80 protein-coding genes, 3 tRNA genes, 1 rRNA gene and 2 pseudogenes are annotated in these 94,823 nt (G+C 43.4%); 51 read left to right on the top strand and 35 right to left on the bottom strand.

All coding sequences use genetic code 11. The features are described 5' to 3' along the window. A pseudogene (locus Xenpb_RS13750) lies at nt 1-120 on the top strand (ISAs1 family transposase); the annotation flags it as partial. 80 nt (nt 121-200) lie between these two features. Here the strand turns inward: Xenpb_RS13750 and Xenpb_RS13755 are convergent. From Xenpb_RS13755 to Xenpb_RS13815, 13 genes and pseudogenes are all read right to left on the bottom strand, one after another. Beyond that, nucleotides 201-407 (bottom strand): hypothetical protein, encoded by a 207-nt coding sequence (locus tag Xenpb_RS13755; protein ID WP_187654852.1) that lies wholly within the window; start codon nt 405-407, stop codon nt 201-203. A gap of 145 nt (nt 408-552) precedes the next feature. After that, a complete protein-coding gene (locus Xenpb_RS13760; RefSeq protein ID WP_187654853.1) occupies nt 553-1,110 on the bottom strand; it encodes a hypothetical protein in 558 nt (185 codons plus the stop codon). Between the two features lie 212 nt (nt 1,111-1,322). Beyond that, nucleotides 1,323-1,961 (bottom strand): hypothetical protein, encoded by a 639-nt coding sequence (locus Xenpb_RS13765; RefSeq protein WP_187654854.1) that lies wholly within the window; start codon nt 1,959-1,961, stop codon nt 1,323-1,325. After that, nucleotides 1,958-2,179 (bottom strand): hypothetical protein, encoded by a 222-nt coding sequence (locus tag Xenpb_RS20060; RefSeq protein ID WP_255523146.1) that lies wholly within the window; start codon nt 2,177-2,179, stop codon nt 1,958-1,960. Before Xenpb_RS20060 ends, Xenpb_RS13765 begins: the two co-directional genes overlap by 4 nt. A gap of 416 nt (nt 2,180-2,595) precedes the next feature. Then, nucleotides 2,596-3,090 carry a DUF4123 domain-containing protein gene (locus Xenpb_RS13775; RefSeq protein ID WP_255523147.1) on the bottom strand — a complete coding sequence of 165 codons (495 nt, stop codon included), beginning with the start codon at nt 3,088-3,090 and terminating at the stop codon, nt 2,596-2,598. Further along, nucleotides 3,087-4,328: pseudogene (gene tssI, locus Xenpb_RS13780) on the bottom strand (type VI secretion system tip protein TssI/VgrG); the annotation flags it as partial. The pseudogene tssI and the gene Xenpb_RS13775, both read right to left, overlap by 4 nt. Before the next feature lie 303 nt (nt 4,329-4,631). Continuing rightward, nucleotides 4,632-4,895, bottom strand: a complete 264-nt coding sequence (locus tag Xenpb_RS13785; protein ID WP_086108956.1) for a PAAR domain-containing protein — start codon at nt 4,893-4,895, stop codon at nt 4,632-4,634. Between the two features lie 21 nt (nt 4,896-4,916). After that, nucleotides 4,917-5,684, bottom strand: coding sequence for a hypothetical protein (locus Xenpb_RS20065; protein ID WP_255523148.1), 768 nt, complete (start codon nt 5,682-5,684; stop codon nt 4,917-4,919). A gap of 107 nt (nt 5,685-5,791) precedes the next feature. Continuing rightward, on the bottom strand, nt 5,792-6,346 hold the full coding sequence (locus tag Xenpb_RS13795) for a hypothetical protein (protein WP_187654856.1): 555 nt from the start codon (nt 6,344-6,346) through the stop codon (nt 5,792-5,794). 77 nt (nt 6,347-6,423) lie between these two features. Next, complete coding sequence (locus Xenpb_RS20070) at nt 6,424-7,875, bottom strand: hypothetical protein (protein ID WP_255523149.1); 1,452 nt, start codon at nt 7,873-7,875, stop codon at nt 6,424-6,426. Then, nucleotides 7,875-8,369 (bottom strand): DUF4123 domain-containing protein, encoded by a 495-nt coding sequence (locus Xenpb_RS13805; RefSeq protein WP_255523147.1) that lies wholly within the window; start codon nt 8,367-8,369, stop codon nt 7,875-7,877. The genes Xenpb_RS20070 and Xenpb_RS13805 overlap by 1 nt, the downstream gene beginning before the upstream one ends. After that, nucleotides 8,366-10,378, bottom strand: a complete 2,013-nt coding sequence (locus tag Xenpb_RS13810) for a type VI secretion system Vgr family protein (protein WP_187654857.1) — start codon at nt 10,376-10,378, stop codon at nt 8,366-8,368. The genes Xenpb_RS13805 and Xenpb_RS13810 overlap by 4 nt, the downstream gene beginning before the upstream one ends. A 35-nt stretch (nt 10,379-10,413) precedes the next feature. Then, entirely contained in the window at nt 10,414-12,201 is a 1,788-nt protein-coding gene (locus Xenpb_RS13815) for a type VI secretion system baseplate subunit TssF (RefSeq protein ID WP_187654858.1), read from the bottom strand. Nucleotides 12,202-12,796: 595 nt separating this feature from the next. On the opposite strand from Xenpb_RS13815, the gene recC reads away from it, so the two are divergent. The 4 genes from recC to recD are packed head-to-tail and all read left to right on the top strand — an operon-like array spanning nt 12,797 to nt 24,732. Then, nucleotides 12,797-16,219: an exodeoxyribonuclease V subunit gamma gene (recC, locus tag Xenpb_RS13820; RefSeq protein ID WP_187654859.1), complete on the top strand. Its 3,423-nt coding sequence runs from the start codon at nt 12,797-12,799 to the stop codon at nt 16,217-16,219. Between the two features lie 19 nt (nt 16,220-16,238). Further along, nucleotides 16,239-19,124 carry a pitrilysin gene (ptrA, locus tag Xenpb_RS13825; RefSeq protein ID WP_187654860.1) on the top strand — a complete coding sequence of 962 codons (2,886 nt, stop codon included), beginning with the start codon at nt 16,239-16,241 and terminating at the stop codon, nt 19,122-19,124. Further along, nucleotides 19,121-22,837: an exodeoxyribonuclease V subunit beta gene (gene recB, locus Xenpb_RS13830; RefSeq protein ID WP_368666827.1), complete on the top strand. Its 3,717-nt coding sequence runs from the start codon at nt 19,121-19,123 to the stop codon at nt 22,835-22,837. Before ptrA ends, recB begins: the two co-directional genes overlap by 4 nt. A 5-nt stretch (nt 22,838-22,842) precedes the next feature. Next, nucleotides 22,843-24,732, top strand: coding sequence for an exodeoxyribonuclease V subunit alpha (gene recD, locus Xenpb_RS13835; RefSeq protein ID WP_187654917.1), 1,890 nt, complete (start codon nt 22,843-22,845; stop codon nt 24,730-24,732). 102 nt (nt 24,733-24,834) lie between these two features. On the opposite strand, the gene argA is transcribed toward recD, so the two are convergent. Further along, the gene (gene argA, locus Xenpb_RS13840; protein ID WP_187654861.1) at nt 24,835-26,160 is read right to left on the bottom strand and encodes an amino-acid N-acetyltransferase; all 1,326 of its coding nucleotides are present in this window, start codon (nt 26,158-26,160) and stop codon (nt 24,835-24,837) included. A gap of 257 nt (nt 26,161-26,417) precedes the next feature. On the opposite strand from argA, the gene amiC reads away from it, so the two are divergent. Continuing rightward, complete coding sequence (gene amiC / locus Xenpb_RS13845; RefSeq protein WP_187654862.1) at nt 26,418-27,665, top strand: N-acetylmuramoyl-L-alanine amidase AmiC; 1,248 nt, start codon at nt 26,418-26,420, stop codon at nt 27,663-27,665. A 135-nt stretch (nt 27,666-27,800) separates the two neighbouring features. On the opposite strand, the gene Xenpb_RS13850 is transcribed toward amiC, so the two are convergent. The 3 genes from Xenpb_RS13850 to Xenpb_RS13860 all read right to left on the bottom strand — a co-directional run bounded on the left by Xenpb_RS13850 (nt 27,801) and on the right by Xenpb_RS13860 (nt 28,221). Beyond that, nucleotides 27,801-27,877 (bottom strand) — tRNA-Met (locus Xenpb_RS13850). A gap of 68 nt (nt 27,878-27,945) precedes the next feature. Next, nucleotides 27,946-28,022, bottom strand: a tRNA-Met gene (locus tag Xenpb_RS13855). A gap of 122 nt (nt 28,023-28,144) precedes the next feature. Beyond that, nucleotides 28,145-28,221 (bottom strand) — tRNA-Met (locus Xenpb_RS13860). Between the two features lie 225 nt (nt 28,222-28,446). Between Xenpb_RS13860 and mltA the strand changes: the two genes are divergently transcribed. Beyond that, on the top strand, nt 28,447-29,544 hold the full coding sequence (gene mltA / locus Xenpb_RS13865; protein WP_187654863.1) for a murein transglycosylase A: 1,098 nt from the start codon (nt 28,447-28,449) through the stop codon (nt 29,542-29,544). 72 nt (nt 29,545-29,616) lie between these two features. Then, nucleotides 29,617-30,429: a tRNA cyclic N6-threonylcarbamoyladenosine(37) synthase TcdA gene (gene tcdA / locus Xenpb_RS13870; protein WP_187654864.1), complete on the top strand. Its 813-nt coding sequence runs from the start codon at nt 29,617-29,619 to the stop codon at nt 30,427-30,429. Between the two features lie 8 nt (nt 30,430-30,437). Here the strand turns inward: tcdA and csdE are convergent, their stop codons facing one another. Next, complete coding sequence (gene csdE / locus Xenpb_RS13875) at nt 30,438-30,896, bottom strand: cysteine desulfurase sulfur acceptor subunit CsdE (protein WP_187654918.1); 459 nt, start codon at nt 30,894-30,896, stop codon at nt 30,438-30,440. 208 nt (nt 30,897-31,104) lie between these two features. Here csdE and Xenpb_RS13880 point away from each other — a divergent pair, with 208 nt between their 5' ends. The 6 genes from Xenpb_RS13880 (at nt 31,105) to Xenpb_RS13915 (ending at nt 35,483) form a co-directional block, all read left to right on the top strand. Next, the gene (locus Xenpb_RS13880) at nt 31,105-31,326 is read left to right on the top strand and encodes a hypothetical protein (RefSeq protein WP_187654865.1); all 222 of its coding nucleotides are present in this window, start codon (nt 31,105-31,107) and stop codon (nt 31,324-31,326) included. A gap of 15 nt (nt 31,327-31,341) precedes the next feature. Beyond that, complete coding sequence (locus Xenpb_RS13885; protein WP_222942980.1) at nt 31,342-33,141, top strand: S-type pyocin domain-containing protein; 1,800 nt, start codon at nt 31,342-31,344, stop codon at nt 33,139-33,141. Between the two features lie 3 nt (nt 33,142-33,144). Further along, on the top strand, nt 33,145-33,543 hold the full coding sequence (locus Xenpb_RS13900) for a hypothetical protein (RefSeq protein ID WP_222942981.1): 399 nt from the start codon (nt 33,145-33,147) through the stop codon (nt 33,541-33,543). Nucleotides 33,544-34,215: 672 nt separating this feature from the next. After that, entirely contained in the window at nt 34,216-34,683 is a 468-nt protein-coding gene (locus Xenpb_RS13905; RefSeq protein WP_222942982.1) for an S-type pyocin domain-containing protein, read from the top strand. A 15-nt stretch (nt 34,684-34,698) separates the two neighbouring features. Next, nucleotides 34,699-34,953: a hypothetical protein gene (locus Xenpb_RS13910; RefSeq protein WP_187654866.1), complete on the top strand. Its 255-nt coding sequence runs from the start codon at nt 34,699-34,701 to the stop codon at nt 34,951-34,953. A 305-nt stretch (nt 34,954-35,258) separates the two neighbouring features. After that, nucleotides 35,259-35,483 (top strand): hypothetical protein, encoded by a 225-nt coding sequence (locus Xenpb_RS13915; RefSeq protein WP_187654867.1) that lies wholly within the window; start codon nt 35,259-35,261, stop codon nt 35,481-35,483. A gap of 165 nt (nt 35,484-35,648) precedes the next feature. Here Xenpb_RS13915 and csdA read toward each other — a convergent pair whose 3' ends face one another. After that, complete coding sequence (gene csdA / locus Xenpb_RS13920; RefSeq protein ID WP_187654868.1) at nt 35,649-36,854, bottom strand: cysteine desulfurase CsdA; 1,206 nt, start codon at nt 36,852-36,854, stop codon at nt 35,649-35,651. A 403-nt stretch (nt 36,855-37,257) separates the two neighbouring features. Between csdA and Xenpb_RS13925 the strand changes: the two genes are divergently transcribed. The 8 genes from Xenpb_RS13925 to Xenpb_RS13960 all read left to right on the top strand — a co-directional run bounded on the left by Xenpb_RS13925 (nt 37,258) and on the right by Xenpb_RS13960 (nt 46,712). Continuing rightward, a complete protein-coding gene (locus Xenpb_RS13925; RefSeq protein WP_047961833.1) occupies nt 37,258-38,184 on the top strand; it encodes a transcriptional regulator GcvA in 927 nt (308 codons plus the stop codon). 27 nt (nt 38,185-38,211) lie between these two features. Further along, on the top strand, nt 38,212-38,607 hold the full coding sequence (locus tag Xenpb_RS13930; protein WP_187654869.1) for a DUF423 domain-containing protein: 396 nt from the start codon (nt 38,212-38,214) through the stop codon (nt 38,605-38,607). Further along, the gene (rlmM, locus tag Xenpb_RS13935; protein WP_187654870.1) at nt 38,600-39,697 is read left to right on the top strand and encodes a 23S rRNA (cytidine(2498)-2'-O)-methyltransferase RlmM; all 1,098 of its coding nucleotides are present in this window, start codon (nt 38,600-38,602) and stop codon (nt 39,695-39,697) included. The genes Xenpb_RS13930 and rlmM overlap by 8 nt, the downstream gene beginning before the upstream one ends. 377 nt (nt 39,698-40,074) lie before the next feature. Continuing rightward, complete coding sequence (locus Xenpb_RS13940; protein ID WP_187654871.1) at nt 40,075-41,508, top strand: serralysin family metalloprotease; 1,434 nt, start codon at nt 40,075-40,077, stop codon at nt 41,506-41,508. Between the two features lie 266 nt (nt 41,509-41,774). Further along, nucleotides 41,775-42,110: a protease inhibitor Inh/omp19 family protein gene (locus Xenpb_RS13945; RefSeq protein WP_187654872.1), complete on the top strand. Its 336-nt coding sequence runs from the start codon at nt 41,775-41,777 to the stop codon at nt 42,108-42,110. Between the two features lie 61 nt (nt 42,111-42,171). After that, nucleotides 42,172-43,926, top strand: a complete 1,755-nt coding sequence (locus Xenpb_RS13950) for a type I secretion system permease/ATPase (protein ID WP_187654873.1) — start codon at nt 42,172-42,174, stop codon at nt 43,924-43,926. A gap of 51 nt (nt 43,927-43,977) precedes the next feature. Beyond that, entirely contained in the window at nt 43,978-45,315 is a 1,338-nt protein-coding gene (locus Xenpb_RS13955) for an HlyD family type I secretion periplasmic adaptor subunit (RefSeq protein ID WP_187654874.1), read from the top strand. 5 nt (nt 45,316-45,320) lie between these two features. Continuing rightward, on the top strand, nt 45,321-46,712 hold the full coding sequence (locus Xenpb_RS13960; RefSeq protein WP_187654875.1) for a TolC family outer membrane protein: 1,392 nt from the start codon (nt 45,321-45,323) through the stop codon (nt 46,710-46,712). 158 nt (nt 46,713-46,870) lie between these two features. Here Xenpb_RS13960 and xni read toward each other — a convergent pair whose 3' ends face one another. From xni to Xenpb_RS13985, 5 genes are all read right to left on the bottom strand, one after another. Further along, entirely contained in the window at nt 46,871-47,626 is a 756-nt protein-coding gene (xni, locus tag Xenpb_RS13965; RefSeq protein WP_187654876.1) for a flap endonuclease Xni, read from the bottom strand. Between the two features lie 78 nt (nt 47,627-47,704). Further along, complete coding sequence (gene ppnN / locus Xenpb_RS13970) at nt 47,705-49,072, bottom strand: nucleotide 5'-monophosphate nucleosidase PpnN (protein ID WP_187654877.1); 1,368 nt, start codon at nt 49,070-49,072, stop codon at nt 47,705-47,707. A gap of 245 nt (nt 49,073-49,317) precedes the next feature. Next, complete coding sequence (gene queF / locus Xenpb_RS13975) at nt 49,318-50,163, bottom strand: NADPH-dependent 7-cyano-7-deazaguanine reductase QueF (RefSeq protein WP_187654878.1); 846 nt, start codon at nt 50,161-50,163, stop codon at nt 49,318-49,320. Nucleotides 50,164-50,251: 88 nt separating this feature from the next. Further along, nucleotides 50,252-51,157 (bottom strand): YopJ family acetyltransferase, encoded by a 906-nt coding sequence (locus Xenpb_RS13980; RefSeq protein ID WP_187654879.1) that lies wholly within the window; start codon nt 51,155-51,157, stop codon nt 50,252-50,254. A gap of 200 nt (nt 51,158-51,357) precedes the next feature. Then, complete coding sequence (locus tag Xenpb_RS13985) at nt 51,358-53,049, bottom strand: cholesterol oxidase substrate-binding domain-containing protein (RefSeq protein WP_187654880.1); 1,692 nt, start codon at nt 53,047-53,049, stop codon at nt 51,358-51,360. A gap of 490 nt (nt 53,050-53,539) precedes the next feature. On the opposite strand from Xenpb_RS13985, the gene syd reads away from it, so the two are divergent. From syd to Xenpb_RS14005, 4 genes are all read left to right on the top strand, one after another. Beyond that, nucleotides 53,540-54,106, top strand: coding sequence for a SecY-interacting protein (gene syd / locus Xenpb_RS13990; protein WP_187654881.1), 567 nt, complete (start codon nt 53,540-53,542; stop codon nt 54,104-54,106). Nucleotides 54,107-54,737: 631 nt separating this feature from the next. Continuing rightward, complete coding sequence (locus Xenpb_RS13995) at nt 54,738-55,064, top strand: YqcC family protein (protein ID WP_187654882.1); 327 nt, start codon at nt 54,738-54,740, stop codon at nt 55,062-55,064. A 1-nt stretch (nt 55,065) separates the two neighbouring features. Further along, nucleotides 55,066-55,818, top strand: a complete 753-nt coding sequence (truC, locus tag Xenpb_RS14000) for a tRNA pseudouridine(65) synthase TruC (protein WP_187654883.1) — start codon at nt 55,066-55,068, stop codon at nt 55,816-55,818. A 35-nt stretch (nt 55,819-55,853) separates the two neighbouring features. After that, the gene (locus Xenpb_RS14005) at nt 55,854-56,300 is read left to right on the top strand and encodes a flavodoxin (protein ID WP_187654884.1); all 447 of its coding nucleotides are present in this window, start codon (nt 55,854-55,856) and stop codon (nt 56,298-56,300) included. A gap of 115 nt (nt 56,301-56,415) precedes the next feature. Here the strand turns inward: Xenpb_RS14005 and Xenpb_RS14010 are convergent, their stop codons facing one another. Beyond that, entirely contained in the window at nt 56,416-56,802 is a 387-nt protein-coding gene (locus Xenpb_RS14010) for a DUF3461 family protein (protein ID WP_187654885.1), read from the bottom strand. A gap of 197 nt (nt 56,803-56,999) precedes the next feature. Here Xenpb_RS14010 and Xenpb_RS19695 point away from each other — a divergent pair, with 197 nt between their 5' ends. Both Xenpb_RS19695 and Xenpb_RS14015 read left to right on the top strand, forming a co-directional pair. Beyond that, on the top strand, nt 57,000-57,365 hold the full coding sequence (locus Xenpb_RS19695) for a DUF6516 family protein (RefSeq protein WP_368666828.1): 366 nt from the start codon (nt 57,000-57,002) through the stop codon (nt 57,363-57,365). 4 nt (nt 57,366-57,369) lie between these two features. Further along, the gene (locus Xenpb_RS14015) at nt 57,370-57,771 is read left to right on the top strand and encodes a MarR family transcriptional regulator (RefSeq protein ID WP_099114037.1); all 402 of its coding nucleotides are present in this window, start codon (nt 57,370-57,372) and stop codon (nt 57,769-57,771) included. A gap of 92 nt (nt 57,772-57,863) precedes the next feature. Here the strand turns inward: Xenpb_RS14015 and dapD are convergent, their stop codons facing one another. The 3 genes from dapD to map form a co-directional block, all read right to left on the bottom strand. Next, nucleotides 57,864-58,688, bottom strand: a complete 825-nt coding sequence (gene dapD / locus Xenpb_RS14020) for a 2,3,4,5-tetrahydropyridine-2,6-dicarboxylate N-succinyltransferase (RefSeq protein ID WP_187654886.1) — start codon at nt 58,686-58,688, stop codon at nt 57,864-57,866. 37 nt (nt 58,689-58,725) lie between these two features. Continuing rightward, nucleotides 58,726-61,380, bottom strand: a complete 2,655-nt coding sequence (glnD, locus tag Xenpb_RS14025; protein ID WP_187654887.1) for a bifunctional uridylyltransferase/uridylyl-removing protein GlnD — start codon at nt 61,378-61,380, stop codon at nt 58,726-58,728. A 229-nt stretch (nt 61,381-61,609) separates the two neighbouring features. After that, nucleotides 61,610-62,407: a type I methionyl aminopeptidase gene (map, locus tag Xenpb_RS14030; protein WP_187654888.1), complete on the bottom strand. Its 798-nt coding sequence runs from the start codon at nt 62,405-62,407 to the stop codon at nt 61,610-61,612. Between the two features lie 382 nt (nt 62,408-62,789). Between map and rpsB the strand changes: the two genes are divergently transcribed. From rpsB to Xenpb_RS14130, 20 genes are all read left to right on the top strand, one after another. Continuing rightward, complete coding sequence (rpsB, locus tag Xenpb_RS14035) at nt 62,790-63,515, top strand: 30S ribosomal protein S2 (RefSeq protein ID WP_187654889.1); 726 nt, start codon at nt 62,790-62,792, stop codon at nt 63,513-63,515. A 148-nt stretch (nt 63,516-63,663) separates the two neighbouring features. Then, entirely contained in the window at nt 63,664-64,521 is an 858-nt protein-coding gene (gene tsf / locus Xenpb_RS14040) for a translation elongation factor Ts (RefSeq protein WP_187654890.1), read from the top strand. Nucleotides 64,522-64,668: 147 nt separating this feature from the next. Beyond that, nucleotides 64,669-65,397 carry a UMP kinase gene (pyrH, locus tag Xenpb_RS14045; protein WP_099114043.1) on the top strand — a complete coding sequence of 243 codons (729 nt, stop codon included), beginning with the start codon at nt 64,669-64,671 and terminating at the stop codon, nt 65,395-65,397. A gap of 168 nt (nt 65,398-65,565) precedes the next feature. Further along, nucleotides 65,566-66,123 carry a ribosome recycling factor gene (gene frr / locus Xenpb_RS14050; RefSeq protein WP_187654891.1) on the top strand — a complete coding sequence of 186 codons (558 nt, stop codon included), beginning with the start codon at nt 65,566-65,568 and terminating at the stop codon, nt 66,121-66,123. 171 nt (nt 66,124-66,294) lie between these two features. Next, nucleotides 66,295-67,491 carry a 1-deoxy-D-xylulose-5-phosphate reductoisomerase gene (ispC, locus tag Xenpb_RS14055; protein WP_187654892.1) on the top strand — a complete coding sequence of 399 codons (1,197 nt, stop codon included), beginning with the start codon at nt 66,295-66,297 and terminating at the stop codon, nt 67,489-67,491. A gap of 265 nt (nt 67,492-67,756) precedes the next feature. Continuing rightward, complete coding sequence (gene ispU, locus Xenpb_RS14060) at nt 67,757-68,509, top strand: (2E,6E)-farnesyl-diphosphate-specific ditrans,polycis-undecaprenyl-diphosphate synthase (protein WP_187654893.1); 753 nt, start codon at nt 67,757-67,759, stop codon at nt 68,507-68,509. A 9-nt stretch (nt 68,510-68,518) separates the two neighbouring features. Next, nucleotides 68,519-69,382, top strand: coding sequence for a phosphatidate cytidylyltransferase (cdsA, locus tag Xenpb_RS14065; RefSeq protein ID WP_187654894.1), 864 nt, complete (start codon nt 68,519-68,521; stop codon nt 69,380-69,382). A 6-nt stretch (nt 69,383-69,388) separates the two neighbouring features. Then, nucleotides 69,389-70,744: a sigma E protease regulator RseP gene (gene rseP / locus Xenpb_RS14070; protein WP_187654922.1), complete on the top strand. Its 1,356-nt coding sequence runs from the start codon at nt 69,389-69,391 to the stop codon at nt 70,742-70,744. 34 nt (nt 70,745-70,778) lie between these two features. After that, complete coding sequence (gene bamA, locus Xenpb_RS14075) at nt 70,779-73,169, top strand: outer membrane protein assembly factor BamA (protein ID WP_187654895.1); 2,391 nt, start codon at nt 70,779-70,781, stop codon at nt 73,167-73,169. Nucleotides 73,170-73,320: 151 nt separating this feature from the next. Next, nucleotides 73,321-73,818 (top strand): molecular chaperone Skp, encoded by a 498-nt coding sequence (gene skp / locus Xenpb_RS14080; protein ID WP_187654896.1) that lies wholly within the window; start codon nt 73,321-73,323, stop codon nt 73,816-73,818. Nucleotides 73,819-73,822: 4 nt separating this feature from the next. Continuing rightward, on the top strand, nt 73,823-74,851 hold the full coding sequence (gene lpxD, locus Xenpb_RS14085) for a UDP-3-O-(3-hydroxymyristoyl)glucosamine N-acyltransferase (RefSeq protein ID WP_187654897.1): 1,029 nt from the start codon (nt 73,823-73,825) through the stop codon (nt 74,849-74,851). A 147-nt stretch (nt 74,852-74,998) separates the two neighbouring features. Continuing rightward, complete coding sequence (gene fabZ / locus Xenpb_RS14090; RefSeq protein ID WP_099114051.1) at nt 74,999-75,451, top strand: 3-hydroxyacyl-ACP dehydratase FabZ; 453 nt, start codon at nt 74,999-75,001, stop codon at nt 75,449-75,451. Nucleotides 75,452-75,454: 3 nt separating this feature from the next. Next, nucleotides 75,455-76,252: an acyl-ACP--UDP-N-acetylglucosamine O-acyltransferase gene (lpxA, locus tag Xenpb_RS14095; RefSeq protein ID WP_187654898.1), complete on the top strand. Its 798-nt coding sequence runs from the start codon at nt 75,455-75,457 to the stop codon at nt 76,250-76,252. Between the two features lie 4 nt (nt 76,253-76,256). After that, entirely contained in the window at nt 76,257-77,441 is a 1,185-nt protein-coding gene (gene lpxB, locus Xenpb_RS14100) for a lipid-A-disaccharide synthase (protein WP_187654899.1), read from the top strand. Continuing rightward, nucleotides 77,441-78,031, top strand: a complete 591-nt coding sequence (gene rnhB, locus Xenpb_RS14105; protein WP_187654900.1) for a ribonuclease HII — start codon at nt 77,441-77,443, stop codon at nt 78,029-78,031. Before lpxB ends, rnhB begins: the two co-directional genes overlap by 1 nt. Before the next feature lie 41 nt (nt 78,032-78,072). Then, nucleotides 78,073-81,555, top strand: coding sequence for a DNA polymerase III subunit alpha (gene dnaE, locus Xenpb_RS14110; RefSeq protein ID WP_187654901.1), 3,483 nt, complete (start codon nt 78,073-78,075; stop codon nt 81,553-81,555). A 12-nt stretch (nt 81,556-81,567) separates the two neighbouring features. Beyond that, the gene (gene accA, locus Xenpb_RS14115; protein ID WP_187654902.1) at nt 81,568-82,527 is read left to right on the top strand and encodes an acetyl-CoA carboxylase carboxyl transferase subunit alpha; all 960 of its coding nucleotides are present in this window, start codon (nt 81,568-81,570) and stop codon (nt 82,525-82,527) included. Between the two features lie 255 nt (nt 82,528-82,782). Continuing rightward, entirely contained in the window at nt 82,783-83,700 is a 918-nt protein-coding gene (locus Xenpb_RS14120) for a DMT family transporter (RefSeq protein ID WP_187654903.1), read from the top strand. A gap of 32 nt (nt 83,701-83,732) precedes the next feature. Continuing rightward, complete coding sequence (gene tilS, locus Xenpb_RS14125) at nt 83,733-85,094, top strand: tRNA lysidine(34) synthetase TilS (protein WP_187654904.1); 1,362 nt, start codon at nt 83,733-83,735, stop codon at nt 85,092-85,094. 340 nt (nt 85,095-85,434) lie between these two features. Beyond that, a complete protein-coding gene (locus Xenpb_RS14130) occupies nt 85,435-85,893 on the top strand; it encodes a VapA/VapB family virulence-associated protein (protein WP_187654905.1) in 459 nt (152 codons plus the stop codon). 499 nt (nt 85,894-86,392) lie between these two features. Here Xenpb_RS14130 and rof read toward each other — a convergent pair whose 3' ends face one another. After that, on the bottom strand, nt 86,393-86,659 hold the full coding sequence (rof, locus tag Xenpb_RS14135; RefSeq protein WP_187654906.1) for a Rho-binding antiterminator: 267 nt from the start codon (nt 86,657-86,659) through the stop codon (nt 86,393-86,395). A 390-nt stretch (nt 86,660-87,049) separates the two neighbouring features. Here rof and nlpE point away from each other — a divergent pair, with 390 nt between their 5' ends. After that, nucleotides 87,050-87,751 carry an envelope stress response activation lipoprotein NlpE gene (nlpE, locus tag Xenpb_RS14140; RefSeq protein WP_187654923.1) on the top strand — a complete coding sequence of 234 codons (702 nt, stop codon included), beginning with the start codon at nt 87,050-87,052 and terminating at the stop codon, nt 87,749-87,751. A gap of 97 nt (nt 87,752-87,848) precedes the next feature. On the opposite strand, the gene proS is transcribed toward nlpE, so the two are convergent. The 6 genes from proS to metN form a co-directional block, all read right to left on the bottom strand. After that, a complete protein-coding gene (gene proS, locus Xenpb_RS14145; protein WP_187654907.1) occupies nt 87,849-89,570 on the bottom strand; it encodes a proline--tRNA ligase in 1,722 nt (573 codons plus the stop codon). Between the two features lie 113 nt (nt 89,571-89,683). Further along, complete coding sequence (tsaA, locus tag Xenpb_RS14150) at nt 89,684-90,391, bottom strand: tRNA (N6-threonylcarbamoyladenosine(37)-N6)-methyltransferase TrmO (protein ID WP_187654908.1); 708 nt, start codon at nt 90,389-90,391, stop codon at nt 89,684-89,686. Between the two features lie 19 nt (nt 90,392-90,410). Further along, nucleotides 90,411-90,806, bottom strand: coding sequence for an Rcs stress response system protein RcsF (gene rcsF, locus Xenpb_RS14155; protein WP_187654909.1), 396 nt, complete (start codon nt 90,804-90,806; stop codon nt 90,411-90,413). Between the two features lie 155 nt (nt 90,807-90,961). Then, nucleotides 90,962-91,777, bottom strand: coding sequence for a MetQ/NlpA family lipoprotein (locus Xenpb_RS14160; protein ID WP_187654910.1), 816 nt, complete (start codon nt 91,775-91,777; stop codon nt 90,962-90,964). A gap of 161 nt (nt 91,778-91,938) precedes the next feature. Continuing rightward, nucleotides 91,939-92,592 carry a methionine ABC transporter permease MetI gene (locus Xenpb_RS14165; protein WP_187654911.1) on the bottom strand — a complete coding sequence of 218 codons (654 nt, stop codon included), beginning with the start codon at nt 92,590-92,592 and terminating at the stop codon, nt 91,939-91,941. After that, nucleotides 92,585-93,616 carry a methionine ABC transporter ATP-binding protein MetN gene (gene metN, locus Xenpb_RS14170; RefSeq protein WP_187654912.1) on the bottom strand — a complete coding sequence of 344 codons (1,032 nt, stop codon included), beginning with the start codon at nt 93,614-93,616 and terminating at the stop codon, nt 92,585-92,587. Before metN ends, Xenpb_RS14165 begins: the two co-directional genes overlap by 8 nt. Nucleotides 93,617-93,794: 178 nt before the next feature. Here metN and gmhB point away from each other — a divergent pair, with 178 nt between their 5' ends. Both gmhB and Xenpb_RS14180 read left to right on the top strand, forming a co-directional pair. Further along, the gene (gene gmhB / locus Xenpb_RS14175) at nt 93,795-94,361 is read left to right on the top strand and encodes a D-glycero-beta-D-manno-heptose 1,7-bisphosphate 7-phosphatase (RefSeq protein ID WP_187654913.1); all 567 of its coding nucleotides are present in this window, start codon (nt 93,795-93,797) and stop codon (nt 94,359-94,361) included. Nucleotides 94,362-94,727: 366 nt separating this feature from the next. After that, nucleotides 94,728-94,823: ribosomal RNA gene (locus Xenpb_RS14180) — 16S ribosomal RNA — on the top strand; the annotation flags it as partial.

Here is a 94,823-nt window from a genome sequence, read left to right on the forward strand (position 1 = left end):
TTTAATCGAATTGCATTAAATGTGATTAAACAAAATACCAGTATAAAGGACAGTCAGGCCGCTAAACGCCGAAGAGCAATGTGGTCAGCGGAATTCCGTAGTCAGCTTATATTTGATTAAACTTAATACAAAGTGGAATCCCGCCCTGCTGAGATGCATGACAAAGTTATCGGGACTTTTATTGAAAGAGAATACTATCTTTAAAGCAGAGCAACGGATTGAATACATGACCATTCACTGGCATCAAACCAAACTTTTTTACTCGGATATTCTAATGAATTTTCATCATATGACGGAACAAGCATAGCCATTTGATATTTTTTCATATACGCATAGTAGCTTCCTGAAAAAACTAATGCTATCAAAAAAATCATTATGAATAAAATTTTTATTTTAGATATTTTCATGCTTTTCAATCACAGATTTTTAATCTCTGTAGCCCCTCTTTAATATCCTATGATGCATTAATTTTTATCATTATCGCCAATGCTATAGTTGCTGAAAAATATTTTTTCATTGCATTAAAAATCCAGCAACTATAGTTTTATAATTTTATTGTTTGTACGAATCAATCTTCCCTTCAAGATAATCTCTGTACGTCATGATGTTTTTATTACGCTTATGCCATTCATTCTCTCTGTAAATAGGATTAAAGTGATCGTATACATATTCTCCATCAGAGAAGCTTCTCCTTATAAATAACTCATACTTTTTTTCTTTATGAATAAATTTAACCAAGAAAAAATCTTGAAGTGGTTTTAGTGATTCTTCATTAAATTCACTATATATATATTCATAATTTATTTTATCTTTCATTAAATCTAAAAAATCCATCATACCTATGTTTTTTAATTCAGAAAGATCACTAAACTCTCTTGAGTTATCGATTTCATCCTGTAATACTGTTGTTATGCTCAACATTTTCAATGTGTCTAGATTATCAATAGGAGTGAACTTTTTATTAATAATGAAAAAGTCACTAACTTTAATATATTGAGGTGTTTTCAACCACTCACTTGCATCAAACCAAACTTTTTTATTAGGGTATTCTGATGAATTTTCATCATATGATGGAACAAGCACAGCCATTTGGTATTTTTGCATATGCATATAGTAGCTCTCAGAGAAAACTAATGCTATCAAAAAAAACATTATGAAGAAAAGTTTTATGTTAGATATTTTCATATTTTCAAATCACAGTATTTTAATTTTGCAATCCACCTAATACATTGATTTTTATCATAATCGCCAACACTATAGCTGATGGAAAAATATATCTTTCATCGCATTAAAAACCCAGCAGCTATAGTTTTTAGAAAAAATTATTGTTTGTATGAATCAATCTTTCCTGCAAGGTAATCTCTGTATGTCAGAGTATCTTTATTGCTCTTATGCCACTCGTTTTCCCTATAAATAGAATCGTAGCGATCGTATACATATTCATCTTCATATTTTCTTCTCATCACTAATAGCTCATATTTTTTATCTTTATAAGGGAATTTGATTAAAAAGAAATCCAATATTGGTTTTAATGACTCTTTATCAAATTTTGTATATATATATTCATAGCTAATTTTATCTTGCATTAAATGCAGGAATTTTATGGTTTCCATATTTTGTAATTCGTGAAGTTCAGGGAACTTCTTTGAATTATCAATTTCATCCTGTAATGTCATTGTTATGCTCAAAGCTTTCAATGTGTCTAAATTTTCAATAGGGATAAATTTTTTATTAATTAGATAGGCATCATGGACTTTAATATACTGTGATGAATTTAGCCATTCACTGGCATCGAACCAATTTTTTTTGCTAGGAAATTCAGGCGAACTTTCATCATATGACGTAACCCTAACATACATCTGATATTTTTGTATATACATATGATAACCTCCTAAAGACAATAAAATTAAAACTATTACAATAGATATTCTTGTGATGATTTTATTTTTTAATAAACTCATAAGGTCCACTCTATTGGCTTATAATTCTGTAGACCATTTTTTAATCCTTTCGGTGTATTTCCTGTCCCAGGGAATTGCCAAGAACCATTCGGTTCAATAGGGCCACCACCATGATCTTCGTTATATTCTCTTATCTTAACACCTTCAACTCTCATTTTCATTTTATCATAATCATTAGGCTTTTCTGGTGGTTTGGCATTTTTATTTCCTTTAGCCAATTCATATTTATAAGCTCTATTAGCAGCCTCATATTTATCAATTATTGAATTATATTTTTTTCCTCTTCCGCACCATAAATACCCACATATGTAGAACGTCTCTCAAATGCTTTGACTTCAACATCCCACGCATTCGCCATTTGTTGTGCTGGACTTTTATTCTGTCCCGCATCAGGTATTCCTGTAAAATCCCCAGGCCATCCGTTATTAACTGAAATGCCTCTCGATCGGTAATAGTTTTAGCTGATGACTGAATTTTTGATTGCATTTCACGCCAGGATCACCGACTTTTCCCGAACAATTGGGAACGCTAGTGGGATGGGTAACTTTACTTTTTTGTTGCTGCTCAATACCTTTGGAGGCTTTGTTTTTTCAATCTGAGAAGACTGAAGAAATACTGTTTTTGTCCATAGCCATTATTTTCCTTTCACAACGTGATGATTGTTATCAAGTTGATAACTCCACTCTTCAATATCTTTTGTGAACTCAATCAATTGTTCCGGCGTAAAAATATGCGGAATTTGGTGCAGAACGCGGGGATCGTAAAAACGCAATAATGCAGTTTTGCCTGTTTTTAACCGGATATTTAACTGTGATTCAAGGTGGCGGGTCAGTTTGTCCAATGACAGTGTTGAGTACAGCCAGGAAACGGCGGGAGCGGCGTTCTCCAGCCGTAAGAATTTTTCTTCCCATGCCTGAGCCTGATTCATATCAAACAACCACGGCCCGGCAAAGGCGATTTCTGCATCCGGGAATTGCCGGAACAGCGGATTATTCGTACCTTCAATATAAGACAATTCGTCATCAAAATAGCGCTCGTACTGCAAACCGTCTACCAACGCATATAACTTCATTTCCGGGTAAGTTTCCCGGTATTTTGCCCATTTTTCCTTTAAGGTGGTCATCATCATTCTCCCCTCATGACCATCACTGATCCCGTTGATGCCGCTTCCATTAAGCAGGACAGGCAAATTTTTTCCGGCGGTGAGGTAACCATTTTTTCTGCCTGAGCTACATTAATGGGTGACAGTTTATCCAGCATATCCGGTAACTTGCCGCCCCAGCCTGAGCCATTGCCCGGTGCCCCACTGCCAAAGTTAACGACAGCGCTGCTGGTGATCCCGCCGGCATCAATTTTCAGAAAGTGCCCTGCGGCCTGAATGGTCAGTTCAGAACCCGCATCAATCACCACTTTGGCACCGGAACTTAGGTGAATTTCATTGCCACTTTGTGTCAGCAGGGCATCGTCTGCCTTGATATGGAGCTTTTTCCCGGCGGACAGCGAAATGTCATTGTTTGCCTGTACCCGGTATTCATTATCAACGCGTAAATGCGCGTCATTTTTAATATGATGTGTGCGGTTATGACCAATATTGCTGGTTTCATCATTGAGTATCTGATTTTTCATGTTCTTTTGCGCATGAATAAACACTTCCTCACTGCCTTTGGCATCCTCAAAGCGCAGTTCGTTAAAACCTTCCCCCTTATGGGTTTTGGTCTTAAACGTGGTACGGGTTTTGGCAGCAGGTAAATCCAGTGGCGGACGGTTCAGGCCGTTATAAACGCAGCCGGTGACTATCGGGCGGTCAATATCGCCGTTGAGATAAGAAACAATCACTTCCTGCCCGATACGCGGTATTGCCATAAAACCAAAACCATTACCATTCCAGCCCTGCGCGACACGCACCCAACAGGAGGCGCTGTCATCCGCCTTGTCATAGCGGTTCCAGTGAAAATGGACTTTTATCGCGCCGTCTTTGTTGACGAAAATTTCTTCCCCTTCCGGCCCGACTACGGTCGCACTTTCATCTCCGTCTGCCTGTGGCTTGTAATGAAACGGGGGTCGCCAGTCGGCATAACCATCGATAAAGCTGAAATCGTTGCTCAGTGTTGTGCCTTCGCCACTATTGTCTCCCAGTGCCTGCGGGCAACGGCCATGATGACTGATCCCGACAATCTGCCAGCGGGTATTAAGTGGCGTGTGGGGATGGTTTTCTATCTCAAAGATTTTGCCTGGCATCAGTTTGATACAGTTACTGTTGCCGCTGCCACTTTGGGTCTGGTTTTTCAGCACTTCGTGCCGATATTTCACGAAGGGTTTACCCTCGGCTTCCCGCTGAAAACGGCCATAACTCTCGTAGTGACTATATAAAGATAAAGCGATATTGCGGCAATAAAGTTTATCCCGAAAAAGGCTTTTCTCTGGCAGGCAATAATTCATTGAATTTAAAGTAATTTAAAACTATGAGGCTCTGTTACGGGATAATATGGTATGGTATAACCACTTGAAATATATAATAAATATATCATTTTCCTCCGTTATTCCGTGAATATTGATGTAGTTATATTAAAGACAATTGATAGTAACGGTTATATTTTTTCAAATCTCTGTATTACCGGGCTAATACATTAACCCGGTAATACAGAGAAGACAAGCGCAGCGCGTCAGTGTCTAAGCAAGAAACGTTTTCTGGCTGGCAATCAGTTTTGCACCACATGCTGTACGCATGCCTTCCAAGGCGATTTGTTTGTTCTGATACTTTAAAGTCTCACTTCCTTCCACTATCGGAAATGTATCTTCACATTTCGGGCAAACAACTAAATCACCTTTGCCTGCGACAGGAACACCTTGATAAACATAACCATCAATGGCAGTGATGACTTTACCACCATGATCGGTTTTATCGTTTAACCGGATAACGGCTTTATTTGGCATATTTATTCCCTCCTTAATCAGCTATATTCCTATGTTATTGGAAAATATTCTCAAATAATCTTTAACTTCTTTTTCTATCTTCATGATCGCTGAATCAGTATCAGAATAATATTGCCTGAACAATTTTGTATTTAAATGAGGCAAGAAAATATCCTGATCAAATTGATGGCCTAATAAAAACATTATCAGGGTTAAAAAGGCTGATTCATTAGCATTTTCTATGTCATACTGACCCGATTTCTCAACGCCGAATTGGATAAGTTTTTTGACATTATTCTGTTTGATATATCGGTATTTTTGTGGGTAAAGGGAATTCAAAAGTGCATCTACGTTACTTTCATAGGTATTCCATTGAACGTTTAAACCTTCAATATTGATACTCTGTAATTTAAGCAGACTGGTTTTCAGGTATTCATCCTGTTCGCCCTGTACTTCATTAAAATATCGATTAATTTTATGATAAAGCAAGGTTGTTTTTTCTAATTGTCCAAGATTAGCGTAATTATCAAGGATAGTCTTTATCCATGAATATTGGGAGTCAGTCTGAAATTCCGCCCCAAACAAAATCAACATATCAATATAAAGCTGAACAGGACCACGTTGATCAAACCCATCGTTTTTTGTTTTTTCTATGGCGTCTGTCAGTACGGTTCTTAAGCCTTCTTTGCCTAATTGCATTTCAAGGTAAGGATAGGATTCATTACAATGCGCTACTAATTCATCGATATATGTATTGATCGAATGGTTTTTTAGTTTATTACATTGCTCTTCATTAAGCTCTATAGGCATATTTATGATATCTCCGATCATAATGGCTAAGGCTATAGTCGCTGGTGAAATATATTTTTTATGTCATTTTCAATTCAGCGACTATAGTTTCCAATTTATTATTTATATTAATCAATCTTACCTTCTAGGTAATCGCGGTAGGTCATAATATCTCTATGACTATTATGCCATTCATTTTCTCTCAGAATGAACCAATATGAATCATATGTATATTCATTTTTATATATACTTCTAATAACTAGTAATTCATATTTTTTTTCTTTACAAGGAAATTTTAACAAAAAAAAGTCTCTAACTGGTTTTAATGATTCTTCATCAAATTCCGTATAGACGTACTCATAATTCAATTTATCTTGCATTAACTTTAAAAAATCAATAGAATTCATGTTCTTTAAAACATGAAGCTCAGGAAAATCTCTTGAGTCATTAATCTTTTCTTGTAATGTCCTTGTTATTTTCAGGGATTTAAGTACATCAACGCTATTAACATTTTCAATAGCATCAAATTTTTTGTTAATCAGAAAGAAATCACTCACTTTAATATATTGAGAGGTAACCAACCATTCACTGGCATCAAACCAAACTTTTTTACTCGGATATTCTGAAGAGTTTTCATCATACGATGGCACCAGTATTGCCATTTTATATTTTTGCATATACATATAATAACCCCCTAGAAAAAATAAAATTAAAAGTATCAGAATAGATATTCTTGCACTGTTTTTACGTGGTAAAAATTTCATGATTCCCACTCTGTTGGCCTATAATCTTGCAGACCTTTTTTTAGTCCGTGCGGTGTATTGCCTGTGCCCGGTAATCTCCAAGATCCATTTGTCGCAATAGGACCACCACCCTCTTTTTCATTAGAATCCCTAGTTTTCAAATCTATATTTCGTTTTTCCATTATATCATAATCTTTGGGTTTTTCCGGGGGCTTGGCATTCTTAATACCTATAGATACTTCATAATCATATGCATCAAGTGCAGCCTTATATTCTTTAATAACTTTACTATATTCCTTCGCCTCTTTAGTCTCCTTATCCGTGCCATATATTCCTATATAAGTGGAACGTCTCTCAAAAGCTTTTACCTCAACATCCCAGATATTCGCCATTCGTTGTGCCGGGCTTTTATTCTGTCCCGCATCAGGTATTCCTGTAAAATCCCCAGGCCATCCGTTATTAACTGAAATGCCTGCACGGCAAGCATAAGTTGTTATTTTAGCATCAAAATCAAATATTGATTCATACACCTTTTCAATCTCTTCTGGTCCAAATAGTCCATTAGCTTCATCCTTTCCTTTATAATGAAAAGTGGCATAATCAATAATTCCATGACAGAAAAACACCATCTCCTTAATCAACCTTTTCTTTTCTTTCCGTTGATTTAGAAAATCGATAAGTCCTTGCTTGTTTTTTACATAAACAATACGTCCGCCTAACCCTTTAGTGTATTCGTCAATCCTCTTAATATCCTTTTTGGTATATCCTTGCTCAAATACTACCATAATACGTTGCACTGCGTGATCACCCTGACTGGCTTGAGGGAAAAGCTGCAACTGATGTAATCCGCAATTAATAAAACGGTATTGATTTCCCGGTGATTCTGTAAAGATATTCCAATCTTTTTCCCAATCTATAAGAGGATCCACAAGTGTTGTTACTGTTCTCTTCGCTGCTCCTGCGCTAAATTCTCCGGGTGCTGTTCTGGCACCCACCACAGTAATATAATCATACCCACTGATATACGGTTTTTCGGTGGTTGGCTCACCCGTATTTGTGAGCAGGCTGATTTTTCTTTCTTCGAGTTCCTTCAGTGAACCAAAGCTGCCACGCCTTCTTTCGTAACTTTTCGCCAGCTTGCCAACCAGTACGGTTACTTCTTCCGGTTGCCGGGTCATAATACGATCAGTTTCACCTTTTCCATTTGTTTTACCAAATCCTCTAGCGGGAATGGAGATATAGGCATAAGGCACATTACTCACGTTAACCTGATTCTCGATTGGTAATAGTTTTAGCTGATGACTGAATTTTTGATTGCATCTCACGCCCGGATCACCGACTTTTCCCGAACAATTGGGCACGCTGGTTGGATGGGTAACTTTACTTTTTTGTTGCTGCTCAATACCTTTGGAGGCTTTGTTCTTCAAATCTGAGAAGACTGAAGAAATACTGTTTTTGTCCATAGCCATTATTTTCCTTTCACAACGTGATGATTGTTATCAAGTTGATAACTCCACTCTTCAATATCTTTTGTGAACTCAATCAATTGTTCCGGCGTAAAAATATGCGGAATTTGGTGCAGAACGCGGGGATCGTAAAAACGCAATAATGCAGTTTTGCCTGTTTTTAACCGGATATTTAACTGTGATTCAAGGTGGCGGGTCAGTTTGTCCAATGACAGTGTTGAGTACAGCCAGGAAACGGCGGGAGCGGCGTTCTCCAGCCGTAAGAATTTTTCTTCCCATGCCTGAGCCTGATTCATATCAAACAACCACGGCCCGGCAAAGGCGATTTCTGCATCCGGGAATTGCCGGAACAGCGGATTATTCGTACCTTCAATATAAGACAATTCGTCATCAAAATAGCGCTCGTACTGCAAACCGTCTACCAGCGCATATAACTTCATTTCCGGGTAAGTTTCCCGGTATTTTGCCCATTTTTCCTTTAAGGTGGTCATCATCATTCTCCCCTCATGACCATCACTGATCCCGTTGATGCCGCTTCCATTAAGCAGGACAGGCAAATTTTTTCCGGCGGTGGGGTAACCATTTTTTCTGCCTGAGCTACATTAATGGGTGACAGTTTATCCAGCATATCCGGTAACTTGCCGCCCCAGCCTGAGCCATTGCCCGGTGCCCCACTGCCAAAGTTAACGACAGCGCTGCTGGTGATCCCGCCGGCATCAATTTTCAGAAAATGCCCTGCGGCCTGAATGGTCAGTTCAGAACCCGCATCAATCACCACTTTGGCACCGGAACTTAGGTGAATTTCATTGCCACTTTGTGTCAGCAGGGCATCGTCTGCCTTGATATGGAGCTTTTTCCCGGCGGACAGAGAAATGTCATTGTTTGCCTGTACCCGGTATTCATTATCAACGCGTAAATGCGCGTCATTTTTAATATGATGTGTGCGGTTATGACCAATATTGCTGGTTTCATCATTGAGTATCTGATTTTTCATGTTCTTTTGCGCATGAATAAACACTTCCTCACTGCCTTTGGCATCCTCAAAGCGCAGTTCGTTGAAACCTTCCCCCTTATGGGTTTTGGTTTTAAACGTGGTACGGGTTTTGGCAGCAGGTAAATCCAGTGGCGGACGGTTCAGGCCGTTATAAACGCAGCCGGTGACTATAGGGCGGTCAATATCGCCGTTGAGATAAGAAACAATCACTTCCTGCCCGATACGCGGTATTGCCATAAAACCAAAACCATTACCATTCCAGCCCTGCGCGACACGCACCCAACAGGAGGCGCTGTCATCCGCCTTGTCATAGCGGTTCCAGTGAAAATGGACTTTTATCGCGCCGTCTTTGTTGACGAAAATTTCTTCCCCTTCCGGCCCGACTACGGTCGCACTTTCATCTCCGTCTGCCTGTGGCTTGTAATGAAACGGGGGTCGCCAGTCGGCATAACCATCGATAAAGCTGAAATCGTTGCTCAGTGTTGTGCCTTCGCCACTATTGTCTCCCAGTGCCTGCGGGCAACGGCCATGATGACTGATCCCGACAATCTGCCAGCGGGTATTAAGTGGCGTGTGGGGATGGTTTTCTATCTCAAAGATTTTGCCTGGCATCAGTTTGATACAGTTACTGTTGCCGCTGCCACTTTGGGTCTGGTTTTTCAGCACTTCGTGCCGATATTTCACGAAGGGTTTACCCTCGGCTTCCCGCTGAAAACGGCCATAACTCTCGTAAATGGTATACGGTGTCAGCGTTCCCATTGCCTGATATTCCGGGCTGCTTTCCAGTTGATACACCTGAGAAAGCGGCCTATCCGGGTTATAATCGCGGTGAATACTGCGCTTCGGGGCCATGCCGACACCAAGACGAACCTGATAAATGACATCCTGACCGTGAGCGGTATCCGGTTGTGGCTGGTATTGCAACGGCAGGTTAGCCGTCATTCCCAAATGACTGTCACTGAAAAACAGCGTTTCATCCTCAAACCAGAAACTGATACCTTCTTCTGATGCTAACCGGCAAAAGAATGCATAATCAGACTCTCGTTTCTGGGTGGTGTATTCCCTGCCCTGATGCGGATCTTCCAGTTGTGAATCTGCCTGAACATGGTGTTTTTTCAGCAACAGGTTCATGATATCTGGCACACTCTGGCGATGATAAATATGGCTGTCCTGATTGAGCGTCAGCCGCCAGAGGTACGGGCGTACCGTGAAGGTATACAGGGTTTTGTTGCCATCGGTGCCGCACCAGTCAGCATGGGAAATAATCCCAGTGATTTTGCGTTGCTCCGTTTCACCGTGAAAAACCTGTAATACCGCTTCCTGCATCAACAGTGCGGCTAAATCGATTTCCGGCTTCGGTTTGAAAGGATTGTCAGGCTGAGACTGAACCAGCGTTAGGTTCAGGGTAAAAAGGTCAGAAAGCCCTTCCCGTAGGGTGAAATCCGCCACCGCAAAGGTATTTTCGGGTAAACTCCCTATACGACAAAGAAAACGTAATCCACTTTTTAGCATTATTTCTCCTGATTTTTCTGTTTCCGTTAATAGCATTACATTTCACTGCGCAGTCCAAGCCTTTGGCGAAACGGCCATAACATCGCCTTCTCATCCCGCCGATAAATTTCTAACATGATGTAATTATCCCGAACGACAAAGCACGCCAGCAATTGGTCAATCATCCGACAAAACTGATACATCATACCGTCATTTTCATAACACGTCGGATCAAGGTAAATGTGCAAGATGTAGCCATTAATCACTCGTCCCTGACCCGATGGGGTGTTGTCAAGGCGGCTTTTCGGCTGAGCGTCAACACGGACAATGCCGTTAATATGCTGCTGCATCCTGCGACTGAGGGCGCGATCATGCCCTGCATAACAATCATACAGACGCAGAAAATCTTTCAGTGATTCAGCATGAAAAAGTAAAAATGGTGGACAGTTTAAGAGGTTGATCAGCGACCAATCCGATTTTCCCATGACCATTGGCGGAAAATCGGGGGAAACCGATGTAATATTGTTCGCGTATAAATGGGCGGGCACTGATTCTTGTGTGAGCGTAATATCACTGATAGCCAGCTTCATAGCCTGCACATGGTAGCCGATAAAATGTGCACATACCATCTGGGATGGCAGATTATTCGCCGCTTTTCCATCCATCCCGAAAAAGTATATTTGGTTGTGAAGTCGCCCCAGTAAATCATCAGTTATCAGCGACTGAAAATAGACGTTATCGGGTTCACCGGCATCCAGTAGCCAGTCACTTTTGGCATGAAACTGATCAATCGGCAGGAAATGGCACGGCTTACCACGTGGAGAGCTGCCCTGAGTGATTTTCTCACCGGGCTGCTTCGCGGTTTGGATACTTTTCACACGGAAAAGTCGCTCCGTTTCTGCCAGTGGTAACGGGTAACATGCATTATCTGATACCAGTGAAATAGGCTGGCTGACCATCGGCACCAGATGAACCGCTGGGACACACCCCAACTGAAAGGCATCACCCAAATCATCTACAGGCAACTCTCCTTGCAAACGGATAACCAGCTCACAGGTACCATCCGGGTTTAATGTTAAATCGCGTTGTTCATTGATATTTAACATCATGAAATTGAATACATGAGGCAGGCAATAATACTCAGTCATCTGTTGCAGGCGAGTAAAAGGTAGATTTTCCACGGGCAACAGGGGATGCTGGAAATTCTCAGACCAACCCATAAAATCACTATACCTGAGCCTTATTTCCTCCTTTGCAGTACGCCAATAGATCTCATCAATGTGCATATCCAGCCACAAGCTTAATTGTGCTGCCCGGTTTTTATCAGTTCCTAAAAAGAAAGGCAGTTTTCCGCCTGACCAGGCCGATACTGCATTCCCCGTTTGACGCAGCGTTAACACAATATCGCTGTATTCACGTGTTTTTTGGATCTGTTTATCCAGCATAATAAACGGTTCAATATGCAAATCGCGGCAGGTGTGAAACTGGAAATGTTGTTCCCCCACAGCGGCAATAAGCGGTGCGCCTTGCGGGATATCCACTGCGCCCTGATGAACGCCCTGATGGGGTGTAAATTGAATGATTGTAGTCGGTGGCACGGGGCGCAGGGCATGAGGCCAGATACGACCGAGCATTGCATGGGTGACTTGTGGAATACTGTCTTCAATGCTGCTGCGCAGATTTGAAGACAGTAGCGCAAAACCTTCCAGTATGCGCTGGATATCCGGGTCATTTGGATGATCCAGAAATTCGGCCAAATGTGGTTTTTCGGTTGCGGCTAACTTCATCATTTCGCGCAGGTAGGCTAACTCTTGTAGGTACAGCGATTCCTTCCGATTCTTCATTTTCTCTTTCCATACAAACTAACAATTTATCGGCATTTCGTTGAAAATATTTATGAATAATAAAATAACTCATGTTGATTGGGCTATTATACGGAGTTATCTGTTAATTTAATTAATAAATTATGGTTATTATCTCACTTTAATCGACATTTAAAAAACAGGCTCAGCAACCATTTGACCTTACGCAAGCAGGTACGCACCGGAACGGTTTATAATGCGTACCTTACAGGCAAGGTAAGGAGGGCAGACTGTCGGAGGAAAAATATCTTTCTATTACTATTATTACGTTTGAAGCGATCTGATTAACCACTGCTGATATTTCAAATTGTAGCAGTGAAAAATCACGATGCTGTTTGAAGCGAAAGCGTGACAAAATAAGGGTAGTTTACAGAGAGAGCTATTCTTGGATGACATTTCACTATATAAAATGCTTTATCAGAGTAATGATGTTTTAGCAAAACATATAATTAAGATGAAAACCTCCTAGCAGCGATTTAATTCGTATAGAAATTTGTATAGATTTGATAATGAAATATAAAAATATTATTTAATATTAATATGTTAAATGGGTTGTTCTATTCCAGTGGGAGCATTGATGTTTAGAGTTTATCATTCAAATCAACTCGATCTTCTTAAAGAGTTGATGGCGATATTGATCGGGGAAAACCCCCTTTCTGACCCATTTGGCAAAGAAGTGATTCTGGTTCAAAGCCCGGGAATGTCACAGTGGTTGCAGATTCAATTGGCAGAGAAACTGGGGATTGCCGCGAACATGGAATTTCCACTTCCCGCGACTTTTATCTGGCAGATGTTCACTCTGGTATTACCTGATATTCCTAAAGATGGGGCTTTTAGTAAGGATGCCATGAAATGGAAGTTAATGACGCTATTGCCCAATTTGTTAACAGAACCCGAATTTTCGGCCCTCAGACACTATCTTGATCAGGATATCGATAAACGCAAAATTCACCAGTTAGCGGGCCGGGTTGCGGATCTATTTGACCAATATCTCGTTTATCGTCCGCAATGGTTAGAAAATTGGGAAAATGGTCAATTAATTGATGGCTTGAGCAGTAATCAATTGTGGCAACAAAGACTCTGGTCTGAATTGACAGAGTATACTCGTCAGCTACAACAACCGCTGTGGCATCGCGCTAATTTATATCAGCGGTTTATCACGACGCTGGAAAGTGGAAGTTTTCCGTTGGAGAATCTGCCTCCGCGTATTTTCATTTGTGGGATATCTACGCTTCCCCCTGCTTACCTGCAAGTATTTAAGGCATTAGGGCAACATATTGATATTCATCTTATGTTTACTAATCCGTGCCAATATTATTGGGGGGATATTCAGAGTTATGCGTTTCTTGCCAGGCTAAGTAGCCGTAAACCCAAACATTATAAAAACAGCCAATTACTGGAGAGATTCAAAGATCCAGATAATGCCCCGTCACTCTTTAATGAAGAAGGGGAACAAAATCTGAATAACCCACTATTGGCATCCTGGGGAAAATTGGGGAGGGATAATCTCTACCTGCTGTCACAATTAGAGCCGGATTCCGATATTCATGCTTTTGTTGAACTGGAATCTGACTGTATTCTGCACCAAGTCCAACGAGATATTTTTAATCTTGAAGATCATGCTCAGATTGGATCTACGGATAGTACTTTCAGAAACAGTTTAAAAAAACGCCCGTTCGATGATACTGATCGTTCTCTGACTTTTCACTCGTGCCATAGCCCACAGAGAGAAGTTGAAGTGTTGCAGGATCAGCTTCTGCATTTATTGGATGATGACCCTTCGCTGACACCGAGGGACATTATTGTGATGATGGCTGATATTGACAGCTATGCCCCCTATATTCAGGCGGTTTTCGGTAATGCGCCGGATGACCGCTATATTCCTTTTGCCATTTCAGACCGTAAAGCGCGTCAGGCTCATCCTGTTTTACAGGCATTTATTACTTTGTTGGATTTGCCGCAGAGCCGATTTACGGCTGAGCAGGTATTGGCACTATTGGAAGTACCGGCTTTAGCCAGTAAATTTGCTATTCAGGAAGAAGGATTGCGTTTATTGCGGCGTTGGGTGAAAGAATCCGGGATCTGTTGGGGGCTGGATGATGACAATATTGAAGCCTTGTCTTTGCCTGCCACGGGGCAGAATACCTGGCGCTTTGGCCTGACACGAATGCTATTAGGTTATGCGATGGATAGCCACGCAGGGCCGTGGAATGATGTTTTGCCTTATGATGAATCCAGTGGCCTTGCTGCCGAATTAGCCGGACAACTGGCTGAGTTTTTAATGGAATTGAATCACTGGCGGAAAATTTTGAGTGAAGAGCAGCGATTGGCGGATTGGCTGGCAGTATGTCCGCAATTGTTGGAGACTTTTTTTGAAGCCGATGATGAAATTGAACTGGTATTGGCACTTATCACGCAGCAATGGCAAAAAGTGATTGATAATGGCCTTAATGCACATTACAGCGAAAAAATTCCTTTGGTGTTATTGCGGGATGAATTGGCGCTTCGTTTTGATGATGAGAAGATCAGCCAGCGTTTCTTAGCAGGATCACTTAATTTCTGTACCCTGATGCCTATGCGTTCTATTCCTTTTAAGGTTGTTTGCCTATTGGGAATGAATGACGGCGTTTATCCGCGCACAATTCCTCCGCTTGGATTCGATCTGATGGTGGAAAAAACCCAGCGAGGGGATAGAAAACGGCGCGATGATGACCGTTACCTCTTTTTGGAAGCATTAATTTCGGCTGAGCAATTTCTTTATATCAGCTATATCGGTAAATCGATTCAAGATGATACCGAATGTAACCCATCTGTTCTGGTCAATGAGTTACTGGATTATGTTTGCCAGAGCTTTTGCCACTTGGGCGATGAAATGCTGAATGTTGATGACAGTGCGAGAAATGTCAGAAATCATTTACTTTCACAGCATACTCGTGTTCCTTTTGCGACAGAGAATTTCCTGCCCGACCATTACTCACAAAGTTATGCCGCAGAATGGCTGCCTGCGGCAGCACAGCAGGGCGCCTCAGGGATTGATTTTTGTCGGCCGATTGCATTTGATCGCGGTGAAATAAAAGAAGTTGCATTGGATGAACTGATCCGTTTTTATCGCCACCCTGTCAGGGCCTTTTTTCAGCAACGGCTAAAGGTACATTTTGTTATTGAAGAAATGGAGTTGCCTGAAGAAGAACCTTTTGTATTGGATAATCTGCAACGCTATCAATTTAACCAACTGTTGCTCAGTATCTTGATAGAGCAGGGCGATCCGGCATCTTTGTTCCACCATCTCCGGGCATCGGGGGGATTGCCATACGGCTCTTTTGGCGAAGTCTATTGGGAAGAACAGTTGGAATCCATGCGGCCACTGGCGGATAAGGTACGTGAAGAGAGAACTGAGACTTTTTCCATCGACCTGTATGAAGAATTAGACAGCGTAATATTGATCGGAAAAATCAATCAGGTACAACCCGATGGAATTTTACGTTGGCGTCCGGCGAACTTAACGGCCAATGATAGTATCCAACTATGGATTGAGCACCTTGCCTACTGTCTTTCAGGTGGAGTCAGCGAAAGTCGCATGTATGGAACCGGGAAAAAGGATAAAAGGGAGAAAGAAAGTAAAAAGGTGCCAGATTGCCGATTCTTGCCGCTAGGACGGGATGAGGCGAGAAACTACCTGAACCAGATGGTAGAAGGGTATTTTCAAGGCATGTCTGAGCCTCTTCCTCTATTTTGTCGAAGTGGCTGGGCATGGCTGGCTGATTGTTTTGACCGGGAAAGTCAGGAGATCAACTTTAGTGAGGAAACTCAACAAAGTGCTGAAAGTAAATTGATGGAGCAATGGTTGGGGACACATGACAGAAAAGGTGAAAGTTACGATCACTATATACAGCGGGCTTTCCGGCAAGTTGATCAATCACTTTTAGAGCGTATGAAACGCGAAATTCAGAGTTATTTGTTGCCTATGGCACGTTATTCAAATGGCTCGTTGTTCAAATAAATAGGGAGAATATTAGGTTATGCCTAAATATATCGTTCGCATCATGATGATGCTCTTTCTGCTGCTTTGTGGGATAACGGCATATGCTCAACCGCGGTGGCAACCGTTGCCGGATACAATTCACAAGAGTAATCGCGATCCTCGCCAATATGAAGCCATTCAATTGCAAAATGGCATGACAGTTCTGCTGGTTTCCGATGAAAAAGCGATTAAATCATTGGCCGCCGTTTCGATTCCGGTCGGTCATATGGAGAATCCAGACAATCAGCTTGGTCTGGCCCATTATTTGGAACACATGGTATTAATGGGTTCCAAACGCTACCCACAACCAGGTGATTTTGCTGAATTTCTGCAAAAACATGGGGGAAGCCGTAATGCCAGTACAACTGCTAACCGCACTTCATTCTATTTGGAAGTTGAAAATGATTCCTTAACTGAAGCGGTTGATCGCCTTGCGGATGCGCTGGCAGAACCTTTGTTGAACCCGGTCAATGCCGATCGGGAGCGCAATGCTGTTGATAATGAAATGACCATCGCTCGTGCAGGTGAAGCGCATCGTATGTGGCAAATCCGGGCTGAGACCATCAATCCCGCTCACCCTAATGCCCGCTTTGCTGGCGGAAATTTAGAAACGCTCAAAGATAAACCAGACAGCAAATTACAGACCGCACTGATTGATTTTTACCAACGCTATTACTCCGCCAATTTGATGAAAGGAGTTGTGTATGGCAACCAATCAATCGATAAGTTGGCTCAGATGGCGGCGGAAACCTTCGGCCGTATTCCGAATCGACATGCTTCAGTACCTGCTATTACAGTGCCGGCAATTACCGATAAAGAAAAAGGCATCATCATCCATTATGTGCCTGCCCAACCCCATAAGGCGTTGAGACTGGAATTTAGCATCGCTGACAACAGTGCAGACTTTCGCAGTAAAACAGATGCGTATGTTGGGTATTTGATTGGTAACCGAAGCCAGAATACCTTGTCTGATTGGTTGCAGAAAGAGGGACTCATCGAAGGTATTGACGCTGGAGCGAGCCCCAAAACTGATGGTAATTCCGGGACGTTTGAGATTTATGTTTCGCTGACGGATAAAGGGCTTGAACATCGCGATCAAGTTATAGCCGCTATTTTTTCTTATATTAACCTGTTGAAACAACAGGGTATCAATAAGAACTATTTCGATGAAATGACAAAGGTTCTTAATTTGGCATTTCAATATGCGTCAATTGTGCGGGATATGAACTACATTGAAGGGTTGTCCAATGCCATACAAGTACTGCCTGTTTCCCATGTGCTGGATGCGGGTTATGTTGCGGATACCTTCAAGCCAAAAGCGATAGCGAGCCGTTTGGATGAACTAACACCTGAAAATGCGCGTATCTGGTTTATCAGCCCAACAGAGCCATATAACAAAGAAGCTTACTTTGTGCAGGCTCCGTATCAGGTCAATAAAATTACCCCGAAACAGTTGGCGAACTGGAAACAGCTCGAGCAAGACGTTTCGTTCTCTTTACCTAAATTGAACCCTTATATTCCTGACAATTTATCCCTGATTAAAACATCGGGTAGCCAAAAACATCCTAAAATGATTTTGGAAAAGCCAAATGTTCGCTTGCTGTATATGCCGAGCCAATATTTTGCGGATGAACCTAAAGGCAGTATTGTTCTGGAAATGCGTAATCCTAATGGATTGAAGAATATTAAAGATCAGCTTTCAGATACATTATTGGGCTATTTGTCCGGGCTTGCGCTTGATCAACTGAGTTATCAGGCATCAGTCGGCGGAATGGGCGTTTATACGGGGTATGTCGATGGTTTGAAAATCGGCGTCAATGGTTATACGCAACATTTACCGGAGTTGTTAACTTCAGCAATTAATCAATATATTTCGTTTACGCCAACTCAGGAAGAATTAGCACAAGCGAAATCATGGTATCGGGAAAAACTTGAAGTCGCCAATAATAGCAAAGCCTTCCAAATGGCTATGCAGCCCATTTCTCGCCTTTCAAGCGTGCCTTACTTTGAACAGGCAGAAAAATTGAAGGTACTGGATATCATCACTGTTGACGATATTGTGAAATATCGCCAGATGATGATTCAACATGCTGCTTTACAAGCGCTTATCTTCGGTAATTTTACGGAGCAGGAGAGCATCAATATCGTTCAATCAGCGCAGAAGCAGCTCGCTAATCAGGGTACGGTATGGTGGACAGGCGATCACATTGTGATTGATCGCAATTATGCTGTTGATTTCAAGGGAACTGCGAATAGTACAGATAATGCTTTGGCTGAAATCTATATCCCAACAGGGTATGACCGTATCCATAGTAATATTTATTCCAGTTTGCTGAGTAGCATTTTGTCACCGTGGTTCTATGATCAATTAAGGACGACAGAACAACTTGGCTATGCGGTCTTTGCTTTCAATCAGAAAGTGGGAGAACAGGGGGGATTAGGTTTTCTGTTGCAGAGTAACAGTAAGCAACCCGATTATTTGCATCAACGTTACCAAAACTTCTATCAGCAGGCTGAGAAAAAATTAAAAGCGATGCCTGATGCTGAGTTTGAACAGTATAAAAAAGCGCTTCTGACAGAAAAGCGTCAGCCGCCAGAGACGTTCTATTCAGAAGCCGCCCGTTATGATTGGGATTTTGGGCGTAATAACTTCAAATTTGATACCAGGGAGAAAAATATTGCGGTCCTGGAAAAAGTTACGAAAGCGCAATTGATTGAGTTCTATGAAAAAGCAGTTATCAAACGTCAGGGATTGGCATTGATTTCCCAAATTACCGGGAAAAAAGGCACGGTTCATCAATATGCTGAGCTGAAAGGATGGAAAACTTACAATTATGTGTCAGATTTCCAGAAACAATTACCGGTTAAGGTGAATGCTCAGTGAGCAAAGAAATACCCGAACACCAGATACAATCTCATAAACTTAATCCATTAACATTGCCGCTGTATGGTCAGCGGCTGATCGAGGCTTCAGCAGGCACAGGAAAGACCTACACAATAGGTTTGCTTTATCTTCGTTTGTTACTGGGACTGGGCGGCTCTGCCGCCTTTTCCCGCCCGCTGAATGTTGAGGAGATTCTGGTTGTTACCTTTACAGAAGCGGCAACGGATGAATTGCGTGGACGGATTCGCGAAAATATCCATCAGCTTCGCCTGGCGTGCATAAGGGAAGAAACTATTCAGGAAGAAACAACTGTCAGCGATCCGGCCTATCAGCAATTGTTGGATGAGATTTCTGATAAAAAAAGCGCCGCGAGTTGGTTATTAGCCGCTGAACGCCAAATGGACGAAGCGGCGATTTATACCATCCACGGTTTTTGTCAGCGAATGTTGGTTCACAATGCGTTTGAATCCGGTGTGCTGTTTGAGCAAACGTTAATTCAGGATGAGAGCCAACTGCGTAAACAAGGCTGTGCCGATTTCTGGCGGCGTCATTGTTATCCTCTTCCATTGCCGATTGCCTCAGAAATAAGTCGAATATGGAGTGGGCCGGAAGCATTACTGAAAGATATCTCTGATTATTTGCATGGGGATATGCCGTATATCGTCAATGCGCCTGATGGCGATGAAACACTGTTTAGCCGTCACCAGAAAATTATTGAGCAAATTGATCTGATAAAACATCAGTGGAATGATGCAGCCGCTGATTTACCCGACCTTATTGTCGGTTCCGGTGTTGATAAGCGAAGCTATAGCAGTCGATTCTTACCTAATTGGTTAAGTAACGTCTCTGAATGGGCTAAATCACCAACCAAAGATTATCAGCTTGCCAAGGACTTGGACAAATTTTGCCAATCACGATTGTTGGAAAAAACTAAAAAAGGTGAAGCTCCACGGCATCCGCTGTTTGAGGCTATTGATGAGTTATACCAGCATCCACTGACTCTGAAAGATATCATTATCTCTAAGGCGATTGTTGAAGTTCGCCAATCTGTCAATCAAGAGAAGCTGATGCGCGGCTACATGGGGTTTGATGACTTGCTGACCCGTTTGGATAGCGCCTTGAGGCATGCCGGCGGCGAACATCTGGCAGCGACTATCCGCCAACGTTATCCCGTTGCGATGATTGATGAGTTTCAGGATACTGACCCCCAGCAATACCGCATTTTTCAGGCTATATATTGTGATCAAGCAGAAAGCAAGCCGTCAGAGTATCCATCATCAGAAAATGGCTTATTGTTCATCGGAGATCCTAAGCAAGCGATTTATGCGTTCCGTGGTGCGGATATCTTTACTTATATTCGGGCGCGTTCCAATGTTAAAGCCCATTACACATTAGAGACTAACTGGCGTTCTTCTGCATCAATGGTGCAGGCAGTTAATAAACTGTTTTCCCGGACAGAACGCCCATTTTGGTTTGAACAGATCCCATTCATTAATGTCAATGCAGCCGAAAAAAATCATGGGCTGAAATTCTCTTTACATAATGAGGAGCAGGCCGCGCTGCGATTTTGGTTACAACCCGGTGAAGGTGTTTCCAAAGGGGAATATGAACAGAACATGGCGCGACTGTGCGCTGCCCAAATCCGGGATTGGTTACAGGCAGGGCAAGAAGGCAAGGCTTTGTTGTGTAAGAAAGAAATGTGTCAGGCGGAAAAGTGTCAGGTGGAAAAAAGCCGTCCTGTTGTGGCGGCAGATATTACGGTATTGGTGCGTGATCGACGGGAAGCCGCATTAATCCGTAACGAACTGAACACGTTAAAGATACCATCGGTATTTCTTTCCAATCGGGAAAGCGTGTTTGATACACCGGAAGCCAAAGATCTGCTTTGGTTGTTACAAGCGGTTTTATCGCCGGAAAAGGCCCGGGAACTGAGAAGCGCACTAGCCAGTAGTTTATTTGGTATGAGTGCACAGCAAATTGATCAACTGAATCACGACGAAGCTGCGTGGGATCGTCTGGTTGATGAATTCGATGGCTATGCCCGTTTATGGCGCACACGTGGCGTATTGCCAATGTTGCGGGCGGTGATGGTGAAATATCAGATAGCGGAAAATTTGCTGGCCGGAGATGACGGTGAACGTCGGCTTACTGATGTGATGCACATTGGGGAGTTATTGCAGGAGGCATCCCTGCAACTGGATAGCGAACACGCTGTTGCCCGTTGGTTGGCGCAACAGATTTCCCGCCCTAATCCACAATCAGAAGCCCAACAAATGCGGCTGGAGAGTGATCGGCACTTGGTGCAGATCTGTACTATCCATAAATCAAAGGGGCTGGAATATCCATTGGTTTGCTTGCCTTTCATTTGCAGTTATAGGAAGCAGAAACAGGCGGTTTACCATGATCGCCGTAATTTTGAGACGCATCTCAGCATTTCACATGATGATGAAAAACTGAAAAAAGCTTTGGAACTGGCTGATGAAGAGCGTCTGGCAGAGGATTTACGCTTACTCTATGTTGCATTAACCCGTTCAGTCTATCACTGTAGCATTGGTGTGGCGCCGCTTATCAAAGGAAATAGAGGAAAAACGGGGGAGACTGATTTACATTTGTCTGCCTTGGGGTATCTATTGCAGAAAGGCCAGAAAGGCGATGCGGAATTGCTGGTGGATAGCTTAAATGAACTTTGTGATGACAGCATAGAAGTTGAACTGGTGGGAGAATCTGCTGATGAGCAATGGTGCTCACAAAGTGAAATTCCTTTTTCGCTGGAAGCCCGAAGATTTCAGCGTTCCATCCGGGATGACTGGCGAGTGACGAGCTATTCAGGTTTACAACATTCAGCTTCCCACGCTATTTCAAGTGCTATTTCCCATGAACGCACGAGTGCATTTGTGGAATCAGTTGATGTGATCGTGCAATCCATCGCTCCGAAGCTGGATATTGATGCACGAGGTGAAAAACAAGAGGAACAATCATTGCAGATGAGCCCGCATACTTTTCCACGCGGAGCATCTGCGGGAACTTTTCTGCACAGTATTTTGGAAGATTTGGATTTCGCTAATCCCCCTGATCAAACGTGCCTGGCAGAACAACTGGCAGCATCAGGGTTTGATGAAAATTGGGCGCCTGTGTTGGAACAGTGGGTGAAAGATATCCTGAGCGCAGAGTTGAATGCGCAAGGAATGCAGCTTGCCAGTGTGCCTCGCCATCTTCAGCAAAGTGAAATGCAGTTTTATTTACCCGTGGATAAGTTATTGCATTCAAGAGAGATGGATGCCCTGACTCGTCGCTATGATCCGTTATCAGCACAATGTACACCGTTAAGCTTTTATCAGGTCAAAGGGATGTTAAAAGGATTTATTGATTTGGTTTTTTGCTGGCAGGATAAGTTTTACGTCGTGGATTATAAATCAAACTGGCTAGGAGAAAGTAGCCAGTCATATACGCAGGAAGCGATGGCTAAGGCCATGATAGAACATCGTTACGATTTACAGTACCAGCTCTATACGTTGGCTCTGCATCGTTATTTGCGTCATCGATTAGCTCACTATGATTATCGTCAGCATTTCGGCGGGGTAATATACCTATTTTTACGCGGTATTGATAAAAATAGTCCCGGACATGGTATTTATCACTATTTACCGTCCTTTGAATTTATTGATGAACTGGATACGCTTTTCAGCGCTGTGAGTGAGGAGCAAAGCGTATGAATTCCATGAAGTCATTATTGCAACACGCCGTGAGCCAGAAGTTGTTGCGCCCGCTGGATGTGCAGTTTGCTTATGCGATGATTGAAGATGAAAATCCTCTTTTATTACTGATTACGGCCTTGTTAAGTGCTGAATCAGGCGCGGGACATGTTTGTTTACCCCTCGAACGGATTTCCCCAAAATATTTATTTGAAGGCAGGCAGCCAGAATTAGCCGCTTCGCTTTGGTCTTTAACGGGTGAGCCTGATCAACAGCAGATTATTGCTGCTTTGCAGGCATGCCCGGCAGTGAGTACGGGGGAGTTTCCTGCGCCGATCATCCTTTCGCTACAGAATGTTTCTGATTACCGTTTATATTTGCAACGTATGTGGCAAAGCGAACGGCGTGTGGCAGGTTTCTTTGCCACGGTTGAATTGACTGATGTTCCTGATGAAATGCAGTTACGCCGCATTTTGGATGAGCTTTTCGGTGTCACTGTTGAAGAGGAGATCGATTGGCAGAAAGTTGCGGCGGCCGTTGCGGTAACAAGCCGTATTTCGGTTATTTCTGGCGGACCGGGAACAGGAAAAACAACGACAGTGGCGAAGTTGCTGGTTGCCTTGATAAAACTGCATGAAGGGCAGCAATTGAGCATTCAATTGGCAGCGCCAACGGGTAAAGCGGCGGCGAGATTAACTGAGTCTCTCAGGGAAGCAGTAAATAAATTGGCTTTAACCCCGGAACAATGGCGTAGCATTCCAGAACAGGCGCAAACCATCCATCGTTTACTGGGCGCACAACCTGATAGCCAGAAGCTTCGTTATAATCGCAGTAACCCTCTTGCCCTTGATATCTTGATCATTGATGAAGCCTCTATGGTGGATTTACCGATGATGGCACATTTGATTGATGCTTTACCATCGCGGACAAAAGTGATTTTTCTGGGGGACAAAGATCAGTTGGCATCGGTCGAAGCCGGAGCGGTATTGGGGGACATTTGCCGCTTCGCTGAACAGGGATACAGCGCTAAGCGTATGGAACAATTAGGGCGATTAACCGGCTGCCAGTTAATGCCTTATTTTATGTCACATTCTATATCTCATTCTGATGATAAACCTTTCGCCGTGCAGGATTGCTTATGTCTGTTACGTAAAAGTTATCGTTTCAATTCGGCTTCTGGCATTGGAAGGCTGGCATCGGCAGTTAATCAGGGAAATCGTACCGGGGTATCTGCGGTATTGAAGCAACCTTTTCCCGATGTATTCTTTAATCCTCTTTCAGGGGATGAAGATTATCAGCGTTTATTGACTGAAACTGCTGAGGGTTACTCCTCATATTTGGCGATGGTGAATCAACGGGCCTCAGAAAAAGCCATTTTGGCAGAGTTTAACCGTTTTCGGTTATTGTGTGCATTAAGGGAAGGGCCGTTCGGGGTTATGGGGTTAAATCAGCGAGTGGAACAACTGCTGCACAGAAAAGGAATTATAACACTACCCAGAAATATCGAGAGTCGGGGCTATTCCGGGCGTCCTATCATGATATTACGTAATGACAGTACCCTTGGACTGTTTAATGGCGATATCGGGATTATGCTCAGGAATCAGGAGAATGAACTGAAAGCTTATTTTCAGTTATCGGATGGGCAGATCAAAGGGTTCCAGCCGAGCCGATTGCCACAACATGAAACGGCTTATGTGATGACGGTGCACAAATCTCAGGGTTCAGAATTTGAACATACTGCATTGGTATTACCGACTCAATATTCACCGATAGTCAGCCGGGAATTGGTGTATACCGCACTGACCCGGGCACGAGAGAAATTAACCCTTTATGCCCATAAGCCCGTGTTGGATAAGGCTGTAGCTACGGCAACACAGCGCCGAAGTGGGCTGGCAGAATGGCTAAATCAGCCATGAAACAGGTATTGGCCAAGGTTGTTACCACCAAGGCCAATATAACCGGATTCAATGAAATTAAGGGTAATGTGAGTAAAGTTTCCGTGTACAAAATCAAGGGAGCTATAAATTCAGCATTAAGATCTTGGAACAGCGCTGGTAATTATACAGAGCCTGTTTTTCCACTGGCAGTGTTTCAATGCCTGCGGGTTCAAACCCTCTCTCTTGAAACCAGTGAATACTGCGAGTTGTAAGCACAAAGATTTTTTCTAATCCTATTTGTTTAGCCTGATTGATAATGGAATTTAGCAGTATTTCACCCCGGGAAGAGTTCCGGTAGTCTGGATGTACGGCAACGCAGGCCATTTCCCCGATTTTTTCATCAGGATAAGGATACAGAGCCGCACACGCGATGGTGACGTTATCAAGTTCTATCAACATGAACTTATCAACCTCCATTTCCAATTGTTCCCGTGAGCGACGCACCAAAATGCCTTGTTGTTCCAATGGGCGAATAAGCTCAAGAATGCCGCCAATGTCATTGATATTGGCACGACGAATCTGTTCGGAGCGCTCCATAACAATTTGAGTACCGATACCTTCACGGGAAAATAACTCCTGAATCAGCGAACCATTTTCCTGATAACTGATCAAATGACTGCGGCGAACACCACGGCGACAGGCTTTGATGGCTCCCCTCAAGAAACGCACTGTTCCTGAATAGTGATCATCGGAGTTTTCCAATTCATGCAGGCGGTTTTCTCCTTCATTGGGGAACATTTCTGATAATGTATTACCTTCAGCATCAAGCACGCCTTGTGAAGAACAAAAACCGATCAATTTCTCCGCCCTTAATTTAATCGCCAGTTGCGTTGCAATCTCTTCAGTTGTCAGGTTGAAACTTTCTCCCGTAACGGAAACGGCAACAGGCCCAATTAACACAATCGCATTATTGTCCAATTGTTGGTTGATGGCATCTTCATTAATACGGCGTATCCTGCCACTGTGGCAATAATCGATCCCATCATCGACACCCAAAGGTTGGGCAATGATAAAATTACCGCTGACAACATTAATATGTGCGCCTTGTGATGGGGTGTTGCTCAGGCTCATGGAAAGGCGCGCCGTAATATCCAGTTGCAATAGACCGGCAGCCTGTTTGACCAAATCCAGCGTTTTGGCGTCAGTTACCCGGGTGTGTTTGTGATAAAGCGGTTGGTGATTGTGTTCGGCAATATTTTGTTCGATTTGTGGACGAGCACCATACACGACGATTAAACGAATGCCCAAATTATGCAGTAATCCAATATCGTTGACGATATTGGAAAAATTATCATGGGCGATGGCTTCACCTCCTAGCATAATGACAAAGGTTTTACCTCGATGTGCATTGATATATGGAACCGAGTGCCGGAATATTTCAACCAATTCGGTACTGCGCTCTCTCATGAAACCCTCTCCGATTGAATTTTTATTCGAATTTTTTGTATTTTTATTCTTTTTGAAAGGAAATGGCAAGCGGAAACATGGATAAAAATAACGTTATTATTTATATTGGTATAAATAACTTGAGAGAGCAAAAAATGCTTTTTTTGATGACAGCGATTCGTTAATTAATTAGAGTTCCCGCCTGACTATTATGTTGGGCAAAGATTATCTGTTGGATAAAGATTACTGCGTTTGGTTGTTTTTAAATGGAATAAACGATGAGTCATTCAGACCATAATTCTTCACGTCGTCGTCTGTTGAAAGGCGCAGCCGCTGTGTGGCTGCTGAGTATTAGCCCTATCGGCCAGGCAGCAAATTCAAAAGTGGTTGCTGTTCGTATTTGGCCTGCATCAAGTTATACCAGAGTGACGTTGGAGTCTAATATTCCACTCAAGTATCGCCAATTTTCTCTCTCAAATCCTAATCGCATTGTTATTGATTTACAGGGTGTCCAGCTTAATAGCGTTTTGAGCAGCATGGGAACACAGGTTCAGCGACGCGATCCTTACCTGAAAGTGGTGAGAGCCGGACAATTTAATCCTAAAACGGTGCGTTTGGTTTTTGAAATTAAACAGCCAATTTCTCCGCATATTTTTACATTGCCACCGATTGCAAAATTTAAGCACCGTTTGGTATTAGATCTTTATCCGAAAAAGGCCGCTGTTGTGGATGATGATCCTTTACAGGCTTTACTTGAAGAGTACAACAGCGGGGACTTGGAAAAACACTTGCCTGCGGAAACACGCAAACCTGGTAAGGCCGGAAAAGACAGGCCAATTGTAATTATGCTCGATCCGGGGCACGGCGGTGAAGATTCAGGGGCGATTGGAAAATATAAAACCCGCGAAAAAGATGTTGTGTTACAAATTGCTCGTCGTTTACAGGTGCTTATAAGACGTGAACCTGGCATGAAAGTTTACATGACCCGCAACGAAGATGTCTTTATTCCGTTGAAAGTTAGGGTAGCAAAAGCACGTAAAATGCAGGCTGATCTCTTTGTTTCTATTCATGCGGATGCCTTTACGAACCGCTCTGCTCGTGGTTCATCCGTATTTGCGTTGTCAACTAAGGGAGCAACCAGTAATACTGCCCGTTTTCTGGCTCAAACCCAAAACGAGTCTGACTTAATTGGGGGAGTGAGTAAAAGCGGTGATAGATATTTGGATCATACTATGCTGGATTTGGTTCAGACCGCGACGATCAACGATAGCCTGAAATTTGGTGATGAAGTGCTTAAGAGAATGAACAAAATTAATAAGCTGCATAAAAATAGTGTCGATCAGGCGGGGTTTGCAGTGTTGAAAGCGCCAGATATTCCCTCCATTTTGGTGGAAACTGCGTTTATCAGCAACTTGGAAGAAGAGCGTAAACTTAAGACAGCCAAATTCCAGCAACAAATAGCGGAATCTATTTTTGCTGGCATTAAGGCTTATTTTAAAAGTGGCGCAGAATTGGCACGGCGGTGAAATATCCGCCTTAAATACTTACAGCCAGACTTAAAAAATTTTAAATAAGATCCGGGAACGGCTATGAAAACCAGATAAATAATAAGAGATGAAGATTAAGGAAGTAATAAAAGGAAGTATTAGTAAAAGGAAAATTGGTTGCGGGGGCCGGATTTGAACCGACGACCTTCGGGTTATGAGCCCGACGAGCTACCAGGCTGCTCCACCCCGCGTCCGTCTATCTGCAAACTTTGATTATCAATAATGAGTGCAAATACTGAAGGATGACATCATACAAAATTGGTTGCGGGGGCCGGATTTGAACCGACGACCTTCGGGTTATGAGCCCGACGAGCTACCAGGCTGCTCCACCCCGCGTCCGTCTATTTGCAAACTTTGACTATCAATAGTGAGTGCAAATACTGAATGATGACATTCTTTACTGCTAGATTGTGTCTATGCTGGATCATCTGTTAATAAATGATATTCTCGCGTAGATTTGGTTGCGGGGGCCGGATTTGAACCGACGACCTTCGGGTTATGAGCCCGACGAGCTACCAGGCTGCTCCACCCCGCGTCCGATGTCGGCACACTATACTCTTGAACGGCGTGGTTGCAAGTTTTTTTATTGATATTTACTGAATTTGTTTGTCTTTTGGTTAAAAAGCATTCTTGTTGTTTTGTTTTTGTTCTATGTGCGTTGAAAAACTATAAGCTATTTTTTCTAACTACATTTTATTATTTATTGGTGTTTGATATTGTTCATCGTCAGACAGTAATGGTAAGAAAATAAGGCAGAAATATGAAGCATTGGGGCAGATATCTTTTATGTGGATTTGTCATCTCGTTATTATCGGGGTGCCATTTACGTCCGACAGATCAGGCTCAGCAATATAAAGATGGTCGGATTAGCCAAAATCTCCAATTGGTTAACATGCCTAATGCTCAGGGTAGCCCGGTTAATGCTAAAGATTTTGCTACCCAAATTAAATATATCAGTACATCTTCTCCCCGCTTGTATAACAGTCATCGTGAAACATTCGAAGCCATCGAAAATTGGATGTTATCCGGTGGTGATACCCGCCATTTAAATGAATTTGGTTTACTCGCCTATCAGATGGAAGGCGGAGATAATTACGGTAATGTGAAGTTTACTGGTTATTACACGCCTGTTTTGCAAGCCCGGCATATTAAGCAAGGGGAATTCAAATATCCTCTGTATAGTATGCCAACGAAACCGCGTTTTCGTTTACCCAATCGCGCCGCAATATACAGCGGGGCGTTGAACAAAAAATTTATCATCGGGTACAGTAATTCCCTGATGGATAATTTTATGATGGAAGTGCAAGGAAGTGGTTACGTCAATTTTGGTGATGGTCAACCATTGACCTTTTTTGGTTATGGTGGAAAAAATGGGCATGCCTACCGCAGTATTGGCAAGGTGCTGATCGACCGTAAAGAAGTCCCCAGTGACAAAATGTCAATGAAAGCGATTCGTCTGTGGGGAGAACAGCACAGCGAAGCCAAAGTGAGAGAAGTGCTGGAACAGAACCCTTCATTTGTTTTCTTTAAACCTGAGCCTTATACCCCTGTCAGGGGAGCCAGTGCTGTCCCTCTTGTTGCAAAAGCTTCGGTGGCATCTGATAAGACATTGATCCCGCCGGGAACCGCATTGCTGGCGGAAGTTCCTGTGTTGGATGAATCCGGCAAATTTACCGGACAGTATCGCATGCGGTTGATGGTGGCATTGGATGTTGGTGGCGCCATTAAAGGGCATCATTTCGACATTTATCATGGTGTCGGTGAAAAAGCGGGTGAAATGGCAGGGTTTTATAATCACTATGGCCGTGTTTGGGTATTGAAGAAAGCCTCATCTGGTTTTTTAGCGGCAAACCAGTAAGATCCCCTCCTAAAATCATCAATCGATAACCTATCCCGACAGAGATAGGTTTTATGCAGGATTTATTTAGCGATGCAAGTTTCTCTCTCTGATGCTTATCTCCAACGTTTCGCTGGCACGGCTCGATTATATGGCCAGAAAGCGCTTTCATTATTTGCCCGCTCCCATGTTTGTGTTGTCGGCATTGGCGGTGTCGGTTCGTGGGCCGCAGAAGCGTTGGCGCGCACAGGCATTGGCGCTATCACGCTGATTGATATGGATGATGTTTGCATCACCAATACCAACCGTCAACTGCATACGTTGGTACAAAATGTCGGGTTGCCGAAAACGGAAGTCATTGCTGAGCGGATACGGGCCATTAATCCTGAATGCCAAGTGACTTGCATTGATGATTTTGTCACGCCTGATAATGTCGCTGAATTGATGTCTACAGGATTCAGTTATGTCGTTGATGCTATTGATAGCATACGGCCAAAAGCGGCGTTACTGGCTTATTGCCGTCGTTATAAGATCCCTGTTGTCACGACGGGGGGAGCGGGCGGACAACTTGATCCTACCCAGATTCAGGTGGTGGATTTGGCGAAAACAGTACAAGATCCACTGGCAGCGAAATTGAAAGAGCGCCTGAAATCGGATTATCGCGTAGTGAAAAACGGCAAAGGCAAATTAGGCATTGACTGTGTTTTTTCTACGGAACAGTTAGTTTATCCGCAATCTGACGGTACGGTTTGTGCTGCCAAGAGCACGGCGGATGGTTCCAAACGAATGGATTGTGCTTCTGGTTTTGGTGCCGCAACGATGGTTACGGCGACCTTTGGTTTTGTTGCTGTATCCCATGCACTGAAAAAGATGGTGGCAAAAGCCGAGCGGGAAAAAGTGCTGTAATACAGGGACTAATTCGTGTAGGTACGTGCGATTTCCTGAATGGTGTTAATCAGGGATTTCACACCACTGAGCCGTGAGCCACTCAATTGTTGTTCCAGGCCGAGTTGTTGAAATAGCTCGGCCAAAGGTGTCTGCAAAACCTGCTCAGGTGTTTTGCCTTCTACCGCCGTCAGGATAACCGCTAATAACCCTTTAACAATGCGGCCTTCGCTATCACCGTAAAAATGCAGGCGGCTATCTGCAAGCAATTGATGCCCTAACCAGACACGGTTTTCACAGCCGGACATTTCAATATCCTGCTGTTTTAGTTCATCCGCCAAAGGTGGCAGTTTTCTGGCAAGGCCGATTAGCTGTCGGTAGCGATCTTCCCACAACTTACATTGCCGGAAGTTTTCAATGAGTTGTTGCTCTGTAATCTCTGTTCCGAACAGATGCGGAGCAAGGATGCTGTCTGAAAGTTGTGTCATCGGTTTTTTTATCTTGCAGTGGGTTTGTGGCTGATTTCCTCTGAATGAGGTTTCAAGATCATAGCAGTTATCATTGCCATGATGAATTGGCATTTCCGCTAAATTAACCTTCCTTGAATTTGGGACAAACGGCATTTTTTGGAAAATAGAAATGTGATTCAGATCTAATTACCCGCCAGTCATTGACAGCCAGCGGCATTGGCGGTTGTTGTCTCACTATTCTATGAGCGGCTATGCCAAGACATTGACATATGAACTATGGGAAGAGCAGGGGGAACTGGCACTGAAGCTGGATACACCGAATGGTGCATTGACCCCGCGTCTGGCCGCATGGCTGAAACAGCGCCGTCAGCAGGGTTCCCGCCTTCAGGCGTTGACCATTCATGACTTTCTGGCGGAGAGCGGTATTAACGCGCCGTGCCTTAACTAAAAAAGGATTTCGTTGATGAGTGATACTGGAAGATTAGATTGTGTTTCTTGCCATGAGGTATTCAAACATTGGCTGGAATTTCAATTGATAGACAGTCAGGGCAAGCCGTTAGGGGGAGTCCCTTATCGCCTGAAAAGCCGGGATGGCATGATTAATGCCAGCGGAACCACTGATGGTCAGGGTGTGCTGCGTGAAGAAAACTTATCGTCGATGCAAATGATCCTGCATGTGGATGCTCAAAAGTTGGCTGACCAGTTGACTGAAAAATCTCCCGCGGAGGCGATGGAAAAACAAAAAGGGATAGGAGCCTATCACCAGCTTATGCCGGGAGATATCAGTGATATGACACCGGAAATTGAAGGCTGGACGAAAGAAGCCTTACTGCACTCAAGATACTACCCTGATCCCAGTTATCCGGGATTTATCGCGATGCCGGGCCATAACCGTCGTCATGTATTGGAAATCGCCCGCATCGCCAAGCCTGTTTTTGCTAAATCCTGCCTGCAACCCGCGGGATGTACGGATGCCGGAACAGAAACTGAACCGCATACTCATTTTGGTCAGATGTATGTCTTTCAGCCCAAGCCAGCGGTTCAATCGCAGAAGAAGCTGAAAAGCTCTGAGCCGTGGTATCTTGAAGCTATTGCGGGATTGGGGAACATGGTATTCCCAAAAGCAGAGGCGAACCCAATCCTTATAGAATATTCTTTGCAAGCAGCACAACAGACACAAGCGGCTATGACGGGTACTGCTATTGCAAATCACGAGAATAATAGCAAGGAGAGAGAAGCGGGTTCTTTACTGTCCTCAAGTGAGAAGCAAAAGTTGGATAACATCCGGTTTAGTATGTCCCGCGAATCTTATCTCACGAGTGCATCTGCAATAACTTTAGGGATGATGATAAGGGATTGGTGGGATGGCAGTGATAAAGATTTACTGAGCCACGAAAACTTAAAGGAAATTGCCGATAAAAAAGGAACAGCGCCAACCCGTGTTCGTTATCGTTTTGTGGATAATGCACAAAACGGGCAACTCACCGCAGTGGGATATCATACCAGCGAGGAAAGTGGGCTGGAGCAGGTCAAAGTTCGCAACGTGCAATATAATGACTCATTAAACCGGTATGAATTTTGGGAAGATGATGCGGCTTCACCCACACTGGTTTGGTATTTAGACGCACGAACAGGTGAATTATCACAGAGCGATATTGATAAATATGCTCAGCAGGATTCGTCTGTCAATGCGAAGGTGGCTGTGCTGGATCCGGAGATTAGCAGTCAAACTCCGGGCTTACCGATACCGGAGCAGCGGACTTGGCGGGATGGGGTTTATATTAACCCTCAGCAAGATCCGAAGCAGATGGGTGATAATGCTATAACTACACCAATACCGGATGAGAACAGGCCAACGACGTTGACCACGCCAAAACCGGAGCAGAAGAGTTTTCGTGATTATATTCTGATACTTCCGATTTCGAATGTTCCGGCGATTTATGTTTATTTGAGTGAAAGTAATGAGATAGTCACCAAAAATGTTAAGCCTAATATTTTAATTAGCAGGCAAAATAGAAACGAAATGTCAGGATCGCAAATTAAGAGATATGTAAAAGATATGAAAAAAAATGGCTATGATACTAATTTCCCAGTTGATGTGGCTAATGTGAATGGAAAAATGATTATTATGGATGGCCATCATCGAGTTGAAGCAGCAGTAAAAGCAGGCATTAGTGAAATACCTGCTAGAGTAATAAATGTTACGGGAGAACATGGTGATGAATTGTTGCGTCAAGCAGCTGAGGCGAGAGTGAGGTATTAATATATGAATGCTATAATCGAGAAAAAAGATATTATTGATTTTATTAAATTGCAGGTAAAGCTGTCCCGCACTTTTTTTGAAACTTATCCAGCGGTGAAAGATTTTGAGTGGTTATTAGATTTTCCAAAACGTGGTAGCATTCAAATAGATAATGAATTGTGGGGTTTTATTAAGCATGGAAAAGGCATTAGATTTACAAAAACATCACCGTTGCCAAAAATAATAGTTGATATTAACAACCATGTTACTAATCCTAAATTAATTGATGTCTGGCGTTTGTTAGAGTATTTTGAAAAAGAAGATCTTGAATTTAGTAAGGAGTATATTCAAGATCTTCTGGAGGGAATGGTATCTTCTGGAGAACTAAGGAAATTATATAAATATGAATATGAACTATTATGATTTTATGTATATTTGATTGATTTTTATAAACAATAGATTATTATAAATTGGATAATTAGTATAAAAACTTATCAGAATATACTTTGATAGGTTTTTATACTAGATGGTTATTCTATTTTTATGGAAATTAAATAGGGTGTTATTATCTTGGAATATATGATTGTTATTTGGCCGTAATTTAATTAAATAGAAATATTTTTTTGAATAGTGTTTGTGAGTTGACAATAGTTTGTTATTGGACTTTACAAGAATTTTTTATCATAAAATAATTTTTTTAGATAGAATTAAATTGTGATTGTTGAATAGTTAAATTGGGGCGACAAAAACTTTTCCAATTTTCTTTATACTCTGTTTCGCATAATCAGTGTAACTCATTTACCAGGAAGAAAACCAAATGATTTCTCAAGTAGAGGTGAATCCAATCCTTATAAGGTTTTAATTACAAACAGTTCAACAGACACAAGCTTCTATATTGAGAGGGAGGATAATGAATCACTAAACCGGTATGAATTTTGGGAAGATGATGAGGCTTCACCCACACTGGCTTGGTATTTAGACGCACGAATAGGTGAATTATCACAGAGTGATATTGATAAATATGCTCAGCAATATTCGTCTGTCAATGCGAAGGTGGCTGTGCTTGATCCGGAAATGAACAGTTAAACTCCGGGCTTGCCGATACCGGAGGAGAAAGATTTTCGTGATTATATTCTGATATTCTCGGTTTCAAATATTCCGGCTATTTATGTTTATTGGAGTAGCAGACAAGTATTAGATCCCGACAGCGTTACAGGATGGGAAAAAGCTGAAAAATACTACGATAAAATCAGGGCCGACCCTTCTGATATTTCAACCATTGCGAAAAATACAGGATGGAAAGAATCCCATGTTGCCCGAGCAAAAGACCATGTGTTTTTCAGAGAACACCAATTAGGTTATGGAAAAGGAAAAGGTCGATTTGATGCCGATCCTGAAATGGTTAATGCTTGGGAACGTTTGAAGAAAGGGGATTTTGTAAAATCTGACATTAACTTGTTGAAACATGAATATTTTGAATCCCGATTTGAAAGAATTTTTTCAACAGACTATATAACTGCTCATGAGGCAGCAGTAAAATCAGGAAGAGATTGGAAACCTTAATTTGGAAACCTTAATATGGCATTTTGTATATTGATCTTCAAAAAAGAAGAAAATGAAAGTTTCGCCCGTTATAATTTTATGGCTTGTGAATTTAAGGACACCGATAAAGAACACGGTGTTTTAGAAATAAATAAAGAAAATGGCGAAATTACACTAATCAAAGCTGCTGATTATGATGAAAAAAAACATTTTTACCAGAGAGCATCATATAAAATACTCACTCATTGGAAAAATGGAGATCTCCCAGACAGAACAATCTGGGCATCATAAAGAACACACTATTCAATGAGTAAAAAAGCCGGTAAGATCCGCATGATCTTCCGGCTTTTATCACCATTCTGGCCTATAAACCCTGAACATTGTAAGTGTCCAGCCATCTCACCTTGCTTTATCAGATAAAAACAAAGTGGGTTTTAGCTAAACGTGTTCTCAGGCCAGAGCAGTAACTCATTCAACTGGTTGTTCGGCCATCTTACCCACCATTCACAAGCTTTCGATTTGAAAATGAAGATCCCAAGATTATTGAGATATTGGGAAATGCCTTAGAGTCATACAGAGGCAAATTTCAATGGGCCATGATTAGTCAGAAAAAAGAATATGGCACAGGAGTTAATAGATGTATTTCGCCAAAATATATTAAAGAATTACGAGACGAAGCGGAGAGGGTTTATGAATCTCATAATGTTGATGAGTATGTTGCTAAACACGAACCTAATTTTGCTCCTTTAGCCTACGACGATCTTATTAATTCAACGGAACATGTTAAAATTGTTTTCAATACTGCTGGTATTCATGTTTGATAGCAAAGTCCCAGTTATTGTGAACTGCATCCAAAAAGTTAGGTATTAACTGATTAAGATACAATTTCATAAAACAGAAGCATTCTCTGGAATGCTTAAAGCCAGGCACAGTATTAAACATACGCCCCCATCATAAATAGAGGCGTACTCAACAATAAACCAATATCACTCACCCAACAACGACAACGCAAATTTCACCGCTTCGATCAATCTATCTGCATCTTGCTGGTTGTTATAAGGCATAAACGAAGCGCGTAAGCAGCCGCTGATCCCAAGAGCATCCAGCAACGGTTGAGCGCAATGTTGTCCCGAACGCAGGGAGATATTTTGTTCTGCAATCAGTGTTGCTAAGTCACTGTGATGTATTCCGGCGAAATTGAAAGCAAGCAAACTGGAACCGGCCACACGGTAACTTGTAAAACCCGGCAGTAGGCTGAGTTGCTGCTCGGTGTAATCCGTCAGGGCAATGGCATGGGATTCGGCGAGCTGGATATCCACGGTTTTCAGCCACTCCAGAGTTGTTGCAAAGCCGACCACGCCAGCAATGTTAGGTGTACCTGCTTCGAAACGATAAGGCACGGCTTCCGGTGTGAAACCGTCAAATGAAACTTGAGTCAGCATTTTGCCACCGCCATGCCACGGAGACATCGCATTCAGCAATTCAGTTTTGCCATACAACACTCCCAATCCATTCGGGCCATACAGTTTATGGGCTGAGAACGCGTAAAAATCGATATCCAGTTGCTGAACATCAATAGGTGCGTGAACGATACCCTGAGCCCCATCAACCAGTACCTTGCAGTGATATTGATGGGCGAGAGTTGTGACCTGTGCCAAATCTACGGCGGCACCAGTCACGTTCGACATTTGGCTGATGGCGACTAATCGGCTTTTCTCATTTAACAGTTCTGCCAGTTTCTCTATTTCAGGTTGGCGTTGGTTGCCAATCGGCCATTTAACGATTTTGGCGCCTGTCTGTTCTGCCAGAATCAGCCACGGTAGCAGATTAGAGTGGTGTTCCTGTTCGCTGACAATGATTTCATCACCCACGTTCAGGCGGGGGCGAAAGTAACTCTGCGCTACCAGATTAATGGACTCAGTAGTGCCTTTCGTCCAGATGATATCCATAGGTAATGGCGCATTGATCAATTCCGCGACCAGTGACCGGGCTTGCTCATAACGCGCGGTCATGGCTTGTGCTGTCGCGTGCTGGCTGCGATGTACCGTCGCACTGTGGTTCTGGTAATAGTGTTCGGTCGCCTCAATCATACATCTCGGCTTTAATGCAGTGGCGGCACTATCCAGAAACGTGGTTGATTCTTGCAGGGCAGGAAATTGTTGACGGAATTGTTCTGAGTCAAAGGCTTTCATAAACGGTGTAATTTAGTCATTGTGTGATAAAGAATAAGTTTTTTTTAGCCAGAAGAAGGGGAATTCTACAGGAAAGTTGAGAAAAAAAGCACCGCAATTGCGGTGCATTAAAAAAATCACTATGGACAGACAGGGTAAATGTACAGGAAGTGAAAAAAAACGGTAGCTTACGCTACAAAGTCTGGAGTCCCAGACAACTTGCAAACACAACATCACAACCACAAAGCCAAAAGTATCAATGTATTAATACAAAGAGACTTTTCGTTCCGGCTTAGGAAGTGCGCACACTATAGGGATTTGCTGGTATATCATCAAGGGACAAATTATAATGATTCGGATTATAAAAACTAATACCTGAACGAAAAGAGTTACCGGTATCGTCACCATCATATAAGAAACCAACATGTCTAAACGTTTGCCTCCACTCAATGCCTTACGCGTTTTTGATGCCGCCGCCCGTCATTTAAGTTTTACTAAGGCGGCAGAAGAATTATTTGTGACTCAGGCCGCAGTTAGTCATCAAATGAAAAGCCTGGAAGATTTTCTGGGATTAAAGCTTTTTCGTCGTCGTAATCGTTCACTGTTGTTAACTGAAGATGGGCAGAGTTACTATCTCGATATCAAGGAAATTTTTACTGCTATCAATGATGCAACCCGTAAGCTTCAGGCACGTAGCGCTAAAGGGGCATTAACCGTGAGTTTGTCCCCCAGTTTTGCTATTCAATGGCTGGTGCCACGGCTTTCTGGCTTTAATCAGAGTTTTCCGGGGATTGATGTCAGGATTCAGGCGATAGATCGGGAAGAAGATAAATTGGCTGATGATGTTGATGTCGCCATTTTTTATGGCAGGGGCAATTGGCCGGGGTTGCGAACCGATCGCCTTTATCCTGAATATTTACTGCCTGTCTGTTCTCCGGCCTTGTTGGCAGGAGATCGGCCCTTGAAAACCCCTTCAGATCTTGCCAGGCATACCTTATTGCACGATTCATCCCGGAGGGATTGGCAAGCCTATATTCGTCAGCTTGATATGCAGCAACAAATCAATGTCCAGCAAGGGCCAATATTCAGTCACAGTGCAATGGTGATTCAGGCGGCTGTGCACGGTCAGGGGGTTGCCCTTGCTAATAATGTTATGGCACAAAATGAAATTGATGCGGGGCGTTTGGTCTGTCCATTCAATGATGTTTTGGTCAGTAAGAACGCATTTTATTTGGTTTGTCACGATAATCAGGCAGAATTGGGCAAGATTGCCGCTTTTCGGAAATGGATATTGACGCAAGCCGCGTCCGAACAAGAAAGGTTGGGATATATCACTCAATATACCCAATAGATGCCAATCTGAAACAGGAGCTGTGTGATGAGCAGTCGGGCCATGCTTATTTTTGTCGGGATCAGTGGTTTTTTCTACGTGGCATTGGGAGCGATGGGGGCACATATGTTGGCGCCTGTCCTGACTTCACGTCAGATGGAATGGATTCATACCGGCCTGCAATATCAAGGGCTGCATACACTCGCCATGATGGCGCTGGCTGCTTTTTTGATGCGTCAGCCAGTACCCCAATTTGGATGGAGTGGTATTTTTTTCGCAGCGGGAATTGTGCTGTTTAGCGGCAGCCTTTATTGTCTGGCCTTTTTACCGCTAAAATTTCTGGTGTATTTGACACCAATCGGTGGGCTGAGTTTTCTCATTGGTTGGTTATGTGTATTAATTGGCGCTCTGCGTCTAAGGAAATCGGCGCTTAGCCATGAATAAAGTTGCTTTATATTGCCGCCCGGGTTTTGAAAAAGAGTGTGCGGCAGAAATTACCGATAAAGCGGGTAAAAAAGAAATTTACGGTTTCGCCCGTGTGAAAGAAAACAGCGGATATGTGCTGTTTGAGTGTTACCAGCCTGATGATGCCGATCGTCTGATTCGTGAAATCCCGTTTAAGGAATTGATTTTTGCCCGCCAAATGTTGGTTGTGGGCGAGCTGTTGAAAGATCTGCCGCAGGAAGATCGCATTACACCGATTATTGGTATGTTGACGGGTGTGATTGAGCGAGCCGGTGATCTGCGTGTAGAAGTCCCGGACACCAATGAAAGCAAAGAGTTGATGAAATTCTGCCGTAAGTTTACGGTTCCATTACGTAATGCGATGCGTCAGGAAAAGCTCTTGCTGGCAAAAGAAAACGACAACCGTCCCGTGATCCATGTGTTTTTCATTGCCTCAGGTTGCTGCTATGTGGGGTATTCCTACAGTAACAATAATTCCCGTTTCTATATGGGGATCCCTCGCCTGAAATTTCCATCTGATGCACCAAGCCGTTCCACGCTGAAACTGGAAGAAGCCTTTCATGTCTTTGTTCCTTATGATGAGTGGGAAGAACGTCTGTGCAGCGGCCTTCATGCTGTGGATCTCGGTGCTTGTCCGGGAGGTTGGACTTACCAGCTAGTAAAACGCAGCATGTTGGTTCATGCGGTAGATAATGGCCCGATGGCTGAAAGCTTAATGGAAACCGGTCAGGTGAAGCATCACCGCGTGGACGGTTTTAAATTTGAGCCGTCAGTAAAAAACATTTACTGGCTGGTTTGTGACATGGTTGAAAAACCTGCCAAAGTTGCACACTTGATGACAGATTGGCTGGTAAAAAGCTGGTGTCGTGAAGCGATCTTCAATCTCAAATTGCCGATGAAAAAGCGTTATGAAGAAGTGGATCACATCTTGCAGAAAATTGAGTCGCAACTGAAAGAGAATGGCGTAAATGCTCAAATTCAGGCAAAACATCTGTATCACGATCGTGAAGAGATTACAGTACATGTTCGTCGCATCTGGTCTGTTTATGCAACTGAACGGGATTATTGAAGGTGATGGATATGGAATAAATTTCAAGTTGCGGTGAAAATACCGCAATTTGAAAAAAGAAAGCGTAAATAGATAATTCTTTCTTAGGGCTAATTTCCAGCAGATAAAAACAGTATTATTTTATAGTAAATAATACTGTTTTTTTGTTATCAAAAAAATTTCATTGAAAAATGAATAATTAAATACATAAACTAAATTTGTTCAATATGTATTCTAAAAAGATATATTAATTATTTTTACACGGACAAGAACTAACGCTATTTTATTCTGGAGTTTTATTTCTAAGGGGATCTTAGAAAGAATTTAAAACTCTTGCTCCCGTTATTACAAATATTTCGGGTTTTAGAAAATTAATCTTGTTCTTACAGGAGATTTACATGACCTCAAAGAAAAAATATACCTATTCGGGGTTATCTGATTCTAATTCTGTTCAGGATGTAAAAGCACTTCTCACAGCCTACGTTCCGAATTACGATTCTTCTATTCGTGTTGATCATAATCCATTTGGCGATAACGCGCCTGATCAGCTTGTGAGGGGCCAGTATCACTGGTCCAATAAATATGTTAATTCCTCTGGAACATTGGAATTATCATATCATTTTCTAACAAAGGCACCGACTATCATGCCGCTGTTTAAAGTTTCTGGCTTCAGTGCGTTTAATGAAGATCAGAAAGATGCAGCGAAACTTTCTTTGCAGTCTTGGTCTGATGTTGCCAATATTAAATTTACCGAAGTAAGTAATGCTACTAAAGCAAATATCACTTTTGGTTTCTTTGATTATAGCAAAGCGAAAGATTATGCGTTCGCAAATCTGCCACAGGGACAAAAAACAGCTTATACATGGTATAACGCGAAGAGCCATACTTTTGTGGACAATGACATTGATGTGAATGGTTATGCCCGTCAGACTTTCACGCATGAAATTGGACATACTTTAGGATTGGAACACCCTGCTGATTATGATGCTTCTGATAAAGTGCGTCCAAGCTATATCACTAAAGCGAAATATTTCGAAGATTCTCGTGCCTATACGGTCATGAGTTATTTCGGTGAGAAATACACGGGTCAGGATTTCAAAGGTGAATATTCATCAGCACCTTTGCTGAATGATATCTCTGCCATTCAGGATTTGTATGGCGCTAATATGGAAACTCGTGCAGACGATACCATATATGGCTTTAATTCCAATACTGGCCGTGATTTCATGACTGCAACCGATGCGAACAGCAAACTGGTGTTCAGCGTTTGGGATGCGGGCGGTGAAGATACGTTTGATTTCTCTGGCTTTACCCAAAATCAGCGTATTAACCTGAATGAAGGGGCTTTCTCTGATGTTGGCGGCTTGAAAGGCAACGTTTCTATCGCGCGTGGTGTCGTTATTGAAAATGCGATTGGCGGTAGCGGTAACGACATTCTGGTTGGTAACAGCGCAGATAACATCCTGAAAGGTGGTGCAGGCGACGACATCATTTATGGCGGGCTTGGCGGTGACCATCTGTGGGGTGGCGAAGGCAAGGATACCTTTGTTTATCTGGATGGCAAAGAATCATTGAAAGACAACCCGGATTGGATTCATGATTTTACTTCTGGTGAAGATAAGATCGATCTGTCTTTCTTCAACTTCGGTAGTCGTGGCGATATCAAATTTGTGGATTCATTCTCAGGCAAGGCGGGTGAAGTGAAGTTCACTTATGACCAAGTGAATGAAGTCACAGATTTAGAGATCAGTCTTGGTGGTGATCTGGCGGGCAACGATTTTCTGGTGAAAGTTGTTGGTCAACCGCTGACTGAGGCAGATTTCATCGTTTGATGATGTCATCGCGATAACTGAATGCTGCCGTATGCTTCTTGGTGTACGGCAGCATTAAGGAGGCCGCCGTGTTATATCGTCATCTGAAGATAATATCGGTTTTCTTTCGTCCCCTGTTTCATCAGTATGAATTTTGTGGAACTCCGTTTTATAGGTTGAAGGCATGTTTGCGGAGCGCTTTTTTATCGACATTTAATTTATCGACGATGAATTTATCGGCATTGAAATTATCGGTAATTTTATCTCTTTTTTTTGCAGGAGGATGTATGGCGAGTAGTTTGAGACTTCCACCCGCTGATGAGCTTAAAGGGCTATGGCAACTCTCCGATGGGCATCAGGTATGTCATATTGAATTGACCGATACCCGTTTACTTGAAGGGTCAATTTGGGCGCTAAAAAGTGACACCTGTGCGACAGCGCTGTTTGGTCAGCCTGTTGAAGGATGGCGTCCGGCTCCCGATGGAATCACATTGACGGATGATGACGGTAATAGTCTGGCCTTTTTTGGTCAGGAGTCTGAAGAACAATGGGTCGCCTACCTTGTTGATGGCAGGGAATTGGTCATGACATTTAGTGGCACAGCGAATGCAGTGACAAAATAAAAAATCAGGCATGATTTGATAACTAATTCGTTTTGCTTCAGTTAATGATAAAGGGATTGCAGTGAAATTACGCTTTCCGAAGGATGAAATCACGGATGTTATCCGTGCACGCAGCAAAGTATTCTGGACTATTGGCTTATTTACAGCGTTTATCAATCTGTTGATGCTGGTTCCCTCGATTTATATGCTTCAGGTATACGATCGGGTACTGCCATCCGGTAATGAAATGACTCTGTTGATGCTGACGCTTATCACATTGGGTATGTTTGCCATCATGGGCGGTCTGGAATATATCCGCAGTCAGGTGGTTATCCGCATTGGCAACCAGTTTGATATGAACCTGAACCAGCGGGTTTACACCGCTTCGTATGAGTCCAACCTAAAAAGTGGCTCAACAGATGCGGGGCAAATGCTCAATGATTTGGCGACTATTCGCCAGTTTCTGACGGGGAATGCACTGTTTGCTTTTTTTGATGCTCCTTGGTTCCCCGTCTACCTTTGTGTCATTTTCCTGTTTAGCCCGTATCTGGGATTGTTGGCACTGGTTGGGGCCATTATTCTTATCACGCTGGCGGTATTGAACCAGTGGCTATCCCAGGCACCGTTAGCCGAAGCAAGCAACCTCTCTTTACGATCAGCCCATCTTGCCAGCACCAACTTGCGCAATGCAGAAGTGATCGAAGCGCTCGGAATGTTGCCGGTATTGCGTCACCGCTGGTTTGGTTTGCATAAGCGCTTTCTCCATTTCCAGTGCATTGCCAGTGAACGGGCGGCATTCATTGCTGCGCTGACTAAAACAGTACGCATAGCCTTGCAATCTTTGATTCTGGGTTTGGGCGGTTGGCTGGCGATTGAAGGGAATATCACGCCGGGAATGATGATAGCAGGTTCCATTTTGATGGGGCGGGCGTTGTCTCCGATTGAGCAGTTGATACAGGCATGGAAGAGCTGGAGTGCGGCTCGTTTGTCATGGCAGCGGCTGGACAAGCTCCTGAAAGCTCAGCCAGAGCGCAAAAGTGGCATGTCATTGCCCGTTCCCAAGGGCGTATTGCTGTTAGAGAAAGTCTCTGCAATACCACCCGGTAAAACACGTGCCGCTCAGGCATCACAAAGCCAGACATCACAAAATAAGCAATATGTTTTGCAGGATATCAACCTTGCCTTAAATCCCGGTGATGTATTGGGTGTGATTGGCCCCAGTGCGTCAGGGAAATCCACATTAGCCCGTTTGCTGGTGGGTATCTGGCCGGCACAGGAAGGCGTTGTACGACTTGATAGTGCCGATATTTACCAGTGGAACAAAGATGAATTGGGGGCATCCATTGGTTATTTGCCGCAGGACGTTGAACTGTTTGGTGGCACGATTGCTGAGAATATCGCGCGTTTTAACGATGTTGATCCTGAAAAAGTGATCGAGGCAGCACAAAAAGCCGGCGTCCATGAATTGGTGCTCAATCTTGAACAGGGTTATGACACGGTCATTGGTGCCGGAGGGATGGGGCTGTCTGGCGGGCAAAAACAGCGGATTGGGCTGGCTCGCGCTTTGTATGGTAATCCATCGCTTGTGGTATTGGATGAACCTAATTCGAATCTGGATGATATCGGAGAAAAAGCGCTGAGTAATGCCATTGCTCAATTACGGGAACAAGGGAAAACGGTGGTGGTGATTACCCATCGTCCTTCATTGCTCTCGCAAACAACCAAAGTTTTGCTGTTGGTGCAGGGTAAAATGAAAATGTTTGGCCCTTCCCAACAAGTCATGGCGGCGCTGTCTCCGTCACAGCCACAACCAAAAGCGGTCGAACGTGCCTCGTAACATGATTCAGCCATATTTAAATTCTTGGGATATTGCTATCTGGGAGTAAAAATGTCCTATCAGACCAATGCAAAGGATGCCCAAAATGAGGCGTCAGAATTATTGCCGCTGGATGCGAATCGTTACCTGCGAATAGGCTGGTTGGTTATTGGCATTGGCATTCTGGGCTTTTTAATCTGGGCAGCGTTTGCGCCACTCGATAAAGGGGTGGCTTCTTCAGGGACGGTTGTCGTGGATGGAAACCGAAAAACGGTACAGTCCCCTGTGAATGGTATTATCAGGCAAATTCAGGTGAAAGAGGGTGAACAAGTCGAGGCCGGGCAGGTTTTGGTTCAGCTCAGCCAAGTGCAGGTTAATGCGCAGATTGATTCTCTGAAACAGCAACTTTATACCACTTTGGCAACGGAAGCCCGACTGTTGGCCGAGCAACAAGGACAGGATGCCATTGTCTTTCCATCCACATTATTGAATCAGCAATCGGAGCCGCGCGTTCAGGATATTCTGGCGTTGCAGAAACAGCTCTTTCTGTCACGCCGTGAGATGTTGCGAAGTGATCTTGCAGGCATGCAACAGACTGAGGAAGGGCTGAATTTCCAAATCAAAGGATTACGAGAAGCCTTAATAAGCAAGCGACAGCAGCAGGCTTCACTCAAGGAGCAAGTGACTAACCTGCAACCTTTAACAGAGGAAGGCTATTTTCCCCGTAACCAGTATCTGGAATTACTGCGTAACCAGAGTGAGTTAAGTGGCAATATGGCCGAGATGTCTGGGCGAATTGGTCAGCTTGAAAAGCAGCGGCAGGAAACGCAACAGCGAATTATTCAGCGTCAGGCTGATTACCAACGTGAAGTACGCAGCCAATTGTCGGATGTGCAGGTGTTAGCTAATGAATTAGGCAATAAGCTGGAAACGGCCCAGTTTGATTTGTCTCACACGTTAATTACGGCTCCGGTCGATGGTTCAGTGGTGGGGTTGAACGTATTTACCCAAGGCGGTGTGGTGGCTTCCGGTGAGAAACTGATGGAGATCCTCCCGGCTCAAAGTACCTTGGAAGTGGAAGCGCGCTTGATGGTGCATCTGATTGATAAGGTAACTGTGGGGCAGGATGTTGATTTGATGTTTACTGCGTTCAACCAAAACCGGACGCCGAAAGTGACGGCTAAGGTGGCAGTGGTTTCTGCTGACCGGTTAGTGGATGGAGTAACAAGGGAACCTTATTACCAGATGCGATTGAAAGTGACCCCTGAAGGAATGGAGAAATTGGCAGGGCTGAATATCAAGCCGGGGATGCCGGTTGAGGTGTTCGTCAAAACGGGATCGCGTTCTCTGTTGAGCTATCTGTTCAAGCCATTGGTGGATAGAGCGTCTACATCGCTGATTGAGGAGTAATGGAGATGTTGAGGTATTGCGGTTTTGCCAATAAACGTACTTTGCTATTGCCTCTGTTTTTAACGATATTGTTGGTGATGTTAGCTTCCGGTTCCGCGAGAGCCCTTTCTTTGACGGAAGCTTATGCTCTGGCATTGCAGCATGATCCAACATTTCAGGCGGCCATCAAAGAGCAGGAAGCAGGGCAGGAAGAGAAAAATCTTGGGCTGGCTGAATTGCTGCCCAAGGTATTGATTAGCTATCAGAATTCACCGAAAAACTGGCAGAAAATGGAATCTCATTCTGTAGATATGCGTGGCCGGAAGGTTAGCGAAAGCCGTGACCGGAAGTATGACAGCTATAGCGGTGCGATTATTTTGACTCAACCGCTGATTGATTTTGAAGCGTGGGCGCGTTATCGAACCCGTCAGGCTTATACGTTGATGAGTGATGCCCGCTTTCGGGCGGATAGCCAGCAATTGGCGGTCAGGGTAGTGAACAGTTATGTGGCTGTAGCCTATGCACAGGATCGGCTGGAGCAGGTCGTCCGGCAGAGGACTGCCTATGAAGAGCAACTGGAACGCAACCAGAAATTGTTTTCCTCCGGCGAGGGCACCCGCACCGATGTGGCAGAAACGCAAACACGTTACAGTCAGGTACTGGCCGATGAATTGATGGTACAGGATGAGCTGGATGCCGCAATCCGTGACTTGCAGCTCTTAGTTGGTGTACCGTTGCCAGTCGGTTTACCGGTTAATCGCTTGTCCAACGCACCACAGTTCAAAGCCATCAAACGGGATATCGGGAGTTATGCTGATTGGGAACAGCAGGCATTAAGCCAGAACCCTCAATTGGCGGCTGCCCGGCAGAAAGTTGATGTGGCGTATCATGACATTAACCGCAATCGTGCGGGATACCTGCCAAAACTTGAGCTGTACGCTTCTCATAGCGAAAATAAGTCCAGTAGTGATAACAGTATTGACCAAAAATACCGGACAGATTCTATTGGCTTGCGTGTTTCCATGAATCTTTATAATGGCGGCGGTACGGCGGCGGCAGTACGTCAGTCGGCGGCAAATTATGGCAAGACTAAATATGAGATGGATGCACAGGCAGGCGAAATCCTGAATGCACTGCGCCGTAATTATAATGCCTATGTTAATGGTGAGAAGCGGATACGAGCCTATGAAACAGCGGTAGAAGCGGCTGAATTACAGGTGAAAGCGACGCAAAAAAGTGTTGCTTTGGGGCAGCGAGTGAATGTCGATGTGCTCAATGCTGAGCAACAACTCTATACTGCGCGTCGTGAGCTGTCTCAGGCTAAATATGACTATATGAAAGCATGGATTGGATTACTGAATGAGTCGGGGCAATTAAATGGTGAACATATTAAGTTAATTGCTGATTATTTTGGTTGAAATAATTTAATGAGTGATACCCTGTTTTTATGATGAATTTGCAAAATTCATCTGGAAACAGGTATCACACATTTTTGTAGTTGCTTCCCGCCTGTATCGGGCGCGTCGGGCAAAGTTGGCGGTGTTTTTACAAAAGCATAGCCAGCAAGATTAACTGGTTATTTATCGGGCAATCTCAATTGCTGTAAATTCCCCTGTAGTGATAAATCGGTTTTTAATGAAGCGACTTCCCGGCTGATATAAGCCATTTCTTTATGAACTTCTAATTTTTTTCGCCATTTATCTGGTTGGGCTTCCAGATTCTGGAATAAATTATCCAGCGAACCGGCTTGTTGTAGCAGGGTGGCGGCTGTCTTCGGGCCAATGCCCTGAACGCCGGGGATCTTACTGCTACTGATGCCTGCCAGCCCCCAATAATCGGGAAGTTGGTCAGGGGAAACGCCGAATTCTTGCTGAATGAACGGTAAGTCCAGCCAGCGTTTTTGGAAGTAATCACGGATTTGGATATTGGGAGAAAGAAGCTGGCAATAGCCCTTATCTGTTGAAACAATTGTGACACGATGCCCGGTATTGGCGACTTTAGTCGCCAATGTTGCGGCCAAATCATCCGCCTCATGTCCTTCTACATGCCAGCAAGCTACGCCAAGTTCACTGAATGCCTGCTTAATCAGCGGCATCTCCTGTTGTAAGTTTTCTGGCATAGCAGAACGCCCTGCTTTGTAGTCAGGGAAAAGTTGATGGCGCCAGCTATGTTTGCGATCATCTTCATCAAATACAGCAACTGCATGAGTCGGGGATGCGTGGGTGATTAATTGTTTTAACGCATGTTCGCAGGCAGGAACGCAAGGGCTTCCCTGTACCGCATGGATGCGTCGAATCAGATTTAGAGCGTCTACAATTAAAAGATGTATCATGGTCGTTATATTCCATCCTTGGATTTTATTCCTTGGCACCAGCCTCATTGAATCGTGAAGAGAAAAGGTATCCGTGATTTATTTGATTATCTCATAACACGGTTCATAAGCAGTACCTCCCGGAAGTTTCATGCGATCTTGCTCCACAAAATCTTCTAGCAAGTTATCCATACAGTGCATAATGTCAGCATTACCGTGGATCTTGAATGCCCCATATTTCTCTATGGCATGAATACCCGCTTCTTTTACATTACCTGCCACAATGCCAGAAAATGCGCATCGCAATGCTGAAGCAAGTTTCTCAGGTGGTTGATTTGGATATAAATTCAGGTTAGCCATGTTGTCATGGGCTGGATTGAATGGAGATTGTAAATCAGGGCTGATTTTCAATGACCAGTTGAAGCTGTAAGCATCTCCGGTAGAACGGCGACTCTCTTTGACGCTTGGCATCGCCCTTTTCATTATACGTGCGACTTCTGATGGCGCATCCATAATAATGCGGTAGTAGTGACGAGCCTGTTTTCCCAAAGTATTAACGATAAACTCATCTAACGCGTGGAAGTAATCGGCACTCTCTTTGGGGCCGGTTAAGACCAGTGGCAGGACTTGATCTTTATTTTCAGGATTCATCAGGATAGCCAGCAAATACAGTAGTTCTTCTGCCGTACCCACGCCGCCGGGGAAGATAATGATACCGTGAGCAATACGGACAAAGGCTTCCAGACGTTTTTCGATGTCAGGCATGATAATCAGTTCATTTACCAACGGGTTGGGAGGTTCTGCCGCGATAATTGAAGGTTCTGTAATACCGACGAACCGACTGTTTTTATAATTCTGTTGGGCGTGTCCTACCGCAGCGCCTTTCATTGGGGCTTCCATTGCTCCCGGGCCACAACCTGTACAGATATTCAGTTCGCGTAACCCTAGCTCATTCCCTACCTTGCGCCCGTATAAATACTCTTTTTCATTGATGGAATGACCGCCCCAACAAACAATCATATTAGGGTCTTCTGAGGTATGCAGGGCTTTAGCGTTGCGCAGGATGGAGAAAATGGTGCTGGTAATATGTGTACCATTTTCCATATTTAAATTGTGTGCTTGCTGTGCATTGGTAATTTGCGCGTGAACGAACAAAATATCCCTTAACACCGCGAACAGATTTGCTTGCAGGGAACGGATGATTTTACCATCAACAAAAGCGTGTTCCGGTGGATTGACTAACTCCAGCTTTACGCCGCGTTCTCTGCGCAGTACGTTGATATCAAAATCTTCATATTTTGACAGTAATTCTTTACTGTTATCGGTTTGGCTTCCAGAATTAAGAACCGCCAGTGAACAGTTACGAAAAAGGCGGTATAAATCACTACTTGCGGTACGCTTAAGCGTATCTACTTCAAGCTGAGAGAGTAAATCCATAGATCCCAATGGATTGACATGTGTAATCAAGAATGACTCCTTTTACCCCTTATGGGGGTTCCTCGATAATGATTTATACCCTCTATCTTTCAAGTTTCTGTTTTATTGCGTTCATTCCTTCCAGTGATATAACGAAATAACATGATGTTACCTATGCCAGTTATCTCAGTTTCTGGGGAATTAGCTTATTTTCCGTCACAGCAACCTGAAATTTATTGGGTATAACTGATTTCATCCAGCAGTCTGGTTACCCATTGCTAATCAAATTAATTTGATTATTGGCGGGCTAACCTTCCTATTGCTGGAGTAAATTCTTCGTTGCTACGCCATGGATTGATATCCAACCCTCCCCGACGGGTATAACGTGCATAAACAGTGAGTTTTTCAGGCGCGCATAATGTCATTAAGTCATTGAAAATACGCTCGACACATTGTTCATGAAATTCATTGTGATGGCGGAAAGAAACTAAGTAGCGCAATAACTTTTCCTGATCGATTCTGGCACCTTTATAGCGGATCATGACAGATCCCCAGTCTGGCTGATTAGTGATCAGGCAGTTTGATTTTAGCAAATGACTCACTAAAGTTTCTTCAACGATAGGGCCAATTGCTGCATTGTTAAGATAATCGCGACTGAACTGATAATCATCAATTTCAATATCCTGATTATCGATGCACTTTCCTGCAAATTCGGCAATTGGCTGTTGATTGAAGTTGTGGAGGGGATATAAAACAACGTCGATATTGCCATTGGCACACGCAGATAAATCCTGTTGCAGCGTTTTTTGTACGGTTTCCCAATCAGCAAAGCGGGTTTGGTTAAAACTGTTCAGATAAAGCTTAAAGCTTTTTGATTCGATAAGGTTTTCGCTGGTGGCATCCAGACTGACATGACCAATAGCAACTTGAGGAACACCGCGTGCGTTGAGCCAGGAAAGTTCGTACATCGTCCAGATATCGGCACCATGAAAAGGAATACTTTCAGGGAATAGCCCAAGCGGTTCACGGTTCATGCTGCGGGGAACCGCTTGCAGTAAAGTCGGATCGTAGTTGTCGCGGTAGGGAGTGGGTTTACCTAACGTGAGTTGAGCGAGTGCCTGATTATCCTGATATAAAGACATTAAGATTCCTTAAAATTGGTAAATCATTATGTTTTAGGTAAACCGTAGTTTATCAAGGAATCCTGAATGGTCGTATTTTTATTGTGCATTATTCTCCATATTCATCGAGCCATTTTAGCGCTGCTTCTGCAAGGCTAAGCCTTTTTTCTTCAATAGATGTACTGTAGTTTCGTGACTTGCCATCAATTGTGCGGGTAATCAAATGGCGTTTATATCGTTCTGGCAGGGTTTCTCCTTTTTTTTCTCCTATTCCATATTTATTGACCTTTTTTTCAGTTTCATCTGGATGCCGATCCAGATAGGCGTTAAGGGGGCGCAATGAGTGTGCATGTTTGAAGAAATCAATGGGTAATAAATTGATGGCTTGATCGAAAAATACCGTCTTATATTTTTTGCAATAAGTATCAGGCAGGCCTTTGCTTAAGGAAGAGAAAAAAATCGGATTCTCTGTATTAGTGAACTGTATTTCATCATTGAAAATCTTTTGATGAAGTTCGCTAAAATATTTAGCATATTTGTGCATTTTTTTCAGAAAATGTAAACAAAAAATCAGGCAGTCTCCGGGGCTATTTTGTATTTGGCTGTAAATATAGAGAATTTTTATTGTATCCTTATATTTATTTTCATTTATTAAATAATCCATTCTTAATGGAATAAATTGATTTTTTCCGTTGCTTGCATCTACAAATATAAGAGATGTGTTTTCTTTGCTATCTTTAAAAATATTTAATGCAGCAAAGTGAACACCAGTCATTGCTGTATCTGTTTTGATAATATATCGTTTATGTATGCCAGCAGGTAGATCCAATACATTTTCAAATAAACTCATATCATCAATAATGTCTTCATGGGCATTCATCGCGTACTTTCTATTAAAGTATTTTAATATATGTATGGCGTTTTTTTGATCCAGATAAATATTATTAAACTGAAAGTTGCTTTGTTTTTGAACGTTAATTTCATTTATATAGTTAGTTAAATTACCTTTATACATTTTATTTCTCCATATTTTTATGGTCATACCCAATGGATTTCAGATGCAGCATGATGATAAGGACGTTAAGTCTCAGAAAGCATAACTCATGATGTGGTTGTCATGTCATTGTGAAGAATCGTGTAACTAACGAAATTATAAGTTGAAAGCCAATGAATATAGTAGATATAAAAATATATCTACTATTTGTTAAGATGACTTTATTCAGAAAGTAATTTATCTAATAAAGGTGATCTGAATACGTGATGTGGATCGTATTTCTGCAATGCAGAAATTGTTGAAGCCCAATTGTTATCGGCAGGCAATCCATCAGTGAATGAAGCTGGAATTATTTTGGTTAAAACTTCTTTATCTTCCCACGCAACGTTGGTGCCATAAGCCCAACCCTTACTCCATTCAACACGGGCTGAGGCATAAGAACCATCAAATTCTTTAAATAACCATTGTTCAAATTGACGGCAAAATTCAATGGCATAAGGTGTGTTTGGAAAGGTCAATATATCGAGCCAGACTGCAACATCCCATTCAGGCTGATCTAAACGGGGACGGATAGCAGATAAACTGGGAACAACCGCCTTTTCATGTAGGGCGTCGGCAGGATCATCTAAGCCAGTGACTCTGATTTCAATAGGACCGTTGATGGGATATCGTCCCTGATTTGCAAATTCACGCATTAATTTTTGCCATTCGGTATAAAATTTATTCAAAACGCGCTGGATATCAGCACGGCGCGTTAATACCGCATAGCCATTTGCTGTAACACGCAGGGTTGTGGGTTTTACATACAACAATAGGTTTTTACTCCAACCCCAAATATCTTTTCCATGACCTTGTAAAGCGGTATTTACCAGTTGATATTGCATCTCACCGACCAGAAGCGTTATTGCAGGGAAGCCGGAAAGAATGTCATTCACGATATTTGATATGGCTGGTGAGATATTATCGGAAAATGGATAGTTATAGGGTGTTTTAACCTCAATGCTGGCAGCCGGTTTGGTTGGTGCCACACTCCAGACTTTTAACCATGGGAAGTTTGTGAAAGGAAACAAAATAATCTCAGCCCGACCGCTTTTATTCAGAAAATGACTAAGAGTCCGATTGCTTTCTGGAAATTCGGAATCGGCAAATAATTCAGCCGCAGGGATATTAGTGAAGCTTTGGCAGCGTAAGCGTTGATTTTTACCAGCCTGAAACTGGACTTCTAAAATCAGGGAACAACCTAAGTGGGTTAATAGTGGTGCACAATTTGGATCACTTCGCTCAAAATGCTTGATAGTATATTGCTGATTTGCTGCATCCCACACAACAGCAGACAGGGACAATATTGTGTTACTCAGAGAGCCGTATGTGTGCCCGGGAAGTGGCGTTTCATCCACTGCTTTAATGGCAGTTCCATGCCCGCCTATCGCGAGAACGCCCCCTAATGTTAAATCACCAGGAGCAGGCGTTGCGGTGAAACCAAGATTTTGATCCTCCATTTGAGTCATTAGCGTTTCCATCAATATACCTGTTTGTGCGGTTACGATAGAAAATTGGGAACGATGTTCGATATTGACGTGAGTAAAATGCGCAGAGAGATCCATCAACATCATACGATTTTTGAAGCTTTGCCCTGATTCCAGAATTAATGGTGACCAATTATGAGATTGTCCGACAATTCTTAGCTTATAATTTTCCTTCCATGCCCAATTGACGACCAAAATAACCTCTTCAGCAGAACGAGGTATACAGCATGGTACATTGTGAGCCTGAATTTCTCCTGACCAATTTTTAAAGTTTAAATTTTTCCAGATAATATTGTCAGGAAAATTAGGCAAGTGATATTTTGGTTCAGGAATAATGTTATCTTGTAAGTGATTTTCATCTTGTCGATTTATATTTGATGTGGTCATTATTTGTTGCCTTAATTTTTATTTTGTGAGGTTTGGGTTTTTTAATATGAATTTAAAACTGAATCCGTTTATTACGGGATTATTTACTATGAAAATTAAAAGGTCATTCCGCGTTTAGACAGTGGGAATCATCTGTTAATATTTATTTTATCTCTGATAGTTACTTGATGCGATATGATGTGACATATAGTCGTCATTAAATGCTTTAAATTTCATATTTGTGAAGAAACTCAGAAAACATAAATTTTGTTGAAATTAAATAATATGGGTTAATGATGAGGATAATAGAGAGTGTTGTAGGTCAGATACGAGAATAATCTAATTCTTAGCATTTATTGGAATAGATGACAGCTATTCAGATGAAGGAAGTCATATCAACACTTTTTGATAAAAATGGTAACATCACTCTTCGGTTGTTATTTTGCTAAAAAACGTATAGGAATAAGCAGGATAACATCATAAACCTGAAAATGATGGATGATATAATCATATGACCTTTAATGTGACAGAAGCTAATGTGACAGAAGCACTCTCTGGTTTCACCCAACGCTATGTTGAATTGTGGCAGGAGAAAACAGGTTTTCCGCCAGCCAGCAGCGATCTGTATGGCATACCTTCACCCTGTATTGAACGTACCGGAGATGGTGTAGTGTATTGGCTTCCCCGGCCGTTTTCTGTCCGGGAAAAACTCCAGAAGGTCGAAACAGCGCTGGATATCTGTTTGCAAAGTGCTATCCATGATTACTATGTGACGCAGCTTGCGGGTGATATGACGGCCAGTTTTGAAGGGCAGAATTTCAGTTTGATTCAGGTATGGAGTGAAGATGATTTTATTCGGTTACAGGAAAATCTGATTGGTCATCTTGTCACACAGAAGCGGTTAAAGCTCTCACCAACCGTATTTATTGGCACGACTGATTCCGATATGGGGCTGATTTCTGTATGTAATCTGACCGGGCAGGTGATTCTGGAGCAGTTTGGCAGTAACGAGAGGACAATGTTATCTGCAAATCTGGCAAGTTTCCTTTCAGTTATCAATCCCGTTGTGTGCAGTTAGTTGCAGAGATTGGTTTGATCTTTTGTAAGAGATATCTCACATGGTACGTGAGATATTTCTTTTAATCACAATGTGAATGTTAGTGTGTGAAATTATTTCTATTTTATATCAATATCATACAGAATGTGACAGCAGTATCCTTTTTACCATAGCACTGACTGTCCCTGTTCAGTTGCTTGTTCCAGCCACCCAAATCATAGATCCTTTTACTATTCCGTAAGGAATCACAGCAAAACAATAACCAGGGAATAAACCCATCGGGAAGATGGTTCAGGGAAGGTTAGGTAAAGGCAGGATCGCTAAATGCCATTATCGCCGGATACTATCAGTATAATAATTGAGCAGTACAACGATTAAGTAAAGGATGACAGACAAGGATGTATTTTTGTCAGGGAATGAGCAGGAAGCGATTGATTTAGCAGGATTGCTATGACAGATAAATTAAGAGGAGGGATTTTATCTCTCCTCTTTTTTTATCATCCTTAAACCACCTCTTCAAGAGGTGATGATTGTTTCATTTTATCCTATCGTAAGTTTTCCGCTGAAATCGTATCAATGATACTCTTATGTTCCAATGACATGGTGGCAGCTTTTGTCATCTGAGCCACAGCTAAGCATCAGACGAAAAATCATGAGTATCGAGAAACAAATTCTAAATCAATTACAGTCCATTGAAGTCACCATGAAAGCGGCAGGCTTATGGCAGAATTATCCCCCTAAACCAGAATCTTTTGAAAGCACCGAGCCTTTTTCCATTGATACGATGTCAGCGGAAGAGTGGCTACAATGGGTATTAATTCCAAGAATGCGCGCCTTAATAGAACAAAAAGCCAACTTGCCGACGGCATTTTCGATCGCCCCGTATTTTGAGGAAGTTTATAAAGAAGAAACAGAACGTTATTTACCTTTGCTTGAACACTTACGGGCATTGGACAACCTGTTTACGCAGGACATTTGATATGCTGGATATTATTTATCAGGACGAACATATTGTTGCGGTGAATAAGCCCGCGGGTTGGTTAGTCCATCGCAGTTGGCTGGCGCGCCATGAAACTGTTTTTGTGATGCAGACGCTGCGCGATCAAATAGGGCAGCATGTTTTTCCTGTCCATCGTTTGGACAGGCCGACATCTGGTGTCTTATTAATGGCGCTTTCAAGTGAAGTGGCCAGAACACTTGCACAACAATTTGAATTCCACGATATACAAAAAACGTATCATGCTGTTGTGCGAGGTTATGTTGAAGGTGATGATATTATCGACTACGCCTTAATGGAACAGTTGGACAAAATTGCGGATAAATTTGCTGATACAGATCGGGAAGCGCAGTCAGCAATTACGTATTATCGTTCATTGGCAAAAGTTGAGTGTCCGGTTGAAATAGGGCGTTACCCGACATCACGTTTCAGCCTGTTGGAGCTGATGCCCAAAACAGGCCGTAAGCATCAATTGCGACGTCATATGGCACATATTCGGCACCCCATCATCGGGGATACCACGCACGGCGATTTGCGGCAAAATCGAGGAGTTGCTAAATATTATCAGACTGGCAGATTAATGCTGCATGCCAGCCACCTTCGGCTCAGGCATCCCGTGACAGGAGAAGATCTTCTTTTAACCGCCCGGTGGGATCTATCGTGGCAGCATTTGCTTGAACAATTTGGCTGGCAGGGTATTGTGCCTGATTTGGAATGTTTAACTACTCATAAATGAACGTAGTATCAAACCGATTAAAGAGATCAATATTTATGGCAAAGATTGGTATTTTCGTTGGTACAGTTTATGGCAATGCGCTGGCAGTTGCAGAAGAAGCACAGCAGATCCTAAGACAGCAAGGGCATGAGGTTGAGATCTTTGAAGATGCAACCTTAGAGCAATGGCGAGAGTATCTGCAACAAATTGTTTTAGTCGTCACTTCGACGACAGGGCAAGGCGATCTGCCTGATAATATCCAGCCGCTTTATGTAGAGTTGAATGATAAGTTGGGCTATCAGCCCGATTTGCGTTATGGCGTAATTGCGCTGGGTGACAGTAGTTACGACACTTTCTGTGGTGGCGGTCGTACCTTTGATAAATTGTTACAGGAGCAGGGAGCCAAACGAATCGGGGATATGCTGCTGATTGATGCTATTGAGGTAGTTGAACCTGAAGTCTTCGCCCAGAGCTGGATTGAGGAGTGGGGAACTTTGCTGTAGGGAAGTGCTTTGTCACACCGCTTATACCTTTACCTTGTTTAAAACATAAAAAGCTTTAAACATCAAAAAATTGAAATGCAGGAGGATAAGCGGTGCTGTGATATTGCTGACGTGATTACTTACGGGTCAGCTTTTCCAAATCTGCTTCGATTTCTGCGATCTTATTGGCAACAACATGCTCAAGATGACGTAAGTCGTCGAGGATTTTGTGTTTCAAATCCACTTCGATCTGGTCACGTCTGCAAATTTGATCCAGCTCTTCGATCACATAACGCAGGTTGGTGTTGATCTCTTTGACTTCTTTGTAACCTTGCCCGGAATTATCGTCAGAGATGGTTTTCAACTGGCGTGGGTACTTAAATTTAACGCTCTTGGCGAAGAACTCGCCTTTGTCCTTGCGGAAATAAATCTTCAGAATGTCGTTGTTAGCTTCCTGACGGAGGCTATAGCGATCAATATCTTCAGGATGCGTGATCCCCAAACTTTTCAAATTATCGTACATAGCGCGTCACCTAGTCACCTAAATGAAATGGAAAAGGCAAAATAAATAGTGGATTTATTATCCATTTCGTAATTGTTAAAAGTCAATCGGTTAATGGCGATTGAGGGGAGCTACACAAAAATTAGCGCAACTATGCTGCTTGAAACTCCGCATAAATATACATATGATTAGCTCATAACAATGACGAGGCCTTGATCGTGGATTATGAACATGGACTAGAGATCTTATTAGATCTTCATTGCCAACGAGTTAATAGGGATGATGGTTATTGGTGGGAAATAAAGGCGTGGACAGTCAGTAAAACAAAAATGATACCTCATGGAATCAGATATAACCTGACATTACATGACAAACACAATACCAGAGTGTTTGGTATGGACAACGCACATGCCATTTCAGCGTCTAAGAAAGGGAAATATAAGGGGCGTATAGTATACGATCATATGCACAGAAACTCGCATGATAAAGGAGTACCATACGAGTTCACGTCACCTTATCAATTAATTGAAGACTTTTTTGCTAAAATTGACGAGGTCATAGCTGAGAGAGAATCCAGAGGTTAGTAAAATGAAAGCACTCATCGGCGTAATGAATGAAGAACTTATTCGTAAGCGTATATTGGCAATAGCTAAAGGGGAATATAAACCACTTTCAGATGAACCCAAGGTCTGGTTTACCTCCATGATAGCGCTGGCTCAGGTGTTGAGTGAAAATAATATCGCTTTACTTCGTATGATGGATGAGCAGAAGCCAGAGACCATAGCCGAACTTTCCGGGCTTTCGGGGAGAAAACCTAGCAATTTATCAACTACGTTAAAAACACTTAATCGGCATGGTTTTGTTCGGTTGGAAAAAAATGGAAAAAATGTCAAACCAATTGCTTTATTTACCGATTTTGAAATAAAGATTGAACAGGATGTTACCGAAAGAATTATGAAAGCCTGTTCAAAAGGTAAAAAAGCTGCCTGAGATTGAATAAGTTCCGTCTTTTTTCAAGCCGTAGCAGCAAACCACCCGCTATAAGGAGGCTTGCTGCTATTTATTAAAAGCAGCTTTAATATTTAGTCAATATTTCTCAGCAATTCATTAATGCCCACTTTACCACGCGTTTTGGCATCAACCTTTTTCACGATAACGGCGCAATACAGGCTGTAGCTGCCATCTTTCGAAGGCAAATTACCGGAAACCACAACAGAACCTGCTGGTACGCGGCCATAATGAATTTCGCCGGTTTCGCGATCATAGATTTTAGTGCTCTGACCGATGTAGACACCCATTGAGATCACAGAACCTTCTTCTACGATAACGCCTTCCACGATTTCAGAGCGGGCGCCGATAAAGCAGTTATCTTCAATGATGGTCGGATTGGCTTGTAATGGTTCCAACACACCACCAATACCAACGCCGCCAGATAAATGAACATTTTTGCCGATCTGTGCACAAGAACCGACAGTTGCCCAAGTATCTACCATCGTGCCTTCATCCACATAAGCACCAAGGTTGACGTAAGATGGCATTAACACAGTATTACGGGCGATATACGCACCCTGACGGACAGCCGCAGGAGGAACGACGCGGAATCCTTCTTTTTCGAAACGAGCCTGATCATAATCAGCAAATTTCATGGGTACTTTGTCGAAATAGCGGCTTTCAGCACCTTCCATGACTTGGTTGTCATTAATGCGGAAGGAGAGCAACACGGCTTTTTTCAGCCATTGGTGAGTGACCCACTGCCCATCGATCTTTTCAGCGACGCGCAGTTTGCCGTTATCGAGCATCTGGATGATTTGATTAATGGCATCACGAGTCGTTCCATCAACGGTAGTGGGTGTGATATTTACGCGATTTTCAAACGCACTTTCGATAGTAGCTTGTAATTGCTGCATAATTATGCGGTTCCTAATTTCTGTTAAGGGAATTTTGCTATAGTTTATCCCGTGTGTTGAGGGCTTCTGTCAACCTTTCTGATAATTCATCCCTGATTTTTTTATGTAATGCGTTTTGCTCTTTATCTGCCAGTACAAAAAAATCTTCAACTTGTTCACCAATAGTAGTAATGCGCGCACCATGTAAGGAAACACCCAATTCAGCGAAAATATTGCCTACCCGTGCCAATAATCCGGGCTGATCTAACGCAATTAATTCCATATAGGAGCGACGAACATTTTTTGTTGGCAAAAAACTCACTTTGGTTGGCACATTGAAATGACGTAATTTAGAAGGCAGATTACGCGCCTTTGGTACTTTAGGATGAGGATCATTCACGACTTTCAGTAAGGCCCGACGGATTGGTTCGTGGCGATCAAGAGACAATGGATGACCGTTAGGTTCCAAAACGACAAATGTATCCATCGCCATCCCATCACGATTAGTGAAGATTTGAGCATCATGAACACTTAAATTGCGTCGGTCCAATTCCCCGACAACGGCAGCGAAAAGAGAAGGCCTGTCTTGGCACCAAATAAAAATCTCTGTGCCGCCGTGAGAAAAAGCGGTGCTGATCAAAACCATCGGTTCTGCAGAGAAAGGGTGGATGAGATGGCTGGCATGCCAGGCTAATTGATCGGGACTATGACGTAAAAAATAATCGGCATGGCAGCGGCCCCAGATATAATGTAATCGTTCTTCGTCAATATTTTCTTGCCGCAGCAGAGCTAATGCCTGTAATCGGTTGTTACGGACACGTTCCCGTAAATCAGGGATATTCTGAATGCCTTGGCGCAATTGGGCTTCAGTGGCGAAATAGAGTTCACGTATCAGGCTTTGCTTCCAACTATTCCAAAGTTTGGCATTAGTCGCGCAGATATCAGCAACGGTCAGGCAGACCAAATGATTTAAGCGGTTTTGATTTTTGACTACACTGGCAAATTGCTGGATAACCTCCGGATCTTGAATATCTCGCCGCTGAGCAGTGACTGACATCAGCAAATGGTCGCGAACCAGCCATTCCACTAATTCTGCTTCGCGGTTTGTCAGACCATGCTGTTGTGCGAATAAGTAAGCATCTTTGGCCCCAAGTTCAGAATGGTCACCATTACGTCCTTTGGCGATATCGTGGAAAAAAGCTGCCAGCCGTAAGAGTTCTGGCTGAAGAAGGCGTGGGTAAAGCTCGACACATAGGGGGTGAATCACGCGGTTGTTTTCGTCAGCGAAGCTTTCCAGTTTTTGCAGTACCCGAATGGTATGTTCGTCAACCGTATACGCATGAAAAAGGTCAAATTGCATCTGGCCGACAATGTTGCTCCAATGCGGCATGTAAGCGCCTAACACGCTATGCCGGTGCATCGGGAGCAGGGCGCTTCCGACTGCACGGGGATGGCGTAGAATATCCATGAAAATCTTTCGTGCTTCGGGTAAATCACACAAGGGAGTTGTCAGGTTTCTACGGGCATAGCGAAGCTGGCGTAATGTTGTGGAATAGATGCCTTTGATTTCACGATGTTCAGCCATGTGATAAAACATTTTCAAAATTGACGTGGGATCACGGCTAAACAGTGTTTCATCAATTAAATCGATGAGGTTTCCTCGTAGTTGAAACTCAGCGTTCAAGGGACGCGGTTTTTCATTGGGCTGCAATGCCAGAATGGCCTCATCAAACAGTTGCAGCAGCATGTTATTCAGTTCACTGACACGACGGGTCATGCGATAGAAATCTTTCATCATCCGTTCGACAGGCTGATTGCGTTCACCTTCATAGCCAAGCAATTGGGCGACGCTGACCTGACGTTCAAACAACAGTCGATTATCATAGCGGGTAACGACCAAATGAAGCGCAAAACGGATACGCCAGAGAAAATTCTGGCATTCGTTCAATTCGTTGCGCTCTTCCTGAGTCAGAAAGCCAAAACCAACCATTTCATCTAACGATTTTGCCCCAAAATGGCGGTGAGCAACCCAGAGTAACGTGTGAATATCGCGTAAGCCACCCGGACTACTTTTGATATCGGGTTCCAGATTGTAACTGGTGCTGTGATAACGCTGATGACGTTCTTGTTGCTCAGTGAGCTTAGCTGAGAAAAATCGGGCTGATGGCCAGAAATCATCACTGAAAATATATTCCTGCAAGCGTAGAAACAGAGGTAAGTCCCCATCAATTAAACGGGCTTCAATGAGGTTTGTGGCAATAGTCAGATCAGCAAGCCCTTTTTGTTTACACTCTTCGAACGTTCTGACACTGTGGCCTACTTCCAGACGAATATCCCAGAGTAGAGTAATAAATTTTCCGATATGAGCGGATTGTTCTTCACTCAATGGCGATTCACTGAGAATCAGTAGATCAATATCGGAAAGAGGGTGCAACTCGCGGCGACCGTAGCCACCTACTGCAATCAGAGAAAGGGAGGCTATCTGGTCAAATCCCTGTTCCTGCCATAATCGTTTTAAAAGCTGATCAATATAGTCACTGCGAGCATAAATCAGTGCGTTCGGTGAAATGCCCGCCTTAAATGCCTGTTCAAGCCATAGCTGAAATTCATCAATATGTTGTTTCAGGGCAGGAAGTTGCAAATCGTTGTGGGAAAACGCCACAGGAGAAATGGGCGGAATGGGCGCTTGTGCTAAGGAAATATCGGCTGGCATATGCGGAAACCTATTATGAGAAAGCTCATGAGGAAACAAACCATAATGACCAGATTACTGAGAAACGCGTGAGATGAACAGGGATTATTGCCAGAGAATGAAGTCCCTGCGGAGTGAGCAGGAGCTTCATTAATTAGGGTGATAATTGACTTATAACCGATACCTTTTGCTGGTCGGTAACGAAGTGTCATTCATGCGTTCACCCGCTAGACTGGCATCAAATAGGTGCTTATGCGTTCACCAGTACCGCAGAGATATGAGACTCTTCTTCCTTACGCCATGTCATGATTTCACAGCCAGTGTCAGTAACGACAATCGTATGCTCATACTGTGCAGACCAGCCACGATCTTTGGTCTTCACTGTCCAGCCATCTTTCATGGTGCGGATGCGGAAATCACCTGCATTTACCATCGGCTCGATGGTGAATGCCATGCCTTTTTGCAGGACGACGCCACCATCATCGGCATCATAATGCAGAACGTGAGGTTCTTCGTGGAAGACCCTACCGATACCGTGGCCGCAGTATTCGCGGACAACAGAGTAATCATGACCTTCCACAAACTGCTGAATTGCTTTACCGATGCTACGCAGGCGAATGCCCGGCTTAACCATTTTCAGGGCAAGATACAGGCTTTCCTGTGTCACACGGCACAGGCGTTCACCTTGAATGGTGGGTTTACCAACGATGAACATTTTGGAAGTATCACCGTGGAACTCTTCTTTGATAACAGTCACATCAATATTGACGATATCGCCTTCTTTCAGCACCTTGTCATCACTCGGAATGCCATGACAAACTACGTCATTGACGGAGATGCACACGGATTTAGGAAAACCGTGATAGCCCAGACACGCTGAGATAGCTTGTTGCTTCTCGGTGATGTGTTCGTGACAAATACGATCAAGTTCACCTGTGGTAACACCAGCCTTGATATAAGGCTCAATCATTTCCAGAACTTCGGCTGCCAGACGTCCGGCAACACGCATCTTCTGAATGTCTTCTTCTGTTTTGATAGAAATAGCCATGAAATGGGTCCATTTAAGTCGGAAAATCGCCGACCACTTGATATTAACTAAGGAAAAATATTGTCAGTAATGGTATCAGCCCACCGAATGTCTGCCAATAACTGTTGGCTGACAGACTACCAGAAAGCTATAACAAATGTTGGAGTATGGTGGTGGTTTGTGGTATAAAGCGCGCCGGTATTCTGTGTAATTGTTTCTGATGTGATGCAATTCGCAGGGATACTAAATAAACTCATTATGTGTAAATAACACACACGGATCGGCACATACACCGGGGTGCTCTAATGCGGTTAATTCATTGATATGAATCACCCGCAGTCAAAGAGTCGGTGTCATGGGATCTGTGGAGGCATAACCCCAATTAACTTTATAGAGGTCTAAAATGGCAACTGTTTCCATGCGCGATATGCTGCAAGCGGGCGTTCACTTCGGTCACCAGACTCGTTACTGGAACCCAAAAATGAAACCTTTCATCTTTGGTGCTCGTAACAAAGTTCATATCATCAACCTGGAAAAAACTGTTCCAATGTTCAACGATGCACTGGCAGAGCTGAACAAAATCGCTTCCCGTAAAGGTAAAATTCTGTTTGTTGGCACCAAACGTGCTGCTAGCGAATCAGTAAAAGAAGCAGCACTGAGCTGTGACCAATACTTCGTTAACCACCGTTGGTTAGGTGGTATGCTGACTAACTGGAAAACTGTTCGTCAGTCAATCAAGCGTTTGAAAGATCTGGAAGTTCAGTCTCAGGACGGTACTTTTGACAAGCTGACCAAGAAAGAAGCGCTGATGCGTACTCGTGAGCTTGGCAAACTGGAAAACAGCCTGGGCGGTATCAAAGACATGGGCGGCCTGCCTGATGCTCTGTTCGTTATCGATGCTGAACATGAACACATCGCTATCAAAGAAGCAAACAACCTGGGTATCCCAGTATTCGCTATCGTTGATACCAACTCTGATCCAGATGGCGTTGATTTCATCATTCCTGGTAACGACGACGCAATCCGTGCAGTAAAACTGTACCTGACCGCTGCAGCTACCGCTGTTCGTGAAGGTCGTTCTCAAGATCTGGCTGTTCAGGCTGAAGAAGGCCTTGTAGACGCTGAATAATAAGGCATGCTCAATTCTTGAGCCCTTATTGACCAGGTATTGAAATATATTGGTTAGGGGGCCTGTTATGGCCCCCTTTACATATCTGATATAGAACTATCCCCGCGGAATATTATCTTCCCGCGAGACACATCGAGGAATAAAACAAATGGCTGACATTACCGCTGCTCTGGTAAAAGAACTGCGTGAGCGTACTGGCGCAGGCATGATGGAATGTAAAAAAGCACTGGTTGAAGCAAATGGTGATATCGAACTGGCTATCGATAACATGCGTAAATCAGGTCAGGCAAAAGCGGCTAAGAAAGCAGGCCGTGTTGCTGCTGAAGGTGTTATCCTGGTTGAAGTTGCTGCTGATGCTAAATTCGCAGGTATCGTTGAACTGAACTGTGAAACTGACTTCGTTGCTAAAGACGCGGGCTTCCTGGCGTTTGGTAAAGAAGTTATTGCTTCCGTTATGGCTGACAAAAACGCTGACATCGAAGCTCTGAAAGCGAAGTTCGAAGAACAGCGTACTACTCTGGTAGCGAAAATCGGTGAAAACATCAACATCCGTCGTGTTGAAATTCTGGAAGGTGAAGCTGTAGGTTCTTACCTGCACGGTGCTCGCATTGGTGTTCTGGTTGCTGCTGAAGGCGCAAGCGAAGAACTGATCAAGCACATCGCAATGCACGTTGCTGCAAGCAAACCAGAATATGTGAACCCAACTGACGTTCCTGCTGACGTTGTTGAGCGTGAGCACCAGATCCAGCTGGAAATCGCAATGCAGTCTGGTAAGCCTCGCGAAATCGCAGAGAAAATGGTTTCTGGCCGTATGAACAAGTTCACCGGCGAAATCTCTCTGACTGGTCAGAACTTCGTGATGGATCCAAGCAAATCTGTTGGCGATCTGCTGAAAGAAAACAATGCTAAAGTGATCAACTTCATCCGCTTCGAAGTTGGTGAAGGTATTGAGAAAGTTGAAGCTGATTTCGCAGCAGAAGTTGCTGCAATGAGCAAACAGTCTTAATTTTCTTAAACGGAGCCGCCGATTGGCGGTTCTGTTTTATCTCGACATGAGTTTTTTACATCTGGGCTGAATAGTGCGTGGATGTGTAGTAATTGAATAAACCGTAATAAATCCTCAATAATCCTTATCTGCTTAGGACTGAACACCATGGCAACCAATGCAAAACCCGTATATCAGAGAATCCTGCTTAAGCTCAGTGGAGAAGCCCTGCAAGGCGAAGAAGGTTTTGGTATCGACGCTAGAGTCTTAGACCGCATGGCTCAGGAAATCAAAGAACTGGTTGAGCTGGGTATTCAGGTCGGTGTCGTTATTGGAGGAGGTAACCTGTTTCGTGGCGCAGGCTTGGCACAAGCAGGTATGAACCGTGTAGTAGGCGATCACATGGGCATGTTGGCGACCGTGATGAACGGCTTGGCGATGCGTGATGCGTTGCACCGCGCCTATGTGAACGCTCGTTTGATGTCTGCCATTCCATTGAATGGTGTGTGTGACAACTATAGCTGGGCTGAAGCGATCAGCTTACTGCGTCACGGTCGTGTTGTTATTTTCTCTGCGGGAACGGGTAACCCGTTCTTTACAACTGATTCCGCTGCATGTCTGCGTGGCATTGAAATTGAAGCGGATGTTGTGTTAAAAGCAACCAAAGTTGATGGCGTTTATTCCGCTGATCCTGAGAAAGATCCTGAAGCAGAACTCTACCACGAGCTGGCATATCAGGAAGTATTAGAGCGTGAATTGAAGGTGATGGATCTGGCGGCCTTTACGTTGGCTCGTGACCATAACCTGCCAATTCGTGTTTTTAATATGAACAAACCAGGCGCACTTCGTCGTGTTGTGATGGGGGAAAATGAAGGTACGCTGATTTCTAATAACTGATTTTTTATAATTCATGCTCAGAGACACCGATGAAGTTTGACGGTATGATCAGCGACCTGATGCGCCAAATTTAATGACACAGGGCCACTTATTCATTAGCGTATTTGATTCGATATTTGCTCATTACGCATTTGGCCTAAAAAATAACATCTCCCAAGGGTTTGTAACGTGATTAATGAAATCAAAAAAGACGCACAAGACCGCATGGAAAAAAGCGTCGAAGCACTGAAAAACCAAATCAGCAAGGTTCGTACTGGCCGTGCTTCTCCTAGCCTGTTGGATGGAATCAGCGTTGAATATTATGGCGCTGCGACTCCACTGCGTCAGATTGCTAACGTCGTTGCAGAAGATGCACGTACTTTAGCGATTACCGTATTTGACCGTTCTATGACTGCGGCTGTTGAAAAAGCAATTATGGCTTCTGATCTGGGTCTGAACCCATCTTCTGCCGGAACCATTATCCGTGTTCCATTGCCACCACTGACAGAAGAACGCCGTAAAGATCTCATTAAGGTTGTTCGTGGCGAAGCGGAGCAGGGTCGTGTCTCTATCCGTAATATTCGTCGTGATGCTAATGATAAGGTCAAGGCATTGCTGAAAGATAAAGAAATCAGTGAAGATGAAGAGCGTCGTTCACAAGATGATATTCAGAAACTGACTGATAGCTTCATTAAGAAGGTTGATGAAGCACTGGCAAATAAAGAAACCGAATTGATGGATTTCTAATTGCTAATGCAGGAATACAATTCATAAGAACAACGCCGCAATTTTTGCGGCGTTGTTCTTATTCTTGATATTACACTTCGTATCACATTTCTTTCTCAAGCGATGGACATAGCGATCTGTACCGCTCAAACTATTGCAATTTTATATCAGTAGTATATTCAGAGTATAAAAATGAAACGGTTAACTATTCTTGGCTCAACGGGTTCGATTGGGAAAAGTACGCTTTCTGTTGTCAGAAATAACCCAACAAAATTCAAGGTAGTCGCCCTTGCTGCCGGGAAAAATATTGAAGTTATGGCACAGCAGTGTCTGGAATTTAACCCACAATATGCAGCGATGGAAGATGAGCAATCCGCACAGGGGCTGCGCCGGTTATTGCAGGAGCAGGGAAGTCAAACCGAAGTGTTGTTCGGTAAAGATGCTATTTGTGATTTAGCTGCACTGGAAGAAGTCGATCAAGTCATGTCTGCCATTGTTGGGGTGGCCGGGTTATTACCGACATTGGCGGCTATCCGTAAGGGAAAACAGGTTCTGTTAGCGAATAAAGAATCCCTGATTACCAGTGGGCGTCTGTTTATGGATGCCGTTGTCCAGCATAAAGCGCAACTGTTACCTATCGATAGTGAACATAATGCTATCTTTCAGAGTTTGCCGGAAGCGGTTCAACATAACCTCGGCAATGTAAATTTGAAGGATTATGGCATTTCCAGCATTATTCTGACCGGTTCCGGTGGGCCGTTCCGTAAAACGCCGTTAGAAACATTACCTCATGTTACGCCGGATGAAGCGTGTGCTCACCCTATTTGGTCAATGGGACGTAAAATTTCTGTTGATTCGGCTACCATGATGAACAAAGGGCTGGAATATATTGAGGCGCGTTACCTGTTCAATGCGTCTGCCGATGAAATGGAAGTATTGTTACATCCCCAGTCAGTCATCCATTCCATGGTTCGCTATCAGGATGGCAGCATCATTGCACAATTGGGAACGCAAGACATGTGTACTCCAATAGCCTATGCAATGGCTTATCCTAATCGTATCTCATCTGGCGCAAAACCATTGGATTTTACCGAGCTGAGCATGCTGACCTTCGAAGCCCTCGATTATCAACGCTACCCTTGTCTAAAATTGGCCATTGAAGCTTGTAATCAAGGTCAGGCAGCAACCACAGCCTTGAATGCAGCTAACGAAGAAACCGTTGATGTTTTTTTGAAAGATGGAATTCATTTCACAGATATCGCGACAATTAATCGCTTTGTCGTGGAAAAATTAAATTTATCTGAACCTCAAAGTATTGAAGAGGTCTTAGAAATCGACAATACGGCACGGATTTTGGCGAGAGAAACCATCAGAATTTTTGCCAAATAGCGAATTTTGTTAATAAGTATGTGTTTGTTTGCGTTTTGGCAAATGATATAGTTCGCGGGTAAATTATAGTTGTTATAATAGCCAATTCAGTTAGTTGGTATCCGCGTTTCAATCGTGTATATCAAGGACAAAGGCTTTCATTCAGGCCGTGCCAGAAATAGCCGTGGTAGCCGTGATAATCATTAACACGTAACACGGCTTTTTCATGTTTGGAATAGATTGAATTCATCGAAAAGCCAGCTTAGTTATTTAAGGATTATTTTGAGTGATACCTCCCAGTGATAGTGACTCATTGCCAACGTTGCCCAGACATGTCGCCATTATTATGGATGGCAATGGTCGTTGGGCAAAAAAGCGTGGCAAATTAAGAGTGTTTGGTCATCGCGCAGGAGTTAAAGCTGTGCGGAGTGCCGTGAGTTTTTCAGTTAAACATAACATTGAATCATTGACCTTATATGCTTTCAGCAGTGAAAACTGGAATCGCCCACAGCAGGAAGTCAGTTCATTGATGGAGCTGTTTGTTTTTGCTCTTGATAATGAAGTAAAGAGTCTGCATAAACACAATGTGAAATTGTCTGTTATTGGTGATATTAGTCGCTTTAGCTCACGGTTGCAGGAGCGTATCCGCCGTTCAGTTGAATTAACGGCGGACAATACCGGATTACAGCTTAATATTGCCGCTAACTATGGCGGACGTTGGGATTTAGTTCAGGGTATTAAGCAAATAGCTGAAAAAATTAAGTCAAATGAGTTGGTTTCTGAGGAAATCAGCGAGGCCACAGTAGGTAGCTTCATTAATTTAAGTCAGCAGCCTGAAGTTGATCTGGTCATTCGAACCGGAGGCGAACATCGTATCAGTAATTTCCTGTTATGGCAGATAGCTTATGCAGAATTGTATTTCACCGATATACTTTGGCCTGATTTTGATGAAACTTCTTTTGAAGGTGCAATTAATGCCTTTGCCAAACGAGAACGCCGATTTGGCGGAACACCAGACGATGCCGAAGTGGGATCATAGGAGGAGAACTTGCTGAAGTACCGTCTTTTAACTACGTTGATATTGATTCCACTTGTTGTAGCAGCATTGTTTTTCCTTCCCCCATCAGGATTTGGATTGGTTGTCATTGCTGTTTCAGCGCTTGCCGCATGGGAATGGGGGCAATTTGCTGGTCTCTTCACTCAAGCTAAACGTATTACGCTGGCTGTATTATGTGCCGTAGGATTACTGGCTTTACAATACTCTTTGTCAGATTTTTCTCATCTTATTGAAAAACCGCAAATTGTATATCTGTTGTGGGCAGGCATGCTTTGGTGGGTAGCCGCAATTTTATTGGTGGTTACTTACCCTGCTTCTGCTTCCGTCTGGAAGTCATCGGTTGTTTTGCGCCTGCTGTTTGGCGTTCTGACTATCGTGCCATTTTATTGTGGAATGATGGTACTGCGTACCCAGGGTTATGAAAACAATACCTATGATGGAGCATGGTGGCTGCTGTATGTCATGTTGCTGGTATGGGCTGCTGATTCCGGTGCTTATATTTTTGGCCGCACTATGGGTAAGCACAAAATGGCACCAAAAGTGTCACCGGGTAAGACCCTTGAAGGGCTTGTTGGTGGGCTGTTAACTGCTGCACTGATTTCATGGCTGTTCGGTAAATTTGCTCCCGTACCTGCAATGCCGGAACACTTGTTGTTGATTTCTACGGTGGTCGTTATTGCCTCGGTCTTTGGTGATCTGACCGAAAGCATGTTCAAGCGGGAATCAGGGATTAAAGACAGTAGTCAATTGATTCCGGGACATGGCGGAGTCATGGATAGGGTAGATAGCTTAACAGCGGCCATCCCTGTATTTGCGGGTTTGGTCATGTTAATTTCTTCTGGATTTGCTCTCTGAGGGTACATAATGGATATTCTCTGGAATCTGGCTGCATTTATTATTGCGTTGGGTGTTCTCATCACAGTGCATGAGTTTGGTCATTTTTGGGTTGCCAGACGATGTGGTATTTACGTTGAACGCTTTTCCATCGGGTTTGGTAAAGTGCTTTGGCGTCGTACAGATAAACAGGGGACTGAATACGTTATTGCCCTTATTCCGCTTGGCGGATATGTCAAGATGCTCGACGAACGGGTGGGGGATGTTTCGCCCGAACGTCGTCATATGGCATTCAACAATAAAACCATCGGCCAGCGCGCGGCAGTGATCAGTGCCGGGCCAATTGCAAACTTCATTCTGGCGGTTATCGCTTATTGGTTGGTTTTTGTGATTGGCGTGCCATCTGTACGCCCTGTGGTGTTGGATGTTAAGCCAGATTCTATTGCCGCACAGGCAAATATTTTGCCCGGAATGGAACTAAAAGCTGTTGATGGTATCGAAACCTCTGATTGGAATTCGGTACGTCTTGCTATGGTAAGTAAAGTGGGTGAGGCATCTGTATCCATGGATGTTACGCCAGTGGATGCCACTGACAGTATTCAAAAGACACTGGATTTACGCGGATGGGCATTCGACCCATCTAAGCAGGACGTTTTGCTGTCTTTGGGCATCATGCCTGTTGTTCCGCGAATCAGTTCGCAAGTGGAGAAAGTTTACCCTGCTTCACCTGCTGAAAAAGCCGGTTTACAGCCGGGAGACAGAATCGTTAAAGTCAATGGTCAGGATGTAGATGTCTGGCACACTTTTTCATCATTTGTCAGGAAGAATCCCAATATTCCTCTAAAATTGGACGTTGCGAGAGCTGGAGGCATGATTTCCCTGTCTCTGATTCCTGAGGTCAAAAAATTATCCGATGGCCGTGAGGAAGGATTTGCGGGTACTGAACTGAAGGTCATTCCATTGGCCGATGAATACAAAGTGGTTCAACAGTACGGGCCTTTTTCTGCCATTTATGAGGCAGGGGATAAAACTTGGCAATTAATGAAGCTGACCGTCAATATGCTAGGCAAATTAATTGTGGGTGATGTGAAACTTAATAACTTAAGTGGCCCGATTTCCATTGCCAAAGGTGCCGGAGTATCGGCTGATTCTGGCTTGGTGTATTATTTGATGTTTTTGGCGCTGATTAGCGTCAACCTTGGGATCATTAACCTGTTCCCATTACCTGTACTAGATGGTGGACACTTGCTTTTCCTTGCAATCGAAAAGATCAAGGGAGGGCCGGTCTCCGAGCGTGTACAAGACTTCAGTTATCGCATTGGTGCTGTATTGCTGGTGTTATTAATGGGGCTTGCACTTTTCAATGATTTCTCCCGCTTTTAAGGCGGGAGACCGGTTAGGAAAACGCATAACAACGATGGCGATGAAAAAGTTGCTCATAGCGTCGCTGCTGTTCGGCAGCGCCACTGCATACGGTTCAGACGGATTCATAGTTCAGGACATTCATTTTGAGGGTCTTCAACGTGTCACCGTTGGTGCAGCATTACTGAACATGCCAGTTCGGGTCGGTGATACGGTTAGCGATGAAGATATTAGTCGCACGATTCACGCACTGTTCTCAACTGGGAACTTTGAAGATGTTCGTGTCTTACGTGATGGCAATTCACTTGTCGTTCAGGTAAAAGAACGACCGACTATCGCCAGTATCACTTTTTCCGGTAATAAATCGGTGAAAGATGACATGCTTAAGCAGAATCTTGAAGCGTCGCGTGTTCGTGTTGGTGAAGCCCTTGACCGCACTATGCTGTCCAATATTGAAAAAGGGCTGGAAGATTTTTACTACAGTGTTGGTAAATACAACGCGACAGTGAAAGCTGTTGTCACGCCGCTGCCCCGCAACCGTGTTGACTTGAAACTTGTTTTTTCTGAAGGTGTTTCTGCCAAAATTCAACAAATTAATATTGTTGGTAATAAAGCCTTTTCGACCAAAGAGCTGCTGAATAGTTTCCAGCTCAGGGACGATGTTCCTTGGTGGAACATGACGGCTGATCAGAAATATCAGAAACAAAAACTATCTGGTGACCTTGAAACCCTGCGCAGTTTTTATCTTGACCGAGGCTATGCCCGTTTCAACATTGATTCAACCCAAGTCAATCTGACACCAGATAAGAAAGACATTTATATTACCGTCAATATCACCGAAGGTGATCAATACAAAATATCAAATGTTGATTTAAACGGTAATTTGGCTGGCTATCAGTCACAGATACAGGAATTCACTAACATTGAGCCGGGATCATTATATAACGGTGCAGAAGTGACCAAGATGGAAACCGCCATCAAAAATCTGCTTGGTCGCTATGGTTATGCTTATCCCCGCGTAATGACTCAACCTGAAATCAATGATGCTGATAAAACCGTTAAGCTGCATGTCAATGTCGATGCCGGCAACCGTTTCTATGTGCGCAAGATTCGCTTTACAGGTAATGATATTAGTAAAGACTCAGTGCTGCGCCGTGAAATGCGTCAGATGGAAGGGGCATGGTTAGGTAGTGATCAGGTTGAGCAGGGCAAAGAACGCTTAAATCGACTCGGCTATTTTGAATCTGTTGATGTGGATACTGAACGTGTATCGGGTAGCCCAGATCAGGTTGATATCGTTTATAAAGTCAAAGAACGTAATACCGGTTCCATGAACTTTGGTGTTGGTTTCGGTACGGAAAGTGGCGTGAGTTTCCAAATCGGTCTTCAGCAGGATAACTGGTTGGGAACGGGGAACTCCGTAGGTATCAGCGCCAGTAAAAATGACTATTCAACGTCGGCTGATTTATCTATGACCGATCCTTACTTCACCGTCAATGGGGTCAGTTTGGGTGGTCGCGTGTTTTATAATGACTTCCGTGCTGATGATGCTGACCTTTCGAACTATACCAACAAAGCATATGGTACAGAGGGGGTGCTCGGCTTCCCATTGAATGAAAATAATTCTCTGGCGTTGAGACTGGGCTATGTACATAACTCCCTGTCCAACATGCGTCCACAAGTCGCGATGTGGCGTTATCTGGATAAAATGGGTAAAAAACGGGGATATGATGACAAGGCGAAATTCGATACCAATGATTTATCTCTGACATTGGGATGGAGTTATAACAGCCTTGACCGTGGTTTCTTCCCAACTTCAGGTATCAGATCATCTCTGGATACCAAGGTGACAATTCCTGGTTCTGACAACCAGTTCTATAAAATCACTTGGAACGCGACAGGTTATTATCCTCTTGATGATGATCATTCATGGGTGATGATGGGACGTACACGTCTGGGGTATGGTGGTGGTTTTGGTGGCAAAGAAATACCATTCTATGAAAATTTCTATGCCGGTGGCCCTAGCAGTGTTCGTGGTTTCCGCTCGAATAATATCGGCCCGAAAGCTATTTATTTAAATAACCAGGGTGAGCTAGATACAAATAACCCATCCCGTGATGCCGTGGGGGGGAACGCGGTAGCGGTTGCGAGTTTCGAGCTGGTTACGCCAACGCCGTTCCTGGATGCTAAATATTCTAATTCCGTTCGAACTTCATTGTTTGTGGATGCGGGAACGGTTTGGGATACGAGTTGGGATACTAATTGGGCTAAGACTCACGGGATGCCCGACTACAGCAAACCAAACAATATCCGTGTTTCAACTGGTATTGCTCTGCAATGGCTGTCACCGTTAGGGCCGCTGAGCTTCTCTTATGCGAAGCCAATTAAGGATCACAAAGGTGATAGATCTGAGCAGTTCCAGTTTAACATTGGCGGATCTTGGTAATAATTAATCTTTTTTGGTAAAAAATCGCTCTATTATTATATAGGGCGACATTTAGGGTGTCCCAGATTCCGATTGGCATATAAAATAGCCTGATAGGGTAAGCTCTAAATTTTCCAATTTGTAAAAATAGCGTGGGTCAAAGGAGTTTATAGTGAAAAAAGTATTATGTGCAGTAGGCCTGGGTATGGCATTAGCGTTCTCTGCGGGTGTTCAGGCAGCAGATAAAATCGCTTTAGTGAATGTTGCTGAAGTTTTTCAACAGTTGCCAGCCCGTGAAGCTGTGGCAAAACAGTTGGACAACGAGTTTAAAGGCCGTACAACTGAATTGCAGCGCATGGAATCAGATTTGCAGACCAAGCTCCAGAAATTGCAGCGTGATGGCTCAACTATGAAAGCCAGTGAACGTGAAAAATTAGAAAAAGAAGTTGTGGCGAAACGTGATGAATTTGCCCAGAAAGCACAATCTTTGGAAAACGATAGCCGTCGTCGCCAATTGGAAGAGCGCAACAAAATCCTGATCCGTATTCAGGATGCGGTTAAAGTTGTTGCAGGTAAAGAAGGTTACGATCTTGTTCTTGATGCGAATGCCGCTGTGTATTCTGCGTCTGGTAAAGATATCACCGCAGAAGTACTGAAACAGGTTAAATAAGTAGATGGTTTCAATTCGATTGGCTGATCTCGCTCAGCAGTTGAATGCGCAGTTGCATGGTGATGGCGATATCGTCATCACCGGTATTGCACCGATGCAGTCAGCAAATAGCGAACAAATTACATTTTTATCTGATAGCCGTTATACTGACAAACTTGTTGAGTGTCAGGCAGCGGCTGTTGTGCTACGTGAAGCCGACCTTCCTCACTGCAAGGTTGCCGCATTGGTTGTCAAAGATCCTTATCTTGCCTATGCCCGTATGGCGCAAATTATGGATACAACACCACAGCCTGCGCAGGATATCCACCCATCAGCGGTTATTTCTCCCGATGCGGTTTTGGGCAAAAATGTGGCGGTTGGCGCAAATGCTGTTATCGAATCTGGTGTTGAACTTGGTGATAATGTCATCATCGGGGCAGGTTGCTTTATTGGTAAGAATGCACGAATTGGTGCGGGTACTCGTCTTTGGGCCAATGTATCGGTATACCATAACGTTGAAATGGGTGAGTCCTGTTTGATCCAATCAGGAACTGTTATAGGTTCTGATGGTTTTGGTTATGCCAATGAACGTGGAAATTGGATTAAAATCCCACAGTTAGGCACTGTAATCATTGGGAACAAAGTTGAAATCGGCGCGTGTACAACTATTGACCGTGGTGCGTTGGATAACACAGTCATTGGCAATGGTGTTATCATAGACAACCAATGCCAGATCGCTCATAACGTGACAATCGGAGACAACACCGCAGTGGCGGGTGGTGTCATTATGGCGGGCAGCCTGAAAATTGGTCGTTACTGTATGATCGGTGGTGCAAGTGTTATTAATGGACACATGAGTATCTGTGATAAAGTAACCGTGACGGGTATGAGCATGGTGATGCGCCCCATTACAGAGCCTGGTGTTTATTCGTCGGGTATCCCATTACAACCGAACAAAACTTGGCGTAAGACTGCCGCTTTAGTCATGGGTATCAATGACATGAACAAGCGCTTGAAGTCAGTGGAACGCCGATTGGAAGGTGAAAACGAGTAATCATACTACATTTGATTAGACGTTTTTAATCAGCATTTTTGGTTGTGCTTTTAATTTTTGCGGCCTGCCTGATAACTCTAAATTTAGAGTTAACGCAGGCCGTGTCGTTAATACAATGATTCTTATATAGACAGGAAGAGTATTTAGATGAGTAATAGTCATACTCTGCAAATTGAAGAAATTTTAGATTTACTGCCTCATCGCTATCCATTTTTGTTGGTAGATCGTGTTTTGGATTTTGAAGCAGGTAAATTTTTACGCGCAGTCAAGAATGTATCGTTCAATGAGCCATTCTTTCAGGGGCACTTCCCGGGTAAACCTATTTTCCCGGGTGTTCTGATCCTTGAAGCAATGGCTCAAGCCACCGGAATTCTGGCATTCAAAAGTGTAGGGTCACTTAAGCCGGGTGAATTGTATTACTTTGCAGCTATTGATGGTGCCCGATTCAAGCGCCCAGTGCTGCCGGGTGATCAATTGGTGATGGATGTTGAGTTTATTAAAGAACGTCGCGGTGTTGCGCGTTTCAGAGGCGTAGCGAAAGTCGATGGGGAATTGGCTTGCGAAGCGGAAATGATGTGTGCTCGCCGCCGTGAGGAATAATCCATGATTGATCAGACCGCTGTTATTCATCCTTCTTCAATCATTGAAGAAGGTGCTGTTATTGGTGCCAATGTTCGCGTTGGCCCATTTTGTTATATCGGTTCTCAGGTCGAGATTGGTGAAGGGACTGAGCTGAAATCTCATGTTGTGGTTAATGGGATAACTAAGATTGGTCGCGATAACCAGATCTATCAGTTCGCTTCCATTGGTGAAGTCAATCAGGATCTCAAATATCAAGGTGAACCGACTCGCGTTGAAATTGGCGATCGCAACCGCATTCGTGAAAGTGTCTCTATTCATCGTGGTACTGTTCAGGGCGGTGGCGTGACCAAAGTCGGCAGTGATAATTTGCTTATGATCAACGCTCATATCGCCCATGATTGCATCATTGGTGATCGTTGTATCATTGCAAATAATGGCACATTAGGCGGTCATGTCATTTTGGGTGATTACGTCATTATTGGTGGGATGACGGCAGTGCATCAATTCTGTCAGATTGGTTCCCATGTCATGGTTGGAGGTTGTTCTGGCGTTGCTCAGGATGTTCCTCCGTATGTTATTGCACAAGGAAACCATGCAACACCTTTCGGATTGAATATCGAAGGCTTGAAACGTCGCGGGTTTGATAAAGAATCGCTGCATGCTATTCGTAACGCTTATAAGACGCTTTACCGCAGCGGAAAAACGTTGGAAGAAGCCAGACACGAAATTGGCCTTCAAGCGGAAAATAACCCACACGTGAAAGTATTCAGTGATTTTCTGGAAAATTCCGCAAAATCCAGCCGTGGCATTATTCGTTAAGTAGATGAAGGACACTCCTTTGACTACCTTTTCTTCTGTTGACAATCAGCGCCCGCTGACAATTGGTTTGGTCGCCGGAGAAACATCCGGTGATATTCTTGGGGCAGGGCTGATTCGTGCATTGAAAGCAAAAATTCCTAATGCCCGCTTTGTGGGTGTTGCTGGCCCTCTTATGCAGGCGGAAGGTTGTGAAGCCTGGTATGAGATGGAAGAGCTGGCCGTAATGGGGATTGTTGAAGTTTTGGGGCGTTTGCCCCGTTTGCTGAAAATACGCAAAGACTTAACGGCGCGTTTTACTGCCTTAAGGCCGGATGTATTTATTGGCATTGATGCCCCTGATTTTAATATCACCCTAGAAGGGCGGCTTAAGCAGCAGGGACTCAAAACAATCCATTACGTCAGTCCATCAGTATGGGCATGGCGACACAAACGGGTGTTTAAAATCGGTCGGTCAACGGATTTGGTACTGGCATTTTTACCATTCGAAAAAGCGTTCTATGATCGGTTTAACGTTCCATGCCGGTTCATTGGTCATACGATGGCAGATGCAATGCCTCTGCAAACAGATAAAGCCGCTGCCAGAGAATTTTTGGGTGTTCCATTGAATACCCATTGTCTGGCGGTGCTGCCCGGTAGCCGCAATGCTGAAGTAGAGATGCTCAGTGCTGATTTCTTAAAAACTGTACAATTGTTACGGAAGGAATTGCCTGATCTGCATGTATTAGTTCCTTTGGTGAATGCTAAACGGCGTGAACAGTTTCAGCGCATTAAAGACGAAATTGCACCGGATTTGCCAATCCATTTATTGGATGGAAAAGCGCGTGAAGCCATGATTGCCAGTGACGCAACTTTACTGGCATCAGGAACGGCAGCACTGGAGTGTATGTTGGCCAAATGCCCGATGGTGGTGGGCTATAGAATGAAACCTTTTACATTCTGGCTGGCAAAACGCTTGGTGAAAACGCCATATGTTTCCTTACCTAACTTGTTGGCAGGTAAAGAATTAGTCAAAGAGTTATTGCAGGATGAATGCGAACCACAAGCATTGTCGCAGGCGCTGTTGCCTCTTCTGCAAGGTGGCGCTGACGTGGAAGTACTGAAACAAACGTTCCTGCATTTACATGAAAGCATTCGTTGCGATGCTGATGAACAGGCTGCTCAAGCTGTTCTGGAATTAGCGAGAAGATAATGGATTTTGTTTATCCTCAGGCGAATTTAATTGCCGGTGTTGATGAAGTTGGGCGTGGCCCGCTGGTAGGGGCTGTCGTCACTGCGGCAGTTATTTTGGATCCGGCTAAGCCTATTACAGGCTTAACGGATTCGAAAAAACTCACAGAAAAACGCCGTGAAGCGCTGTATTTAGAAATTAAAGAAAAAGCATTGTGTTGGAGTCTTGGGCGTGCAGAGCCGGAAGAAATCGATCAGCTCAACATCCTCCATGCCACAATGCTTGCCATGCAGCGGGCAGTAGCAGGTTTGGTGATGACGCCTGATTACGTCCTGATTGATGGTAATCGTTGCCCGGCATTAGCAATGCCAGCTCAAGCGGTGGTTAAAGGGGATAGCTTGGTTGCCGAAATCAGTGCGGCCTCAATCCTTGCTAAAGTGACACGTGACAGAGAAATGGCAGAACTGGATAAACAGCTCCCTGACTACGGTTTTGCGAAACATAAGGGTTATCCTACGGCCCTGCATCTGGAAAAACTGGCGTTGCTAGGTGCGACGGAACATCATCGTAAAAGTTTTGCGCCGGTTAAACGGGCGCTGAGTCTTGAATAAGAATCTGGAATAAGCATCTGGAATAAATGTCTGGGCAGATTATGACAGAACCACGTTTTGTACACTTACGTGTTCACAGCGACTATTCAATGATCGATGGCTTGGCTAAAACGGGGCCATTGGTAAAAAAAGTCGCCAAATTGGGTATGCCGGCTCTTGCAATTACGGATTTCACCAATTTATGTGGATTGGTGAAATTCTATGGCAGCGCTCACGGTGCGGGTATCAAGCCGATTATCGGGGCTGATTTTTATGTGGAAAGTGAGCTGTTAGGGGATGAATATGCCCATTTGACGATCCTCGCTCGCAATAATGAAGGTTACCAAAACCTGACCTTGCTGATCTCTGAAGCTTACCAAAAAGGTTATGGTGCCATTGGCCCGACGATCAAACGGGAATGGCTGGCAGCGCGGAAAGCCGGACTGATCCTGTTGTCGGGCGGGCGCATGGGAGATGTGGGTAAATTCCTGCTGCGTGGCAATCGGGCGATGGTCGATCTGTGCCTCGATTTTTATCAGGAACATTTCCCAGATAGCTATTATCTTGAATTAATCCGCACCGGACGTCAGGATGAAGAGAATTATCTTCATGCCGCTGTCGAATTGGCAGCGGAAAAAAATGTGCCGGTTGTCGCGACCAATGACGTCTGTTTTCTGGAAAGTACCGATTTCGACGCACATGAAATTCGGGTTGCCATTCATGATGGCTATACGCTGGCTGATCCAAAACGTCCGAAAAATTACAGCCCTCAGCAATATCTGCGCAGTGAACAGGAGATGTGCGAGCTTTTCTCCGACATCCCGGAAGCGCTGCAAAATAGCGTAGAAATTGCTAAACGCTGTAATGTCACGATCCGTCTTGGTGAATACTTTCTTCCGCAATTTCCGACGGGAGACATGAGCACCGAAGATTTCCTGATTAAAAAATCCAAACAAGGTCTGGAAGAGCGTCTGGAGTTTCTCTATCCCGATCCGGAAATCAGGGCACAAAAACGCCCGGGATACGATGATCGTCTGGATATTGAGTTGAAAGTTATCAACCAGATGGGATTCCCCGGTTACTTCCTGATCGTCATGGAGTTTATCCAGTGGTCGAAAGACAACGGTGTTCCCGTTGGGCCGGGACGTGGTTCCGGTGCGGGTTCCCTTGTCGCCTATGCGTTGAAAATTACCGATCTCGATCCATTGGAATTCGACTTGCTGTTCGAACGTTTCCTGAACCCTGAACGTGTTTCCATGCCTGACTTCGATGTCGATTTCTGTATGGAAAAACGTGATCAGGTGATTGACCATGTTGCCGATATGTACGGGCGAGATGCGGTATCGCAGATTATCACCTTCGGTACAATGGCAGCAAAAGCGGTTATCCGTGACGTCGGGCGTGTACTTGGGCATCCATACGGGTTTGTCGATCGCATATCAAAACTGGTGCCGCCTGATCCCGGCATGACGCTGGAAAAAGCTTTCGTGGCGGAACCTCAACTGCCTGAAATTTATGAAGCGGATGAAGAGGTCAAGGCGCTGATCGACATGGCGCGTAAATTGGAAGGTGTCACCCGTAACGCAGGTAAACATGCGGGTGGTGTTGTTATTGCACCGACCAAAATCACTGATTTTGCGCCGATTTACTGCGATCCCGAAGGGCAAAACCCCGTTACCCAATTTGACAAGAACGACGTGGAATATGCGGGGCTGGTTAAGTTTGACTTCCTTGGCCTGAGAACCCTGACCATCATCAACTGGGCACTTGAGATGGTTAATGCGCGCCGTGCTAAAAAGGATTTGGAGCCGATTGATATTGCGGCCATCCCGCTGGATGACCAGAAAAGTTTCGATATGCTGCAACGCTCTGAAACCACGGCCGTGTTCCAGCTTGAATCCCGTGGGATGAAAGATCTGATCAAACGCCTGCGTCCCGACTGTTTTGAGGACATGATCGCATTGGTGGCGCTGTTCCGCCCCGGGCCATTGCAATCCGGCATGGTGGATAACTTTATTGACCGGAAACATGGGCGGGAAGAGATCTCCTATCCTGATGTTGAATGGCAACATGAAACCTTAAAACCCGTATTGGAACCAACGTATGGCATCATCCTGTATCAGGAACAGGTGATGCAGATTGCTCAGGTATTGGCGGGCTATACCCTTGGCGGTGCAGATATGCTTCGTCGTGCAATGGGTAAGAAAAAGCCAGAGGAGATGGCTAAACAGCGTTCAGTATTTGAAGAGGGAGCAATAAAACAGGGTGTTGATGGCGAACTCTCGATGAAAATCTTCGATTTGGTGGAGAAATTCGCGGGTTATGGCTTCAACAAATCTCACTCCGCAGCTTATGCGCTGGTTTCTTATCAGACTTTATGGTTGAAGGCTCACTATCCGGCAGAATTTATGGCAGCCGTGATGACGGCGGATATGGATAACACCGAAAAAGTCGTTGGGCTGGTGGATGAATGCTGGCGCATGGGACTTAAAGTCTTGCCACCGGATATCAATAGTGGTCTGTATCACTTCCACGTTAATGATGAAGGTGAAATTGTTTATGGCATTGGTGCGATCAAGGGTGTAGGTGAAGGGCCGATTGAGGCCATTATCGAGGCTCGCCAGAAAGGAGGGCATTTCAAGGAACTCTTTGACCTGTGCGCGCGTGCTGACATTAAAAAACTCAGCCGTCGTGTGATGGAAAAGCTAATCATGTCCGGCGCTTTTGACAGGTTGGGGCCACACCGTGCGGCGTTGATGTCTTCTCTGGAAGATGCACTGAAAGCGGCTGACCAACACGCCAAAGCGGAGGCTATTGGGCAAACGGATATGTTTGGTGTGTTGGCTGAAGAGCCAGAAGAGGTTGAGCGTTCATATGCCAGTACGCCAAAATGGCCGGATCAGGTTGTTCTGGATGGTGAGAGAGAAACGCTTGGGCTGTATTTAACGGGTCACCCGATCACAAGTTATTTAAAAGAGATTGAACGATATACAAATGGGTTGCGTCTAAAAGATGTGAACCCGACACCTCGTGGTCAGGTAACGACAGTGGTAGGTTTGGTGTTGGCATCCAAAATAGTGACAACCAAACGGGGTAACCGCATTGGTATCAGCACCTTGGATGATCGTTCAGGACGGCTGGAAATCATGCTGTTTTCTGATGCGTTGGAAAGATATCAGCATTTATTAGAGCAGGATAAAATTTTGATTGCTACCGGACAAGTCAGCTTTGATGACTTTAGCGGTGGGCTTAAAATGACGGTTCGTGAATTAATGGATATCAGTGAGGCACGTGAAAAGTTTGCACGTGGGCTTGCTATCTCGCTGTCAGACAGGCAAATTGATGAGCAATTATTGAACCGTCTTCGTGGTGTATTGGAGCCACATCGTTCAGGTACGATACCGGTTCATCTTTATTATCAGCGGGTAGATGCCCGTGCCCGTTTACGATTCGGGGCAACATGGCGGGTAACGCCAACGGACACCCTTTTGACAGATCTGCGAACTCTGCTGGGTAACGAGCAGGTAGAATTAGAATTTGACTAAGATAGGAACGTTATGAGTCTGAATTTTCTGGATTTTGAACAGCCGATTGCCGAGCTGGAAGCGAAAATTGATTCGCTCACCGCAGTTAGCCGTCAAGATGAAAAGCTAGATATAAATCTGGATGAAGAAGTCCAGCGTCTGCGGGAAAAAAGCCTAGAGCTGACTCGCAAGATTTTCTCTGATTTGGGGGCATGGCAAATATCTCAATTATCACGCCATCCTCTGCGTCCCTATACGCTAGATTATATTAAACACATTTTTACCGATTTCGAAGAATTGGCGGGTGATCGCGCCTATGCTGATGATAAGGCAATTGTGGGCGGATTGGCGCGTATTGATGGTCGTCCGGTTATGATCATTGGTCACCAGAAGGGCCGGGAAACGAAAGAAAAAATCCGTCGTAACTTCGGTATGCCATCACCGGAAGGCTATCGCAAGGCGTTGAGATTGATGGAAATGGCAGAGCGTTTTAAATTGCCAATCATTACCTTCATTGATACTCCTGGCGCATATCCTGGTGTGGGGGCAGAAGAGCGTGGCCAATCAGAAGCGATTGCCCGTAACTTGCGTGAGATGTCCCGCCTCTCTGTGCCGGTGATTTGTACGGTTATCGGTGAAGGAGGCTCTGGTGGTGCATTGGCGCTCAGTGTGGGCGATAAAATAAACATGCTGCAATACAGCACCTTCTCGACCATTTCTCCTGAAGGTTGTGCTTCCATTTTGTGGAAAAGTGCTGAAAAAGCGCCATTGGCAGCAGAAGCGATGGGAAATACAGCCCCACGCCTGAAAGAGTTAAAACTGATTGATACTGTTATTCCAGAGCCATTGGGTGGTGCACACCGTAATTATGAAGAGATAGCTGAGACATTAAAAACGCAATTGTTAGCTGATCTTTCTGAGTTGAGTGAACTAGGCAGCGAAGAGTTAGTTAACCGTCGTTATGAGCGTTTAATGCAATACGGTTACTGCTGAGCTTAGAAAACAGGGCTCTGAAAGCTGTTTTATTGATAACTATTTTTGGATAGTTACAGCTTTATTTTCAATATGACTAATAGCAGGTGGAAAGCACTGAGGAGTGATAATTCCTCAGTATTTCCACCTGTTTTGTTGTTTATGGCGGGTGAAACCATCACGTTCTTTGCCATCTGGTATTATCATTTTCAGGGATATTGGGATGGATTTGGGGCCTCAGTTGTTGGGCTTTAAAATAACAAGTTGAGTTTTTCTATGGCTAAATATAAATATATTATTTATGCGTTCTCTTGCGTGTTTATCTGGAGTTTTATTCCTTCTATAGCGCGTTTTGGTCAGAAAGAGATGGATCATTTCCAATATTTATTCTGGTCAAATGTCCTGTCTGTTTTAGCGGTATTTGTTGTTGCTCTCATTATGGGGAGAAACTGGAAGAAACTGCTATACATTCCTTTTCCAATTATGCTTAAGGTGTTGATTTTAGGCGCGTTAGACTGTTTCTTCTATCTGTTGCTTTATTATGGTTATTCCATCGAGAATGGTGTTGCTGTTTTAGTTATTCAATATAGCTGGCCATTAATGATAATCGGTTTATCGTTTTTTCTGTTCAAAGAAAGATTGTCCATTAGGCAGATGATTGGCATTGTGATGGGGTTCATGGCTGTTGTGATTACCTTCACGAAAGGCAATATAACCGAGATTGCCGTAGAACATCCTCAGGCATTGTTTCTGGTAGTTAGTGGCTCATTTTGTTTTGCGCTGATGTCCGTATTATCGAGACAATTTGCTATTGATCCCTATATCAGCACGCTTTGGGTATTCATTTTTTCTACATTAGTTTCCGCAGTATTTATGTTCGCTTTCAGCAGTATCAACTTACCTGAGGGTGATGCACTGATGCCAACCTTGCTTAATGGCATCATACTGAATGGTATTTCCTATATTATTTGGTTCAAGGCCATGAGCAGCCCGGATTCTCATAAAATAGCTTCAATCTTATTTTTATCACCCGTCTTGTCGATGATGTGGATTATTCTGTTTTTCGGTGATGCTTTTGTTCCTGCTTATGTGGTGGGATTAGCGCTTGTTATCATCTCTGGGCTTCTTTGTATCCGGGCCAAAGGTAACGATCCCGAAGGGAAGAAGTCAATGGATGATTTGATTGAAGACTGATCTGGCAGATATGAAGAAGGCTTGAGTCCGTAATGACAAATACTCATGATCCTCTGCTGACGATGTTGGCAGAACAAATTGAACCACATAAAAAGATTTTGGTTGGGTTTAGCGGTGGATTGGATTCCACCGTATTGTTACATTTGCTGGTTCGTCTGCGAACTGAATATCAGCAACAGAATTATCAGCAACAAAATTGTGAGCCGATGGCCTTAAGGGCAATCCATATCCATCATGGTTTAAATGCAAAGGCGGATTTGTGGGTCGAACATTGTCGTCAGATTTGTATTGACTGGCAGGTTGATTTTCGAACTGAAAAAGTGAGTTTGGATATCCGGCGGAATGGCGTTGAGGCTGCGGCCAGAGATGCCCGTTACCAATCTTTTCAACGTGAACTACAGCAGGGTGAAATCCTGGCAACAGCACAACATCTTGATGATCAGGCAGAAACATTTTTGTTGGCATTGAAGCGGGGAAGTGGCCCTGCCGGGTTATCTTCCATGCCTTTTTGTATGCCATTTGCTGAAACGACATTAATTCGTCCACTATTGAATGCTGGCCGGGCAGAATTAGAAGCATATGCGCAGGAGCAGGAGTTGAAATGGATTGAGGACGATAGCAATCAGGATGATCGTTATGATCGCAATTTCTTACGCCTGCATATTATGCCACTACTCAACCAGCGTTGGCCTCATTTCCCGCAAGCCGTTTCCCGCAGTGCAGGTTTATGTGGGGAACAAGAAAGATTGTTGGATGAACTGCTGAGTGAATCATTGAACTCACTAACCACATTGGAAGGTGCGATTTCCATTCCACCTTTGGAAAGGTGTTCTGAAGCTAAACGTAACGCATTGTTGCGCCGATGGTTCAACCAGCATGGTGTAAAAATGCCTGCGCGGGAGCAGCTTCAACGGATTTGGTCAGAAGTAGCGCTCGCCCGGCAGGATGCAGAGCCTTGCTTTAAATTGGGGCAATATCATATTCGTCGTTATCGACAGCAACTATGGCTGGTTCCTCAGCATCAATTTTTGGCGGGAACGGTTCTTGAGTGGGATATAGAACAGGAACTGGCGTTGCCTGATGGATTGGGAACGCTGGTTCGGGCGGAAGAAAACGGTATAAGAGTAAGAGCTCCTGATAATAATGAACAAGTGACAATTCGTTTTGGTGTTCAGGGAAATATCAGTATCGTGGGGCGGCAGCATTCTCGCCATAGTAAAAAATTGTGGCAGGAGTTTGGTGTTGCCCCTTGGCTCAGGGAGAGGGTTCCACTGCTTTATTATGGCGATAAGCTGATTGCGGCACTGGGGGTTTTTGTCACCAAAGAAGGGCAATGTTTGGTTGATGACATGGGGGTTATCGTTTATTGGAATAAAAACCCTACACCACATTGAAGAATGTAGCTGTTATTACATTGACAGAAATTTGGATAACAATTTTGCTGACTTGAGAGATTGCGTTATTTCTGATGCAATCTTTTTTATTGATTAAATTCAACAGAATATGTGATTTTTAAGTCTAAAAAATGTGAGATGTAAAAGCATTGTGATTTCAAATGATATAATTTCATATTGAAAATAAATAAATATGTACTATCTTTAAAAATATAAAGAAAATTTTGATGTGATAAAGCGAAAGTAAATTTCAAGGCAGGGATGGTATTTTATCTATCATTTTAAATAATTTTTTTAAAATTAGAGATAGTGTTATTTATTCTAAATAAGGTGAATTATAATGAAATCTGAATTTAATGAACATGAAGTTAAATTACAATCTTTGACTACATTCTGCAATGATATGAAAGGTAAGTTAGAGCAAAGTAAAATTGATGAAATAAGTAAAGAATTTCTTTTAAGTGATAAAAAAGATTTTTACAGTGCAGAATTTTCGCTTACTTGCTACGTGTTATATGCTTCCTTAGAAGTGGTTTTAGGTAATAACGTGACTTTTAATGGTTCGGCGGGTGTATTGGGTACTCCAGGTAAGGGAAAATATTTGGGGACGGTTTATACCAGTAATTATGATGGGTTGATTGATAATACAGATAATTTTTGGCACGCTTCAAATGTTACTGCCTCAATAATCATGTTTTTTGATAAGAAAAACTCATTTTTGGGAAGCTTTGTAGGGGCAGGGCTCTCGACAGTGGTATCCACAGGTGCCGGAAGCGGTCGGTGGGCACCAATAGAATAAAATGCTTTGCTGTTATTATATTAACGTTTGATTTTTTATTGAATATATACCCAATATATTTCAAGGTACAGCGTAGCCAACAAAGTTGAAATTTGAAAAACGACAGGTATAAATAATATCTCTGTTGGAGGAGGTTGATTGGTAAAAAATAAAGAGGATTTTTCTTACAATTCAGAGTAAGGGGGTTGAAATATCAGCTTCAATTTATATTCATGTCCAATAAATTTCAAATCGTATTTTGGCAGTAAGTCATGTAACGCTTCTTTGGTGCAGGAATATCATCAGTTATTTCTGGAGGCCTAGGAACAGGCCCTTGGAATGGTGCACATTAAGCATGTACGCATCGACTGATCGACTGTGATGACAGTTTTGATGTAATAACGGGTTTATATGAAAGAGAATGACTGAACAATAAAGTCCTCGTATTAAGTGAGGACTTTTGTTCTAGTGTAGTAGAAATTTTCTACATGTTAATTACTATTATTATCGTAAGTTACTATCACAATGAAGAATGCTCAATAACAATGGTTCCAATTTCTGGATTGCTGAAACTGATAATGTGATCTAACCTTAATTCACGGGATTCTTCTTTTGATTCAATGAGGAGATATTCAACTTTTTTTCTTAAAATCAATTCCTTAGCTTCTCCTTCAAATATTTCACCATCTCGCAATTGGATCTGCAAATGAAGCTGGCGTTGGCAAGCTAGTTCAAGGTTATCGTAATCGTCACAGTTAATTGGTTGATATTCAGTATCTATAAACATATTTGCTCACCACTATGTTACTGGCGGTGATCATGCCGCCCGTGATTGACCAAACTCAAACGCAAAAAATGCTACCTACGACTATAGCACAGTAATCTACCGTGATTACTAAATACGTCTGTGGGGATTGCGTTGAAATTAGGAGTAGATTAAACCTGTCCCTCATCATCAGGCAATGAAATTACGCCATAAAATTTGATTTTTCTCACTGAGTATTTTGGGATGCGGTAAAGTAGCGTCAATTTTGTTACTTAAGGCTCATGTTTTGTAGGGAGTGGACGTTATAAAAAATGGGCTATACCCTCTATCCTTCAAGTTGCTATTTCGTTGGTTGTACTGTAACTCGAAATTGATTAGATATCCTTTTGAATTGATTGGGTTTAAATGATGATGAATAAGAAAATTTTATTTGTATTGTTAGCTGCGGGAGTATTTACATCGGTTGGATGTCAGGACAGCTCCATGTTGCAGAATAACCCGGCATTGCAGACGAGCAATGTATCTCAGGGTAAGACGTTACCAACTGAGAAAGTGTTTAATGGTGTTATCCCTTGTGCAGATTGCGCAGGTATCGACACTACCTTACAGCTTGCCAAAGATGGGACCTATATATTGGGGCAGTCTTATCTGGAAGCTAAAAGTGAGGAAAATACTTTCTTCGAAACAGGGAAGTGGGTAATAAAGGGTAAAAAAGTTACATTGAGCAATGAAGAGGGCAAAAAATCTTATTACCAAATGAAAGATGAAAGCTTGGTTATGCTGGATACCAACGGCGAGCCAATCGAATCGAAACTTAACTATGAGTTGGTCAAGGTAACTCCGAAAAAATTGGCAGGAGAATACAGCTATTTTGCTGATTCAGCCCTTTTTACGGAATGCCGTACCGGCAAACGTTATGATGCTTCTGAAAATATTGACTTGGAACGTGGTTACAGTGCCATGGGTGTGGAAGGTGGAACCCCAGTTTATGTGGAAGTTGAGGGTTACTACACGTTGCGCCCTTCAATGGAAGATGGTTTGTTTGATAATTCAGTGATCCAAACAGGCAAAATCCGTTTTGATAAGTCATCTTCTTGCAATACAAAAAAATAACGCATAACAGAGACACATAAAAAAACCTGCGCGATAAATACGCAGGTTTTTTCAATTTAAGCTAATGCTTTTACTGAGTTACTGCTCGTAAGTGAAATTAAGCTTGTTGAATTTGCCCTTTCAGATATTCAACAACATTTTCCAGTTTCAGCATCTGCTTATCGCCACTGCGACGGTATTTGTATTCGATCTCATCGTTATCTAAATTGCGATCACCGATAACCAGAGTATGTGGTACGCCAATCAGTTCCATGTCAGCAAACATAACACCAGGGCGTTCTTTGCGATCATCAAAAATCACATCAATACCGTTGGCACGCAAGTCCGCATATAATTTTTCAGCGACTTCTTTTACTCGATAAGATTTGTGCATATTCATTGGCAGAATTGCTACCTGGAACGGAGCAATCGCATTTGGCCAGATAATGCCACGGTCGTCATGATTTTGTTCAATGGCGGCAGCAACGATACGGGTTACACCAATACCGTAGCATCCCATGCTGACAACTTGATTGTGCCCGTCTTCGTTTTGTACTGTCGCTTTCAGGGCATCAGAGTACTTGGTTCCCAATTGGAAGATATGACCAACTTCAATACCACGTTTGATTAATAGTGTACCTTTGCCATCCGGGCTGGCGTCACCTTCAACGACATTACGGATATCAGCCACTTCTGGCACTGGCAGATCGCGCTCCCAGTTAATACCAAAGTAGTGTTTGCCATCAACGTTGGCACCTGCACCGAAATCACTCATGATGGATACACTACGATCAATAATAACAGGCATAGGCAGGTTTACAGGGCCTAAAGAGCCGGGGCCTGCGTTTACAATGGCACGAATTTCTTCTTCAGTCGCGAAGTTCAGTGGGCTAGCGACCAGAGGCAGTTTTTCTGCTTTGATTTCATTTAGTTCATGATCACCACGTACCAGCAAAGCAACTAACTTATGTCCGCTCTCTTCCGCAGCATGAACGATCAGCGTCTTGACTGTTTTTTCAATTGGTAAGTTGAATTGTTCAACCAACTCAGCAATAGTTTTTGCGTTTGGTGTATCAACCAGACGCATTTCCTCAGATGGAGCTGCACGTTCCTGAGATGGCATAACCGCTTCCGCCAACTCAATATTAGCTGCATAGTCAGATTCGGTTGAAAATACGATATCATCTTCACCGCTGGCTGCCAGAACCTGGAATTCATGAGAGGCATTTCCACCAATTGAGCCGGTATCTGCCAGAACCGCGCGGAAATCCAGACCAATACGGGTAAAGATTTTGCTGTAAGCAGCATACATCTTATCGTAAGTCTCTTGCAGAGACGCTTGGCTGGTGTGGAAAGAATAGGCATCTTTCATGATAAATTCACGTGAACGCATAACACCGAAACGTGGGCGAACTTCGTCACGGAATTTGGTCTGGATTTGGAACAGATTCAGCGGAAGCTGTTTATATGAGGTGACTTCGTTGCGAACCAAATCGGTGATCACTTCTTCATGGGTTGGCCCCAAAACGAAAGGACGTTCACCACGATCAACAAAACGCAGTAATTCTGGACCATATTGTTCCCAACGGCCACTTTCCTGCCACAAATCTGCTGGCTGAACTACCGGCATGGAAACCTCAATCGCTCCCGCATTGTTCATCTCTTCACGAACAATGTTTTCAACTTTTTTCAACACGCGGACACCTGTCGGCATCCAGTTGTACAAACCTGAAGCGAGTTTACGGATCATTCCGGCACGAAGCATCAGTTTATGACTGACTACTTCTGCATCAGCAGGCGTCTCTTTTAAAGTAGAGAGCAGATATTGGCTAGTACGCATATAAGTTTCCATTGGATAGCAAATTGCTTCTGGGCGGCAAGTAGCGCCACCCTGCCCAGAAAATAAAAATAAACCGCTAGTCTACCAGCGAGCTTGCGATGTCAAAAGTGGTTTTAGCGGTGTTCAATAGAAACCACTTCTGTCATGGTGTCATTCACCAACCAACGGACATTGAAATCCAATATATGGGCGGCATATATTCGGTTTTCTTGTTCTTTCTTACGGTAGGCCGGGCGAGGATCTTGCGCTAATATCTGGCTAATAAAACGTCGCAAATGAGGATAATTGGCTTGATGGGATAAAAGTTGGTATTCCGCTTCTGCCGAGAAATTGATTTTCATATCAGCAATTGGTGCTGATTGGGCAAATCCTGCTTTAGCTTCTGGACGTGATTCGGCAAAAGGTAAATAAGGTTTGATATCTATCACGGGTGTACCATCCACTAAATCCAAACTGCCAAGTTCCAGGATAATACGATTGTTAGCGTGTTGAATCCCTTTCAATTCTACCAAGGACATGCCTATCGGATTTGGGCGGAAGGTTGAACGAGTGGCAAATACGCCCATTTTGGCATTTCCCCCCAAACGGGGAGGGCGCACTAATGGATTCCAGCCGCCGTTCATGGTTTGGTGAAAAACGAAAATGATCCATAAATGACTGAATTGCTCCAGCCCGCGTATTGCATCAACCTGATTATAAGGAGCAAGCAATTCTAATTGTCCTGTACCATCTTCCACCAAACCCGGTTGACGGGGAATGGCAAACTTCTCTTTGTAAGGAGAATGAATGGTTCCAATTTGCGTAAAATGAAAATCTGCCATGGGCGTTTTTTAATAATAATTACTTGTTGGTTGTTAGCAGGGCTGAACCTTCACAAATGGCAATTTGGTAGCAACCCTGACCAGGTAAGATCGCACATTTATGAAGTAAGACCGCGTTAGCGTTTAGATAATTTGCTTTTGCCAGCATGTTTTGCCGGGCAATTGCAATGCTGGCAGGGGGATCTTGTAACGTACTGCGGCAGGATTCCCCGGCTACAATACCTAAATCTTTAAATGGTAAACCTAACAGCTCATCTGTTTTGGTGTATAGATGGACATAAGATGGTGTTTTGCTTTTCTTGACTGACTGACGTTTCAACTTCGAATCTGATGTACTGGGTTTATCGACCTGAGTTGATAGTGAAGTACACCCCACCATAAAGAGCGCCATGAAACAGATAGGTAACACACGCATCGAGTTGAATCCTTATATTGATAGAGTCAGTGAGGACAGGTTTAATCTTATTGATTGAAACTACGATAAAGTCGTTTGTTTCTCCCAAACGAAAATGGGCGGATATAAAAATACCCGCCCGATAATTTTAATCTTGATTGACTGAATATGAAAGATTACCAGCCTTTTATTGCTCCGCCTTTAAAGACTTTTTGTGCTTCTTGTTCTACTTCTGGAGATTGGTATGCTTTCACGAATTTTTGCACATTTTCGGCATCTTTATTGTCTTCACGGCTAACGATGAGATTGACGTAAGGTGAATCTTTATCTTCAACAAAGATCCCATCTTGCTCTGGGGTCAAACCAATCTGCCCTGCATAAGTGTTATTGATGATAGCAAAAACAATTTTCTGATCATCCAGTGAGCGTGGTAATTGAGGTCCTTCCAACTGAACGATATCCAAGTGCTTAGGATTGCCGGTAATGTCCAGAATGGTTGGCAGCAGACCAACACCCTCTTTCAAAGTGATTAAACCCTGTTTTTGTAATAACAGTAGTGAACGACCTAAATTGGTTGGATCGTTGGGGACAGCAATTTGAGAACCATCCTGCAATTCATCTAACGATTTAATTTTCTTGGAATAGGCCGCCATTGGGAAGATGAAAGAGTTACCAACAATAGCCAGTTTGTAGTTACGTTCTTTCATTTGTCGATCTAGATAAGGCTTATGCTGGAAGACATTCACATCAATATCTCCCTTGCTCAGTGACTCATTTGGTAAAACATAGTCATTGAATGTTGTCAGCTCAACATCAAGGCCATATTTATCTTTAGCAACTTGTTTGGCAACTTCAGCAACTTGAAGCTCAGGCCCTGCAATAACTCCAACCTTGATATGGTTCGGATCACGTTGCTCCTGGCCGCAACCAGCAATAATTAATGAACCTAATAAAGCGCCGATTACTGCAATGGATTTCAATTTTACTGACATATTTTCACCCCTATTGAATACTGATTTATAACCTGTCTTATCAAGCTACTGTGTACTACCTATTACAAGTACGACTACCTATTACAAGTACTACTACAATGAGGTTTTTAGGTATAAGCCTTGTAAGCGGAGCCATTATTGGCTCCTTATTTGAAATAATGCTATTTACGATTAACGGTCTTGACTAAATGATCGCCACCTAATTGAATCAAGAACACTAAAACAACCAGTAATGCTAATACGGTATTCATGACTGTTGCATCATAGCCGATATAACCATACTGATAGCCAATCTGGCCCAGACCGCCTGCACCAACAGCCCCACCCATTGCGGAATAACCGACTAAAGTAATTAAGGTAATGGTGGCAGCATTAATTAAACCTGGCAGTGCTTCCGGCAACAGAATCTTTTTAACAATTTGGAATGGAGTTGCACCCATCGCTCGCGCCGCTTCAATTAAGCCTGTCGGAATCTCCAATAATGTATTTTCCACCATGCGTGCAATAAAAGGTGCCGCCCCTACAGTCAGCGGAACAATCGCCGCTTGCAAACCAATGGATGTGCCTACGATCAAACGGGTAAATGGAATCATCCATACCAACAGAATAATGAAAGGTATTGAACGAGTAATATTTACCAATGCAGAAAGTATGCGATAAAGTGTGCCATTTTCAATAACCTGCCCAGGACGGGTAACATATAAAAGTACACCAGCCGGCAACCCAATCACAAAGCCAAAGAAACCAGAAACGAAAGTCATTACGAGGGTTTCCCAGACTCCTTTAGCTAATAATAAAATCATTCCTTCAGACATAACCGAGAACCTCTACTTTCACATGATGCGCTTCTAAAAATTCAATTGTTGATTCGATGCTATCGCCTTCTCCATCCAACTCAGCCAGCATAACACCAAATTTAACGCCACCGGCGTAATCAATTTGGGAACTTAATATGCTGATATCGATATTAAAGCGGCGAACTGCCATGGAAATTAAAGGTGCATCAACAGATTTACCAGTGAATTCCAACTTCAATAATGGACTGCGATCAGGCGCAGATTCCGGCTGTAACTTTTGTAAGTAATCTCCAGGAATGTCCAAGTGCAGTGTAGATTTGATAAATTCTTGAGCCACCGGAGTCTTAGGATGCGAAAATATTGCACTAACAACATCTTGCTCGATCAATTGGCCGCCACTAATGACTGCAACTTGATCACAGATGCGCTTAACCACATCCATTTCATGGGTGATCAAAAGAATGGTTAACCCCAAACGGCGGTTAATGTCTTTTAATAGTTCCAGAATAGAACGCGTTGTTGCTGGATCCAATGCGCTGGTGGCTTCGTCACACAAAAGTACTTTCGGTGAGTTCGCAAGTGCCCGGGCAATAGCGACGCGTTGTTTTTGACCACCAGACAGATTGGCAGGATACGCGTCATGCTTATCAGCAAGGCCAACCAACTCCAGTAATTCATTAACCTTAGCCTTTATTTCAGCTTTTGGCGTGTTGTTCAATTCTAAAGGTAACGCAACATTGTCAAATACTGTTCTGGATGACAGTAAATTAAAATGTTGGAAAATCATGCCAATATGGCGACGTGCGCGAGTTAGTTCACCTTCTGAAAGAGAAGTGAGATCTTGCCCTGCAACTAATACCTGACCGGAAGTTGGGCGTTCGAGCATATTCACACAGCGAATTAAGGTACTTTTTCCCGCACCGGAAGAACCGATGACGCCATATATTTGCCCCTGTGGGACATGTAAGTTGATATCTGAAAGCGCTTTGATTGAACGCGCGCCTTGTTGAAATATCTTGTTTATCTGAGTCAGTCTTATCATTTTTTTCTTATTAGATGTATAGATGAATGACTTGAGAACATTTCAACAAGTCATGAATTAAAGTGGATGTTAAGGCGTCTAGACGTCTAAGTCAACTGGGAATAAATTAAATGCTGCATTCTCATTCAGCAATAAATCATGCGATACTGTTTACTTGATCCATTCTTGGAGTAATCAGGTGACTCAAGGTATTCCCGCCGTATTTTTAGATCGTGACGGCACGATTAACATCGATCATGGCTATGTACATGAGATAGATAATTTTCAATTTATTGATGGTGTGATTGAAGCCATGCTTGAATTGAAGAAAATGGGCTATGCACTGGTCTTGGTAACAAATCAGTCGGGTATTGCACGTAAAATTTTTACAGAAGATCAGTTTATGCAGCTAACAGAATGGATGGATTGGTCATTAGCAGACCGAGGCGTCGATCTTGATGGTATCTATTATTGCCCTCATCACCCGGAAGGGAATGATGAAGAATATAAGAAGAACTGCAATTGTCGTAAACCACAATCAGGTATGTTGTTGGATGCACAGCAAGCATTACATATCGATATGTCAGCTTCTTATATGGTAGGAGACAAAATAGAAGATATGTTGGCAGCAAATGCCGCTAATGTTGGAACCAAGATCCTCGTCCGTACAGGAAAACCTGTAACAGAAGCAGCAGAACAAGCCGCAGACTTGGTTATTAATAGCCTGGCAGACCTACCAAATGTGATAAAAAACAGGCAAAAATAGCCTTTTAGCCTAAATTGTGATCGTTCAAATAAAAAATCACAAAAAAGGCTTGCCTAAATTTAAAGGCTCCCTATAATGCGCATCCGTTGTCACGACAAACACACAAACATGTCGGGATGACAAAGTGAAAGGCCCTGAAAAATAAGGCTTGACACTCTCAGAGGAAAGCGTAAGATACGCAGCCTCGCAACACGGGAGGATTTTCCCGGTTGCCACGCTCTTTAACAAATTAATCAGACAATCTGTGTGGGCACTCGCAAGACACTATCCACGCCGGAAGGCGAAAAAAGATATAAGTCTTGAAGAGTGACTGAACAGTTAATTCATTACGAATGAACACAGTGTAATTCTTTGAGCATCAAACTTTAATTGAAGAGTTTGATCATGGCTCAGATTGAACGCTGGCGGCAGGCCTAACACATGCAAGTCGGGCGGCAGCGGGGGAAAGCGTGCTTTCCTGCC

The sequence above is a fragment of the Xenorhabdus sp. PB62.4 genome (assembly GCF_014467285.1).
Taxonomy (GTDB): domain Bacteria; phylum Pseudomonadota; class Gammaproteobacteria; order Enterobacterales; family Enterobacteriaceae; genus Xenorhabdus.

Excerpts from the sequence above, each read along its gene's own strand:
- ptrA (WP_187654860.1), top strand. The coding sequence starts at position 16,239 with ATGCCTAAATATATCGTTCGCATCATGATGATGCTCTTTCTGCTGCTT.
- Xenpb_RS13945 (WP_187654872.1), top strand. The coding sequence starts at position 41,775 with ATGGCGAGTAGTTTGAGACTTCCACCCGCTGATGAGCTTAAAGGGCTA.
- lpxA (WP_187654898.1), top strand. The coding sequence starts at position 75,455 with ATGATTGATCAGACCGCTGTTATTCATCCTTCTTCAATCATTGAAGAA.
- Xenpb_RS14010 (WP_187654885.1), bottom strand. The coding sequence starts at position 56,802 with ATGTACGATAATTTGAAAAGTTTGGGGATCACGCATCCTGAAGATATT.
- Xenpb_RS14160 (WP_187654910.1), bottom strand. The coding sequence starts at position 91,777 with ATGTCAGTAAAATTGAAATCCATTGCAGTAATCGGCGCTTTATTAGGT.
- Xenpb_RS13930 (WP_187654869.1), top strand. The coding sequence starts at position 38,212 with ATGAGCAGTCGGGCCATGCTTATTTTTGTCGGGATCAGTGGTTTTTTC.
- ispC (WP_187654892.1), top strand. The coding sequence starts at position 66,295 with ATGAAACGGTTAACTATTCTTGGCTCAACGGGTTCGATTGGGAAAAGT.
- nlpE (WP_187654923.1), top strand. The coding sequence starts at position 87,050 with ATGAATAAGAAAATTTTATTTGTATTGTTAGCTGCGGGAGTATTTACA.
- tcdA (WP_187654864.1), top strand. The coding sequence starts at position 29,617 with ATGCAAGTTTCTCTCTCTGATGCTTATCTCCAACGTTTCGCTGGCACG.
- pyrH (WP_099114043.1), top strand. The coding sequence starts at position 64,669 with ATGGCAACCAATGCAAAACCCGTATATCAGAGAATCCTGCTTAAGCTC.
- lpxB (WP_187654899.1), top strand. The coding sequence starts at position 76,257 with ATGAAGGACACTCCTTTGACTACCTTTTCTTCTGTTGACAATCAGCGC.
- truC (WP_187654883.1), top strand. The coding sequence starts at position 55,066 with ATGCTGGATATTATTTATCAGGACGAACATATTGTTGCGGTGAATAAG.
- Xenpb_RS13940 (WP_187654871.1), top strand. The coding sequence starts at position 40,075 with ATGACCTCAAAGAAAAAATATACCTATTCGGGGTTATCTGATTCTAAT.
- rnhB (WP_187654900.1), top strand. The coding sequence starts at position 77,441 with ATGGATTTTGTTTATCCTCAGGCGAATTTAATTGCCGGTGTTGATGAA.
- Xenpb_RS13760 (WP_187654853.1), bottom strand. The coding sequence starts at position 1,110 with ATGCATATGCAAAAATACCAAATGGCTGTGCTTGTTCCATCATATGAT.
- tsaA (WP_187654908.1), bottom strand. The coding sequence starts at position 90,391 with ATGGCAGATTTTCATTTTACGCAAATTGGAACCATTCATTCTCCTTAC.
- tilS (WP_187654904.1), top strand. The coding sequence starts at position 83,733 with ATGACAAATACTCATGATCCTCTGCTGACGATGTTGGCAGAACAAATT.
- xni (WP_187654876.1), bottom strand. The coding sequence starts at position 47,626 with ATGATACATCTTTTAATTGTAGACGCTCTAAATCTGATTCGACGCATC.
- Xenpb_RS13980 (WP_187654879.1), bottom strand. The coding sequence starts at position 51,157 with ATGTATAAAGGTAATTTAACTAACTATATAAATGAAATTAACGTTCAA.
- tsf (WP_187654890.1), top strand. The coding sequence starts at position 63,664 with ATGGCTGACATTACCGCTGCTCTGGTAAAAGAACTGCGTGAGCGTACT.
- Xenpb_RS13995 (WP_187654882.1), top strand. The coding sequence starts at position 54,738 with ATGAGTATCGAGAAACAAATTCTAAATCAATTACAGTCCATTGAAGTC.
- Xenpb_RS13955 (WP_187654874.1), top strand. The coding sequence starts at position 43,978 with ATGTCCTATCAGACCAATGCAAAGGATGCCCAAAATGAGGCGTCAGAA.
- syd (WP_187654881.1), top strand. The coding sequence starts at position 53,540 with ATGACCTTTAATGTGACAGAAGCTAATGTGACAGAAGCACTCTCTGGT.
- rlmM (WP_187654870.1), top strand. The coding sequence starts at position 38,600 with ATGAATAAAGTTGCTTTATATTGCCGCCCGGGTTTTGAAAAAGAGTGT.
- Xenpb_RS13755 (WP_187654852.1), bottom strand. The coding sequence starts at position 407 with ATGAAAATATCTAAAATAAAAATTTTATTCATAATGATTTTTTTGATA.
- proS (WP_187654907.1), bottom strand. The coding sequence starts at position 89,570 with ATGCGTACTAGCCAATATCTGCTCTCTACTTTAAAAGAGACGCCTGCT.
- Xenpb_RS13910 (WP_187654866.1), top strand. The coding sequence starts at position 34,699 with ATGGCATTTTGTATATTGATCTTCAAAAAAGAAGAAAATGAAAGTTTC.
- dapD (WP_187654886.1), bottom strand. The coding sequence starts at position 58,688 with ATGCAGCAATTACAAGCTACTATCGAAAGTGCGTTTGAAAATCGCGTA.
- Xenpb_RS20070 (WP_255523149.1), bottom strand. The coding sequence starts at position 7,875 with ATGGCTATGGACAAAAACAGTATTTCTTCAGTCTTCTCAGATTTGAAG.
- recC (WP_187654859.1), top strand. The coding sequence starts at position 12,797 with ATGTTTAGAGTTTATCATTCAAATCAACTCGATCTTCTTAAAGAGTTG.
- Xenpb_RS14015 (WP_099114037.1), top strand. The coding sequence starts at position 57,370 with ATGAAAGCACTCATCGGCGTAATGAATGAAGAACTTATTCGTAAGCGT.
- argA (WP_187654861.1), bottom strand. The coding sequence starts at position 26,160 with ATGAGAGAGCGCAGTACCGAATTGGTTGAAATATTCCGGCACTCGGTT.
- rcsF (WP_187654909.1), bottom strand. The coding sequence starts at position 90,806 with ATGCGTGTGTTACCTATCTGTTTCATGGCGCTCTTTATGGTGGGGTGT.
- dnaE (WP_187654901.1), top strand. The coding sequence starts at position 78,073 with ATGACAGAACCACGTTTTGTACACTTACGTGTTCACAGCGACTATTCA.
- Xenpb_RS13815 (WP_187654858.1), bottom strand. The coding sequence starts at position 12,201 with ATGAAGAATCGGAAGGAATCGCTGTACCTACAAGAGTTAGCCTACCTG.
- fabZ (WP_099114051.1), top strand. The coding sequence starts at position 74,999 with ATGAGTAATAGTCATACTCTGCAAATTGAAGAAATTTTAGATTTACTG.
- Xenpb_RS13785 (WP_086108956.1), bottom strand. The coding sequence starts at position 4,895 with ATGCCAAATAAAGCCGTTATCCGGTTAAACGATAAAACCGATCATGGT.
- amiC (WP_187654862.1), top strand. The coding sequence starts at position 26,418 with ATGAGTCATTCAGACCATAATTCTTCACGTCGTCGTCTGTTGAAAGGC.
- lpxD (WP_187654897.1), top strand. The coding sequence starts at position 73,823 with ATGGTTTCAATTCGATTGGCTGATCTCGCTCAGCAGTTGAATGCGCAG.
- Xenpb_RS13775 (WP_255523147.1), bottom strand. The coding sequence starts at position 3,090 with ATGATGATGACCACCTTAAAGGAAAAATGGGCAAAATACCGGGAAACT.
- mltA (WP_187654863.1), top strand. The coding sequence starts at position 28,447 with ATGAAGCATTGGGGCAGATATCTTTTATGTGGATTTGTCATCTCGTTA.
- recD (WP_187654917.1), top strand. The coding sequence starts at position 22,843 with ATGAAGTCATTATTGCAACACGCCGTGAGCCAGAAGTTGTTGCGCCCG.
- rpsB (WP_187654889.1), top strand. The coding sequence starts at position 62,790 with ATGGCAACTGTTTCCATGCGCGATATGCTGCAAGCGGGCGTTCACTTC.
- Xenpb_RS13985 (WP_187654880.1), bottom strand. The coding sequence starts at position 53,049 with ATGACCACATCAAATATAAATCGACAAGATGAAAATCACTTACAAGAT.
- csdE (WP_187654918.1), bottom strand. The coding sequence starts at position 30,896 with ATGACACAACTTTCAGACAGCATCCTTGCTCCGCATCTGTTCGGAACA.
- metN (WP_187654912.1), bottom strand. The coding sequence starts at position 93,616 with ATGATAAGACTGACTCAGATAAACAAGATATTTCAACAAGGCGCGCGT.
- Xenpb_RS13805 (WP_255523147.1), bottom strand. The coding sequence starts at position 8,369 with ATGATGATGACCACCTTAAAGGAAAAATGGGCAAAATACCGGGAAACT.
- csdA (WP_187654868.1), bottom strand. The coding sequence starts at position 36,854 with ATGAAAGCCTTTGACTCAGAACAATTCCGTCAACAATTTCCTGCCCTG.
- Xenpb_RS13885 (WP_222942980.1), top strand. The coding sequence starts at position 31,342 with ATGAGTGATACTGGAAGATTAGATTGTGTTTCTTGCCATGAGGTATTC.
- Xenpb_RS14120 (WP_187654903.1), top strand. The coding sequence starts at position 82,783 with ATGGCTAAATATAAATATATTATTTATGCGTTCTCTTGCGTGTTTATC.
- map (WP_187654888.1), bottom strand. The coding sequence starts at position 62,407 with ATGGCTATTTCTATCAAAACAGAAGAAGACATTCAGAAGATGCGTGTT.
- Xenpb_RS13765 (WP_187654854.1), bottom strand. The coding sequence starts at position 1,961 with ATGAGTTTATTAAAAAATAAAATCATCACAAGAATATCTATTGTAATA.
- accA (WP_187654902.1), top strand. The coding sequence starts at position 81,568 with ATGAGTCTGAATTTTCTGGATTTTGAACAGCCGATTGCCGAGCTGGAA.
- Xenpb_RS13960 (WP_187654875.1), top strand. The coding sequence starts at position 45,321 with ATGTTGAGGTATTGCGGTTTTGCCAATAAACGTACTTTGCTATTGCCT.
- queF (WP_187654878.1), bottom strand. The coding sequence starts at position 50,163 with ATGTCTTTATATCAGGATAATCAGGCACTCGCTCAACTCACGTTAGGT.
- Xenpb_RS13795 (WP_187654856.1), bottom strand. The coding sequence starts at position 6,346 with ATGTATATGCAAAAATATAAAATGGCAATACTGGTGCCATCGTATGAT.
- Xenpb_RS13925 (WP_047961833.1), top strand. The coding sequence starts at position 37,258 with ATGTCTAAACGTTTGCCTCCACTCAATGCCTTACGCGTTTTTGATGCC.
- Xenpb_RS13915 (WP_187654867.1), top strand. The coding sequence starts at position 35,259 with ATGATTAGTCAGAAAAAAGAATATGGCACAGGAGTTAATAGATGTATT.
- bamA (WP_187654895.1), top strand. The coding sequence starts at position 70,779 with ATGGCGATGAAAAAGTTGCTCATAGCGTCGCTGCTGTTCGGCAGCGCC.
- Xenpb_RS14130 (WP_187654905.1), top strand. The coding sequence starts at position 85,435 with ATGAAATCTGAATTTAATGAACATGAAGTTAAATTACAATCTTTGACT.
- Xenpb_RS20065 (WP_255523148.1), bottom strand. The coding sequence starts at position 5,684 with ATGCCTATAGAGCTTAATGAAGAGCAATGTAATAAACTAAAAAACCAT.
- rof (WP_187654906.1), bottom strand. The coding sequence starts at position 86,659 with ATGTTTATAGATACTGAATATCAACCAATTAACTGTGACGATTACGAT.
- Xenpb_RS14005 (WP_187654884.1), top strand. The coding sequence starts at position 55,854 with ATGGCAAAGATTGGTATTTTCGTTGGTACAGTTTATGGCAATGCGCTG.
- glnD (WP_187654887.1), bottom strand. The coding sequence starts at position 61,380 with ATGCCAGCCGATATTTCCTTAGCACAAGCGCCCATTCCGCCCATTTCT.
- Xenpb_RS13810 (WP_187654857.1), bottom strand. The coding sequence starts at position 10,378 with ATGCTAAAAAGTGGATTACGTTTTCTTTGTCGTATAGGGAGTTTACCC.
- Xenpb_RS14165 (WP_187654911.1), bottom strand. The coding sequence starts at position 92,592 with ATGTCTGAAGGAATGATTTTATTATTAGCTAAAGGAGTCTGGGAAACC.
- Xenpb_RS13900 (WP_222942981.1), top strand. The coding sequence starts at position 33,145 with ATGAATGCTATAATCGAGAAAAAAGATATTATTGATTTTATTAAATTG.